The sequence below is a fragment of the Micromonospora hortensis genome, assembly GCF_022230935.1.
GTDB lineage: Bacteria > Actinomycetota > Actinomycetes > Mycobacteriales > Micromonosporaceae > Micromonospora > Micromonospora hortensis.
Genome location: NZ_JAKKFE010000071.1, coordinates 56,071 through 171,413 on the forward strand (window position 1 = coordinate 56,071; position 115,343 = coordinate 171,413).

The 115,343-nt window shown below is 71.4% G+C and carries 96 protein-coding genes, 3 pseudogenes and 1 riboswitch (2 of these 100 only partly in view); of the genes and pseudogenes, 41 read left to right on the forward strand and 58 right to left on the reverse strand.

The genetic code is table 11. The annotated features are described in order from the left end of the window. Positions 1 to 130 carry the start of a hypothetical protein gene (locus NIE111_RS30915; RefSeq protein ID WP_238687751.1) on the reverse strand. Its footprint begins 152 nt before the window's first position, so only the first 130 of its 282 coding nucleotides appear in the window; it begins with the start codon at positions 128 to 130; its stop codon lies off the left edge, out of view. A gap of 12 nt (positions 131 to 142) precedes the next feature. On the opposite strand from NIE111_RS30915, the gene NIE111_RS30920 reads away from it, so the two are divergent. Then, positions 143 to 697, forward strand: a complete 555-nt coding sequence (locus tag NIE111_RS30920) for a DUF4190 domain-containing protein (protein ID WP_238687752.1) — start codon at positions 143 to 145, stop codon at positions 695 to 697. Positions 698 to 791: 94 nt separating this feature from the next. On the opposite strand, the gene NIE111_RS30925 is transcribed toward NIE111_RS30920, so the two are convergent. After that, the gene (locus NIE111_RS30925) at positions 792 to 2,081 is read right to left on the reverse strand and encodes a cell division protein PerM (RefSeq protein WP_238687753.1); all 1,290 of its coding nucleotides are present in this window, start codon (positions 2,079 to 2,081) and stop codon (positions 792 to 794) included. A 200-nt stretch (positions 2,082 to 2,281) separates the two neighbouring features. Here NIE111_RS30925 and NIE111_RS30930 point away from each other — a divergent pair, with 200 nt between their 5' ends. Next, positions 2,282 to 2,548 carry a DUF4190 domain-containing protein gene (locus NIE111_RS30930; RefSeq protein ID WP_238687754.1) on the forward strand — a complete coding sequence of 89 codons (267 nt, stop codon included), beginning with the start codon at positions 2,282 to 2,284 and terminating at the stop codon, positions 2,546 to 2,548. A gap of 60 nt (positions 2,549 to 2,608) precedes the next feature. Here the strand turns inward: NIE111_RS30930 and sucD are convergent, their stop codons facing one another. The 3 genes from sucD to icmB all read right to left on the reverse strand — a co-directional run bounded on the left by sucD (position 2,609) and on the right by icmB (position 5,513). Then, complete coding sequence (gene sucD, locus NIE111_RS30935; protein ID WP_238687755.1) at positions 2,609 to 3,496, reverse strand: succinate--CoA ligase subunit alpha; 888 nt, start codon at positions 3,494 to 3,496, stop codon at positions 2,609 to 2,611. 2 nt (positions 3,497 to 3,498) lie between these two features. After that, the gene (sucC, locus tag NIE111_RS30940) at positions 3,499 to 4,677 is read right to left on the reverse strand and encodes an ADP-forming succinate--CoA ligase subunit beta (protein ID WP_238687756.1); all 1,179 of its coding nucleotides are present in this window, start codon (positions 4,675 to 4,677) and stop codon (positions 3,499 to 3,501) included. 431 nt (positions 4,678 to 5,108) lie between these two features. Further along, positions 5,109 to 5,513 (reverse strand): coenzyme B12-dependent isobutyryl CoA mutase small subunit, encoded by a 405-nt coding sequence (icmB, locus tag NIE111_RS30945; protein ID WP_030491849.1) that lies wholly within the window; start codon positions 5,511 to 5,513, stop codon positions 5,109 to 5,111. 486 nt (positions 5,514 to 5,999) lie between these two features. On the opposite strand from icmB, the gene NIE111_RS30950 reads away from it, so the two are divergent. Together NIE111_RS30950 and NIE111_RS30955 are read left to right on the forward strand one after the other, a co-directional pair. Next, positions 6,000 to 6,707, forward strand: coding sequence for a M23 family metallopeptidase (locus NIE111_RS30950; RefSeq protein WP_238687757.1), 708 nt, complete (start codon positions 6,000 to 6,002; stop codon positions 6,705 to 6,707). 273 nt (positions 6,708 to 6,980) lie between these two features. Continuing rightward, the gene (locus NIE111_RS30955) at positions 6,981 to 7,751 is read left to right on the forward strand and encodes a M23 family metallopeptidase (protein ID WP_238687758.1); all 771 of its coding nucleotides are present in this window, start codon (positions 6,981 to 6,983) and stop codon (positions 7,749 to 7,751) included. 94 nt (positions 7,752 to 7,845) lie between these two features. Here NIE111_RS30955 and pcrA read toward each other — a convergent pair whose 3' ends face one another. Continuing rightward, on the reverse strand, positions 7,846 to 10,251 hold the full coding sequence (pcrA, locus tag NIE111_RS30960) for a DNA helicase PcrA (RefSeq protein ID WP_238687759.1): 2,406 nt from the start codon (positions 10,249 to 10,251) through the stop codon (positions 7,846 to 7,848). A 324-nt stretch (positions 10,252 to 10,575) separates the two neighbouring features. Between pcrA and NIE111_RS30965 the strand changes: the two genes are divergently transcribed. Beyond that, positions 10,576 to 10,959 (forward strand): chorismate mutase, encoded by a 384-nt coding sequence (locus NIE111_RS30965; RefSeq protein WP_238687760.1) that lies wholly within the window; start codon positions 10,576 to 10,578, stop codon positions 10,957 to 10,959. A gap of 168 nt (positions 10,960 to 11,127) precedes the next feature. Here the strand turns inward: NIE111_RS30965 and NIE111_RS30970 are convergent, their stop codons facing one another. The 7 genes from NIE111_RS30970 to NIE111_RS31000 form a co-directional block, all read right to left on the reverse strand. Then, the gene (locus NIE111_RS30970; protein ID WP_308193778.1) at positions 11,128 to 12,141 is read right to left on the reverse strand and encodes an ABC transporter ATP-binding protein; all 1,014 of its coding nucleotides are present in this window, start codon (positions 12,139 to 12,141) and stop codon (positions 11,128 to 11,130) included. Continuing rightward, positions 12,134 to 13,162 (reverse strand): ABC transporter ATP-binding protein, encoded by a 1,029-nt coding sequence (locus NIE111_RS30975; RefSeq protein ID WP_238687860.1) that lies wholly within the window; start codon positions 13,160 to 13,162, stop codon positions 12,134 to 12,136. The genes NIE111_RS30970 and NIE111_RS30975 overlap by 8 nt, the downstream gene beginning before the upstream one ends. Before the next feature lie 26 nt (positions 13,163 to 13,188). Continuing rightward, the gene (locus tag NIE111_RS30980) at positions 13,189 to 14,157 is read right to left on the reverse strand and encodes an ABC transporter permease (protein WP_238687761.1); all 969 of its coding nucleotides are present in this window, start codon (positions 14,155 to 14,157) and stop codon (positions 13,189 to 13,191) included. Next, a complete protein-coding gene (locus NIE111_RS30985) occupies positions 14,150 to 15,076 on the reverse strand; it encodes an ABC transporter permease (RefSeq protein WP_238677478.1) in 927 nt (308 codons plus the stop codon). Before NIE111_RS30985 ends, NIE111_RS30980 begins: the two co-directional genes overlap by 8 nt. Before the next feature lie 148 nt (positions 15,077 to 15,224). After that, on the reverse strand, positions 15,225 to 16,862 hold the full coding sequence (locus NIE111_RS30990) for a peptide ABC transporter substrate-binding protein (protein ID WP_238687762.1): 1,638 nt from the start codon (positions 16,860 to 16,862) through the stop codon (positions 15,225 to 15,227). 631 nt (positions 16,863 to 17,493) lie between these two features. Beyond that, positions 17,494 to 18,180 carry a response regulator gene (locus NIE111_RS30995; RefSeq protein ID WP_030337843.1) on the reverse strand — a complete coding sequence of 229 codons (687 nt, stop codon included), beginning with the start codon at positions 18,178 to 18,180 and terminating at the stop codon, positions 17,494 to 17,496. 2 nt (positions 18,181 to 18,182) lie between these two features. After that, positions 18,183 to 19,448 carry an ATP-binding protein gene (locus NIE111_RS31000; RefSeq protein ID WP_238687763.1) on the reverse strand — a complete coding sequence of 422 codons (1,266 nt, stop codon included), beginning with the start codon at positions 19,446 to 19,448 and terminating at the stop codon, positions 18,183 to 18,185. 155 nt (positions 19,449 to 19,603) lie between these two features. Between NIE111_RS31000 and NIE111_RS31005 the strand changes: the two genes are divergently transcribed. From NIE111_RS31005 to NIE111_RS31015, 3 genes and pseudogenes are all read left to right on the forward strand, one after another. Beyond that, positions 19,604 to 21,379, forward strand: a complete 1,776-nt coding sequence (locus tag NIE111_RS31005) for a PspC domain-containing protein (protein ID WP_238687764.1) — start codon at positions 19,604 to 19,606, stop codon at positions 21,377 to 21,379. After that, positions 21,376 to 21,624 (forward strand): annotated as a pseudogene (locus tag NIE111_RS32370) (hypothetical protein); the annotation flags it as partial. The gene NIE111_RS31005 and the pseudogene NIE111_RS32370, both read left to right, overlap by 4 nt. A gap of 592 nt (positions 21,625 to 22,216) precedes the next feature. Next, the gene (locus tag NIE111_RS31015; RefSeq protein WP_238687765.1) at positions 22,217 to 23,470 is read left to right on the forward strand and encodes a phosphatidylserine decarboxylase; all 1,254 of its coding nucleotides are present in this window, start codon (positions 22,217 to 22,219) and stop codon (positions 23,468 to 23,470) included. A gap of 57 nt (positions 23,471 to 23,527) precedes the next feature. Here the strand turns inward: NIE111_RS31015 and NIE111_RS31020 are convergent, their stop codons facing one another. The 3 genes from NIE111_RS31020 to NIE111_RS31030 form a co-directional block, all read right to left on the reverse strand. Further along, entirely contained in the window at positions 23,528 to 24,478 is a 951-nt protein-coding gene (locus NIE111_RS31020) for a CDP-alcohol phosphatidyltransferase family protein (protein WP_238687766.1), read from the reverse strand. Positions 24,479 to 24,822: 344 nt separating this feature from the next. Beyond that, positions 24,823 to 25,815, reverse strand: a complete 993-nt coding sequence (locus tag NIE111_RS31025) for an NUDIX hydrolase (protein ID WP_238687861.1) — start codon at positions 25,813 to 25,815, stop codon at positions 24,823 to 24,825. Positions 25,816 to 26,400: 585 nt separating this feature from the next. Beyond that, a complete protein-coding gene (locus tag NIE111_RS31030) occupies positions 26,401 to 27,351 on the reverse strand; it encodes an NUDIX hydrolase (RefSeq protein WP_238687767.1) in 951 nt (316 codons plus the stop codon). A 143-nt stretch (positions 27,352 to 27,494) separates the two neighbouring features. Between NIE111_RS31030 and NIE111_RS31035 the strand changes: the two genes are divergently transcribed. After that, complete coding sequence (locus NIE111_RS31035; protein WP_238687768.1) at positions 27,495 to 27,863, forward strand: PspC domain-containing protein; 369 nt, start codon at positions 27,495 to 27,497, stop codon at positions 27,861 to 27,863. 7 nt (positions 27,864 to 27,870) lie between these two features. Here NIE111_RS31035 and guaA read toward each other — a convergent pair whose 3' ends face one another. After that, the gene (guaA, locus tag NIE111_RS31040) at positions 27,871 to 29,427 is read right to left on the reverse strand and encodes a glutamine-hydrolyzing GMP synthase (RefSeq protein ID WP_238687769.1); all 1,557 of its coding nucleotides are present in this window, start codon (positions 29,425 to 29,427) and stop codon (positions 27,871 to 27,873) included. Positions 29,428 to 29,569: 142 nt separating this feature from the next. Beyond that, complete coding sequence (locus tag NIE111_RS31045) at positions 29,570 to 31,267, reverse strand: FAD-dependent oxidoreductase (protein WP_238687770.1); 1,698 nt, start codon at positions 31,265 to 31,267, stop codon at positions 29,570 to 29,572. A 145-nt stretch (positions 31,268 to 31,412) separates the two neighbouring features. On the opposite strand from NIE111_RS31045, the gene NIE111_RS31050 reads away from it, so the two are divergent. Beyond that, positions 31,413 to 32,531: an LCP family protein gene (locus tag NIE111_RS31050; RefSeq protein WP_238687771.1), complete on the forward strand. Its 1,119-nt coding sequence runs from the start codon at positions 31,413 to 31,415 to the stop codon at positions 32,529 to 32,531. 108 nt (positions 32,532 to 32,639) lie between these two features. Here the strand turns inward: NIE111_RS31050 and NIE111_RS31055 are convergent, their stop codons facing one another. Together NIE111_RS31055 and NIE111_RS31060 are read right to left on the reverse strand one after the other, a co-directional pair. Further along, complete coding sequence (locus NIE111_RS31055; protein WP_238687772.1) at positions 32,640 to 34,097, reverse strand: M1 family metallopeptidase; 1,458 nt, start codon at positions 34,095 to 34,097, stop codon at positions 32,640 to 32,642. 110 nt (positions 34,098 to 34,207) lie between these two features. Then, positions 34,208 to 35,611 (reverse strand): M1 family metallopeptidase, encoded by a 1,404-nt coding sequence (locus NIE111_RS31060; protein ID WP_238687773.1) that lies wholly within the window; start codon positions 35,609 to 35,611, stop codon positions 34,208 to 34,210. A gap of 202 nt (positions 35,612 to 35,813) precedes the next feature. Between NIE111_RS31060 and NIE111_RS31065 the strand changes: the two genes are divergently transcribed. After that, a complete protein-coding gene (locus tag NIE111_RS31065; RefSeq protein ID WP_238687774.1) occupies positions 35,814 to 36,929 on the forward strand; it encodes a sugar phosphate isomerase/epimerase family protein in 1,116 nt (371 codons plus the stop codon). A gap of 71 nt (positions 36,930 to 37,000) precedes the next feature. Here NIE111_RS31065 and NIE111_RS31070 read toward each other — a convergent pair whose 3' ends face one another. Both NIE111_RS31070 and guaB read right to left on the reverse strand, forming a co-directional pair. After that, entirely contained in the window at positions 37,001 to 38,119 is a 1,119-nt protein-coding gene (locus tag NIE111_RS31070; RefSeq protein ID WP_091406427.1) for a GuaB3 family IMP dehydrogenase-related protein, read from the reverse strand. A gap of 30 nt (positions 38,120 to 38,149) precedes the next feature. Continuing rightward, on the reverse strand, positions 38,150 to 39,712 hold the full coding sequence (gene guaB / locus NIE111_RS31075; RefSeq protein WP_238687775.1) for an IMP dehydrogenase: 1,563 nt from the start codon (positions 39,710 to 39,712) through the stop codon (positions 38,150 to 38,152). Positions 39,713 to 39,897: 185 nt separating this feature from the next. On the opposite strand from guaB, the gene NIE111_RS31080 reads away from it, so the two are divergent. After that, positions 39,898 to 40,317: a DUF5319 domain-containing protein gene (locus NIE111_RS31080; RefSeq protein ID WP_238687776.1), complete on the forward strand. Its 420-nt coding sequence runs from the start codon at positions 39,898 to 39,900 to the stop codon at positions 40,315 to 40,317. Between the two features lie 298 nt (positions 40,318 to 40,615). Here NIE111_RS31080 and NIE111_RS31085 read toward each other — a convergent pair whose 3' ends face one another. After that, positions 40,616 to 41,431 carry a helix-turn-helix transcriptional regulator gene (locus NIE111_RS31085; RefSeq protein WP_238687777.1) on the reverse strand — a complete coding sequence of 272 codons (816 nt, stop codon included), beginning with the start codon at positions 41,429 to 41,431 and terminating at the stop codon, positions 40,616 to 40,618. A 253-nt stretch (positions 41,432 to 41,684) separates the two neighbouring features. Between NIE111_RS31085 and NIE111_RS31090 the strand changes: the two genes are divergently transcribed. Further along, positions 41,685 to 42,068 (forward strand): WhiB family transcriptional regulator, encoded by a 384-nt coding sequence (locus tag NIE111_RS31090; RefSeq protein WP_091406539.1) that lies wholly within the window; start codon positions 41,685 to 41,687, stop codon positions 42,066 to 42,068. Between the two features lie 804 nt (positions 42,069 to 42,872). Beyond that, entirely contained in the window at positions 42,873 to 43,439 is a 567-nt protein-coding gene (locus NIE111_RS31095) for a hypothetical protein (RefSeq protein WP_238687778.1), read from the forward strand. 462 nt (positions 43,440 to 43,901) lie between these two features. Here the strand turns inward: NIE111_RS31095 and NIE111_RS31100 are convergent, their stop codons facing one another. From NIE111_RS31100 to groES, 3 genes are all read right to left on the reverse strand, one after another. Beyond that, positions 43,902 to 45,674: a molybdopterin-dependent oxidoreductase gene (locus NIE111_RS31100; protein WP_238687779.1), complete on the reverse strand. Its 1,773-nt coding sequence runs from the start codon at positions 45,672 to 45,674 to the stop codon at positions 43,902 to 43,904. A gap of 134 nt (positions 45,675 to 45,808) precedes the next feature. Then, positions 45,809 to 47,449 carry a chaperonin GroEL gene (gene groL, locus NIE111_RS31105; RefSeq protein WP_238687780.1) on the reverse strand — a complete coding sequence of 547 codons (1,641 nt, stop codon included), beginning with the start codon at positions 47,447 to 47,449 and terminating at the stop codon, positions 45,809 to 45,811. Between the two features lie 70 nt (positions 47,450 to 47,519). Continuing rightward, positions 47,520 to 47,828: a co-chaperone GroES gene (gene groES, locus NIE111_RS31110; protein ID WP_007465101.1), complete on the reverse strand. Its 309-nt coding sequence runs from the start codon at positions 47,826 to 47,828 to the stop codon at positions 47,520 to 47,522. Positions 47,829 to 48,093: 265 nt separating this feature from the next. On the opposite strand from groES, the gene NIE111_RS31115 reads away from it, so the two are divergent. From NIE111_RS31115 to NIE111_RS31150, 8 genes are all read left to right on the forward strand, one after another. Next, complete coding sequence (locus tag NIE111_RS31115) at positions 48,094 to 49,290, forward strand: THUMP-like domain-containing protein (protein ID WP_238687781.1); 1,197 nt, start codon at positions 48,094 to 48,096, stop codon at positions 49,288 to 49,290. 25 nt (positions 49,291 to 49,315) lie between these two features. Then, positions 49,316 to 49,795 carry a Cys-tRNA(Pro) deacylase gene (gene ybaK / locus NIE111_RS31120; protein WP_238687782.1) on the forward strand — a complete coding sequence of 160 codons (480 nt, stop codon included), beginning with the start codon at positions 49,316 to 49,318 and terminating at the stop codon, positions 49,793 to 49,795. Positions 49,796 to 49,974: 179 nt separating this feature from the next. Next, positions 49,975 to 51,063 (forward strand): sugar ABC transporter substrate-binding protein, encoded by a 1,089-nt coding sequence (locus NIE111_RS31125; RefSeq protein WP_238687783.1) that lies wholly within the window; start codon positions 49,975 to 49,977, stop codon positions 51,061 to 51,063. 114 nt (positions 51,064 to 51,177) lie between these two features. Then, positions 51,178 to 51,996 carry an ATP-binding cassette domain-containing protein gene (locus NIE111_RS31130; protein WP_124776161.1) on the forward strand — a complete coding sequence of 273 codons (819 nt, stop codon included), beginning with the start codon at positions 51,178 to 51,180 and terminating at the stop codon, positions 51,994 to 51,996. Then, complete coding sequence (locus NIE111_RS31135) at positions 51,993 to 53,255, forward strand: sugar ABC transporter permease (protein WP_238687784.1); 1,263 nt, start codon at positions 51,993 to 51,995, stop codon at positions 53,253 to 53,255. Before NIE111_RS31130 ends, NIE111_RS31135 begins: the two co-directional genes overlap by 4 nt. Before the next feature lie 22 nt (positions 53,256 to 53,277). Then, positions 53,278 to 54,459, forward strand: coding sequence for an ROK family protein (locus NIE111_RS31140; protein ID WP_238687785.1), 1,182 nt, complete (start codon positions 53,278 to 53,280; stop codon positions 54,457 to 54,459). 19 nt (positions 54,460 to 54,478) lie between these two features. Continuing rightward, positions 54,479 to 54,775, forward strand: coding sequence for a DUF1707 SHOCT-like domain-containing protein (locus NIE111_RS31145; protein WP_238687786.1), 297 nt, complete (start codon positions 54,479 to 54,481; stop codon positions 54,773 to 54,775). 125 nt (positions 54,776 to 54,900) lie between these two features. After that, positions 54,901 to 55,641: a DUF4142 domain-containing protein gene (locus NIE111_RS31150; protein ID WP_238687787.1), complete on the forward strand. Its 741-nt coding sequence runs from the start codon at positions 54,901 to 54,903 to the stop codon at positions 55,639 to 55,641. A gap of 33 nt (positions 55,642 to 55,674) precedes the next feature. On the opposite strand, the gene NIE111_RS31155 is transcribed toward NIE111_RS31150, so the two are convergent. Genes NIE111_RS31155 through tsaB form a run of 4 tightly spaced genes read right to left on the reverse strand, consistent with a single transcriptional unit; the run spans position 55,675 to position 58,139 of the window. Continuing rightward, positions 55,675 to 55,929: a hypothetical protein gene (locus NIE111_RS31155; protein ID WP_053660576.1), complete on the reverse strand. Its 255-nt coding sequence runs from the start codon at positions 55,927 to 55,929 to the stop codon at positions 55,675 to 55,677. Positions 55,930 to 55,943: 14 nt separating this feature from the next. Next, the gene (tsaD, locus tag NIE111_RS31160; protein WP_238687788.1) at positions 55,944 to 56,990 is read right to left on the reverse strand and encodes a tRNA (adenosine(37)-N6)-threonylcarbamoyltransferase complex transferase subunit TsaD; all 1,047 of its coding nucleotides are present in this window, start codon (positions 56,988 to 56,990) and stop codon (positions 55,944 to 55,946) included. After that, the gene (rimI, locus tag NIE111_RS31165) at positions 56,983 to 57,465 is read right to left on the reverse strand and encodes a ribosomal protein S18-alanine N-acetyltransferase (protein WP_238687789.1); all 483 of its coding nucleotides are present in this window, start codon (positions 57,463 to 57,465) and stop codon (positions 56,983 to 56,985) included. The genes tsaD and rimI overlap by 8 nt, the downstream gene beginning before the upstream one ends. Next, on the reverse strand, positions 57,462 to 58,139 hold the full coding sequence (gene tsaB / locus NIE111_RS31170; protein WP_238687790.1) for a tRNA (adenosine(37)-N6)-threonylcarbamoyltransferase complex dimerization subunit type 1 TsaB: 678 nt from the start codon (positions 58,137 to 58,139) through the stop codon (positions 57,462 to 57,464). The genes rimI and tsaB overlap by 4 nt, the downstream gene beginning before the upstream one ends. Before the next feature lie 331 nt (positions 58,140 to 58,470). On the opposite strand from tsaB, the gene NIE111_RS31175 reads away from it, so the two are divergent. Beyond that, positions 58,471 to 59,175, forward strand: a complete 705-nt coding sequence (locus tag NIE111_RS31175; RefSeq protein WP_238687791.1) for a helix-turn-helix domain-containing protein — start codon at positions 58,471 to 58,473, stop codon at positions 59,173 to 59,175. A gap of 43 nt (positions 59,176 to 59,218) precedes the next feature. Here the strand turns inward: NIE111_RS31175 and ung are convergent, their stop codons facing one another. From ung to NIE111_RS31205, 6 genes are all read right to left on the reverse strand, one after another. Beyond that, complete coding sequence (gene ung / locus NIE111_RS31180; RefSeq protein WP_238687792.1) at positions 59,219 to 59,920, reverse strand: uracil-DNA glycosylase; 702 nt, start codon at positions 59,918 to 59,920, stop codon at positions 59,219 to 59,221. A 65-nt stretch (positions 59,921 to 59,985) separates the two neighbouring features. Continuing rightward, positions 59,986 to 60,468, reverse strand: a complete 483-nt coding sequence (tsaE, locus tag NIE111_RS31185) for a tRNA (adenosine(37)-N6)-threonylcarbamoyltransferase complex ATPase subunit type 1 TsaE (protein WP_238687793.1) — start codon at positions 60,466 to 60,468, stop codon at positions 59,986 to 59,988. Continuing rightward, complete coding sequence (locus NIE111_RS31190) at positions 60,465 to 61,568, reverse strand: alpha/beta fold hydrolase (protein WP_238687794.1); 1,104 nt, start codon at positions 61,566 to 61,568, stop codon at positions 60,465 to 60,467. Before NIE111_RS31190 ends, tsaE begins: the two co-directional genes overlap by 4 nt. Next, entirely contained in the window at positions 61,565 to 62,683 is a 1,119-nt protein-coding gene (gene alr, locus NIE111_RS31195; protein ID WP_238687795.1) for an alanine racemase, read from the reverse strand. The genes NIE111_RS31190 and alr overlap by 4 nt, the downstream gene beginning before the upstream one ends. 89 nt (positions 62,684 to 62,772) lie before the next feature. Further along, positions 62,773 to 64,242 carry an NAD(P)H-hydrate dehydratase gene (locus tag NIE111_RS31200; RefSeq protein WP_238687796.1) on the reverse strand — a complete coding sequence of 490 codons (1,470 nt, stop codon included), beginning with the start codon at positions 64,240 to 64,242 and terminating at the stop codon, positions 62,773 to 62,775. 55 nt (positions 64,243 to 64,297) lie between these two features. Then, on the reverse strand, positions 64,298 to 64,666 hold the full coding sequence (locus tag NIE111_RS31205) for a holo-ACP synthase (protein WP_091403516.1): 369 nt from the start codon (positions 64,664 to 64,666) through the stop codon (positions 64,298 to 64,300). Positions 64,667 to 64,840: 174 nt separating this feature from the next. On the opposite strand from NIE111_RS31205, the gene NIE111_RS31210 reads away from it, so the two are divergent. Together NIE111_RS31210 and NIE111_RS31215 are read left to right on the forward strand one after the other, a co-directional pair. Then, a complete protein-coding gene (locus tag NIE111_RS31210; RefSeq protein ID WP_238687797.1) occupies positions 64,841 to 65,137 on the forward strand; it encodes a hypothetical protein in 297 nt (98 codons plus the stop codon). Continuing rightward, complete coding sequence (locus tag NIE111_RS31215; RefSeq protein WP_238687798.1) at positions 65,134 to 66,726, forward strand: alpha/beta hydrolase; 1,593 nt, start codon at positions 65,134 to 65,136, stop codon at positions 66,724 to 66,726. Before NIE111_RS31210 ends, NIE111_RS31215 begins: the two co-directional genes overlap by 4 nt. Before the next feature lie 3 nt (positions 66,727 to 66,729). On the opposite strand, the gene glmS is transcribed toward NIE111_RS31215, so the two are convergent. Further along, positions 66,730 to 68,643: a glutamine--fructose-6-phosphate transaminase (isomerizing) gene (glmS, locus tag NIE111_RS31220; protein WP_238687799.1), complete on the reverse strand. Its 1,914-nt coding sequence runs from the start codon at positions 68,641 to 68,643 to the stop codon at positions 66,730 to 66,732. A 564-nt stretch (positions 68,644 to 69,207) separates the two neighbouring features. Between glmS and NIE111_RS31225 the strand changes: the two genes are divergently transcribed. Then, positions 69,208 to 69,870, forward strand: a complete 663-nt coding sequence (locus NIE111_RS31225; protein WP_238687800.1) for an MmpS family transport accessory protein — start codon at positions 69,208 to 69,210, stop codon at positions 69,868 to 69,870. 79 nt (positions 69,871 to 69,949) lie between these two features. Then, on the forward strand, positions 69,950 to 71,107 hold the full coding sequence (locus tag NIE111_RS31230) for a pyridoxal phosphate-dependent aminotransferase (protein WP_238687862.1): 1,158 nt from the start codon (positions 69,950 to 69,952) through the stop codon (positions 71,105 to 71,107). On the opposite strand, the gene NIE111_RS31235 is transcribed toward NIE111_RS31230, so the two are convergent. After that, on the reverse strand, positions 71,073 to 71,705 hold the full coding sequence (locus NIE111_RS31235; protein WP_238687801.1) for a PadR family transcriptional regulator: 633 nt from the start codon (positions 71,703 to 71,705) through the stop codon (positions 71,073 to 71,075). The genes NIE111_RS31230 and NIE111_RS31235 overlap by 35 nt on opposite strands. A 73-nt stretch (positions 71,706 to 71,778) precedes the next feature. Between NIE111_RS31235 and NIE111_RS31240 the strand changes: the two genes are divergently transcribed. Continuing rightward, the gene (locus NIE111_RS31240; protein ID WP_238687802.1) at positions 71,779 to 74,604 is read left to right on the forward strand and encodes an FtsX-like permease family protein; all 2,826 of its coding nucleotides are present in this window, start codon (positions 71,779 to 71,781) and stop codon (positions 74,602 to 74,604) included. Between the two features lie 5 nt (positions 74,605 to 74,609). Next, a complete protein-coding gene (locus NIE111_RS31245) occupies positions 74,610 to 75,356 on the forward strand; it encodes an ABC transporter ATP-binding protein (protein WP_238687803.1) in 747 nt (248 codons plus the stop codon). 18 nt (positions 75,357 to 75,374) lie between these two features. Here the strand turns inward: NIE111_RS31245 and glmM are convergent, their stop codons facing one another. The 7 genes from glmM to NIE111_RS31280 all read right to left on the reverse strand — a co-directional run bounded on the left by glmM (position 75,375) and on the right by NIE111_RS31280 (position 80,876). After that, positions 75,375 to 76,730 (reverse strand): phosphoglucosamine mutase, encoded by a 1,356-nt coding sequence (gene glmM / locus NIE111_RS31250; RefSeq protein WP_091402319.1) that lies wholly within the window; start codon positions 76,728 to 76,730, stop codon positions 75,375 to 75,377. Positions 76,731 to 76,845: 115 nt separating this feature from the next. After that, positions 76,846 to 77,328, reverse strand: a complete 483-nt coding sequence (rpsI, locus tag NIE111_RS31255) for a 30S ribosomal protein S9 (RefSeq protein ID WP_238687804.1) — start codon at positions 77,326 to 77,328, stop codon at positions 76,846 to 76,848. A 20-nt stretch (positions 77,329 to 77,348) separates the two neighbouring features. Continuing rightward, positions 77,349 to 77,792 carry a 50S ribosomal protein L13 gene (gene rplM / locus NIE111_RS31260; RefSeq protein WP_238679468.1) on the reverse strand — a complete coding sequence of 148 codons (444 nt, stop codon included), beginning with the start codon at positions 77,790 to 77,792 and terminating at the stop codon, positions 77,349 to 77,351. Positions 77,793 to 78,001: 209 nt separating this feature from the next. Further along, a complete protein-coding gene (locus NIE111_RS31265) occupies positions 78,002 to 79,384 on the reverse strand; it encodes a nitrate/nitrite transporter (protein WP_238687805.1) in 1,383 nt (460 codons plus the stop codon). A gap of 166 nt (positions 79,385 to 79,550) precedes the next feature. Continuing rightward, positions 79,551 to 79,844, reverse strand: a complete 294-nt coding sequence (locus NIE111_RS31270; RefSeq protein ID WP_091402325.1) for a hypothetical protein — start codon at positions 79,842 to 79,844, stop codon at positions 79,551 to 79,553. After that, entirely contained in the window at positions 79,834 to 80,091 is a 258-nt protein-coding gene (locus NIE111_RS31275; protein ID WP_091403518.1) for a DUF6364 family protein, read from the reverse strand. Before NIE111_RS31275 ends, NIE111_RS31270 begins: the two co-directional genes overlap by 11 nt. An 89-nt stretch (positions 80,092 to 80,180) precedes the next feature. Continuing rightward, complete coding sequence (locus NIE111_RS31280) at positions 80,181 to 80,876, reverse strand: class I SAM-dependent methyltransferase (RefSeq protein ID WP_238687806.1); 696 nt, start codon at positions 80,874 to 80,876, stop codon at positions 80,181 to 80,183. 537 nt (positions 80,877 to 81,413) lie between these two features. Here NIE111_RS31280 and NIE111_RS31285 point away from each other — a divergent pair. The 6 genes from NIE111_RS31285 to NIE111_RS31310 all read left to right on the forward strand — a co-directional run bounded on the left by NIE111_RS31285 (position 81,414) and on the right by NIE111_RS31310 (position 89,461). Then, positions 81,414 to 81,635 (forward strand): hypothetical protein, encoded by a 222-nt coding sequence (locus tag NIE111_RS31285; RefSeq protein WP_372488444.1) that lies wholly within the window; start codon positions 81,414 to 81,416, stop codon positions 81,633 to 81,635. 249 nt (positions 81,636 to 81,884) lie between these two features. Further along, positions 81,885 to 84,059, forward strand: coding sequence for a molybdopterin oxidoreductase family protein (locus tag NIE111_RS31290; RefSeq protein WP_238687808.1), 2,175 nt, complete (start codon positions 81,885 to 81,887; stop codon positions 84,057 to 84,059). After that, positions 84,056 to 85,495 (forward strand): FAD-dependent oxidoreductase, encoded by a 1,440-nt coding sequence (locus NIE111_RS31295; RefSeq protein WP_238687809.1) that lies wholly within the window; start codon positions 84,056 to 84,058, stop codon positions 85,493 to 85,495. The genes NIE111_RS31290 and NIE111_RS31295 overlap by 4 nt, the downstream gene beginning before the upstream one ends. Further along, a complete protein-coding gene (gene nirB / locus NIE111_RS31300; RefSeq protein ID WP_238687810.1) occupies positions 85,492 to 88,029 on the forward strand; it encodes a nitrite reductase large subunit NirB in 2,538 nt (845 codons plus the stop codon). Before NIE111_RS31295 ends, nirB begins: the two co-directional genes overlap by 4 nt. Further along, complete coding sequence (gene nirD / locus NIE111_RS31305) at positions 88,026 to 88,373, forward strand: nitrite reductase small subunit NirD (RefSeq protein WP_238687811.1); 348 nt, start codon at positions 88,026 to 88,028, stop codon at positions 88,371 to 88,373. The genes nirB and nirD overlap by 4 nt, the downstream gene beginning before the upstream one ends. Next, positions 88,373 to 89,461, forward strand: coding sequence for a uroporphyrinogen-III synthase (locus tag NIE111_RS31310; RefSeq protein WP_238687812.1), 1,089 nt, complete (start codon positions 88,373 to 88,375; stop codon positions 89,459 to 89,461). Before nirD ends, NIE111_RS31310 begins: the two co-directional genes overlap by 1 nt. Positions 89,462 to 89,553: 92 nt before the next feature. On the opposite strand, the pseudogene NIE111_RS31315 reads toward NIE111_RS31310, so the two are convergent. From NIE111_RS31315 to NIE111_RS31330, 4 genes and pseudogenes are all read right to left on the reverse strand, one after another. Beyond that, a pseudogene (locus tag NIE111_RS31315) lies at positions 89,554 to 90,178 on the reverse strand (GTP-binding protein). After that, on the reverse strand, positions 90,159 to 90,524 hold the full coding sequence (locus tag NIE111_RS31320; protein WP_007465174.1) for a DUF742 domain-containing protein: 366 nt from the start codon (positions 90,522 to 90,524) through the stop codon (positions 90,159 to 90,161). The pseudogene NIE111_RS31315 and the gene NIE111_RS31320 overlap by 20 nt, the downstream one beginning before the upstream one ends. 89 nt (positions 90,525 to 90,613) lie before the next feature. Beyond that, positions 90,614 to 91,021, reverse strand: coding sequence for a roadblock/LC7 domain-containing protein (locus NIE111_RS31325; protein WP_007465177.1), 408 nt, complete (start codon positions 91,019 to 91,021; stop codon positions 90,614 to 90,616). Continuing rightward, on the reverse strand, positions 91,018 to 94,164 hold the full coding sequence (locus NIE111_RS31330; protein WP_238687813.1) for a sensor histidine kinase: 3,147 nt from the start codon (positions 94,162 to 94,164) through the stop codon (positions 91,018 to 91,020). The genes NIE111_RS31325 and NIE111_RS31330 overlap by 4 nt, the downstream gene beginning before the upstream one ends. 444 nt (positions 94,165 to 94,608) lie before the next feature. Here NIE111_RS31330 and NIE111_RS31335 point away from each other — a divergent pair, with 444 nt between their 5' ends. Continuing rightward, entirely contained in the window at positions 94,609 to 95,787 is a 1,179-nt protein-coding gene (locus tag NIE111_RS31335; RefSeq protein WP_238687814.1) for an ABC transporter substrate-binding protein, read from the forward strand. A gap of 210 nt (positions 95,788 to 95,997) precedes the next feature. On the opposite strand, the gene NIE111_RS31340 is transcribed toward NIE111_RS31335, so the two are convergent. Together NIE111_RS31340 and NIE111_RS31345 are read right to left on the reverse strand one after the other, a co-directional pair. Then, positions 95,998 to 96,855: an ABC transporter permease gene (locus NIE111_RS31340; RefSeq protein WP_238687815.1), complete on the reverse strand. Its 858-nt coding sequence runs from the start codon at positions 96,853 to 96,855 to the stop codon at positions 95,998 to 96,000. Positions 96,856 to 96,958: 103 nt separating this feature from the next. Next, positions 96,959 to 97,990, reverse strand: coding sequence for an ABC transporter substrate-binding protein (locus NIE111_RS31345; protein ID WP_238687816.1), 1,032 nt, complete (start codon positions 97,988 to 97,990; stop codon positions 96,959 to 96,961). 270 nt (positions 97,991 to 98,260) lie between these two features. Here NIE111_RS31345 and NIE111_RS31350 point away from each other — a divergent pair, with 270 nt between their 5' ends. From NIE111_RS31350 to NIE111_RS31365, 4 genes are all read left to right on the forward strand, one after another. Then, complete coding sequence (locus NIE111_RS31350) at positions 98,261 to 99,046, forward strand: ABC transporter ATP-binding protein (protein ID WP_238687817.1); 786 nt, start codon at positions 98,261 to 98,263, stop codon at positions 99,044 to 99,046. Between the two features lie 2 nt (positions 99,047 to 99,048). Next, positions 99,049 to 99,999, forward strand: a complete 951-nt coding sequence (locus NIE111_RS31355; RefSeq protein WP_210784139.1) for an LLM class F420-dependent oxidoreductase — start codon at positions 99,049 to 99,051, stop codon at positions 99,997 to 99,999. Continuing rightward, on the forward strand, positions 99,996 to 100,304 hold the full coding sequence (locus NIE111_RS31360; protein WP_007465195.1) for a cupin domain-containing protein: 309 nt from the start codon (positions 99,996 to 99,998) through the stop codon (positions 100,302 to 100,304). Before NIE111_RS31355 ends, NIE111_RS31360 begins: the two co-directional genes overlap by 4 nt. 76 nt (positions 100,305 to 100,380) lie before the next feature. Then, positions 100,381 to 103,380 (forward strand): hypothetical protein, encoded by a 3,000-nt coding sequence (locus NIE111_RS31365; RefSeq protein ID WP_238687818.1) that lies wholly within the window; start codon positions 100,381 to 100,383, stop codon positions 103,378 to 103,380. Between the two features lie 156 nt (positions 103,381 to 103,536). Here NIE111_RS31365 and thiC read toward each other — a convergent pair whose 3' ends face one another. The 7 genes and pseudogenes from thiC to thiE all read right to left on the reverse strand — a co-directional run bounded on the left by thiC (position 103,537) and on the right by thiE (position 109,458). Continuing rightward, positions 103,537 to 105,129, reverse strand: a complete 1,593-nt coding sequence (thiC, locus tag NIE111_RS31370) for a phosphomethylpyrimidine synthase ThiC (protein WP_112601253.1) — start codon at positions 105,127 to 105,129, stop codon at positions 103,537 to 103,539. A gap of 17 nt (positions 105,130 to 105,146) precedes the next feature. Beyond that, entirely contained in the window at positions 105,147 to 105,932 is a 786-nt protein-coding gene (thiD, locus tag NIE111_RS31375; protein WP_238687819.1) for a bifunctional hydroxymethylpyrimidine kinase/phosphomethylpyrimidine kinase, read from the reverse strand. A gap of 194 nt (positions 105,933 to 106,126) precedes the next feature. Then, a pseudogene (locus tag NIE111_RS31380) lies at positions 106,127 to 106,705 on the reverse strand (thiamine phosphate synthase); the annotation flags it as partial. Continuing rightward, positions 106,702 to 107,481 (reverse strand): thiazole synthase, encoded by a 780-nt coding sequence (locus NIE111_RS31385; protein WP_238687821.1) that lies wholly within the window; start codon positions 107,479 to 107,481, stop codon positions 106,702 to 106,704. The gene NIE111_RS31385 and the pseudogene NIE111_RS31380, both read right to left, overlap by 4 nt. After that, positions 107,478 to 107,678 carry a sulfur carrier protein ThiS gene (gene thiS / locus NIE111_RS31390; RefSeq protein WP_238687822.1) on the reverse strand — a complete coding sequence of 67 codons (201 nt, stop codon included), beginning with the start codon at positions 107,676 to 107,678 and terminating at the stop codon, positions 107,478 to 107,480. Before thiS ends, NIE111_RS31385 begins: the two co-directional genes overlap by 4 nt. Then, positions 107,669 to 108,838 carry a glycine oxidase ThiO gene (gene thiO, locus NIE111_RS31395; protein ID WP_372488445.1) on the reverse strand — a complete coding sequence of 390 codons (1,170 nt, stop codon included), beginning with the start codon at positions 108,836 to 108,838 and terminating at the stop codon, positions 107,669 to 107,671. The genes thiS and thiO overlap by 10 nt, the downstream gene beginning before the upstream one ends. After that, positions 108,832 to 109,458, reverse strand: coding sequence for a thiamine phosphate synthase (gene thiE / locus NIE111_RS31400; protein WP_238687823.1), 627 nt, complete (start codon positions 109,456 to 109,458; stop codon positions 108,832 to 108,834). The genes thiO and thiE overlap by 7 nt, the downstream gene beginning before the upstream one ends. Further along, a riboswitch (TPP riboswitch) is annotated at positions 109,453 to 109,562 on the reverse strand. (Overlaps the previous gene by 6 nt.) Before the next feature lie 312 nt (positions 109,563 to 109,874). On the opposite strand from thiE, the gene NIE111_RS31405 reads away from it, so the two are divergent. Further along, positions 109,875 to 115,343: the 5' portion of a ThuA domain-containing protein gene (locus tag NIE111_RS31405; protein WP_238687824.1), read on the forward strand. The gene runs 363 nt beyond the window's last position; only the first 5,469 of its 5,832 coding nucleotides appear in the window; it begins with the start codon at positions 109,875 to 109,877; its stop codon lies off the right edge, out of view.

Sequence of the window (115,343 nt, forward strand, 5' to 3'; positions counted from 1 at the left end):
CGAAGCGGTCGACAAGGGCAAGTTTGCCTGCTTTGGGAGACATGTCGTCCTGTTGCTGTACTGGGCTTTGGGAGGACTGACCGCGATCATGGATGGAAATAAAGAGCACCAACTGACGGAACCAGTCCAAGGAGCTTCTCGAATGCAGCCCGGTAACCCCGGTCAGGACCCGTACGGCCAGCAGCCCAACCAGGACCCGACCGCTCCGCAGCCGCCGGCCCCCCCGTACGGCCAGCAGCCCACCTCCGGCCAGCCGTACGGCCAGCAGCCGCAGGACCCGTACGCCGCGCCGCAGGCCCCGTACGGCCAGCAGCCCACCTCGGGGCAGCCGTACGGTCAGCAGCCGCCGTACCAGGACCCGTACGCGCAGCAGCAGCCCCCGTACGGTGCCGGCCCGACCTACCCGAACGCCGGGTACCCGCAGGCACAGGGGCAGAACAACACCCTCGGCCTGGTGTCGATGATCCTCGGTATCGCGTCGATCCCGCTGATCTGCTGCCTGTACCTGGGCATCCCGGTCGGCATCGCGGGCATCGTGACCGGCTACCTCGCCAAGCAGAAGGTGGCCCAGGGCCAGGCCAACAACGCCGGCCAGGCCAAGGCCGGTCTGATCTGCGGCGCGGTTGGCGTCGGGCTGGGCATCCTCCTGCTCATCCTGAGCGTCGTGGCGCAGGTCAACCTGCCCACCCAGCCCTGACGGGCGCGGATTCGGCGGGGCGCTCCGGGTTCGCCCGGGGCGCCCCGCGCTCGTCTACGGCGCGGGTCGGCAGGTCAGCGCCCAGGTGGCGGCGCTACTGCGTGGGCCCGCGGGTCAGCGCCCGGGTGGCGGCGGCACCGAGCAGCGCGCCGACCGCTATGACACCGGCCGCCACCGCCCCGACCTGCCAACCCACAGGCCCGACCTGGGACAGCCGACCGGCGCCGAGCGGCCCGCCGGAAATCGCCGCGGCCGCGCCGAGCACCACGCCGGCCACCGGCCCGGCCAGCACCGCCGGCGCCAGCAACTCGGCCCAGCGCTGCGCGGCCCGCTCCGGGACGGCGAGTCGAGCCACCCGCCGGGCGAGCAGCCAACCGGCGACCATCCCGGCCAGCACCGGCACCGCGAGCAGCAGGGCGCCCAAGCCGTCCACCGGGCCACGCGGCAGGCCAGCGAGCAGCGGCACGGCCGGCAGCGCGCCGACCGACACCTCGCTGGTACGGACCGCGGTGTCGGTCCCGACCGCGAACCCCGGCCCGAGCAGGTAACTGGTCGACCAGACCGCCGCGTTGGGTGCGTACGCGGCGCTGACCAGGGTGATGCCGGCCTGCCCGGCGACCCCGGTCCGGTACGCCCCGATCATGTCGGCCGCGTCGCCGCCGCCGGTGGCCACCGCAAGACCGGCTGCGCCCGCGCCCGCGCCGAGCAGCAGCAGCCCGGCCACCAGGCCGGTGCGAACGCCGTCGCGCACCGGCCCCGGAAGCCGGGTGACGAGCAGCCGGGTCACTGCGGTGATCCGGACCGCGCCGACCAGCGCGGCGAGTGTGCCGACCGCCGCGAACGTGGCGCCCGCCCGGATCAGCGACACAGTCGGCCCACCCGTGCCGACCAGCACCGCCGCGAGCGCGCCGAGCAGCGCGTACGCGATGCCGACCGCTACCGCGGCGAGCAGTGCCCGGCGCGGTGAGCGGGTGTCGCGAGCACCGATCGCCCGGCTGACGTGCACGCCGGCGCGGGTCAGCCGCCAAAGTGCGAGCACTGTCAACGCCAGCGGCGCGAGCCCGAGCGGCCCGGTCTCGGTGTGCAGGGGCACGCCGTGCCCGAGCAGCCAGCCGGCCAGCGCGGTGCGCAGGGTGCCGGTCAGTGTGGTGGAGTCCGCGCCGAGCTGCACCAGGCCGAGCACTATGGCGACCGGCAGGTAGGAGGTGAGGGCGGCCCAGCAGGCGGCCACCCCGGCGGCGACGGGCAACGGTGCCCGCCCGCGCGGCGACCCGCCCGCGCGAGGCGCGGGCACCCGCCGGGCCGGTGCGGCGCGGTCGACCGGCCGGTCGTCGGCGCTCACACCGCCGGGACGGCTGGGACGGTCAGGGGTGACGGGGGACATCCGCTCTACTCTGGCACGTCGCGCGGGCCGTGGCAGTCCGTTAACCCCTCCTAAGGTCGGCGAGTTCACCGAACCGACGTCCTGCTCACCCGGGCCGGTCTAGCCTCGGCCCTGAGGGGGCGCGAGTCGCCGCCACCCGGGACGGGCCCGCCGGTCGCGGTCCAAGCCGGCACGTCGCCCACTACCGCTCGGAGGAAGCTGTGACGACGCCATACCCGCCTCCCCCACCACCACCGGCCCGAGGACGCGACCGCACCACCCTCTGGGGCCTGCTGGGCATCGTGCTGGGGCTGATCTGCTGCGGCGTCTTCGGCATCGTCTTCGGCTACCTGTCCATCCGCGACGCCCGGCGGTACGGGCAGTCGCCGCTGCTCGGTTACCTCGCCATCGCGTTCGGCGTGATCAACATCATCGGCGGGGCGATCCTGCGCTCGACCGGCAACTACCCGTTCTGGAACAACGACTGACGCGTACGCCGAAGGGGGTCGACCGTAAGCGGTCGACCCCCTTCGTGTTGCCTGACCGGCTCAGCTGCCGGACATGATCTCCCGCATCAGCTTCGCGGTCTCGGTCGGCGTCTTGCCGACCTTGACGCCGACGGCCTCCAGCGCCGCCTGCTTCGCCTCGGCGGTGCCGGCGGAGCCGGAGATGATCGCCCCGGCGTGACCCATGGTCTTGCCGGGCGGAGCGGTGAAGCCGGCGATGTAGCCGACCACCGGCTTGGTGACGTTGGCCTTGATGAACTCGGCGGCCCGCTCCTCGGCGTCGCCACCGATCTCACCGATCATGACGATGGCGTCGGTCTCCGGGTCGGCCTCGAACGCCGCGAGGGCGTCGATGTGGGTGGTCCCGATGATCGGGTCACCGCCGATGCCGACGCAGGTGGAGAAACCGATGTCGCGCAGCTCGTACATCATCTGGTAGGTCAGCGTGCCGCTCTTGCTGACCAGGCCGATCCGGCCGGAGCCGGTGATGTCGGCCGGGATGATGCCGGCGTTGGACGCGCCCGGCGAGGCGATGCCCGGGCAGTTCGGCCCGATGATCCGGGTCCGCTCGCCCTGCGAGACGTTGTACGCCCAGAACGACGCGGTGTCGTGCACCGGGACGCCCTCGGTGATCACCACGGCCAGCGGGATCGCGGCGTCGATCGCCTCGACCACGGCGGCCTTGGTGAACTGCGGCGGCACGAAGATGACAGTGACGTCGGCCCCGGTCTCGGCCATCGCGTCCGCGACGGACGCGAAGACCGGCAGCTCGGTGCCGTCGAAGTCGACAGTCTGGCCCGCCTTGCGCGGGTTGACGCCACCGACGACGTTGGTGCCGGCGGCCAGCATCCGCCGGGTGTGCTTGGAACCCTCGGAACCGGTCATCCCCTGGACGATGACCTTCGAGTCCTTGGTCAGCCAGATAGCCATGATCAGACCCCCGCAGCTGCCAGCTCGGCGGCCCGCTCGGCCGCACCGTCCATGGTGTCCACCCGCTGCACGAGCGGGTTGTTCGCGCTGTCCAGGATCGCCCGGCCAGCTTCGGCGTTGTTGCCGTCGAGACGGACGACGAGCGGCTTGGTGACCTGCTCGCCGCGCTGCTCGAGCAGGGCCAGCGCCTGGATGATGCCGTTGGCGACCTCGTCGCAGGCGGTGATGCCGCCGAAGACGTTGACGAAGACGCTCTTCACGGCCGGGTCGGAGAGCACGATCTCCAGCCCGTTCGCCATCACCGCGGCGCTCGCGCCGCCGCCGATGTCGAGGAAGTTGGCCGGCTTGACGTTGCCGTGCCGCTCACCGGCGTACGCGACCACGTCGAGGGTCGACATGACCAGACCTGCGCCGTTGCCGATGATGCCGACCTCGCCGTCGAGCTTGACGTAGTTGAGGTCCTTGGCCTTGGCGGCCTGCTCCAGCGGGTCCACGGCGGCCTGGTCGACGAGCGCCTCGTGGTCCGGGTGCCGGAACCCGGCGTTCTCGTCCAGGCTGATCTTGGCGTCGAGGAGCAGCATCCGGCCGTCGCCGTTCTTGGCGAGCGGGTTGACCTCGACCAGAGTGGCGTCCTCGGCGACGAACGCCTGCCACAGGCCGACGGCGATCTCGACCACCTGGTCGGCGACCTCGGCCGGGAAGCCGGCAGCGGTCACGATCTCGCGGGCCTTGGCCTCGTCCACGCCCTTCACGGCGTCGATCGGGGCCTTCACGACCTTGTCGGGGGTATCGGCGGCGACCTGCTCGATGTCCATGCCACCGGCGACGCTGGCGATGCAGAGGAAGGTGCGGTTCGCCCGGTCGAGCAGGTACGAGAAGTAGTACTCCTCGGCCACGTCCGCGGTCACCGTGATCATGACCTTGTGGACGGTGTGACCCTTGATGTCCATGCCGAGGATGTCGGTGGCCCGGGCCACCGCCTCATCCGGGCCCTCGGCCAGCTTGACGCCGCCGGCCTTACCTCGGCCGCCGACCTTTACCTGCGCCTTGACGACCACACGGCCGCCAAGACGTTCGGCGATCGCGCGGGCCTCTTCCGGGGTAGTGGCGACGCCGCCGGCCAGCACGGGCAAGCCGTGCCGCTCGAACAGGTCCCGCCCCTGGTACTCGTACAGGTCCACGATTGCGCGTCCCGTCCCGTCTCCGCGGCGCGCCGTCGCGCCGCCACCAGCGTTCAGAAAACAGTTTGACGCCTGTCATCAGTTGAAACAGGCCATTGGCCGCAGCCTAGCGAGGTCGGCACCACCGGCAACCGAGCGGGTGCACGGTGTGCGGTAATGCACAACCGGGCATCAGGTGTGGCCGGTTTCCGGCCATGACTCGGGCGGCATCCACCGTCCGGGCGATGTTGTCCGGCTTGCGTAACCCTGTCGTGGGGGCGTCGTTGAGTCAGATGTCGGAGCGCTGAACAGCGCAAAGACGGGATACGGCCGATGCCCTGTCGGTCGAGGGGTGGCGGCGGGGCATCGTGCATAGAGGGGCCGGACGTGTGAGGGGTGCGTCCGGCCCCTCCCCCGTGCCCAAAATCGGTGGCGCAGCGGATCGGCGTGCCTCAGGAAACCGGCTGAGCCACGTTCTGTCGAACCCACTCGACAATCGCCTGGGTGGTGGCGCCCGGCGTGAAGATCTTCGCGACGCCCAGCTTCTCCAACTCGGGAATGTCGCCGTTCGGAATGATGCCGCCACCGAACACGACGATGTCGCGGGCGTCCCGCTCACCGAGCAGTTCCAGCACCCGCCGAAAGAGCGTCATGTGCGCCCCGGAGAGCACTGACAGGCCGACCGCGTCGGCGTCCTCCTGGATGGCGGTCTCCACGATCTGCTCGGGAGTCTGGTGCAGGCCGGTGTAGACGACCTCCATGCCGGCATCTCGCAGGGCGCGCGCGACGACCTTCGCGCCCCGGTCGTGGCCGTCCAGGCCAGGCTTCGCGACGACGACCCGAATCCGAGAGCTCATCAGCGCACACCTTTCACCGGCTTGACCGCCTTCACCTTAACGAACGGTAACCCGGCGGGCCCGACCCGGGAAATCCGGGCTCGGCTACCGGCCGTTACCCGGCGTGTCGACCGCGCAACCCGGAGAGGTCCGGCCTGGCGCCGTCCCGGCCTCGTCGCCACCGCGCCGCTGGCAGGGCCGGGGACGCCATCCCGGCGCCGTCCGGAGTCAAGTCGGACGACTCCGCCGGAACGGTCACGCTCGGCGACGAACGGGCAGCGACGGGGGCACCGTTCGGCGTCGCGATGCATGACAATCATGGACGCAAACGGACAGATCGACACGCCAATTTTTCGGTCTAGCTTGTGACTCGCCTGGCGGTTGGCTAACGTGTCCACGGTTGTCATCAGGTCCATGGACGGGTGACGACGCGGTCAGCGGACGTCTCACTGGAGCTTCAGGGGACGCCCACCGGCCGCTTCGGAACCCCGACAACGGAGGGTGTGCGTGCGCCAGCGCCTGTCGTCTGAGCCCGATCGATATCGCGGTCGCCGCCGCGTACCCACCCCACCCCGCAGCCGTTACGCCGCTGTCGTCACCACCGCGTTCGTCGGTGCCGGCATCGTGGCCCTCGGCGCGAGCGCCCTGCCGGACGCCAAGGACGTCAGCCCGACGGTCCTCGACGAGCTCAAGCAGGCGTCGGTCACCAGCCAGGACGCCGCGGCCCGTGCGGACAACGCCGACCGCGCCTCCCGGGACAGCCGCAGCACTGACAACGCCGAGCCCGAGGTCTGGCTGCTGCCGCTGCAGGGCTACGACTTCAACTCCCCGTACGGCGTCCGCTGGGGCAAGATGCACACCGGCGTGGACCTGGTCGCCGGCGAGGGCACGCCCTACGTGGCGATCCACGACGGGTTGGTCACCAAGGCCGGCTGGTTCGGCGGGTACGGCAACGCGGTGATCGTCCAGCACGCCGACGGCAGCGAGGCCATCTACGGCCACTCCTCCGCGGTGAGCGTCAAGGAAGGCCAGCAGATCAAGGCGGGCGACCAACTCGGCCTCGTGGGTCAGACCGGCCACGCGTACGGCACCCACCTGCACCTGGAGATCCATGTCAAGGGGCAGCCGATCGACCCGGTGCCGTTCCTCCAGGAGCGCGGAGTGGACATCAAGCTGCAAGTCGAGGCAATTTACAGCGACGTAGCCGCCGGCTGACGGTGCGTGACGACCGTTGACCGCCCGGATCTGTTGATCCGGGCGGTTTTGCTTTGTGCGGTCCCGGCGGATGTATCCCGGGTCACAGCACCGAATGTGACCGACGACACGCGCCAACATGATCACTTTTCTGGATGTAGCGCCTCACAGCGGGTCATATCCGGGCACCCGACCGTCCGCTCTCTGTCCGAGGGTTCGGTCCCCGCGCCTGCCCTACCTCGGCCGGACACCAGTATTTCGAGGTCAAGTGCCCCTCGACTGTGAAGGTCCGCCGTGCAGGAAGACAGCCCCGTCCAGAACGAGAACACCCCCGACACCAGCGAGACCCCGCCGCCGCGGCGCACCGGCCGACGGAACCGCCTCATCGTGCTCGGGGCCGCCGCCCTGGTAGCCCTCGGCCTCGGCGGTGTCGCCGTCGCCACCAGCGGCACCGACCAGCCGGCACCCGCCGCCGTCTCCCTCGACGCCCAGGCCCGGGCCGACGCCGCGAGCCGGGCCGACCGCTCGGTTCGTGAGTCGAGCACCCCGGCCGCCCCCTCGCTCAGCCCGACGCCCAGCCCGTCCGCGATCAGCGCCAGCCCGGCCCCTGCGAAGACGGCCGCCGCGAAGGCCAAGCCGAAGCCGAAGAAGACCACCAAGCCCACGCCCGCCTGGGTCGACCCGATGCCGGGCGCGGCCGTCACGTCCTGCTACGGGCAGCGCTGGGGAACCCTGCACGCCGGTATCGACCTGGCGATGCCCTCCGGCACGCCGATCCACGCGGCGGCCGCCGGCACCGTGACCCAGGCCGGCGACGCCTCCGACGGGTACGGCAACTCCGTCTTCGTCGACCACGGCAACGGCTACCTGACGCACTACGCCCACCAGAGCCGCATCGCTGTCACCGTCGGCCAGAAGGTGAAGGCCGGCCAGCTCATCGGCTACGAGGGCGCCACCGGCGACGCCACAGGCCCGCACCTGCACTTCGAGGTGCACCAGGGCATGTGGAACCAGATCGACCCGGCCCCGTTCATGCGGGCCCACGGCGTCGACCTGGGCTGCTGAGGCGACATCCCGGCGCGGTCCGGGCGCAACAGCAGGAGGGAGGGGCCCGAGGCCCCTCCCTCCTGCCGCAGTGCAATCGTGCGGGCGCGCCGGGTCAGAGCTTGTCGACCGGGGCGTGCCGGAGCACCAGCCACATGGTCTGGTCGCCGAAGTCGATCTGCGCGCGGGCACCCGGGCCGTGCCCCTCGACGGCGAGCACCCGCCCCAACCCGTACCGCTGATGGTTGACCCGGTCGCCCGCTGACACCTTCGGCCCCTGCGGCAGCTCGCTGGCGGTGGTCAGCCGGCTGGCGTCCACGCCGAGCCGCTGCGCCAACTGCGCCGCCTTCGGGGTACCCCCCGTGAAGTTGCCACGCACGCCGGGCGCGCGGTCCGCACGGCCACCGACGCCGCCGCCCCCGCCAGCCCACGAGGTGTACGACCCCTCGGTGCGCTCCCAGTGCACCAACTCGGTCGGCAGTTCCTCCAGGAAGCGCGACGGCGGGTTGTAGGACGGCTGCCCCCAGGCCGAGCGGGTCACCGCCCGGGACATGTAGAGCCGCTGTCGGGCACGGGTGATGCCGACGTACGCCAGGCGGCGCTCCTCCTCCAACTCCCGGGTGTCGCCCAGCGAGCGCAGGTGCGGGAAGACGCCGTCCTCCAGCCCGGTCAGGAAGACCACCGGGAATTCCAGCCCCTTGGCGGTGTGCAGCGTCATCAGGGTGACAACGCCCTGGTGGTCGGGGTCGTCGGAGGGGATCTGGTCGGCGTCGGCGACCAGCGCCACCTGCTCCAGGAAACCGGCCAGGGTGGCCCGCTCCCCCTCCTCGCCCAGCGCCTCGATCCGCTCGGTGTACTCGCGGGCGACGCTGACCAGCTCCTGGAGGTTGTCCACCCGACCGGCGTCCTGCGGGTCCAGGCTCTCCTCCAGCTCGGTGAGGTAGCCCGAGCGGGTCAGCAGCGCCTCCAGCACCTCTTCCGGGGTGCCGGTCTCGGACAGCTCGCGGGCCCCGTCGAGCAGCGCCACGAAGTCGGCGATGCCGTTGGCAGCCCGGCTGGAGATGCCCGGCGCCTCCCGGGCCCGCCGCAGCGCCGCGCCGAACGAGATCCGGTCGCGACTGGAGAGCGCCTCGACACACGCCTCGGCGCGGTCGCCGATGCCCCGGCGCGGGGTGTTGAGCACCCGCCGCAGGCTCACCGTGTCGTCGTCGTTGACCACCGAACGCAGGTACGCCAGGGCGTCGCGGACCTCCTTGCGCTCGTAGAAGCGCACCCCGCCGACCACCTTGTAGGGCAGGCCGACCCGGATGAACACCTCCTCGAAGACGCGGGACTGCGCGTTGGTGCGGTAGAAGACCGCGACGTCGCCGGGGCGGGTCTCGTCGGCGTCGACCAGCCGGTCGATCTCACGGGCCACCCAGTCGGCCTCGGCGTGCTCGGTGTCGGCCACGTAGCCGACGATCTGCTCGCCGGCGCCGGCCTCGCTCCACAGCCGCTTCGGTTTGCGGGAGGTGTTGCGGTCGATCACCGCGTTGGCCGCGTTGAGGATGGTCTGGGTGGAGCGGTAGTTCTGCTCCAGCAGGATCGTGCGGGCGTTGGTGTAGTCCCGTTCGAACTCCAGGATGTTGCGGATCGTCGCGCCCCGGAACGCGTAGATCGACTGGTCCGCGTCGCCGACCACGCACAGCTCGGCCGGCTCCACCCCCTCGGTGCCGGACACCAGCTCCTTGATCAGGATGTACTGGGCGTGGTTGGTGTCCTGATATTCGTCCACCAGCACGTGCCGGAACCGCCGACGGTAGCTCTCCGCGACGTGCGGGTGGGACTGGAGCAGGTGCACCGTCGTCATGATCAGGTCGTCGAAGTCCAGGGCATGGGCCTCACGCAGCCGACGCTGGTAGAGCGTGTACGCCTCGGCCAGCGCCCGCTCGTTGGGGCCGGTGGCCCGCGCCGCGAACTGCTCCGGGTCGACCAGCTCGTTCTTGAGGTTGGAGACCTGGGCGGCCAGCCCACGCGCCGGGTAGCGCTTCGGGTCGAGATCCAGCTCGCGGGTGACCAACTGCATCAACCGGCGGGAGTCGTCGGCGTCGTAGATCGAGAATGTCGACTTGAGGCCGGCGTGCTCGTGCTCCGCACGCAGGATCCGCACGCAGGCCGAGTGGAACGTCGACACCCACATCAGGCGGGCCCGGGGGCCCACCAGCGCGGCGACGCGTTCCTTCATCTCGCCGGCGGCCTTGTTGGTGAAGGTGATGGCGATGATCTCACCGGGGTGCACGTCCCGAGCGGCGAGGAGGTAGGCGATCCGGTGCGTGAGCACCCGGGTCTTGCCGGACCCGGCGCCGGCCACGATCAGCAGCGGCGAGCCGGCATGGCTGACGGCGTCGCGCTGCGGCCCGTTCAGCCCGGCGAGCAGCTGCTGCGGATCGAGGCGCGCGACGGCAGCCCCGGGTCGGTGCGGGCGGGCCGGCGCGGACTCCGGCGCAGGCGGGGACGCGGGGATGTCGAAGAGAGGATGCATCGCCCGACAAGTCTATGCCGCCGGCCGGACACTGCGCCTCTGGCGCTCAGCGGCTCGTGCCCGACGGCACGCACCACCACCCGACACGCCCACCGGCGAAAGGCGCCCTCCGCGACGCGGAATGCTTGCGCACCCGGCAACGACGTGGGCATACTCGACGGCGTGATCGCTGCGCGCTTCTACTTTTACTATGGCACCGGGAGTCCGGCTGCCGTAGGTCGCGCCTGATCGATTCAGACCTGCTAAAGCCCCGGGCTCCTGGAGTCCGGGGCTTTTTCCGTCCCAGGTTCCGGGCACCGGGCACCACAGTGCGAGAGGTACCCGATGATGACAGACGTGATGGAGCAGAGCGGCAGCCCGATCCGACCGGGGCAGCCCGCCGTGCAGGGCACTGAGCCGGCGGTGGCCACACCACCGGCGGACGCCGAGCCGGCCGAGCAGCAGACCGGCACCCAGGAGCCGTCCGCCTCGGCGCGGATCGTGCAGATCAGGGAACGGATCGACGCGATCGACCACGAGTTGATCACGCTTTGGCAGGAGCGGGCCGCGTTGTCCCAGGAGGTCGGGGTGACCCGGATGGCGTCCGGAGGGACCCGCCTGGTGCTCTCCCGGGAACGGGAGATCCTGGAGCGTTTCCGGGTCGCGCTCGGCGCCGACGGCACCCAGCTCGCCCTGCTGCTGCTCCGCGCGGGCCGCGGCCCGCTGTGAGCCGTCCCAGCCCGCGTCGAACCGGGCCACGGCCCCCTGGTGAGCCACACCGCCCGTCTGCTCACTGACGCCGCGTGGGCGGCCAGGCGCCGCGCTGCCGATCCGGGTCACTGACAGACGAAACCGCCTGCCGTCGTCGTGGTGACGGCGGCAGGCGGTCTCGGTGACTCACACCTCGTGGCTGGCGACGATCTCGCGCTTCTCGGCGAAGTGGCAGGCGCTCGGGTGGTCCGAGTCCCGTCGGATCTCCAGCAGCGGGACCTGCTCGGCGCAGACGTCCTGCGCCTTCCAGCAGCGGGTCCGGAACCGGCAGCCCGACGGCGGGCTGATCGGCGACGGCACGTCACCCGTGAGCCGGATGATCGTCTTGTTGTTCCGCTGGGTCGGGTCCGGCACCGGCACCGCGGAGAGCAGCGCCTGGGTGTACGGGTGGGTCGGTCGCTCGTAGATCTCGTCCTCGGTGCCGATCTCGACGATCTTGCCGAGGTACATCACCGCGACCCGGTCCGACAGGTGGCGGACCACCGACAGGTCGTGCGCGATGAAGACGTACGAGAGGCCGAACTCGCCCTGCAACTGCTCCAGCAGGTTCATGACCTGGGCCTGGATGGAGACGTCCAGCGCCGACACCGGCTCGTCGCAGACGATGATCTCGGGCCGCAGCGCGAGCGCGCGGGCGATGCCGATGCGCTGACGCTGACCGCCGGAGAACTGGTGCGGGTACCTGTTGATGTGCTCCGGGTTGAGCCCGACCAGGTCGAGAAGCTCGCGAACCTTGGCCCGGCGGCTGCCCTTCGGCGCCACCTCCGGGTGGATCTCGAACGGCTCGCCGAGCAGGTCACCGACGGTCATCCGCGGGTTCAGCGAGGTGTACGGGTCCTGCATGACCAGCTGGATCTGCCGGCGCAGACGCCGCAGCGCCCCACCGGACAGCTTCGAGATGTCCTGGCCCTTGTAGACCACGTTGCCGGCGGTCGGCTTCTCCAGGTTCATCAGCACCCGGGCAAGCGTCGACTTACCGCAGCCGGACTCGCCGACCACACCGAGCGTCTCACCGGCGCGCAGTCCGAACGAGACCCCGTCGACCGCCTTGACCTGACCGACGGTCTTCTTGAACACCACACCCTGCGTGACGGGGTAGTGCTTGACCAGGTCATTGACCTCGAGGATGTTCTCAGACACGGTTCACCAGCTCCTCGGCGAAGTGGCAGGCGCTGGCCCGAGCGGGGCCGACCTGCAGCAGCGGCGGGACCTTCTCCCGGCACACCGGCTGAGCCATCGGGCACCGCGGGTTGAACGGGCAGCCCGGCGGGATGTTCATCAGGTTCGGCGGGAGGCCCTTGATCGTCCGGAGCTGCTGCCCCTTCTCGTCGAGGCGCGGGATCGAGTCGATCAGACCCAGCGTGTACGGGTGCGCCGGCTTGGCGTACAGCTCGTACACGTCGGCTTCCTCGACGATCCGGCCCGCGTACATGACAGCGATCCGGTCCGCGACGTCGGCGACCACGCCGAGGTCGTGGGTGATCAGGATCATGCCCATCTGCCGCTCGCGCTGAAGCTCGGCCAGCAGGTCCATGATCTGGGCCTGCACCGTCACGTCGAGGGCGGTGGTCGGCTCGTCCGCGATCAGCACCTCGGGGTCGAGCGCCAGCGACATCGCGATCATCGCGCGCTGCCGCATACCGCCAGAGAACTGGTGCGGGTAGTTGTTGAACCGGCCCTTGGCGTTCGGGATCTTGACCTGGTCGAGCATGTCGATCGCGCGCTTCTTGGCCTCCGCGCGGCTCATGCCCCGCCGGACCCGGAACTGCTCGGCGATCTGGAACCCGACGGTGAAGACGGGGTTCAGCGCGGAGAGCGCGTCCTGGAAGATCATCGCGATGCCCTCGCCGCGGATGCGGCGGCGCTCCTCGTCAGACATGCGGAGCATGTCCTTGCCGTGGAAGCGGACCTGCCCACCGGTGACGAAGCCGGGCGGCGTGTCGAGGATGCCCATGATGGTCTGCGCGGTGACGCTCTTACCGGAGCCGGACTCGCCGAGCACGGCGAGGGTCTCCCCCGCGTCGACGTGGTACGTGACCCCGTTGATGACCTTTGCGACGCCGTCCCGGGTGCGGAACTCCACCCGCAGGTCGTCGACCTCGAGCAGGCGGCCGGAGGGACGCCCGGACCCGCCGGGTCCCGGCGCTGACTGCTCGGACACGAGAATGTCGGACAACTGGATCTCCCCTAGCGGAGTTTCGGATCGAGGGCCTCGCGGACCGACTCACCGAGCATCACGAAGCTCAGCACTGCGGTGACGAGGAACGCGGCGGGGAAGAACACCAGCCCCGGCGCGACCCGGATGAACTGCTGCCCGTCGCTGATCATGATGCCCCAGGACACCACCGGCGACTTCAGACCGACGCCCAGGAACGACAGGGTGGCCTCGGCGCCGATGAACGAGCCGACCATGATCGTGCCGTACACCAGCAACGGGGCCAGGCAGTTCGGCAGCAGGTGCTTGAGGATGATCCGGCCGGTGCCGGCACCCAGTGCGCGGGCCGCCACGATGTAGTCGGCCTCCTTGGTGGCGAGCACCGAGGAGCGCATCAGTCGCATCACGACCGGCCAGCTCAGCACGATCAGGGACGCGGTCACCAGGCCCATGATCTTGTTCTTGCTGTTGCCGGCGCCCGAGCCGTTGAAGGTGGTCAGGATGACGATCGCGCCGAGCACGAAGGGCAGACCGAAGAAGACGTCGGCGATCCGGCTGAGCAGCGCGTCCACCCAGCCACCGCGGTAACCGGAGATGATGCCCATGGTTCCGCCGATGAGCAGGGTGCCCAGCACGGAGAGCACGGCGACCTGGATGGACGCACGCGCACCGTAGATGACGCGAGCGTAGACGTCACGGCCCTGCACGTCGTAGCCGAACCAGCCATTGGCCGACGGCTTGTCGAGGCTGCGGGACAGCGAGCCGTTGACCGCGTCGCCCGGGGCGAACAGCGCCGGGAAGGCCGCCATCAGCAGGAAGATCACGATCAGCGTGGCCGAGATCCAGAACAGCGGCTTGCGTCGCAGGTCCCGCCAGGCGTCGCCGAGCAGGCCGCGCGGCTTGTCGTTGCTCTGCGGCTGGCCCGCGGTGGCGGGGGCGGCGGAGTCGGTGGGGTGTGCGCCAGGGGTGCTGACGATCGATGCGGTACTCGGGTCACTCATAACGGATCCTCGGGTCCAGGGCGGCGTAGAGCAGGTCAACCAGCAGGTTCATCACGAGATAGACCAGCACCAGGACGACCACGATGCCTACTACAGTGGCGCTTTCCTTGGTGATGATCGCTCGGAAGACCTGGCGGCCGATCCCGTTGATGCCGAAGATTCCCTCGGTGACGATCGCGCCGCCCATCAGGGCGCCGAGGTCGGTGCCGAGCAGGGTCACCACCGGGATGAGCGAGTTGCGCAGCAGGTGCACACCAACGACTCGGCGCATCGGCAGGCCCTTGGCGATGGCGGTACGCACGTAGTCCGCGCGGCGGTTCTCCGCGATGCTCGTTCTTGCCACCCGTGCGATGTACGCCACTGACGCGCTGCCGAGCACGAAGCCGGGCACGATCAGCTCGGACCACCGCATCTCGGAGGAGACGGTCGGCTTGATGATGCCCCACTGCACACCCAGCAGCCACTGGAGCACGAAGCCGACCACGAAGACCGGCAGTGCGATCAGGAAGAGGGTGGAGACCAGGACCAGGTTGTCCAGGAAGCCGTTACGCCGCAGACCGCTCAGCACGCCGGCGCCGAGGCCGATCACGGCCTCGATGGCGAGCGCCACGACGGCCAGCTTCAGGGTGTTCGGGTACGAAGTCAGGATGATGTCGCTGATCTCGCGCTGCGAGAACGTCTGACCGAAGTCGCCCTGGAGCAGGTTCTTCATGTAGTTGGCGTACTGCACGAAGACGTTCTGGTCGAGGTGGTACTTCTCGGTCATGAAGGCGATGTACTGGTCCGGGCAGCGACGCTCACCGCACTTGCCGGCGAACGGATCGCCCGGAACGGCCCAGACGAGCCAGTAGATCAGGAACGTCGTACCGATGAAGACCGGCACGAGTTGGAGCAGCCGTCTCAACAGATAACGGCCCATGGGGTGGTCCTCCAGACAGGGGGCGCGTCGGACGGCCGACACGGTGGTGACAACGTGCGAGTGGAGTGTTGTAACACCCAATCGCGGAACGGCCCCGGGTCGGGCTCACCGGATGTGGCGAGCCCGACCCGGGGTCAGACCGTTCGGATCAGAGCTCGACCGAGGTGATGTCGATCTCGCCGACGTTGTTCAGCTCGAGCTTCTTGATCTTCTCCGAGTGGCCGGACTGCTGACCGTAGAAGTAGACCGGGATGCTCGGGACGTCCTGGTCGACCTTCTCGACCGCCTTGGCGAACGCCTCGTGCGAGGCCTCCAGGCTCGGAGCGCCGCTGGCCTGCTTGGCAAGGGCGTCGACCTCGGGGTTGCTGTAGAGGCCGTCGTTCGAGGAGCCGTTGGTGATGAACAGCGGGTTGACCCAGTTCTCGACGTCCGGGTAGTCCTGCTGCCAGGCAGCGCGGTACGGGCCGTTCATCTTGTGGGCGTTGATGTTCTGGCGGAACACCGCGAAGGTCGGCACACCCTCGGCCCGTGCGTTGATGTTGAGGTTGGTCTTGATCTGCTGCGCGACGGCGTCCATCCAGTCCTTGTGGGCGGAGTCCGCGTTGTAGTAGAAGACCATCTCACCGCTGAAGCCACCGGCCTCGGCGAGCAGCGTCTTGGCCGTGGCCGGGTCGAACTTGCAGGCGGTGCAGTTGCCCGGCTTGGCGCCCGGGGTCAGCGGGTTCGCCCAGCTGTCGGCCGGCTTGCGGGTGCCGAAGAAGATCTTGTCGGAGATCTCCTGCCGGTTGACCGCCAGCGACACCGCACGACGCAGCTTCGGGTTCTGGAAGCGCTTGTCGTAGATCGGGAACGCGATGAACGCGGTCGACGGCGTGACGGTCGAGCGGCCCCGGTCACCGAGGTCGGTCTTCCACTTGTCGCCGGCGAGCGCCGAGGTGGGGACAACCTCCATGAAGTCGAGGTTGTTGGCCAGCAGATCGGCGTAGGCCGCGTTGTCGTCCTGGTACAGCTTGACGTCGACGTCCTTGACCTTCATCTTGTCGCGAAGGTTGTAGTCGTCGAAGCGCGTCAGCTTGATGAGGGAGTTGTCCTCCCACGACACGAACTTCACCGGGCCGTTGGCGATCGGCTTGCGGCCGAACTCTTCCGGCTTCATGGTGAAGAACACGTCCGGCAGCGGCATGAAGGCGCTGTAGCCGAGCTTGGTCGGGAAGACCGCGGTCGGCGCCGCCAGGGTGACCTCGAAGGTCTGGTCGTCGATGACCTTCAGGCCGGACATCTTGTCGGTCGTCGGCGTCGGGGCCTTCTTCGGGCCGTCCGCGCCATCCGGGTCCGTGGTGTAGGTCTGGTCGAAGCCCGCGATGTCCGCGAAGAAGGTGCCGTTCTGCGCACCGTTCGGCGAGTAGGCGGCCCAGTTCCAGGCGTCGACGAAGTTCTTCGCCTTGACCTCGGTACCGTCGTGGAACTTGGTACCGGCCTTGATCTTGATCGTGAAGACCTTGGAGTCCGTGGTGTTGATGGACTCCGCAAGCGCGTTACGCGGGGCCCCACCGTCGTTCGGGTACTCGACCAGGCCAGTGAAGAGCCAGTCGATGATCTTGCCGCCACCGGTCTCCGTGGTGTTCGACGGGACCAGCGGGTTCTCCGGCTGGACGCCGTGAACAACGATCGAGCCATCCGCGCTGGCGGCAGTTTCGTCGCCGCCGCCGCTCGAGCAACCGCTCGCGACAAGCGCGGCAGCCGCGCTGAGCGCGATGGCGCTCGTCGCCCGCTTCGAGACTCTCATTCCGAGGGGCCTCCTCTTTCTAACCAGGTTCCGTCGTGGGTTTCACGCACGTTTGGGGGTGACACCGCCCGACCACCCCGGGGGCGCGGGTCGCCGGGACCACAGGGAAGTTGGGGACACCCCTGATGTTCCGATCCGCCGGGCTCCCCCACCAACGAGGCTTGGCACGACGCAATCGACACAGCCACGGGCCGCCGAGATCGGCGGAATCGTGGTCGTGGGGCGTACGGAGTGCCACACACCGATGGTGAGGTGCTGCCACTGTGACACCCACTGGCCTCTTCCGTGAAGGTGCCGTTATCAAGCCGTTAGTTGCCCGCCACGTTGCCGATACTTGAAAAATGATCATAAAACGCCCGACACGGGCGGCACTGAGCAGGAAATACGTTGCGCCACCCGAACAGTCGGCCTCGGCCCCTGCGTGAGCCCCGAGGTCACCCGAGCCCGGTGGGACGTCCGTCACCACTCACGTTTCGAGCCATCCGGATGAGGGCCCCCACGGCTACCCGGACACGATCATCGGCTGGGTGTACGAGGGCGCGCCGGACGTTTCTCTGATCCTCGCCGGTGCCGACGCGCCGTCTCCTCGCCGGTAACGACGCGCTGTCTCCTCGCCGGTGCCGACGCGCCGTCACACGAGGCGGCGATCCGCCGCCCAACGGGAGAGCTCGTAGCGGTTGGACATCTGAAGCTTGCGCAGCACGTTCGACACGTGCGTCTCCACAGTCTTGATGGAGATGAACAGCTCCTTGGCGATCTCCTTGTACGCGTACCCCCGGGCCAGCAGCCGCAGCACCTCACGCTCACGGTTGGTGAGCTGGTCCAGCTCCGGGTCGGCCACCGGCGCGTCCGGCCGGGCCGCGAAGGCGTCCAGCACGAACCCGGCCAGCCGTGGGCTGAACACCGCGTCCCCGTCGGCCACGCGACGGATCGCGGCAGCCAACTCGTCGGGGGAGATGGTCTTTGTGACGTACCCACGGGCGCCGGCACGGATCAACCCGATCACGTCCTCCGCCGCGTCGGAGACGCTCAACGCGAGGAACTTGACCTGCGGGTGCGTACGCCGCATCGCCTCCAGCACCGCCCGACCGCCACCGTCGGGCATGTGCACGTCGAGCAGCACCACGTCCGGGCCGACGGCGGCGATCCGGGTGACCGCCTCGGCCACGGTGCTCGCCTCGCCCACCACCTCGACGTGGGCGCCCAGCTCCGCGCGCACCCCGGCTCGGAACATGGCGTGGTCGTCCACCAGGAACACCCGCAGCCGCTCGGGGCGGGCATCCGCCGGGTCGAGGTGCTCGGTCGACTGCTCGGCCATGGTCATCTGTTCCTCTCCGCTGCGGACGAGTCCCGGGAGATCGGCAGGATCAACCGGACCTCGGTCCCCTCCCCCGGGCCGGACCGTATTTCGGCCCGTCCGCCGTGCCGCTTCATCCGCCCGATGATCGAGCCGCGTACGCCGTGCCGGTGGTCCTCCACGGTATCCGGATCGAAGCCCTTCCCCCGGTCACGGACGAAGACACTGACCTGATCCGGCTCCACCTCGGCGTAGAGCGACACGGTCTGCACGCCGGCGTGCCGGGCCGCGTTCACCAACGCCTCCCGCGCGGCCGCGACCAGCGCCCCGACCTTCTCGTCGGTCTCCCGGTCCCCCACCACCACCGTCTCGACGCTGATCGCGAAGGTGTCCTCGACCTCGGCGGCGGCCTGTTCCAGAGCGGCGGCGAACCGCTCGCTCGGCGAAGCGGTCGGCTTGTAGAGCCAGTTGCGCAGGGAACGCTCCTGCCCTCGGGCCAGCCGCTGCACCGTCTTGACGTCGCCGGCGTTGCGCTGGATCAGGGCCAACGTGTGCAGCACCTGGTCGTGCACCATCGCTGCCAACTCGGCCCGCTCCTGCTCGCGGATGCGCCCCTCGCGCTCCGAGCGGAGCTGGCTGTACGTCCGCCAGAGCACCGGCGCGGCGACCACGCCGACGCCCGCCAGCCCGACCAACGCGAAGATCACGCCATTGATCACCGCGTCGAAGTTCTGTGCCGGTGAGTAGACGGCCGCGACGCCGATGATGCCGACCGCGACCAGCACTCCCCCGCCGATGAACCGCAGCACGAAGGCCCGCCGGTCGCTCTCCTCGACGACCGCGCCGAGCCAGGGCACCGGCATGGCCTCGCCCCACTGTCGCCGCCGTTCGGGCGCGGACTGGTGCCAGATGACCCCGGCGCCGACCGCGATGATGGCCACCAACCAACCGGCGGTGCCCGCCGCGCCGACCGAGTCGAAGACCATCACCTGGATCAGCAGGACACCGAGCCCGATCCCCACGAACGGCAGAAGTTGGGCGACGTCCCGCCGGGGCGGCACCGCCGTGTCACCGGGACGCAGCGGCACCACCGCCCAGAACGCCGCGTAGAGCAGCAGGCCGAGCCCGCTCAGACCGAGCAGGACCATGAACGCGACGCGCACCCGCAGCACCGAGATGCCGAGATGGTCGGCGATACCGGCGGCGACGCCGGCGGCCATCCGGTGCTCCGGGGCGCGGTACAGGCGCGGGGGCGAGGTCACGGTGCTGATCGGAGGCTCCCTGGTCACTGTGGCGGACAGGTGGAGGTCGGTGACTCGATCGTCACACGCTGCGGCGTCCGCGACCACGGGGACGCCCCCGACATTCCGGCCGCCGGATCTCAGGGTGGGGTCAGGGTCGGGTCCTGAGGCCGTTCGGGTGGACCGGGCAGCAGGATCGAAGCATGACCGAGGAAGCTGCCCCGCCGCCCCGACCGGGGTCGGCACAGTCGGGCGGTTCAGCACCGCCCCCGCCCACCACCACGCCGACCGAATGGACCGAGCCCCGCACGTTCGGTCCGCACGCCGGCACCGACGCGACCGCCGGCACCGCGCCCGGCGAGCCGGCCGACGGCTACGCGCCCCCCGCGGCGGGCTACGGCCCAGGCCCGGGGTTCGCGGCGGGCACCGGCTACGGCCCGGGCGGCACACCACCCGGGCCGGGTGGTCCCGGTCCGTCCGCGCCGCCACCGCCGCTGGGCGGCACCGGCTTCACCTCGCGGTACGGGCTGGTCCGGCCGCGCGAGGGGCGGTACCTGGCCGGTGTCTGCGCGGCGATCGGGCGCGCCACCAACACCGATCCGGTGCTCTGGCGGGTGTTGCTCGCGGTCCTCGGGTTCTTCGGGGGCATCGGCATCCTGGTGTACGTCGCCGCCTGGCTCATCATCCCGAACGAGGGCGACACCGCGTCCCCCGTCGAGTCCATGCTCGGTCGCGGTCGCTCCAGCATGTCCCCGGTGACGGTGATCGTCCTGGGCATCCTGGTCGCGGCCAGCTTCGCGTACATCGTCACCGACGCCTTCCGCGCGGTGCTGCTCGGCGCGGCCATCCTGGTCGCCGGCGCGCTCCTGCTCAACCGGGACGGCCGCAATCCACGGCCCGGCACCCCGGGTGGTCCGGCGCCCGCCGCACCGTCCGGCGCGGTCGTCCCACCGGTGACCTGGCCGTCGTACGGCGCGGCGCCGTCGACCGGCCCAGCGGCGACGCCGCCGATGTTCGGCACCGGTCCGGGGTACGCCACCGCGACGACGGGGGCGGCGCCCACAGTCACCATCCCGGCGTACGACGCGCCGCCGACCAGCGCGACGCAGCCGTTGCCCGGGGTCGGCCCGGTGTCCGGGCATCCGGCCGGCACGACGGCTGCCCAGCCCGGCTGGCCGAGCACCGCGATGCCCAGCGCCGGTTGGCCGTCGGCACCCGTGAGCAGCACACCCGCTGCCCCGGCCGGCTATCCGACAGCCCCGCCGCCCTCCGGTTACCGCCCTCCGTTCGCGCCGCACGGCCCGTACGCTTCGCCGACCCCGGCTCCGCCTCCTCCGCCCAAGCCGCCGAAGCCGCCGAAGCGGCCCAAGGAGCGCTCGCCGCTCGGCGCGGTGACCTTCTCGCTGATCTTCCTGGTGCTCGGTCTGGTCGCCCTGCTCGACCTGCTGGACGTCTTCGCCATCAGCGCCTCGGCGTACTTCGCGGCCGCGCTGGCCACGATCGCCCTCGGCCTGCTGGTCGGCACGTGGTTCGGGCGGGCGCGCTGGCTCATCGCGCTCGGTCTGGTGACCGCGGCGGCGCTGGGCACAGCGACCGTGGCCGAGTCCTACGACCGGATCCGGGGGGTCGACGGCGCGGTGACCTGGGCGCCCACCGACTACCGCGACCTGGCGGACCGGTACGAGAACAGCTTCGGTGACGCCGTACTCGACCTGCGCGGGATCGACTTCGCGAAACGGGACAGCCAGGTGACAGTGGCCGTCAACTTTGGCCAGGCGACAGTGGTCGTGCCGCCGAACGTGGACGTCACCACAGTGGCCGACGTCAACGCGGGTGACGCCACGGTCTTCGGCAACCGCTCGGGCGGGCTGGACGGCCGCCTGCGGGAATCCACCGACGTCGGCGCGGACGGGCCCGGCGGCGGGACCCTGCGCCTCTACATCCATGTCAATGCCGGCAACCTGGAGGTGACCCGGTGAAGGCTCACCGCACGGATCTGGTGTCGTTCGCCTTCGGGCTCGTGTTCCTGGCGCTGTCCGCCTGGTGGCTGCTCGCCCAACTGCTCGGGCTCGCGCTGCCGCCGGTCGGCTGGTTCCTGGCCGGCGCACTCATCCTGATCGGGGTCTTCGGGCTGGTCGGCGCGCTGCGCTCGGGTCGACCGAACCAGCCGGAGCCGATTGCCGAGGCCGGCGCCGCCGAGGCGGTAGCGCCCGTCTCCGGCACGTCCGTCTCCGGCGCGCCCGTCTCCGGTGCCGCCATGTCGACGTCCGGCGCGGCCCTGCCGGACTGGGAAGCCGAACGGTCCACCTGGGACACTCCCTCCTCCGACCCGACGCTCGTCTCCGACCCGACGCCCTCCTCGGACCCGACGCTCATCGCGGACCGGACGGTGGAGACGCCGACCACCGAGGTGCGGGCGTCCGACGTGCCGGCCACCGACGTGATCCACCCGGCCTGGCTGGCTCATCCGCCGGCGGAGCCGCCGACCGAGCCCTTCCCCGGCAACGGAGACGACGAGCCGACCACCGGGAACCTCGCCCGCCCGGCCTCGTCGGAGGGGGACGAGCCGACCAGATCCGACCAACCAGTCGAGGCCGTCAGCGACCGGCCGGGTGACGAGCGGGAGGGTCCGCGCAGGGAAGCCTGACCTCGGGCGGCCGTCCGCGTCGATCCACCGCATCCCCACGGCGGTGCGGCCGGCGCGGACGGACGCATATGCTGGCTGGTGGAGATCTCGCCTCCGCCGGCCGGCCCGTCCCGCCCATGCCGGTCCCGCCGCGATTCCCGTCTCTACCCCCGTCAGGAGCCCGCCCGACATGACCCAGTCCCCCGCCGTGCGTACCACCGGCCGGTCCGGTCCGGTCCGCATCGGCGAGCGAGCCGCCCGTACCCTCGTCGCCGAGCTGGCCCGGATCAACGACCCCAAGGCTGCCCTGCTGGTCGGGGTGACCCCGGACTCCGCGGTGCTGGCCGCGGCGGTCGATGCGCTGCTCCCCGGTGACCGGCTCACAGTGGTGCCCGCCGAGCCGTTCGGCGCTGCGGCGCTCCGCGAGCACGTCACAGCCCAGGGCCGCTGGGTCGCCGACCGGGTGAGCGTCGTCGACTCGCTGGCCGAAGCCGAGGCCGCCGTCGTCGTCATCGCCGGTGAGGCGTTCACCGGCACCGCCGAGGCAACCCGCGGCGGCGTCGAGGGGTTGGCCAAGTACCTGACCGACGGGGCGGTGCTGAGCGTGGCGACCGTCGCCACCCCCGGCCGGACCGAGGGTGCCGCCGCCGAGCTGGCCCGACAGGACGCCCTCTACGGCGTCGGCGCCGATCTGGTGCTGCGCAACTCGCCACCGGTGCGGGTCTACCGACTGCGGTTCACCCCGGCCAGCCCGGCCGCGGCCGACAGCCTGGCCCCCGCGTACCGGCCGTCGAGCGTGCCGGTGACCAGGGGCATGCACATCGACTCCAACGGCGTCGCGGCCGCGGGCATCGCGCTGGGCCTCGCGGCGCTGGCCCGGGTGGCGCGCCCGTCGTCCAAGCTGTGGCTGCTGCCGGCCCTGGCCGCCGGGCCGGTCGCCGCGTTCTTCCGGGATCCCGAACGGGACGTGCCGGAGGACCCGAGCGCCGTGGTCGCCAGCGCGGACGGGAAGGTCCTGTCGGTGCAGCGGTTGCACGACGAGCGCTTCGGCGACGGCGAGTGGCTACGGATCGCCGTGTTCCTGTCGGTGCTGGACGTGCACGTCAACCGTGCCCCGGTCGCCGGCAAGGTGGTGGACTACTTCGTCGCCGATGGCGGCTTCGTCAACGCGATGAAGCCTGACGCCGAGCACAACGTCGCCGCGTACACGGTGCTGGACACCGCTCGCGGCACTGTGGTGGTCGCGCAGCGGACCGGGCTGATCGCCCGCCGGATCGTGCAGCGCGCGCCGATCGGCGCGCTGCTGGCCAAGGGCGAGCGCTTCGGGCTGATCCGGTTCGGTTCCCGGACCGACGTCTACCTGCCCGCTGAGGCCGCGGACCCACTGGTCGGGCCGGGCGACAAGGTGGTCGGTGGGTCAACGGTCATCGCCCGCTGGCGCTGATCCGCGAACGAGGAACGGGGCGCCGCTGTCCGCGGCGCCCCGTTCTGTCTGCTCAGGTCAGGCGGTACGACGTTGCCGCAGCCAGAGAACCGGCCCGCTGACCAGGTAGCCCACCACGATCAGGGCGAACGTGAGCCGGATGTCGACCAGCGCGCCGATCACCGGGGCCAGCCAGAGCCACGGCGGCAGCTTCACCAGGCGGGCGAGCTTGGCGTACGGGAAGCTCGACACCATCGCGAAGGCCAGCAGCGCCACCCCGGCGACCAGCACGGCACCGGGCACCGGCAGGCCGATCGCCACTGTCACGGCGAGCACAGCGGCCGCCATGGTGGTGGGCACCCCGCAGAAGAACCTGCCGTCCTTCGGCGAGACGTTGAAGCGGGCCAGTCGGATCGCGGCACACGCCGCGACCAGGGCACACGCCACTGCCGCCGCCGCCGTGGAGACGGAGCCGGCGAGCGAGGCGTAGACCACTACCGGCGCGGCGAGACCGAACGAGCACATGTCGGCCAGTGAGTCCATCTGTGCGCCGAACGGGCTGGCCACCCCGAGCCGTCGGGCCAGCGCGCCATCCAGACCGTCGAAGCCGACGCACGCGATCAGGCAGAGCGCCGCCATGCGCACCTCGCCCTGCATGGCCAGGAAGATGGCCAGCATGCCCAGCATCAGGCTGGCCAGCGTGCAGGCGTTGACCAGGGCGAATTTCATCCGGCGCGCCATGGTGCGCTCGCCGGGGAGCAGTGGGATCGAGTGGGCCTCGTCGGTCTGCGTCATCGGCGGCATCGCCGGGCTGACCGGCATGACCGCGTCGACGTGGGCTCGGTCCAGGCCCAGTGTCGGGTCCACGCCCAGTGTCGGCCGGCTGAGCCGGTCCAGGCCGTAGCGACGGCGCTGCCGATCGGCGTACCGGTGCTCGGTCGGGGCCAGGTCGGCCGGGTGCAGGTCGCCGTCACGGCGACCGACTCGGACCAACAGCACCTGGCGGGCGAACGTGCTGCTGCGGCGCAACCGGCCCGCCCAGCGACGCCCTGCGGGGCGCGGACTGTCAGTAGTACGACGCCGGCGCCATGGGGCTCTCGGCACGTTTCCTCCATCACCGGATCTGCTGACCGCCACGTGGCGGGTGTCCGGCTGTCTCGTGCCGGACCTTGCATGGCCCGGCAGCCGTTTTGCGGAGTACACCATCGCATAGGGGAACATGGCTTGGCGATAGCTGCCGGCGGTACTTATATCTGGTCAAACCGCTCGAACCGCTCGCTTGTTCCCATCCCGGGCTTCATCGCCCGTTTCCTCCATCATTCCCGCCTTTGACTGTACCGGAGGGTCACCAAGTCGGCTCACCGAGCGGGGTGCTATCGGCCACTCTGTCCGATTGCCACGACGGCGATGTCGCTCAACGGCAGGTCAGTCGCCTCGTCGCGGGTGAACCACCCCGCCCGCGCCGTCGAGCCTCCGGCGGACTCGGTGACCACCGCGTCGGTGGGTACGTTCACCAGCACCCGATAGATCACCCGTACGCCGTGCCAGTCCAGAGGACGGCCCTCCGGGCCCAGCGCGGCGGGGTTGTGCAGGTTGTTGACGCCGAGCAGCTCCACGACCCGGCCGACCTGCCCGCCCTCCTCGACCAGCTCCCGCAGCAAACCGGTGGCCGGCTGCTCGCCGTGATCGGTGCCACCGCCTGGGAGATGCCACAGACCGGCCCCCGGGTAGCCCTCCGCGATCTGAGTGAGCAGGATTCGCCCAGCGGGGTCGGTGACCAGCCCGTACGCCCCGAAGCGCAGCCGGCGGTCGGGGTGCTGCGGCGGGAACGGGTCCCGCGACCGGTGCGCCGTCGGCGGCAGTGGGGTGACCGGCAGGCCGAGCGCCTCGGCGGTGAACGGGGTCACCGGCAACTGCGCCACCTCCGCCAGTGGAAGCCAGCAAGCTTGATCAACCAGCTCAGCCCCGACGCCCCGCACCCCGTCCCCGGGCCGGGCACTCTCAGGCCCCGAACCGTCGGACGATGCGCCGTGGGGAGTGCTGAGCTCGAACAACAGCCGGTCGGTGTGCAGCGCGCCCTTGCTCTCCGGAAAGGTGGCAACATCGGCGACCACCGCGAGTAGTCGCGTCACCGCGACCGTCAGCCCGGCCTGCTCGGCGACCTCGCGGACCACAGCGCGCTCCGGGTCCTCGGCATGTCCGAGGGCACCGCCCGGCAACCGCCAGGCCCCGGGAAACTCGCCCTCGGCCCCGTCCCGAACCACCAAGACCCGACCCGAGTCCCGCACAAGCCCATAAGCCCCGACTCGACGCGTGAATTGCACCTTTGCCCGCCCCCCGCTTCGCACCCACAGTCTGTTGATCATGAGGTTGTCGCCGTCCATCTCGCGTTCCGACAATAACTTCATGATCAATGCGAGACAGCGCGCGGGAAACCCGCGGAGCTGGTGAGCCGGGGCGTTCAGGCCGAGGTAGCCGACTCTTCACGACGACCGATCAGCCTCTTACCGACCCCTTCAGCCTGCTTCGCGACCGACCCGCTCCACCCCATTTACCCTCATTGTGGCGGCCATTCGCGTCACGGCAGGTCGAGACCAACGCTGATCAACTCGGGTTCAAGGAAGGCGCGGTATTCCAGCGCGCCCGAGATACCGCGCGCCTTCACGGAAACCCGAGTTGATCACAGGCTGGAGCCACCGACACACCCAAGCCGGACGACCCCTGGGCGGCGCCGAGGACCCACTGCCCGGGACGTCCGAGGAGATCCCTCAGCGGGTGTCCCCGAGCTCAAGATCGCGCAACATCCAGGGTGTAGTGGCATCGGCGCGTCGGTGACGCCACTACATCCTGGTTCGAGCACGATCTTGGCGGGGTGGGGCGTGGTGCGTGAGGCGTCGCGCGTGGGGCGTGGGCGTGGGGCGTGATGCCACGCGCGACGCCCCGGAACTCGCTCAGGTGAGTTGGGCGGCTTGGACTGCTTCGGCGGTCACCTCGGTGAGGCGGTCGGTGGGGAGGGCGCCCAACTCATCGCGGCCGAACCAGCGGGCCTCACATGTGGAACCGCCCACGTCAGTCACGGTCAATGGGTTGGGCTGGTCGACGACGACCCGGTAGAAGGCGCGTACGCCGTGCCAGTCGATCGGGTAGCCCTCGGGGCCGAGTGAGGCGGCGTCACGGTGGCTGGCGACGCCGAGCAACTCGACGAGGCGGCCGGCCTGGCCGGTTTCCTCGATCAGCTCTCGGATGAGTGCCGCGCCGGGCTGTTCGCCGTAGTCGGTGCCGCCGCCGGGTAGGTGCCAGCAGCCGGCGCCGGGATAGCCGTCGGAGATGCGGGTGAGCAGCACTCGGCCGGCGGGGTCGGTGCAGACCGCGTACGCGGCGAAGCGCTGGGCCCGGTGCAGACCGTCGGGGCCGGGCACGGCGTAGAAGGAGGGGAACTCGGGTGCCTCGTCGGGCACCACGTCGGCCGAGGAGGCGGGCAGCCCGAGGGCGCGTGCGGTGAACGAGCGCAGCGGCAGCTCGCGCGCCTCGTCGAGGGTGTACCACCGGGCCAGGTCGGTGGGGCGCTCGCCCACCCGGTCGGCGAGGGTGCCACCGCGCACGGCCACCCGGTAGATCAGCCGGTCGGTGTGGATGGTGATGCCGCGGTCGGGGAGCGCCCGCATGTCGGCGAGCACGTCGGCCAGGCCGGAGACGGCGACGGAGAGGCCGGTTTCGGCGGCGGTCTCGCGGACGACAGTGTGGTTCGGGTCCTCGCCGTGGTCGACAGCCCCGCCGGGCAGTGACCACGCGCCGGGGGTGCCGGAGCGCTCCGATGCGCGGACCAGCAAGACTCGGCCGCTTGAATCAGCACAAACTGCGTATGCCGCGATCCTGCGGAGCGGCTTGAGCAAGGTGGTCACGGAAGCAAATTCTCCCCGCGCCGGGTTACCGGAACGGAAAAGAGTCGGATTCCTGACTATCTGGCACCGGTCAGGGATTGGTCAGGGTAAGGATCCGGGCGGTCACCGAGGGCGGGCGGGGCGCCAGCGCGGACCGTGGGGGTATGACATCGACCACCGCTCCCCGTGCCCCGTACAAGCAGCTTCGGCGACCCACCACCGACCGCATGGTCGCCGGGGTCGCCAGCGGCGTCGGCCGCTACTTCGCCGTCGATCCCACACTGGTCCGCGTGATCTTCGCGGTCACCGGCCTGCTCACCGGCGGGCTCGCGCTGTTCGCGTACCCGATCATGTGGTTCCTGATGCCGGAGGAGCCCACCGGCGCGCCGGCCTGGCCGCACGCCTCGGGCGTCGCGCCGCAGAACGGCCCGCCGCCCACCGCCGGGCCCGCGCCCGGCGGGCCACCGCAGGGGTACGGCCCGACGCCGTCCTACCCGCCGACGACCCCGTCCAGCCCGCCGCCGGCGGCCTGAGCGGCGCTCACTCCCACTCGATGGTGCCCGGCGGCTTGCTGGTGACGTCCAGGACCACCCGGTTGACCTCGGCGACCTCGTTGGTGATCCGGGTGGAGATCCGGGCCACCACGTCGTAGGGCAGCCGGGACCAGTCGGCGGTCATCGCGTCCTCGCTGGAGACCGGGCGCAGCACCACGGGGTGCCCGTAGCTGCGCCCGTCTCCCTGCACACCGACGCTGCGCACGTCGGCGAGCAGCACCACGGGGAACTGCCAGACACCCCGGTCGAGGCCGGCGGCGGTCAGCTCCTCGCGGGCGATCAGGTCGGCCTGGCGGAGCAGGTCGAGGCGTTCCTGGTCGACAGCGCCGATGATCCGGATGGCCAGGCCGGGGCCGGGGAACGGGTGCCGCCAGACCATCGCCTCGGGCAGGCCCAGTTGGAGGCCGAGCGTCCGAACCTCGTCCTTGAACAGGGTGCGCAGCGGCTCGACCAGCGCGAACTTCAGGTCCTCCGGAAGGCCGCCGACGTTGTGGTGGCTCTTGATGTTGGCGGTGCCGGTGCCGCCGCCGGACTCCACCACGTCGGGGTAGAGGGTGCCCTGGACGAGGAACTCGACGTCGCCGTGTGCGGCGATCTCGCGGGCAGCGGCCTCGAAGACCCGGATGAACTCCCGACCAATGATCTTGCGCTTTTGCTCCGGGTCGATCACGCCGGCGAGCGCGCCGAGGAACCGGTCGGTGGCGTCGACCACCTTCAGCTTGATGCCGGTGGCGCTGACGTAGTCCTTCTCCACCTGCTCGGCCTCGCCGGCGCGCAGCAGGCCGTGATCGACGAAGACGCAGGTGAGCTGGTCACCGACCGCCTTGTGCACGAGCGCCGCGGCGACCGCCGAGTCCACCCCGCCGGAGAGGCCGCAGATGACCTCCTTGTCGCCGATCTGGGCGCGGATCCGGGCGACCTGCTCGTCGATGATGTTCTCGGGAGTCCAGGTCGGCTCGATGCCGGCGATGTCGTAGAGGAAGCGGGTCAGCATCTCCTGGCCGTGCGCGGTGTGCCCGACCTCGGGGTGGAACTGCACGCCGGCCCGACGACCGGCCAGGTCCTCGAAGGCGGCGACCGGCGCGCCCGCCGACTCGGCGGTCACCGTGAAGCCCTCGGGCGCCTCGGTGACGCAGTCGCCGTGGCTCATCCAGACCGGCAGGTCCGCCGGCAGGTCACGCAGCAGCACACCGGGGTCGAGGAGCCGCGGACGCAGCGGGGTGCCGCCGTACTCACGGTTGCCGGTCCTGGTGACAGTGCCCCCGAGCGCCTGGGCCATCGCCTGGAAGCCGTAGCAGATGCCGAAGACCGGCACGTCGGCGCTGAAGACGCCCGCGTCGATCTGCGGCGCGTCCGGCGCGTAGACGCTGGCCGGACCACCGGAGAGGATGATCGCGGCGGGGTTCTTCGCCAGCATCTCGGCGATCGGCATCGAGTGCGGCACGATCTCGGAGTAGACCTTCGCCTCACGGACCCGGCGGGCGATGAGCTGGGCGTACTGGGCTCCGAAGTCCACCACGAGGACGGGGCGAGGCAGGCTCATGTGCACGAAGCCTACCGACAGTCACGGCCCTTCCCGGCACCGGCTCGCCGACAACCCACTCTCCCCGCGATCTTGCACTTTCCGTCCCGGCAAAAGACGCAGAAGCCACAAGACGACGACCGAAACTGCAAGATCGCCGGGGTCAGGGTCGCAGCGCGCCCGGGGCGTCCGGCGGGACGGCCGGGTTTCTTGGCGGTACGGCGGGCAGGCGGCGGTACGGGGCGCCGAGCGCCGGGCGGGGGTCCGGCTCGCCCTTGTTGGGCCAGAAGGACATCGCTCGTTCCGCCTGTGCGGTGATCGTCAGCGACGGGTTCACGCCCAGGTTGGCCGAGACCGCCGCGCCGTCGACCACGTGCAGCCCGACGTGCCCGTACACCCGATGCCAGGGGTCGATCACCCCGTCAGCCGGGGTGGCGCCGATGACCGCACCGCCCAGGATGTGCGCGGTCATCGGGATGTCGAAGGGTTCGGTGAGGGAGCCGCCGGGGGTGCCACCGATCTCGTCGGCGAGCATTCGGACGGCGGTGTTGCCGGCCGGGATCCAGGTGGGGCTGGGAGTGCCGTGGCCCGGGCCGGTGACCAACCTGCGACCGAGCGGGCCACGCCGCCACCGGGTGGTCAGCGAGTTGTCAACGGACTGCATGACCAGGGCGATCACCGTCCGTTCCGACCAGCCGCGTACCGACAGCATCCGTGCGGCCAACCGGGGCTGCCGCACGATGCTGCCCAGCCAGCGGCGTACCCGGTGCGGGCCGCCGTCGACAAGCAGCGACTGGAGCAACCCCATCGCGTTGGAGCCCCGCCCGTAGCGGACCGGCTCGATGTGCGTCTGCGGGTCGGGGTGGAACGAGCTGGTGATGGCCACCCCCTCGGTGTAGTCCAACCGCTCGGACCGGGCCCGCTGCCGTGGCACCGAGGCGCCGAGGATGGCCTCCGAGTTGGTCCGGGTCAGCTCGCCGAGGCGGGGCGAGAGCCCGGGTAGCGCACCGTCGGCCCGCATCCCGTGCAGCAGCCGCTGGGTGCCGAGCGCCCCGGCGGCGAAGACCACCTGGTCGGCGTGGATGACCTGCCGCCTCTTGCGCAGCCAGGCGCCGGTGCGCTCGGTGTGCACCTCGTACCCACCGCCGTCGGCGGGCCGGACGGCGGTCACAGTGGTCAACTGACGGACCGTGACCCCGAGCCGTTCGGCGAGCCACAGGTAGTTCTTCACCAGTGTGTTCTTCGCACCATGTCGGCAACCGGTCATGCACGAGCCGCAGTGCAGGCAGCCGGTGCGTTCCGGGCCGGCACCGCCGAAGTACGGGTCGGCGACCCGCTGGCCGGGCCGGCCGATGTGCACGCCCACCGGGGTGGCGTGGAAGGTGTGCCCCACCCCCATCCGCTCGGCCACCGCGCGCATGGCGCGGTCCGCGCCGGTGTGCACCGGGTACGTGGTGACGCCGAGCATCCGTTTCGCCTGGTCGTAGTGGTGGGCCAACTCGTCGCGCCAGTCGGTGATGTCCCGCCACTGCGGGTCGCTGTAGAAGGCCGGCAGGGGCTCGTAGAGGGTGTTCGCGTAGACCAGCGAACCGCCGCCCACCCCCGCGCCGGAGAGCACCAGCACCCCGCCGCCGGATCGTCTGTCGGCCGGGCGGAGCAGGGTGAGCCGTTGGATGCCGTAGCAACCCAGCTTCGGTGCCCAGAGGAACCGGCGGACCCGCCAGGACGTCTGCGGAAACTCGTCGTCGGCGAAGCGGCGGCCGGCTTCCAGCACCGCTACCGAGTAGCCCTTCTCGGCCAGTCGGAGCGCGGTGACGCTGCCACCGAAGCCGGACCCGATGACGACCACGTCGTACCGCATGGACGCATCATTACTCGCGAGTAGCGCTCGCGCCAGCGGCACTTTTCGCGCGATCATGCTCCGGCCGACCGACCCGGCGTCTTCCGGCCGCAACCCGGAGCACCCGTCGGAGCGTTGTTCACCAGACGGGTGGAAGGAATCCAACATGGTTCTCGGGTCGATGGCGCCGCGCCGACGGTGGCTGCTGCTGGGGTTGGCGGCCCTCGCCGTCGTCGCGCTGATCGCGGCCGGCACTGTGGTGATCACCCGGCTGACCAGCGACAACAAGCCGGGCGGCGGTCCGGTGGCCGGCTCACCGACCCCGTCGCCGGTCGGCACGCCGACTCCGAGCCCCAGCGGCCCACCGCCGGGCGCTGACATCACCGGCCCGCTCAACCTGCTGCTGGTCGGTGTGGACACCCGGGTCAGCGTGCCCGGGTGGGAGCCGCACTCGGACGCCGTGCTGGTGCTGCACGTACCCAAGGGGTTGGATCGGGCGTACCTCTTCTCGCTCCCCCGCGACCTGGTGGTGGACATCCCGGCGTTCCCGAAGGCCGGCTACAAGGGCGGCAAGACCAAACTCACGCACGCGATGAGCTTCGGCAGCCGGGTTCCGGGCAAACCCAAACAACCCAGCACCGCCCAGGGGTACGAGCTGCTGCGCAGCACTGTCAGCGGTTACACCGGGCTGCGCATCGACGCGGGCGCGGTGCTCACCTTCAACGGGTTCGATCGGCTGGTCGACGCCCTGGGTGGGGTGGACATCTACGTCGACCAGCGGGTCGAGTCGCTGCACCGCCGACCGGACGGCAAGTACCGGGAGAGCGCGCCGGGCGGCTACAAGGGGCCGCAGCAGGTCTACGAGAAGGGCGAGCAGCACCTCAACGGCTGGCAGGCGCTGGACTACTCGCGGCAGCGCTACATCACCGGCGGTGACTACGCCCGGCAGCGCCACCAGCAGCAGCTGATCCGGGCGATGACCCGCAAGATCCTGGACGAGGGCCTGGCCCGGCAACCCGAGCGCGTCGACCAGGTGGTCTCCGCGCTGGGCGACACGCTGGTCTACGTGGGCGGACGTCGGATCGTGGACATCGCGTACGCCCTCAGTGGCCTGCCGGAGAACCGTTTCACGCTGGTCGGGCTGCCCGGTTCCGGCGTCGGCAAGGGCAGTGCCTACCGGGGTGAACAGCTGACCACCGAGGGCCGGAAGTTCCTCACCGAACTCCGCGCCGGCCGCGCCGACGCCTACCTGGCCGCCCACCCCAAACTGGTCGTCAAGAACTGAACTAGCCCTCCCCACCCCCGCGATCTTGCACTTTCGGTCCCCGTTTCACGCTACTTTGCCCCGTTTCGCGACGACAGCAACTGCAAGATCGCGGGGAACCGGGAGGGGTCAGAGCCGCTTGGGCAGGGCCGGCTTCTTGGTGCCGTAGAGCCAGGCGTCGAAGATCGAGTCGAGCTGCTTGCCGGAGATCCGTTCGGCCAGGGCAACGAACTCGGCAGTGGTGGCGACGCCGTCGCGCTTCTCCGCCGCCCAGGTCTTGACGATCTCGAAGAACACCTTGTCGCCGACGGCCACCCGCAGGGCGTGCAGGGTCATCCCGCCGCGCTGGTAGACCGACTCGCTGAACAGCTTCTCCACGCCCGGCTTGCCCGGCGGTGTCTGCCACACCTGCGCGGACATGCTGGCGTACCGGCTGCCGAACGCCTCCTTGGCGGTGTACGCCCTGGTGTGCTCGGCCCAGAGCCACTCCGCGTACGTCGCGAAGCCCTCGTTGAGCCAGATGTCCTCCCACTTGGCCAACGCGACGCTGTCGCCGAACCACTGGTGGGCCAACTCGTGCGCGACGACCTCGGTGTTCTCGCCCTGCCGGAAGAAGCTCGCCGCGTACACCGGTCGGCTCTGCGTCTCCAGGGCGTAGGAGATCCGGCTGTCGGAGATCACCACCCCGCCGTACGCGTCGAACGGGTACGGCCCGAACACACTCTCCAGGTAGTCGGCCACGGCTACGGTCTGCGCGATCGACGCGTCCGCGTTGCCCTTGGCCTCGGTGGTGGTGACCGCGTTGTAGACCGGGCGGCCCTTGTGCTCGCCTGTGGTGATCCGGAACTTGCCGATCACCAGCGTGCTCAGATAGCTGGCCATCGGCGACTTCTCCGACCACTTCCAGGTGGTCCAGCCGCCAGTGCTGGTCTTCCCGCCGGGAACGCCGTTGCTGATCGCGGTCAGGCCGTCCGGAACGGTGACCTCGAAGTCGTAGGCCGCCTTGTCCGACGGGTGGTCGTTGACCGGGAACCAGGTGCTGGCCGACTCGGGTTGACCCAGGGCGATGGCACCGTCGGCGGTGTGCAGGAAGCCACCGTCACCGAGCGTCTCGTTCTTCAGCGGCTTCGGCTTGCCCGCGTAGGTGATCTCGGTGACGAACCCGTTGCCGTTGATGAGGCCGGAAGCCGGCTTGATCACCAACTCGTTCCGCTTGCGGCTGTGGGTCGCCGGTACGCCGTCCACAGTGACCGCGCTGACGGTCAGGCCGGCCAGGTCGAGGTTGAACGTCGACAGGTCGGCGGTCGCGGTGGCCCGCACTGTTGTCGTACCCGTCAACTGGTCCTTGGCCGGGTCGTAGCGCACCTTCACCGTGTAGCGCCCGACGTCGTAGCCGCCGTTGCCGTAGGTCGGGAAGTAGGTGTCGCCGACCCCGTCGGCACCCGCTGTGAACGTCCGCGTCGGCGTGGGGGACGCGCTCGGTGGTGGCGCCGCCTCCGGGCCCGCCGAGTCGCATCCGGACAGTGTGAGCGCACCGGTCACCAGCAGGCCGGCAGCCACTCGCAGTCTGTGCCGCGTCCCGCGCATCCCACACCCTCTCCGCACGGTGGCCGGTCCCGGCCTCCGCCATCCCGCGCGAACGGGCGCCTACCCGCCGTTCGCAGGCGGCAGCATATCGACCGGTCAGCGGCGCCGGGTCACGGCAGTGTGGGGGCCGACCCACCCACCAACCAGGCGTCGAAGAGCGGACGCAGTTGCCGCCCGGCGACCCGCTCGGCCAGCGCGACGAGGTCCGCTGTGGTCGCGTTGCCCGCCGCCCGCTCGCTGGTCCAGGTACGCAGGATGCGGAAGAAGAGGTCGTCACCGACGGTCCGGCGCAACGCGTGCACGGCCAGCGCCCCGCGCTTGTAGACGGCCGAGCCGAACATCTGCTCCCGGCCCGGCTCGACCGACGGCTGCGTCCAGTCGGTTGCCGCGTACTGGATCTCGAAGGTGCGCTGGGCGGTCCGGCCGCCGTCGTGCTCCTCCCACAGCCACTCGGCGTAGCTGGCGAACCCCTCGTTGAGCCACATGTCGCTCCACCTGGTCAGCGACACGCTGTCGCCGAACCACTGGTGAGCCAGTTCGTGCGCGACGACGCTCGGGTTCGGCCGGTCGTCAGCGAAGAAGCCAGGCCCGTAGACCGGCCGGGACTGGGTCTCCAGCGCGTACCCGATCCGGTCGTCGGCGATCACGATCCCCCCGTACGAGTCGAACGGGTACGGGCCGAAGCGGCTGGCCAGGAAGTCGACGATCGCGCCGGTGCGGGCCAGCGAGGTGGCCGCGCCGCCGGTCGCCGGCAGGCTCGCGGCCACCGCAGTGACCATCGGCCGGCCGGCGTGCGTGCCGGTCACCACCCGGTAGTCACCGATCACGAGCGTGCTCAGGTAACTGGCCATCGGGGCGCGCTCCGACCAGCGCCAGGTGGTCCAGCCGTCGGCGGTGCTCTTCGGCCCGGGCACGCCGTTGCTCAGCGCGGCCAGGCCGTCCGGGACGGTCACCGCCAGGTCGTAGGTGGCCTTGTCCGACGGGTGGTCGTTGACCGGGAACCAGGTGGCTGCCGAGTCGGGTTGGCCGAGCGCCACCGCGCCGTCGGCGGTGTGCAGGAAACCGCCGCTGCCCAACGTCCCGTCGTCGACGGCAGTGGGGACGCCCGCGTACTCGACGGTCACAGTGAACTGCCGGCCGCGCGGCAGTCCGTCGCGGGGCGTCACCACCAACTCGCCGTCGCCGCGTCGGTGCTCGGCCGCCGCGTCATCCACGCTGACCGCGCGGACCTCCAGGCCGACCAGGTCCAGGTTGAACCGGGACAGGTCCTGGGTGGTGGTGGCCGTGATGACGGCTCGACCGGTCAGCCGGTCGGTCGACGGGTCGTAGCGGACGTCGAGGCCGTAGTGCCCGACGTCGTAACCGCCGTTGCCGTGCCCCGGCACGTACGGGTCGCCGACGTCGGCGGCACCGGGCCGGAAGCCGTCGCTGTCGTCACCGGTGCAACCGGTGGCGGCCAGCCCGATCGCGCAGGTCAGCGCGGCGAGTCGCCGTCTCCGTCCGGTCAGGACCATGCCCACCCCTCCTGCGGCACCCGGCCTCCTGCGGCGTTGCGGTCAGGACGAGCGTAGTCAGCATCGCGGGCCGCGCGGCCGGTATCGACGATCATCAGTGACTTTCGTCGAATCGAACAAAAGCTGCCGTCGATCGAACCTTTCTTTCGACTTGGACCGACGTTAGTGTCGATCTCCGACCACCGTCGCGAAAGGTGGAACCATGTCAGACCACACCGCCCCCGACGCCACCCCCACCGGCCGGCTCAGCCGCCGATCCCTGCTCGCCGCCTCCGCCGGCGCCGCCGCCGCCATCGGCGCGGCCGGCCTACCCGTCCTCGCCACCGGCACCCCCGCGCTCGCCAACCCCGGCAACGCGAGCAAGCTGCGGGTGGAGCCGCTGATCCCGGCCAGGAACCGCGGCATCATCCTCTACAGCGTCCGCGACCGGATCACCGCCGCGCCCGACGACAGCGGGGTGCCGTACGGCTTCGAGCGCGTCCTCGCCCGACTCGCCGAGATCGGTTACAAGGAGATCGAGTTCGCCGGCTACACCCAGAGCACCGAGATCCTGGGCCGGCAGATCACCCCCGCCGAGATCCGCAAGATCCTCGACGACAACGGACTGGTGGCCAACGGCACCCACGCCTCCATCCAGCCGGCCACCTTCCAGCAACAGCTGGACATCGCCGAGGAACTCGGCATGAAGAACATCGGCACCGGCAGCGACCCGACCAGCAGCGCGTACAAGGCCGAGTGGGACGCCGCCGCCGACATCTGGAACGAGCTGGGCCGGCAGGCCAAGGCCCGGGGCATGCGGCTCTACACCCACAACCACGACGCCGCGTACAACTTCCTCATCGACCGGGGCCCGCGCGACGCGCAGGGCCGGCAGACCCGGTCCTCCGGCATCCGCCGGTTGGAGTACTTCTTCGAGATCACCGACCCGCGGTACGTCTTCTTCGAGCTGGACATCTACTGGGCCTACGTGGCCCGTTACAAGCACCAGAAGTACGTCAACCCGGCCGGCCAGGAGGTGACCGACCTGTTCGACCCGATCCTCACCGTGGCCGACCGGACCACCCGGTTCCCGCTCTTCCACGCCAAGGACGGCGACCGGGACACCAGCGTGCCCAACGGGTACCAGATGACCCCGCTGGGCGACGGCGACCTCAACTTCCAGCAGTTCTTCCAGACCATCGGCGAGCGCAACTTCCACCACGCCAACTGGGAGATGGACACCGCCCCCGGCGGTGCGGACAACAAGGGCCAGTCGCTCGACTTCGCGGCGACCAGCTACCAGAACATGTCCGACCTGAGCATCTACGTGGAGAAGTGACTCCGCGCTGAACGCGACGAAGGCCGGCCCCGCACCAGGCGGGGCCGGCCTTCCGGCGTCTGACGGCTCGGTCAGCGGTCGAGGACCAGACCGACCTTCTGGAACTCCTTCAGGTCGCGGTAACCGCACTTGGCCATCGCCCGACGCAGCCCACCGAACAGGTTGAGCTGGCCGTCGGCCTCGTCCGCCGGCCCGAAGAGCAGCTGCTCCATCGACCCGAGCGGCTCACCGGAAACCTCGAAGGCACCCCGGGGCAGCGACGGGTGACTCGCCGCCGAGTGCCACCAGGCGCCACCGGCGGGAGCCTCGTCGCAGAGCGACAGCGGCTCACCGAGCATCACCGCGTCCGCGCCGCAGCCGAGCGCCTTGGCGATGTCGCCCGAGGTCTGGATGTCACCGTCGGCGATCAGGTGCACGTACCGGCCGCCGGTCTCGTCCAGGTAGTCACGGCGGGCCGCCGCGGCATCGGCGATCGCGGTGGCCATCGGCACCCGGATGCCCAGCACCGACTCGGTGGTCGACCACTCGTCGCCCCCGATGCCCACGATCACGCCAGCCGCGCCGGTACGCATCAGGTGCAGCGCCGTCTTGTAGTCGGTGCAGCCACCGACGATCACCGGCAGGTCGAGGTCGGCGATGAACTCCTTGAGGTTCAGCGGCTCGTCGGTGGTCGACACGTGCTCGGCCGAGACGATGGTGCCCTGGATGACCAGGATGTCCACCCCGGCGTCCAGGATCACCGGCGCCAGCGCGAGGGTGTGCTGCGGAGAGACCCGCACCGCCACAGTGCCGCCGCCGGCGCGCAGCTCGCGGACCCGCTCCGCGATCAGGTCCGGACGGATCGGCTCCGCGTACACCTCCTGGAGCCGCTTGGTGGCGCGGGCCTCCTCGTCGAGGCCGGCCAGCTCGTCCAGCACCTTGGTCGGGTTCTCGTAGCGGGTCCAGAGCCCCTCGACGTTGAGCACGCCGAGGCCGCCGAGCTGACCGAGCCGTACCGCCGAGGCCGGGCTCATGGTGGCGTCGGAGGGGTGGCCGACGCACGGAATGCCGAACGGGTACGCGTCGAGCTGCCACGACGTCGAGACGTCGTCGACGTCCCGGGTACGGCGGCTCGGCACGATGGCGATGTCGTCCAGGTGGTAGCCGCGCTGCGCGGTCTTGCCCAGCCCGATCTCGACCACGTCACGCATGGGGGACTCCAGGTGGTTGGGGGTGTTGGGTCAGCGGGTGTGGTAGTTGGGCGCCTCGACGGTCATCTGGATGTCGTGCGGGTGGCTCTCCTTCAAACCAGCCGCGGTGATCCGGATGAGCTGGCCCCGGCGGTGCAGATCGGGGATGTTCTCCGCACCGGCGTACCCCATGGCCAGCCGCAGCCCGCCGACCAGCTGGTGGGCGACCCGGGACAGCGGCCCCCGGTAGGGCACCTGACCCTCCACGCCCTCGGGGACCAGCTTGTCGTCGCTGAGCACGTCCTGCTGGAAGTAACGGTCCTTGCTGTACGACTTGGCCTGACCCCGGGACTGCATCGCGCCGAGCGACCCCATCCCGCGGTACGTCTTGAACTGCTTGCCGTTGACGAAGATCAGCTCGCCGGGGCTCTCCTCGCAGCCGGCCAGCAGGCTGCCGAGCATCACCGTGTCGGCGCCGGCCACCAGGGCCTTGGCGATGTCGCCGGAGTATTGGATGCCACCGTCGCCGATCACCGGCACGCCGGCCGGGCGGGCGGCCCGGGCCGCCTCCATGATCGCGGTCACCTGCGGCACGCCGACCCCGGCGACGATCCGCGTGGTGCAGATCGCGCCCGGTCCCACGCCCACCTTGACACCGTCGGCGCCGGCGTCGACGAGCGCCTTCGCGCCGGCGTACGTGGCCACGTTGCCGCCCATGATGTCGACCGCCACGTCGGCCTTGAGCCGGCGGACCATGTCCAGCACGGCCCGCTGGTGGCCGTGTGCGGTGTCCACGATCAGCACGTCGACGCCCGCGTCGACCAGGGCACGGGCCCGCTTGTACGCGTCCTCGCCCACACCGATGGCGGCGGCGACCCGCAGCCGGCCGGCGTCGTCCTTGCTGGCGTCCGGGTACTGCTCGCTCTTGGTGAAGTCCTTGACGGTGATCAGGCCACGCAGGCGGCCCGAGTCGTCGACGATCGGCAGCTTCTCGACCTTGTGCTGACGCAGCAGCGCCAGGGCGTCGTCCTTGCTCACCCCGACCCGCGCGGTGACCAGCGGGGTGTGGGTCATGATCTCCCGAACCGGAGTGTTCGGCTCGGAGACGAAACGCATGTCCCGGTTGGTGACGATGCCGACCAGCTGGCCGTCGCGGTCCACCACCGGAACGCCGGAGATGCGGTAACGCCCGCACAGCTCGTCGACCTCGCGCAGCGTGTCGTCCGGGCTGGCGGTCACCGGGTTGGTGATCATGCCGGACTCGGAGCGCTTCACCAGGTCGACCTGGAGGGCCTGGTCCTCCAGGGAGAGGTTGCGGTGCAACACACCGATGCCGCCCTGGCGGGCCATGGCGATCGCCATCCGGGCTTCGGTCACCGTGTCCATCGCGCTGGACAGCAGCGGAATGGACAACTCGATGTTGCGGGTGAGCTTCGTCCGGGTGTTGACCCGGCTGGGCACCACGTCCGACTCGCCCGGCTGAAGCAGCACGTCGTCGAAGGTGAGGCCGAGCGGAACCACCCGGGCGGAGCCGGCCGGCAGCTCGGGCAGGTGGCCGCCCAGGTCGGCGTGCTCGACGCCGGCCGGAAGATCGGTGCTGGGCGAATTTTCCACGATTGCTCCCCTGAGCTGCTCGGATGGGCTTCAGCGAGGTGGCGCGGGCGGGCACCGGAGCGCGCCACGATGCCGGCACGTCGCCTCATCGTACCCAGTGAGCTGGGCGCCCCGTCCGTGGCAGGCCGGGCCGCGCGGAGGCCGGGGGGCGGACGTTCGCGCCGCGTTGGGTCTACGGTGAGGGGGTGCACGACGAGCCCATCGACCCGTTCAATGGCGACCCGGCCGATCCGACAGCGGGTCTGGATGACCCGGGCGATGACGCGACGCCGGATCCGCTGACCGACGTCGAGCGGCAGGATGTGCTGGAAGACCTCGCTGACCTGGAGATCTACCAGGCTCTGCTGGCCCCGATCGGGGTCCGCGGGCTGGTGATCGAATGCGAGGACTGTCGCGAGCCACACTACTTCGACTGGGACCTGCTCCGCGGCAACCTGCGGCACCTGCTCAACTCGGGCCGGCCCCGGGTGCACGAACCCGCCTACGACCCGGACCCGGACCACTACGTGACCTGGGACTACGCCCGGGGGTACGCGGACGGGGTGCACGACACCCTGTCCGAGGGCACCGAGGACGAGCCGGGCGGCCCGACCGCCACCAAGTAACACCGCCGTGCGCCGGGCACCCGGCTGCCGCGCGTCACGGATGCCCCGCAGTCGCCTGGCGGGCCCGGGCTGCCGCGCGCCCCGATGCTCCGCCGCCACGCGGCGTGCCCTGCAGGCGCCTGGCGGACCCGGGCTGCCGCGATGCTCTGCTGTCGCGCGGTGCACCCCTGCTGTCGCGCGGCGTACCCCTGCTGTCGCGTGGTGTGCCCCGGCTGTCGCGCGGCGTACCCCTGCTGTCGCGTGGTGTGCCCCGGCTGTCGTCACGCGGGGTGCCCTGCGGCCGCGCGACGTGCGTATGTCAGGCGACCAGACCGGCGCGGAAGCCCGCAGCCACCGCGTGGGCCCGGTCCCGGGCGCCAAGCTTGCGGAACAATCGGCGGGCGTGCGTCTTGACGGTGTCCTCCGAGACGAACAACTCCCGGCCGATCTCCGCGTTGCTCTTGCCCTCGGCCATGCCGAGCAGCACCTGAAGCTCACGCTCGGTGAGGCCGATCGACGCCCGACTGGGTCGGGCGTTCGGGGCGGGACGGCCCGGGTCGGTCTGCGCCGGCGACTCGCCGGTTCCCGCCTCCGCCTCGTCGTCGCCCCGCTGCACCGGCACCGAAGCCAGCCCGGCCGGCCCGTCGGCGGCCGTGGCCGCCCAGCCAGGCTCACCGGAACCACGCGGCGACGGCCCGGAGCGGCCGGAACCACCCACCGCCGCCGCGTCGCGGGCCGGATCGGTGATCCGCTGCCGGGAGGCTCGGCCGGGGGCTGTGAGCAGCAGTAGCGCCTTCGCCACCGCGCTGGTCAGGTCATGGTCGACATTCTGGATGAGCCCCCGGGCGCCGGCGCTGATGGTGGCCGCCGCGGCCTCGGACTCCTCGGTACCGAGCAGCAGCACGGCCGCCTGCGGCGCACGTGCCAACACCCGACGGACGAAGCCGGCGCTGTCCGGCCGGGTGAGGGCCGTGTCGGCCAGGACCACGTCGGCCGGTCGCTCGGCCAGCCGCAGCATCACCTCGGGATCAGAGACGGCGGTACGAACGATCGCGGACAACCCCAGCCGCGCGGCAGCAGAAGTAAGGTGCTGGGCCGCGAGTGGTGTCCGAACGCACACAAGAACGGTACGCACTGTGGTCTCCTCTCCGCCAACGAGCAGACCATGACGCGGTCGGCTGGGGAGGGGGTTCCCGGCAATCCTTCGAACTTTTCCGACAGATAGGGCAAAAGCCGCAATTTCCCGGACGTTTTCGATCACAGACGTGTGAGTTGACGACGGCCCGGGTACCGGGAGATCCAGGCCGGGAACGGTGCGCCTGCGCGGCCCGCCGCCCGGATGCCGGCCATAAGGATTCTCGCGGAGCCGCGCGGGAGGAGGGGTGCTGATGTCGAACGTACGTAGACTGCCCGGACCCATCGTCGATCTCTGGGACTGGCAGCGACTCGGTGCCTGCCGAGGGCGCGACAGCGCTCAGTTCTTCCACCCCGACGGTGAGCGTGGTTCCTCCCGGCTGCGTCGCGAGTCCGCCGCCAAGTCGGTCTGCCGCGCCTGCCCGGTTCGCGCCGAGTGCGCCGCCCACGCCCTGTCGGTACGGGAGCCTTACGGCGTGTGGGGCGGCTTCAGCGAGTCGGAGCGTCTGCGACTGCTCGCCGTCGGCTGGGAGGACCTGGCAGACCGCCGGCACGCCCGGGTCGACGTCGCACGGCTGGAGGCCCGGCTGGGCCGCCCGCACAAGTCGACCGTCCCGGCGCAACGCAACGTCGCCTGACCCGACGCGTCCCGAACATCCACGAAACCGCGCCCTCACCCGTTGGGCGCGGTTTCGTGTCGTTCATGCGGTTTCCCCCACGGCCAAGGCCTGCGCCGCCGCCGACAGAGCCGTGATCAACACGGGTTTCTTGATGTCGGGGCATCCCGCCCGAACACTCGATGGTATGAACCCGGGTGGCTCAAGCGAAGCGTTCGGCCCGAGCGGCAGGCAGAAGAGGTGCCCTGGCTGGTTTGTCCGGTCTGGGGTATTCGGGCCGGGTGCAGGACTTAGGCTGCTGCGAGGTACGCGACCTTTGTCCGGTGACCGGATGCACTCGTGGGCCGGAATCATGGCCGGGCCGGGGTCGTTACATACCCTGACGATCGCAGTACCACCGGCCCGCCGCCCGACCCCTGAGGGCTGGTCGCGCAGGCTGGAATGCCAGCCTCCACCCGGTCGTTACAGTCCCCACGAACGACCGTCGGGCACCGCCTCGATAAGGGTGCCGGTAGGTGGGCCACCCCGGAATGACCCCGGCCCCCCGGTCGTTACAACCCCCACGAACGACCGCAGGCACCCGCCTCGACGAGGGTGCCGGCAGGTGGGCCACCCCCCGGAATGACCCCGGCCCCCGGGTCGTTACACAGGGTCCCGACGCCACGAGCCCCCGCGCTCGGCAGGTCGCCGACCCGACGCACCACACAGTGTCACCCCCCAAGACTTTTTGTTTGTTGCAGCGCCGGACGAGGTGCTCACACCCATCAACCGCCGTTCCCCCCTTTGTGGCGGTGTGGGTGTTCTACCCCCGAAGGAGCTACCCCCATGAACACGATCTTCCGTAAGAGCATGTTGTCTGTTGCTGGTCTCGCGTTCGCTGGTGGTGTGTTCGCCGGCCCGATCGCCGCCCACGCCGCCACTCCGGCCGTGGATGCCAAGCCCGTCGCGGTGGCTGTGCAGTCGGCGGCGCCGAAGCCGCAGGGCGACCAGTCGCGTATCAGCCTGAATGACGAGCAGACCGCGAACGTGAAGGCGATCATCGCCGCCACGAAGAAGGCCGGTCTCCCGGAGCGGGCCGCGGTCATCTCGATCGCGACGAGCCTGCAGGAGTCCAAGCTGGAGAACCTGGGTCACCTGGGCGACCTGAACGACCACGACTCGCTGGGCCTGTTCCAGCAGCGCCCGTCCAGTGGTTGGGGTACCCCGGAGCAGATCACCGACCCCGCCTACTCCACCACCGCGTTCCTCAAGGGTTTGAAGCAGGTCGACGGATGGCAGGACATGGCCTTGACCGACGCCGCGCAGACCGTGCAGGTGTCGGCGTACCCGGACGCCTACGCCCAGTGGGAGCAGCAGGCCACCGACCTCGTTGGCCAGCACTGGAACAGCTGACCCACACCACCGCACCACACCACAAGCACCCAGCAGACGGCACGACGACACCACAGCAGGACACCGACCTCTGGCCGGCACCCGCAACCCGGGGTGCCGGCCAGAGGTGTTTCTCTGCTCCGAGTCCACAGACCTGAATCCGCAGATCTTGGACACTTTCCGTCCAGCGCGAACGGAAAGTGTCCAAGATCTGCGTGCGTGGTCCGGGGTACCACCGGTCCACCGGTCCACCGGTCCACCGGTCCACCGGTCCACCAGCCGTACCGCCGTACCGCCGTCCCGCCGGAGAATCGCGGGAACCCCGCGACGCAGGTCGCGAACCAGCCCACCGACCCGCAGAGCAGGTCACGAACGCGCACCCGCAGAGCAGGTCACGAACGCACAGGGCAGGTCACGAACGCGCAGAGCACGTCGCGGACACACGTCGCGGACGCAGCCCGGGCGACGACGCCATGGCGTGGATCAGCGGACGGTCACCGTGATCGTGTGCCAGCCGGTGGCGCCATCCGGGACGACGTCCTGCGTACGTTCGGTCTGGGTTTCACCGGTTGCGTCGGTCGCGCGGACCTGAAGCCGGTGCTCGCCCAGCGTGGCCTCCCACCGCCAGGACCACTGCACCCAGGTGTCCACTGACACTGTCGGGGCCAGCGCGGCTTCCTGCCACGGGCCGTCGTCGACGCGTACCTCGACTCGGCGGATGCCCCGGTGCTGCGCCCAGGCCACCCCGGCGACGGTCACCGGGCCGGCGGTCAGCCTGTTACGTCCCCTGGGCGTGTCGATCCGGGATTGGGTCTTGATCGGCCCCTGGGGGGACCAGCCGCGCGGCACCCAGTACGCGTCGAAGTCGGCGAACCGGGTCAGCTCCAGTTCGGTCACCCATTTGCAGGCCGACACGTAGCCGTAGAGGCCCGGAACCACCACTCGGGCCGGGAAGCCGTGCTCGACCGGCAGCGGCTCGCCGTTCATCCCGACGGCCAGCAGGGCGTCCCGGCCGTCGCGCAGCGCGGCGGTGGGGGTGCCGCAGGTCCAGCCGTCGACCGACCGGCCGACGACCTGGTCGGCGTCGTCGTCCGGCTCGACCTCGTCCAGCAGTTCCCGCAGGGGTACGCCGAGCCACAGGGCGTTGCCGATCAGGTCACCGCCCACCTCGTTGGAGACGCAGGCCAGCGTGACATACCGCTCGACCAGCGGTCGGGCCAGCAGATCCGCGTAGCTGTAGGTGCGTTCCCTACCGACCCGTCCGTGGATCCGCAGCCGCCAGGTGTCCGGGTCGACCTGGGGCACCACCAGCGCCGTGTCGATTCGGTAGAACCCGAAGTTCGGGGTGACGTACGGCGCGAGCTGCGTCAGTGAGAGGTCCGCGCCCGCCGGTACGGCAGGTGCGGGGGTAACCGGCGCGGGCAGGCGGATCGCGTCGCGGGCTGCGGACACGCCGCGCCGCCCCGCCAGCCAGCGCCCACCGAGGCCGGCCACCACGGCCGTGCCGAGCAGCACTCCGCTGCCGGTGAGGAATCGTCTCCGCGACTCGGGGTCCACTTCGGCAGGCCCGACCGGTTCGACAGCCGCCGTCGGTCCGGCCGGTGTCACCGGCACCGGCCCTGCCGGCGACACCGGCACCGATTCACCCGGCGGCACCGATTCTCCGGGTGACCCCGGACCAACCGGCGACCCCGGACCGGCCGACCCGGGACCAGCCTGCGATCCCAGGCCAGCGGACGACACCGGACCAGCCTGCGACACTGGACCTGCCGATGGCACCGGGCCAGCGGGCGGCGTGGGTGGTGACCAGGACCAGGGGTCCAGCTCGAACGGCCCGCCGATGAACAGCCAGAGAACCAGGGCGCCGAGACCGGCGCCGACCAGGGACGGCAGCGCGTCGGCGAGGTCAGCGCCGGCGCGGGTCAGCGCGGAGGCCACGCCGATGACGCCGAACGCGGCAATGCCGGCCAGGCCGAGTGCCAACCGGCGGACCGCCAGTACGCCGAAGAGCGCGGCGAAGCCTCCCAGCAACACGGCAGTGCCGACCAGCAGCGCGATCTTGTCGGCGGTGCCGAAGAGGTCGATGGCGAGTTGCTTCAGCGACTCGGGGACGGCGTCGACGACGACCCCGCCGACCGCGACCAGGGGCGCCGACCGGGGACCGGTCAACACCGCGACCGGTTCGGCGATCCCGATCGCGACGGCGGCGGCGGTGATTCCGGCCAGCGCGCCGTACCGCCGTGACGTGGTGCTCATCGGCCCAGTGTGCGCGATCATCTCGCCGGGTCGCCAACAACGTCAGCGTTCGGTAATGACCTACCAGCCCGCGAGAACGAGCCGGGGCGCACCGCCTTACGGCGGTGCGCCCCGAAACGGGTGTCGCTACCGGATCAGAAGCCCGGGCCGTGCTGGTGGCCGTGACCGTGGCCGTGCCCGCCGCCGGCGGCCGGCTCGGCCTGCTCCGGCTTCTCCACCACGAGGCTCTCCGTGGTGAGCAGCAGACCGGCGATCGAGGCGGCGTTGGTGACCGCGTTGCGGGTCACCTTCACCGGGTCGATGATGCCGGCCTTGACCAGGTCGACGTACTCGCCCTTGGCGGCGTCGAGGCCGTTGCCCCACTTGAGGTCGGCGACCTTCTGCGTCACGACGTAGCCGTCGTGACCGGCGTTCTGGGCGATCCAGCGCAGCGGCTCGACGAGCGCCTTGCGCACGACCGAGACGCCGACCTTCTCGTCACCGGTGAAGCCCAGGTCGTCGTCGAGCACCGAGAGGATCTGCACCAGGGCGGCGCCGCCGCCGGGCACGGTGCCCTCCTCGACCGCAGCCTTGGTCGCCGCGATGGCGTCCTCGATGCGGTGCTTGCGCTCCTTCATCTCGACCTCGGTCGCCGCGCCGGCCTTGATGACGGCGATGCCACCGGAGAGCTTCGCCAGCCGCTCGGCCAGCTTCTCCCGGTCCCAGTCGGAGTCGGAGGCCTCGATCTCCTTGCGGATCTGAGACACCCGGTCGGCGACGTCAGCCTTCTGGCCACCGCCGTCGACGATCGTGGTGTTCTCCTTGTCGACAACGACGCGCCGGGCGGTGCCGAGCACCTCCAGGCCGACCTGGTCGATCTTGTAGCCCAGCTCCGGGGCGACCAGCTCGGCGCCCGTGGAGATCGCGATGTCCTGCAGCATTGCCTTGCGCCGGTCACCGAAGCCCGGGGCCTTGACCGCGCAGACCTTGAGGGTCTTGCGCAGCGAGTTGACCACCAGGGTGGAGAGCGCTTGGCCGTCCACGTCCTCGGCGATGATCAGCAGGGGCTTGCTGTTCTGCAGGACCTTCTCCAGCAGTGGCAGCAGCTCCTCGATCGCCGAGATCTTCTGGGTGGTGACCAGGATGTACGCGTCCTCAAGGACGGACTCCTGACCCTCCAGGTCGGTGACGAAGTTCGGCGAGATGAAGCCCTTGTCGAACTGGAGACCCTCGGTCACGTCCAGTTCGGTGGTGAGCATCGAGCCTTCCTCGACGGTGATGACACCGTCGCGGCCGACGCGCTCCATCGCCTCGGCGATCAGGTCGCCGATCGTGGAGTCCTGCGCGGAGATCGTCGCCACGTTGGCGATCGACTCCTTGCTGGTGACCTCGGCGGCACGGCCGAGCAGCGCCTCGGAGACCTTCATGGCCGCCGCGTCGATGCCCCGCTTGAGGCCGGCCGGGTTGGTCCCGGCGGTCACGTTGCGCAGACCCTCGCGAACCATCGCCTGGGCCAGCACTGTCGCGGTGGTGGTCCCGTCGCCGGCGACGTCGTTGGTCTTGGTCGCCACCTCCTTGACCAGCTGCGCGCCAAGGTTCTCGTACGGGTTGGTGAGCTCGATCTCCTTGGCGATGGTCACACCATCGTTGGTGATCGTCGGCGCACCGAATTTCTTGTCCAGGACGACGTTGCGCCCGCGCGGGCCGAGGGTGACCTTGACCGCGTCCGCGAGGGCGTTGACACCGTGCTCCAGCAGGTGCCGGGCGTCGTCCGAGAAGCTCAGGATCTTCGCCATTAATGTCCCTTCGAAGCGCCATTGCCCCGGCCCGGCGAGCCGGACCGGGGCAGTGGCACTGATCGGTTGCTTACTTCTCGATGACCGCGAGGACGTCGCGGGCGGAGAGCACCAGGTACTCCTCGCCGGCGTACTTGACCTCGGTGCCGCCGTACTTCGAGTAGAGGACGGTGTCGCCGACCTGCACGTCAACCGGAACCCGGTTGCCGTTGTCGTCGACGCGCCCCGGGCCCACAGCGAGGACGGTGCCCTCCTGCGGCTTCTCCTTGGCGGTGTCGGGGATCACGATGCCCGACGCCGTGGTGGTCTCAGCCTCGTTCGCCTGGACCACGATGCGGTCCTCGAGCGGCTTGATCGCAACCTTGGTCGCGGTAGTCACGGGCATACCCTCCTGGGGTACTGGTTTCGTTGCTGGCCAGCGGGGCTGACCAGCGTCAATCTGCCTCATGCCACCGGGCGGTGCCGTCGTCGCGGGTGCCGGTCCGCCTGGCGTGCGCACCCGGGTCGCGAGACCCGGAAGCTGGCACCCTCAGGGTGAGAGTGCTAATCGCAGGTTATTCCGTGGCTAGCACTCCGTCAAGGAGAGTGCCAGCGAGTCGCGCCCCGCCAGCCAGGATTTCCGGGTCGGCCAGGACAATGGCGGGGTGGATCTCGATCAGCTGGCTGCGCTGCGTACCCCTGAGGGGTCGGCCGCGCTCACGGCGGCGGCCGACCTGGCCGGCGGTGATCCACTGGTCGCGGCGTCGGCGCTGCGCGCGACCGGGGTGCCGCCGACGTTGGCTGCGGCGGCCCTCACCCAGGCCGAGTTGCGGCACCGGGCGGTGGGCAAGTTCGGCCCGGCCGCCGCTGGGATGTTCCTCACCCGTCCCGGCCTGGAGCAGGCCACCCGCCGGGTGGTCGCCGACCGTCGGGCCGCCCGGTTGTCCGCGGCCGGCGTGCGCTCCCTGGCCGATCTCGGGTGCGGGCTCGGGGCCGACGCGCTGGCCGCCGCCCGCGCCGGCATCCGGGTGTACGGGGTGGAGGCCGACCCGGTGACCGCGGCGATGGCCGCCGCCAACGCCGAGGCGGCCGGCCTGGCCGAGCTGTTCACTGTCGAGTGCGGCGACGCGACCGGGTTCGACGTGTCAGGGGTCGACGGGGTCTTCTGCGATCCGGCCCGCCGCACCACCGGCACCGGGCGGCGGATCTTCGACCCGCGCGCCTACTCGCCACCGTGGGACTTCGTCACCGGGCTGGCCGAGCGGGTGCCGCGCACAGTGGTGAAGGTCGCGCCGGGCCTGGACCACGCGCTCATTCCGGCCGGCGCGGAGGCCGAGTGGGTCGGCGTGGACGGCGACCTGGTCGAGGCCGCGCTCTGGTGCGGCGAGCTGGCGGAGGTGCCCCGCCGCGCCACCGTCTACCGCCAGCGGGGCGCCGAGACCCACCGTCACCAACTCACCGGCTCGGGTGCCGCCGAGGCGCCGGTCGGGCCGCCGAGGCGCTACCTGTACGACCCGGACCCGGCGGTGGTGCGCGCGCATCTCGTGGCCGAGCTGGCCACCGAACTGGACGCCACCCTGGGCGATCCGAGCATCGCCTACCTCTACGCCGACCGGCCGATCCGCACCCCGTACGCGCGCTGCCTGGAGATCACCGACGTGCTGCCGTTCTCGCTCAAGCGCCTGCGGGCGCTGCTGCGCGACCGCGGGGTGGGCCGGGTGGAGATCCTCAAGCGGGGTTCGGCGCTCACACCGGAGCAGCTCCGGCGGGACCTGCGGCTGGCCGGGAACGCGGCGGCGAGTCTGGTGCTCACCCGGGTCGACGGCGCACCGACGGTGCTGGTCGGCCAACCTGTCGGCTAGCCCCGTCTCGACTAGCCTCGTCGCTGTGGCGGGACAGGGCACGCCGGCAACGGCACTGTTGGTGAAGCACGGAGTCGCGCATCGCACCCATCCGTACCGGGTGTCACCGGACGCCCCGAACTACGGCGCGTTGGTGGCGGTGGCGCTCGACGTGGCACCGGAGGGCGTGTTCAAGTCGCTGGTGACCGCTGTCGACGGCGCGCTCACTGTGGCGGTCGTCCCGGTCACCGGCGAGCTGGATCTCAAGGCGCTCGCGGCGGCGGTCGGCGGCAAGCGGGCAGCGTTGGCCGACCGGGCGGTCGCCGAGCGGGCCACCGGTTACGTGCGCGGTGGGATCAGCCCGCTCGGGCAGCGTCGACGGTTGCCCACGGTGCTGGACGAATCCGCGCTGGATCTCCCGACGATCTACGTCTCGGCTGGTCGGCGTGGTCTGCAACTCGAACTGGCCGCAGCGGATCTGGTGGCGCTGACCGACGCGCTGACCGCGCCGTTGCAGACCCACTGACGACAGTCGTTACGTCGAACGCTCCGTGGGATACCCAGGGAGTAACAGTCGCGTTGCTGAATTGTTATCGCTCCCAACAAACTAGTGACCTGCGCGGTCTTGTGGAGCTGGTGTGACGCGAAATACGTTGCCGGACACAACAAAACAACACCTCCCCCACCTCCGAAAGGACCCTGCACATGCGTAAGGGGATCCTCACCATCGCCGCCGTGGGCCTGCTCACGACCGGCGGCTTGACAGCCTGTAGCGACGACTCCGGCAACGGCTCGGCCGACTCCAAGAAGACTCCCAAGATCGGCGTGATCCTTCCGGACAGCAAGTCATCCCCCCGCTGGGAGACGGCGGACCGTCGCTTCCTGGAGGAGGCGTTCAAGGCCGCCAACGTTCAGTACGACATCCAGAACGCCCAGAACGACAAGACCGCCTTCCAGACCATCGCCGAGCAGATGATCACCGGTGGCGTCACCGCCCTGATGATCGTCAACCTGGACTCCGGCACCGGCAAGGCCGTGCTCGACAAGGCCAAGTCGCAGGGCGTCGCCACCATCGACTACGACCGGCTCACCCTCGGCGGCTCCGCCCAGTACTACGTCAGCTTCGACAACGAGACCGTCGGGAAGCTCCAGGGCGAGGGTCTGGCGAAGTGCCTGACCGAGAAGGGCGCCAAGAACCCCGTCGTGGCGTACCTGAACGGCTCCCCCACCGACAACAACGCCACCCTGTTCAAGGCCGGCTACGACTCGGTGCTCAAGCCGAAGTTCGACTCCAAGGAATACACCAAGGGCCCGGACGACGCCGTGCCGGGCTGGGACGGCCCCACCGCCGCGACCATCTTCGAGCAGCAGCTCACCGCGACCAAGGGCAAGATCGACGGCGTGCTGGCCGCCAACGACACTCTCGGCAACGCCGCCATCTCGATCCTGAAGAAGAACAAGATCAACGGCAAGGTGCCGGTGACCGGCCAGGACGCCAGCGTGGAGGGCCTGCAGAACATCCTCGCCGGTGACCAGTGCATGACCGTCTACAAGGCGGTTCGGGAAGAGGCCAAGGCCGCCGCGGACCTGGCCATCGCGCTGGCCAAGGGCGAGCAGAAGGACACCGGCCAGTCGGTGAAGGACGGTGACCGCAGCGTCCCCTCGGTGCTACTCACCCCGAAGGCCATCTACAAGGACAACGTCAAGGACGTCATCGCCGACGGCTACGCGACCAAGGAGCAGGTCTGCACCGGGGCCTACGCCAAGTTCTGCGCCGAAGCCGGCATCAGCTGACCGACGCCGCAGTACCCGCCGGAACGACCATCGCCGCCCGGCACGGGAGCACCCTCCCGTGCCGGGCGGCGCCCGCCGGACGGGCCCCGACCCTCCCTTAAGAAGGAGACCCCCGTGTCCGCGACCCCCCTGCTGGAACTCCGCGGGATCGACAAGAGCTTCGGTCCCGTCCAGGTGCTCCGCGACGTCGCCCTGACCGTCCACCCGGGCGAAGTGACAGCACTTGTCGGCGACAACGGCGCCGGCAAGTCGACCCTGGTGAAGTGCATCAGCGGCATCCACCCCTCCGACGCCGGAGAGTTCCTGTTCAACGGTGAACCGGTGCACATCGGCAGCCCCCGCGACGCCGCCACGCTCGGCATCGAGGTCGTCTACCAGGACCTCGCGCTCTGCGACAACCTGGACATCGTGCAGAACATGTTCCTCGGCCGGGAGAAGCGCAGCGGCATCGTCCTGGACGAGCCGACAATGGAGCAGCTCGCCGCCGAAACCCTGGCCGGGCTCTCCATCCGCACCGTCACCTCACTCCGCCAGCACGTGTCCAGCCTCTCCGGCGGCCAGCGCCAGACCGTGGCCATCGCCAAGGCGGTGCTGTGGAACAGCAAGCTCGTCATCCTCGACGAGCCGACCGCGGCGCTCGGCGTGGCACAGACCGCGCAGGTGCTCGAACTGGTCCGCCGCCTCGCCGACAACGGCCTGGCCGTGGTGCTCATCTCGCACAACATGAACGACGTCTTCGCCGTCTCCGACCGGATCGCCGCGCTGTACCTCGGCCAGATGGTCGCCCAGGTGAAGACCACCGACATCACCCACGCCCAGGTGGTCGAGCTGATCACCGCCGGGCGCTCGGGCGGGCTCGGCCTCGCCACCGACCCGGGCAGCAACGGCGACGGCCCGCAGCCGGCCGACTCGATCTCAGGAGGCGTCCGATGACCACCACCGCCGTGCGGAAGGACGGCCCCGCGGCCGTCACACCGGCGCCGACCGTCGGAGGCCACGTCCGCAACTACCTCAGTCGGGTACGCGGTGGCGACGTCGGCGCGTTGCCGGCCGTGCTCGGCCTGATCGTGCTCTGCAGCGTCTTCGCGATCCTGCGGCCGTCGTCGTTCCTGTCGGCCGGCAATTTCGCCAACCTCTTCACCCAGGGCGCGGCGGTCACGCTGATCGCGATGGGCCTGGTCTTCGTGCTGCTGCTCGGCGAGATCGACCTCTCCGCCGGCTTCGCCAGCGGCGTCTGCGCGGCCGTGCTGGCCAATGTGGTCACCGTGCTCGGCTACCCCTGGTGGGTCGCGGTGCTCGCCGCGGTCGCCACGGGTGTGGTCATCGGCACCACGCTCGGCATGCTCGTCGCGAAGATCGGCATTCCGTCCTTCGTGGTCACCCTCGCCGGCTTCCTCGCCTTCCAGGGCGTCGTGCTGCTGCTCGTGCAGGAGGGCACCAACATCTCCGTCCGCGACGAGGTGCTGGTCGCCATCGCCAACCGGAACCTCGCCCCCGTCCTGGGCTGGACGCTGACAGCTGTCGCCGTCGTCGGCTACGCGGCGGTGCAACTGCTGCGCCACCGCACCCGGGCCGCCCGCGGTCTGATCACCGACCCGATCGCGGTGGTGGCGCTGCGGATCGGCGGGCTCGCCGTCATCCTCGGCACCGCGGTGTACGTGCTCAACCTGGAGCGCAGCCGCAACGTCCTCATCGTCTCGCTCAAGGGTGTACCGATCGTGGTGCCGATCATCGCGGTGCTGCTGGTCATCTGGACCTTCGTACTGCAACGCACCAGCTACGGCCGGCACATCTACGCCGTGGGCGGCAACCGGGAAGCGGCCCGCCGGGCCGGTATCGGAGTCGACCGGATCCGGATCTCCGTCTTCGTGATCTGCTCGTCGATGGCCGCCATCGGTGGCATCGTGGCGGCCAGCCGGGCCAACTCGGTCGACCCGAACACCGGGGGCAGTAACGTACTGCTCTACGCGGTCGGCGCAGCGGTGATCGGCGGCACGAGCCTCTTCGGTGGCAAGGGCCGAGTCCTCGACGCCGTCCTCGGCGGCGCGGTCGTCGCGGTCATCGAAAACGGAATGGGCCTGATGGGGTACACCTCGGGAGTCAAGTACGTGGTCACCGGCGTCGTGCTCCTGCTCGCGGCCAGCGTCGACGCGCTCTCCCGCCGCCGCGCGGCAGCCACCGGCACCCGCTGACCGCGCGGGAGGTAGCACCAGCATGCGCCCAGGACCGACCCAGGATGACGTCCGACGGCAGAACCTCGGGGCTCTGCTGAGGCACGTGCACGTCCACGGGGCGACCACGCGTGCCGAACTGACCACCACGCTGGGCCTCAACCGCAGCACCATCGGCGCGCTCACCGCCGACCTGTCCGCGGTGGGGCTGGTCAGCGAAGGGGCACCGAAGGAAACCGGCCGAGCCGGACGACCGTCACTGGTCGTCCGGCCCGAGTCGGCGCGGGTCTACGCGTACGCGTACTCGGTGGAGGTGGACCGGCTGCGCGCCGCCCGGATCGGGCTGGGTGGCGCGGTCCTGGACCGCCGGGATCTGGACCGGCCGCGCGGGCTGCTGGCCGCGGAGGCCGCGCCGCTGCTGGCCGGCGCGGTCAAGGAGATGCAGCAACTGGTGCCGGCGGACGCGATCTGCGTCGGTGCCGGCGTCGCGGTCTGCGGCATGGTCCGCCGGGACGACGGCCTGGTTCGACTCGGCCCCACCACCGGTTGGGTGGACGAGCCGATCGGCGCGGCCCTCGCCGACGAGTTGGGCATCGACGTACCGATCACAGTGGGCAACGTGGCCGACGTCGCCGCGTTCGCCGAGCACGCACGCGGTGTGGCGGCAGGCTGCGACAACGTCCTCTACCTGTACGGCGACGTGGGCGTGGGTGCCGGCATCATCGCCGGTGGGCGCAGGCTGACCGGGCACGGTGGGTACGGCGGCGAGGTCGGCCACATGAAGGTGGTGCGCGACGGCAGGCCCTGTGAGTGCGGCTCCCGGGGCTGTTGGGAGACCGAGATCGGCGAGCGTGGCCTCCTGCGCGCCGCCGGACGCTCCGACGCCCGGGGCCGTGACGCGCTGCTGGCCGTCTTCGACGCGGCCGATCGCGGAGACGCCCGGGCCCAGACGGCGGTCCGCCAGGCCGGCGACTGGCTCGGCTTCGGGGTGGCCAACCTGGTGAACGTCTTCAACCCCGAGATGGTCATCTTCGGTGGGACGATGCGTGACCTCTACCTCGCGGCGGCGGCCCAGATCCGCAGCCGGCTCAACTCCAACGCGCTCGGCGCCTGTCTGGAGCACGTCCGGCTGCGTACGCCGAAACTGGGTACTGACGCGCCCCTGATCGGTGCCGCAGAGCTGGCCTTCGAACGGCTCCTCGCCGACCCCCTCGACGTGGGCTGATCCGCGTACGCTGTCCGGCGTGGATGTCGAGCTGCGCGCCTCCGACGACGACCGCAACCGGGTGGTCGCCGCGCTGCACCAGCACACGGCGGCGGGCCGGCTGACGCTCGACGAGTTCTCCGATCGCGCCGGTGCGGTGTGGACGGCGCGCACCCTCGGTGACCTGGCCGCGCTGACCCGCGATCTACCGGCCCTGCCCACCTCGGGCGTCGACACCGGCCCGGTCGGGCGCGGGCGTCAGGAGTTGCTGATGGTTTTCGCCGCCGCGGCGATCACCCTGCTGCTGCTCGGCGGCCTGCTCGCCGTCACCCGCTGATCCCTGTCGCTCCGCGATGAACTGATCGCGCGATCAGTCCGTACCAGTGGGCGGACGGGCAACCGGCAGGATACGGCTGCCCGGTCCAGACGCGTTCCGGTCCGGACCGAGGAGGCACCACAGACATGGCACCGCTCAGATCCGCCCATCGCCGACTGGGCACCCGGACCCACCGAGCGGCGATGCTGCTCATCGCGGTCATCGCGGGGGTCGGTGTCCTGCCCGGCGTGGCCGTCGCCGCGCCCGCCGGTGGCCAGCAGCTCAACGCCGCCGATATGACACTGCTCAACGGGGTGCGGCTGGCCGGGCTGTGGGAGATGCCAGCCGGCCAGATGGCCGCCGAGAAGGGACAGTCGGCGAAGGTCCGGGAGATCGGCGCCGGCATCGCCAGCGAGCACCAGAAGCTCGACCAGCTCGTGGTCGACGCGGCCAACAAGTTGGGCGCGACGATCCCCAGCGATCCGACCGCCGAGCAGAAGGGCTGGCTGGCCGAGATGCAGAAGGCATCCGGCGCCCGGTTCGACCAGATCTTCGTCACCCGGCTCCGGGTCGCCCACGGCAAGATCTTCCCGGTGATCGGCGCGGTCCGGGCCAGCACCCGGGACGCCACAGTCCGCAAGCTCTGCGAGGACGCCAACGCGTTCGTCCAGCACCACATGCAGATGCTGGAGAGCACCGGCCTGGTCCGCTGGCCGGAGTTGCCGCCGGCGGCGCTGCCCGCCCCGGGTGAGGACGGGCTCCTGGCCGCCGCCTCCGCCAACTCCGGCCCGCAGGTCGGAGTCAGCAGCACAGTCGTGTGGCTGGTCTTCCTCGCCGCGCTGGGCACAGGCGGAATCGCCACCTACCGGATGTTGCGCCGCAGCTGACCAGTCAGGCAGCGGCCTGAATGGTGGCTCGCGTTACCGGTCCACCTGGGTGAAGTCCCAGGAGTGCGGGGCGCGGGCCACCAGCAGGGCTGGTGGGTCCGGCAGCGGCCGGGGGTTGCTGCGCCACTTGGAGATCACCACCACGCGGTGGTCGGTGGAGGAGAAGACCTCGCTGGAGACGTGGAGCGGGTCGTGCTCCAACTCGGGCAGGGCGGTGTCGCACACCCAGGTGATCAGGTCGGCGACTCCGTACGCCTCGGCGCGCGCCTCCCACATCCGCACGATCATGTCCGCCGCTCCCGTCACACGCTGACCGTTGTCAACGGCAGTGCCGAATCGGCCGGCAGGTCCAGTCGGCTCGGAGCGACCCCGGCGGCGACCAGGTGCGAACCGAGCGCGGCCACCATCGCGCCGTTGTCGGTGCACAACTTCGGCCGGGGTACCCGGACCCGGATGCCGTACTTCTCGGCTCGCTGTTCGGCCATCGCCCGCAGCCGCGAGTTCGCCGCCACTCCCCCGCCGATGACCAGGGTCTCGATGCCCTGCGCCCGGCAGGCGGCGAGCGCCTTGCTGGTCAGGACGTCACAGACCGCCTCCTGGAAGGACGCGGCCACGTCGGCCACCGGCACCGGCTCACCGGCACGCTGACGGGCCTCGACCCACCGGGCCACCGCCGTCTTCAGGCCCGAGAACGAGAAGTCGTAGCGGTGGGCGGCGAGATCCTTCGCGGCGGTCAGACCGCGGGGGAAGGCGATCGAGGCGGCATCGCCGGCCCGGGCCTCCCGGTCGATGGGCGGACCGCCCGGGAACGGCAACCCGAGCAGCCGGGCGACCTTGTCGAACGCTTCCCCGGCCGCGTCGTCGATGGTGGCGCCCAGCGGGGTGACACCCCGCGCCAGGTCGTCCACGAGCAGGAGGGACGAGTGGCCGCCGGACACCAGGAGCGCGATGGCGGGTTCGGGCAGTGGGCCGTGCTCAAGGGTGTCCACCGCGACGTGGGCGGCGAGGTGGTTGACGCCGTAGATGGGTTTCTCGGCGGCGACCGCGTACCCCTTGGCGGCGGCGACGCCGACCAGCAACGCACCGGCCAGCCCCGGCCCGGAGGTGACAGCGATCGCGTCGATGTCGGTCAGCGTGACGCCGGCCTCGGTCAGTGCCCGGTCCATGGTCGGCACGATGGCCTCCAGGTGTGCCCGGCTGGCCACCTCCGGCACCACACCCCCGAACCGGGCGTGTTCCTCGACGCTGGAGGCGAGCGCGTCGGCCAGCAGGGTGTGCCCCCGCACGATGCCGACACCGGTCTCGTCGCAGGAGGTCTCGATACCCAGGATCAGTGGTTCGTCAGCCATGGTCGTGTGGTCCGTCCCCGGTCGGCTCGGCGTCGCGCCGCATGACCAGCGCGTCGGTGTTGCTCGGTTGGTAGTAGCCGCGCCGCACCCCGATCGGCTCGAAACCGTACGTCGCGTAGAGCCGCTGAGCTGCGGCGTTGTCCACGGCGACCTCCAGCAGGGTGCTGCGGGCGTCGCGCCGGACCGCCTCGGCGAGCAACTCCTCCAGCAGGGCACGGCCCACGCCGCGCCGCTGGGCGTCCCGGCGGACGGCGATGTTCTGTACCCACACCTCGTCCGGCGGAACGCCGGCGAGCCCGGCGTAGCCGAGTACCGACCCGTCCACGTCGACGGCGACCCGGTAGTGGTGCCCGTTGGCGAGCTCACTCCAGAACATGGCGGGCGACCACTTCTCAGCGCCGAAGAGGTCCGCCTCGATCGGCAGCACGTCGTCGATGTGCCACCAGCGGAACGGTTCGAGCCGTACCGCCGTCATGGCAGGACCGGTTTGCGACCGGTCGCCGCCACCGCGTCGGGGCGGCGCAGGTAGAGCGGGGTGAGCCGCTCACTGGACGCCCCCGCCCGGATCCGCTCGGCGGCGAGCAACGCCAGCACCGTCGCGTCCGGGTAGCGCGGCTCGACCCGAACGGGCAGGTCCAGGACCTCGGCGTACCGGTGCGCCCCGTCACCGACCGCGATCGTCGCGCCCAGTTCGCGGGCGCGCGCGGCGGCGACCGCCGGCGCGGATACCTCCGGCCCGACGATCCGCTGGCCAGCGCCGTCGTAGACGGCCCAGTAGAGCTCCTTGCGCCGGGCGTCGCTGGCGGCCAGGACCGGCGCGCCGGACGCCGCCGGGTAACCGATGGCGTCCAGGGAACAGACGCCGTACGTGGGGATGCCGAGCACCTGACCCATCGTCGCGGCGGTGACCAGGCCGACCCGTAGCCCGGTGAACGGCCCCGGGCCGAGCCCGGCGACGATGGCGGCCAGGTCACGCGGGCGCGCGTCAGCGTCGGCGAGGACCGCATCCACCTGGGGCGCGAGCAGCTCACCGTGCGCGCGGGCGTCGACAGTGCACCGGTGCGCCCGCGACGCCACGCCGTCTGCCGAGACGTCCACCAGCGCCGCGGTGACCGCGGGGGTCGAGCTGTCCACCACGAGTACGAGCACGGTAAGCCAGCCTAGCCGCCCCGCCGCAGCGTTCAGTCACGCCCCGCCCCGCCAGCAGCCGCTGTCACGCCCGCCCACGGCCGCCCGCACCACTGTCGCTCTTCCGCGGCGGGGGCGACGAACCGGCGCGGGGGGCGACGGGCCACATCCCCCAGTGAGCGGTATACCTGTGAGTCATAAATATGACTCACAGGTATACCGCTCATCAGGGAACGGCCCTGGTCACCCGTCACGCGTCAGTCGCAGGCCCCGGGGAGCAGGGCGGCGACCGTCCAGTCGTGAATACGCCTCAGCGGTTTCGGCCACGGCCGGCGTGGTCCACCATCCCGGGATGCCACCCACTCGTCTCGCCGGCCTGCTCGGCACCGCCATCCGTGAGCAACGACAGTCGCGCGAGCTGAGCCAATCTGAGCTGGCCGAGTTGGCCGGCGTCAGCCAGGCGACGGTCGCCCGGATCGAACGCGGTGAGCGAGCGCCCAGCATCGCCGTGCTGGAGCGGTTGCTTGCAGCGATGGATGTGCAGTTGGTCGTCGGCGTCGAGCCGTTGGACGCGCACCTCGACACCCGGATCGACGGCTTGGCCGCACGGCCGATCGCCGAGCGAATCGACGGGCTGGGGTTGGATCGGCTGCTGGATCGGCTCACCGACTTCCCGCAGGTGATCACCGGATGCGCCGCGGCGGTGCTACAGGGTGCACCGGTGCCGGCCGACACGCTGCAGATCGCCCTGCGCTGGCAGGACGCCAAGCTGTTCACCCGCTGGCTGGAGACGAACTACGGCCAGCGGTGGAACGCCCGCTGGGGTGAGTTCGGCGGGGTGTGGCTGGAGCCCGAAGAGCCGGGCGAACACCTGTGGTCGACCCGGTACGGGGAGATCAGGGCCACCATGTGCGACGAGCTGCCCGAGACGATCGAGGTGCGCCACGGTGGGCGGAGTTACCAGGTGGTGCCGCTTGTCGAGCTGGAACTGAGCGAGCCACGCGCCGCCGAGTTGCTGCGCCGCTACCGGGACCGGCAGCTGGTCAGCGACGGCTGAGCCAGTGCCGGTCCACACCAGCAGCGGGACGTCGACGAGCGGCTCAGCCGGCGGTGCGCTCCCAATCGATCGTGGGCAGGCCGGCGTCGGCGAGTGCCTTGTTGGCCGCGCTGAACGGGCGGCTACCGAGGAAGCCGCGCGGGTTCATCGGGCTGGGGTGACCCGCCTCCAGCACCACGTGCTGCGGATTGGTGACCAGCGCGGCCTTCTTACGGGCGTAACCACCCCAGAGCAGGAAGACCACCCGGTCCGGTGCCGCGTCCAGTGCCCGGATGGTCGCGTCGGTGAACTCTTCCCAGCCGGCGTTGGCGTGCGAGCCCGGGGTTGCCTGCCGGACGGTCAGCACCGCGTTGAGCAGCAGCACCCCCTGGGCGGCCCACCCGTCGAGGTTGCCGCTGCGCGGCTTGGGGACGCCCACGTCCTCGCCCAGCTCCTTGAAGACGTTGCGCAACGACGGCGGCACCGTCACACCGTCGCGGACGCTGAAGCTCAACCCGTGTGCCTGCCCGGCCCGGTGGTAGGGATCCTGCCCGAGGATGAGCACCCGCGTGCCCTGCGGCGGGCAGAGCCGATATGCCGAGAACAGATCTTCCAACGGCGGGAAGACCGTCTGCGTCGCGTATTCCCGGGCGACGAACTCGCCCAGCGCGGCGGTGCGTGCCGGGTCGAGGTGCGGGGTGAGCACTGTGCGCCACTGCTCCGGCAGCAGAGCCAGCAGATCCAGGGCGGGAGCGTCGTCGGGCATCGGGAACCTCTCACAGCGCGGGTCGGACCCCCGCACTCTAGGCATCGGGTACGACAGCCGCCGACCTAGCCCAGGTCGGCGAGCCGCCGGGCCCAGTCGCCGCCGATCGGGTCCAGCTCGACGATGCGGGTGTCGTCGTCGCGGCGGTCGATGCGAACCCGCAGGTGCGCGTCCACCAACTGCTCCACCAGGCCCTCGCCCCACTCCACCACTGTCACCGAGTCGTCCACCGACGCGTCGAGGTCCAGATCGTCGATCTCCGCGCGCGGGTCAGTGGCGTCACCCAGGCGGTACGCGTCGGCGTGCACCAGCGCCACCCGGCCACCCCGGGCCGGATCGGGGCGGTGCACCCGAGCGATCACGAAGGTCGGCGAGGTGATGTCCCCGAGGACACCGAGCCCGGCGCCGACGCCCTGGGTGAGTGCGGTCTTGCCGGCGCCCAACGGGCCGGTCAACAGCACCAGGTCGCCGGCGCGCAGCAACCCGGCCAGCCGCCGGCCGAAGTCCCGAGTGTCCTCGACGGTCGGCAGCTTGACGACGTGACTCACCGTTCCTCCACGCTCTGCAATGACTCCAGGAACCGCGCCAGGGCGGCGTTGACCTCGTCCGCGTGCTCCAACATGACCACGTGACCGCTGTCCTTGATCTTCACGAACTCGGCGTGCGGCAGCCGGCGGACGATCTCCTCGGAGTGGGTCACCGGCGTGATCATGTCCTTGTCGCCGACCACCACCAGCACCGGAGTCGCCGCCAGCGCCGCCAGCGCCGGAAAGCGCGAGTGGGTGGCCAGGGTCCGCAGGTAGCGGGTCACCGTGTCGGCCGACGTCCGGGAGTTCATCGTCTCCACGTAGGACACCAGCGACGGGCTGGGCTTGCGGGTACCGAAGCCGTACTTGCGGGTCAGTAGCCAGGCCACGTTCGACGTCGACTTGCGGGCCTTGTCGATCACCGGCCCGCCGTACCGGGTGGCGTTGCTGACCATGTAGAGCACCGGGCCACCGACCCGGCCGAGCAGCGCGGGCGCGACCAGCTTGGTCTCCGCGATGAGCCCGCCCGACGTGGCCATCAGAACGGTGCCCACCACCCGGTCACCGAACAGCTCCGGGAACAACTCGGCGAACGCCATGATGGTCATGCCGCCCATCGAGTGGCCGACCAGCACCAGCGGCCCGTCCGGGGCGGTTCGGTCGATCACCTGGCGCAGCGTCCGGCCGAGCACGGCGAGGTCGTACTCCCCGGTCTCCAGCCGGCCGGACCGGCCGTGACCGGGCTGGTCGTACGCCACGATCCGGTAGTCACCGCGGGCGGCGAGCATCTGGCGCTGGAAGTGGAACGTCCCCATGTCCAGGCAGAAGCCGTGCACCAGCACCACAGTCGGTCGCCCCGGCACCGGCCGGGTCGGCTCGACCACCTCGACGTGGATGTCCGTGCCGTCCGGCAGCTCCAGGCGGAACGCCTCGTCGTACCGCTGCTTGTCGAACGTCTCGTGCGCGTAGCGGTCGGCCGGATCGGCCTTGAGCCGGCGGACCAGGGTCCGCTCGGTCGCGACACCAGCCGCCAGACCTGCCGCGGCCACCCCCACCGCCGCGCCGACGATCCCGGCGACCCGGCCCACGGCCGTGCGCGGACGCGGAATGCGGTAACTCATTGTTTCTCGCCGTCGTAGACCCGGGGCACCCGCGTGCCGCCGAACCGGGTGACGATCTCGTAGTTGATCGTGCCGACCGCCTCGGCCCAGTCGTCAGCTGTCGGTTCGCCGTCGACGCCGCTGCCGAAGAGCGTCGCCACGTCGCCGTCGGCCACCGGGTCGTCGCCGCAGTCGAGCACGAACTGGTCCATGCAGACCCGCCCCGAGATCGTCCGGCGTACGCCGCCGAGCTGTACCGGGCCGGTGTTGGACGCGTGCCGGGGGACCCCGTCGGCGTACCCGAGCGGCACCACGGCCAGGTTCGCGTCGGCTTCCGTCGTGTAGGCGTGCCCGTAGGAGATACCGGTGCCGGCGGGCACCCGCTTGGTGAGCATCACGCGGGCGCGGGCGGTCATCGCCGGCCGCAACCCGTACGTCTCGCCGGCCACCGGGGACAGCCCGTAGATGGCCAGGCCGGGGCGGACCAGGTCGAAGTGGGTGTCCGGGCGGGTGAGGGTGGCTGCCGAGTTGGCGAGGTGCCGCCAGCGCGGCCGTAGCCCGGCCCGCTCGACCATGGCCAGCCCCTCGTGGAAGACGGCCAGTTGGCGGTCGGTGGTGGGGTGGCCGGGCGAGTCCGCGTACACGAAGTGGCTCCACACGCCGACCACCTCGACCAGGCCATCGGCCTGCGCCTTCGCGGCGGCGTCCAGCAGCGCGGGCCAGTCGGCGACTGTCGCGCCGCCCCGGGACAGCCCCGTATCGATCTTGAGGTGCAGACGGGCGGGACGCCCGGCGAGACGACTCGCCTCGATCATCTCGTCCAGTTGCGCCAGGCTGGCCGCGCCCAGGTCCACCCCGGCGGCGACCCCCTCGTGCAGCGGCAACCCGGGGGCGAGCAGCCAGGCCAGCACCGGCACTGTCACCCCGGCCCGCCGCAGGGTGAGCGCCTCGTCGAGGGTGCAGACACCGAGCCAGTCAGCGCCGGCGTCGAGCGCCGCGCGGGCGGCCGGAAGCATCCCGTGGCCGTACCCGTCGGCCTTCACCACTGCCATCAACTCGGCGGTGGTGCCGGAGCGGAGCCTGCTCACGTTCTCGCGGATGGCGTCAAGATCGACGCGTACCTCGGCCTGCCACATGTACCCAGCCTACTTTCCGCCGTGATCACGGCGGGCGGCGACGCACGTCCCGACGCGGCGATCCGGTCACCGCACCCGGAACCGCCCGTTCAGCCCAGCCGGGCCAGCACCGGACGCAGCGCGGTCGCCACGTCGGGCGCGGTCACCGGCCCACCCCGGGCCGCCTCCCGCCCGGCGAGCCCATGCAGGTACGCGGCCGAGGCGGCGGCCCGATCGGCGGGCACCCCGGCCGCCAGCAGCGAACCGAGCAGCCCGGCCAACACGTCGCCGGTGCCGCCGGTGGCCAGCGCCGGGGTGCCGGTCGGGTTGACGTACGCCCGACCGTCCGGCGTGCCGATCACAGTGCGGTCGCCCTTGAGCAGCACCACAGCGTTCATCCAGGCGGCCAGCCGCAGCGCGGCGCCAACCCGGTCGGCGCCCGGCTCCTCACCGCAGAGACGGGTGAACTCCCGGTCGTGCGGGGTGACCACGATGGGCGCGTCGCGACCCCGCAGCCGGTCGGCGAGCGAGCCGTCCACCAGCAGGGTCAGGGCGTCGGCGTCGAGCACCACCGGCACCGGGGCGGCCAGAACGGCGCGCAGCTCGGCCGCCGCGTCGGCACCGGTGCCCAGCCCGGAGCCGCAGACCCAGGCCTGCACCCGGCCCGCGTCGGCGACCCGCCCGCTGGCGATCACCGAGGGGTGCTGGTGCAGCACCTCGGCGCGGGCGCTGCCGGCGTAGCGGACCAGGCCGGTCGGCCCCGCCAGGGCGCCGCCCACGGAGAGCACCGCCGCACCGGGGTAGGTCGCCGAGCCGGTCGCCACCCCCACCACGCCCCGGGTGTACTTCTCCGACGCCGGGCCCAGTTGGGGCCACCAGTCGACCAGGTCGGACCACTCGGTGACCCGCAGCGCAGGGGTGCCGCGCAGCCACTGCCGCAGCCCGATGTCGACAAGCTCGACGTGCCCGGCCAGCGCGGCGGCCGGCCCGACCACCAGGGCGGGCTTCAGCGCGCCGAAGGCCACAGTCACGTCGGCGCGGACCGCCGTGGGCCGGCCGGACGCGGACAGCGGCACGTGGCCGGTGTCGACAGCGACCCCGCTGGGCACGTCGACCGCCAGCACCGTGGCCCGTTCCCCGTCGCGTCCGCGCAGCTCGCCGAGGCGCTTGACCACCTCGTCCGCGTTCGCCCGTAGCCCGCCGGTGCCACCGATGCCGACGATGCCGTCGAGGACCAGGTCGACCGGGCCGGCCGGATCCTGGACCAGCCGGCCTCCAGCGGCTCGCAGTGCGGCCAGACCGGCGGTGTGCGCCCGCCCGGGGGTGAGCAGCAGGGCGGACACCTGGACACCTCGGCGGGCCAACCGCTCCCCCGCGTACAGCGCGTCACCGCCGTTGTCACCGGAGCCGACCAGCAGCAGCACCCGGCCTCCGTAGACCCCGCCCCGCTCGGCGAGCAGGAGCGCGGCCCGGCGGGCCAGGCCGGCGGCGGCCCGCTGCATCAGCGTCCCCTCCGGCAGCGTGCCCATCAACCCCGCCTCGGCCGCCCGTACGTCGGCAACCCGCCACACCGCTCTCATGCCACCGTGTCCCATTCCGTTCGCGGGCGGACCTGACCGGCCCTCCCGGCCGACGTCATCGTTCCGCGACCACCATCGCCGACGCGATCCCGCCGTCGTGCGACAACGAGAGATGCCAGTGGTTGACCCCACGTGCGTCGGCCACCGCCGCGACAGTGCCGGAGACGGCCAGCCAGGGGCGGCCATCCGGGTCGGGCACGATCTCGCAGTCGTGCCAGTTGAGCCCGGCCGGGGCGCCGAGCGCCTTGGCCACCGCCTCCTTGGCGGCGAACCGGGCGGCGAGCGACTCGGGCGAGCGCGGGCTGCCGGAGCGGGTGTGCCGCTCGGCCTCGGTGAAGAGCCGGTCGGCGAGCAGTGGCGTCCGTGCCAGGGCCCGGGCGAACCGGTCGACCAGGACGACGTCGATGCCGACAGCGACGATCACCACACCACCCTACCGGCGGTCGAGGCCGCAGATTAGCCGTCGGGCTCGCGCTGGGCAACGCCTGTGGACACCCCGGGGTACGCCTCGACGTCGGCTGTCCACAGGGCACGGCGCGGCCTCCGGTACGTGCCTAGCGTCAGCGCGTCGATGCCGATCGTCCACGGGGGTGTGGTCATGACCGACGAGCCGTTCGCCGTCCAGCCGGAGGAGTTGCGGGCGGTCGCCGTCCTGCTCGACGACGAGGCGCGCCGGTTGGCGTTGGGCCTCGCGGGGGTGCCCGGGCTGGTGGTGGCGGCGCCCGAGTGGCGGGCCGGCGCGGCGCTGGCCGGGTTGGAGGCGGCCGGGCACGCCTGGTTCTGCCGGCTGGGTGCTCGGGTCGCGGTGACCTCCGGCGGGGTCCGGGCGGCGGCCGAGGCGTACGAGACGGTGGACGACAGGGCCGCCGACCGGTTCGCGTCCCTACCCCGGTGAGCAGCGTCGGTTACCGGCAGCTGTGGGCTGTCGATCCCGGTGGGTGGCGGGCCGCCGGGGCGGCGTGGGCGGGGTTGGCCGGGCCACTCGATCGGGGCCTCGGCGGGCTGCGCACGGCCGGCGGGCGGTTGCGGGACGGCTGGTCGGGTGCGGCAGCCACGGCGGCGGACACTCGACTCAGCCGTCTGCGTGACGAGCTGGCCTCGATCGCACCCGCGCTGATCGAGGTCGACCAGGTGCTGGCCGAGTTGGCCGGTGGGCTGGCGGTGGCGAAGGCACGGCTGGCCCAGGCGGTCACCCAGGCCGAGGCGGCCGGCCTGCTGGTGGACCGCTCGGGTGGGGTGCGGGTCGATCCCGCCCGGTTCCGGCCCACCGAGCGGGCCGGGGTCGCCGCGGCTGGGGTGGCCGCGGCGCTGCGGGCCGCGCTCGACGGGGCAGCCGCCGCGGACCGCGTCGCCGCCGACCGGTTGGATGATTTGGCGAGGGCCGCCGGCACCGGCTGGACGTCTCCGCCCCCGTCGGGCCGGCCGGCCCTCGGTGCCGCGCCCGCGCTGGTCAGCGCCTGGTGGTCCGGGTTGACCCCGGCGCAGCGACGGTGGCTGATCGTTCGCGAGCCGGCACTGGTCGGCCGGTTGGACGGGCTGCCGGTGGCCGCCCGCGACCAGGCCAACCGGTTACGGCTCGACGCCTGGCGTGCGGAGTTGCTGGCCGAGCGGCGACGGCTGCTGTCGCGAGTGCCGCCGGGGCCGCTCGCGGTGATCCGGTTGCGCGGGGTGGCCGGACGGCTGGCCGGTCTGGACGCGCTGGTCGGGCGGTTGACGGCCGACGAGGTGCCGCGGGCGTACCTGCTCGGGTTGGATCCGGCGGGTGAGGGCCGGGCGGTGGTGGCGCTCGGCGACCCGGACCGCGCCGACCGGGTGCTGACCTACGTGCCGGGGATGACCGCCGGCCTGGACGACGCCTCCGGCGAGCTGGGCAGGGCGGCCCGGGTGCTGGAGCGGTGCGCCGCGCTCGCCCCGGGTGAGCGCAGCGCGGCGGTGCTCTGGTTGGACTACGACGCTCCGGATCTACTGACCGAGGCCGCCTCGGCGGGTCAGGCCCGGGACGCCGGCCCGGCGTTGCACCGCTTCCAGGAGGGGCTGCGTGTCAGCCACGACGGGCCGCCGGCCCGGCAGACGGTGCTCGGGCACAGCTACGGGTCGCTGGTGGTGGGTGTGGCCGCCCGGGAGCACGGCCTGGCCGCCGACGCGCTGGTCTTCGTCGGCTCCCCCGGTGTCGGCGCGTCGCACGCCAGCGAGCTGGGCGTGCCACCCGGGGAGGTCTGGGCGAGCAGCGCCCCCGACGACGTGATCCGGGCGGCCCGGTCACCGGAGGAGCTGGGCCGAGGGGCCCTGCTGCGTACGGCTCCGCTGGCCGCCGTGCTGGGCTGGCCGGGCCGGACCGGGCACGAACTGTGGTTCGGGCACGACCCGTCGGATCCCGGGTTCGGCGGTCGGGTCTTCGGCAGTGGGCGAGGCGGGCACACCGGTTACTGGGACCCGGGCAATCCCGCGCTGGACGGGATGGCCCGGGTCGTGTTGGGCCGCTGAGGCTTACTCGACGGTGACCGACTTGGCCAGGTTGCGGGGCTGGTCCACGTCGTGCCCCCGGGCGGCGGCGATCTCGGCGGCGAGCACCTGCAACGGGACCGTGGTGACGAGCGGGGCCAGCAGGGTGGGCGTACGCGGCACGTAGATCAGGTGGTCGGCGTACCGGACGACAGCCTCGTCGCCCTCCTCCGCGATCACGATGGTCCGCGCGCCCCGCGCCCGGACCTCCTGGATGTTGGAGACGACCTTGTCGTGCAGCATGCCCCGGCCCACCGGCGAGGGCACCACGCAGATCACCGGGGTGCCCTTGTCGATCAATGCGATCGGGCCGTGCTTCAGCTCACCGGCGGCGAAGCCCTCGGCGTGCATGTACGCCAACTCCTTGAGCTTCAGCGCGCCCTCCAGGGCCACCGGGTAGCCGACGTGCCGGCCGATGAACAGCACCGTCGGCTCGGACTTCAGCTCCCGGGCCAACTCGCGGACGGGCTCGATCCGGTCGAGCAGCTCACGCAGCTTGCCGGGAATCTCCTGCAACTGCGCGACCACAGCGCCCACCTCGTCGGCGAACTTGATGCCGCGCACCTGGGCCAGGTGCAGGCCGATCAGGTAGCAGGCGACGACCTGGGTGAGGAACGCCTTGGTGGAGGCGACGGCGATCTCCGGCCCACCGTGGGTGTAGAGCACGGCGTCGGACTCGCGGGGGATGGTCGAGCCGTTGGTGTTGCAGATCGCCAGCACCCGGGCCTTCTGCTCCTTGGCGTGGCGCAGCGCCATCAGGGTGTCCATCGTCTCGCCGGACTGCGAGATGACCACGATCAGCGTGGACCGGTCGAGCACCGGGTCGCGGTAGCGGAACTCGCTGGCCAGCTCCACCTCGCACGGGATCCGGGTCCAGTGCTCGATGGCGTACTTGGCGACCATGCCGGCGTGGTACGCCGTGCCGCAGGCCACGATGAAGATCTTGTCGACGTCGCGCAGATCCTGGTCGCTGAGGCGGACCTCGTCGAGGGCGATCTCACCGCTCTCGGTGAGCCGGCCCAGCAGCGTGTCGGCGATGGCCTGCGGCTGCTCCTCGATCTCCTTGAGCATGAACCAGTCGTAGCCGCCCTTCTCCGCGGCCGAGGAGTCCCAGTCGATGTGGAAGTCCTTGCCGGAGGCGGGCTGGCCCTCGAAGTCGGTGATCTCGATGCTGTCGCCGGTGATCAGCACGATCTGGTCCTGGCCCAGCTCGACCGCTTCCCTGGTGTGCTCGATGAACGCGGCCACGTCGCTGGCCAGGTAGTTTTCCCCGTCACCCCGGCCGACCACCAGCGGCGAGTTGCGCCGGGCGCCGACGACCGCGCCGGGCACGGCGGCGTCCACAGCGAGCAGGGTGAACGCGCCCTCCAGTCGCTGGCAGACCACGCGCATGCCGGCGGCGAGCAGTTGCGGGCTGTCCGGCTGGCCGGCGGCGCGCAGGTCGGCCAGCGCGGCGGCGAGCAGGTGCGCGGCGCACTCGGTGTCGGTGTCGCTGGTGAACTGGACGCCGTCGGCCTCCAGCTCGGCGCGGAGCTTGGCGAAGTTCTCGATGATGCCGTTGTGGATCACCGCGACCCGCCCGTCGGGGGCGACGTGCGGGTGGGCGTTGCGGTCGGTCGGGCCGCCGTGGGTGGCCCACCGGGTGTGCCCGATGCCGGTGGTGCCGTCACCGATGCCGATCGGGCTGGCCGCGCAGGAGGTCGGGTCGTCGGCGGCCCGCTCGGACAGCACCTTCTCCAGGTTGGCCAGCTTGCCGGCCTTCTTCTCGGTCAGCAGCTGATCGTCACAGACGATCGCGACGCCTGCCGAGTCGTAGCCACGGTATTCCAGCCGCCGCAGCCCGTCGAGGACGATGCCGAGTGCGGGGCGCGCGCCCGCGTATCCCACGATTCCACACATGGCCCGCAGCCTAACCCAGTTTCACTCATGTTGGTTGCTCGAAAGTCGGGTTATCAATCACGGAATCTGAGCGATCAGCGCCTACGCGGCCACAACGGGACGAGCGTCACAGCCCGCCCGCCCGCGCCCGCTCCGCCGGGCGGGGTTGCGACACGCCTTCGGGTGCGACAGTCTCTCGGCGGGTTTGGCGCTCCCGTCCACGGCCCGTTCGTTCCATACCCACTCCCGCCCGGAGCAGCCATGTCCGACGCGCCGTCGCCCGACCCGACCCCCTCATCCACTCCGGACCCGGCCTCCCCCGCACCCCCGCCGGATCCGACGGCACCGCCGTCCTCGGCCCCGTATCCGGCCCCCGACCCGCTGGCGGCGGGTCAGCCGTGGGCACCGCAGGCCCCCTGGGCACCCGCCCCGCCGGCCGCGCCGTGGACGCCGCCGCCGCCCGCCACCCAGTGGACGCCACAACCGTCCGCGACGCCGTGGATGCCCGCCCCACAGACGCCCCAGTGGTCGCCCGACGCCTCAGGCCCGCCGTCGGCCGGATCGCCACCGCCAGCGGGGTGGCCGATGCCGGACGGGCAGCCGTCGGCCGCTGGCTGGCCGCCGCCCGGGACCGGCTGGCCGCCGCCCGGCTATCCGCCGCCGTACGCCTACCCCGGGTATCCGCAGGTTCCCGGCAAGCCGGCCACGAGCAGCGGGCGGATCGTCGGGATCGTCGTCGCGGCCGTCGTGGCACTCGTCCTACTCGTGTGCGGCTGCCTCTGCGTGGGTGGCCTGTGGCTCGGCTCGACCAACCCGGACCCGACCGCCGAGGAGCCGTGGGTCGTCCCCGACGACGACGGCTGGACGGAGCCCACCACTGGGCCGATCATCCCGGAGCAACCCACCACCAGGCCATCCACCGCGGCGCCCACCCCCAGCAAGAAGCCGATCACCCGACCGACCTCAGGGCCGGCACCGGTGACCGTGGTCTACGAGCTCAGCGGAACGGGCGTCGTCGACCTGGCGTACTACGACGCCGAGAGCGATCTCATGCATGTCGACGGCCAGAAGCTGCCCTGGCGCACCACGATTCGCACCAACGGCAAGACCCGGGTGCTGGTGGAGGCCAGATGGGCCGACGACGAGGGTCAGCGACCACTCGACTGCACGGTCACTGTCACCGGCGCCGGCAAGCCGGTCGTCGACAAGACCCGGGGGTACTGGTCGACCAGTTGCGCGCCCGAGTGAGGCTGGGGTCCGAGCCGGGTATGGCCGTAGGCTGGCGCAGGTGACGACGAGCACGGATGTCGACCCGCTGGTGGCCCGGATGCGGCCATTCGGCACGACGATCTTCGCCGAGATGTCCGCCCTCGCCGTACGCACCGGCGCGGTCAACCTTGGCCAGGGCTTCCCCGACACCGACGGCCCGCCGGAGATGCTGGCCGCCGCCGCCGAGGCGCTGCGCAACGGACAGAACCAGTACCCGCCGGGCCCGGGAATCCCCGCCCTGCGCGCGGCCGTCTCGGCGCATCAGCAGCGGTTCTACGACCTGGGGTACGACCCGGACAGCGAGATCGTGATCACGGCGGGCGCTACCGAGGCGGTCGCGGCGAGCATCCTCGCGCTCTGCGAACCGGGCGACGAGGTGGTCTGCTTCGAGCCGTACTACGACTCGTACGCCGCCTCGATCGCGCTGGCCGGCGCCGTCCGCCGGCCGGTGACGCTTCGCCCCTCGGCCGACGGCCGGTACGCCTTCGACCCGGCGGCGCTGCGTGCGGCTTTCGGCCCGCGCACCCGGCTGGTGCTGCTGAACTCGCCGCACAATCCGACCGGCAAGGTCTTCACCCCTGCCGAGTTGGCGCAGGTCGCCGAGTTGTGCCAGGAGTTCGGCGCGTACGCGGTCACCGACGAGGTGTACGAGCACCTGGTCTTCACCGACGCGGCGAGCCCGCACGTGCCGCTGGCCAGCCTGCCCGGGATGCGGGAGCGGACGCTGCGCATCTCGTCGGCCGGCAAGACGTTCTCCTGCACGGGGTGGAAGGTCGGCTGGGCGAGCGGCCCGGCGGGGCTGGTGTCGGCGGTGCTCCGGGTGAAGCAGTTCCTCACCTATGTCAACGCCGCGCCGCTGCAACCGGCGGTGGCCGTGGCGCTGGCCCTGCCGGACGACTACTACACCGGCTTTCGGGACGGTCTCCAGCAGCGGCGTGACCAGCTCGTCGGTGGTCTGACCGACGCCGGGTTCGAGGTGCTCGACTCGGAGGGGACGTACTTCGTCACCGCCGACATCACCGCCCTCGGCGGCCGGGACGGGGTGGAGTTCTGCCGCTCGTTGCCGGAGCGCTGCGGTGTGGTGGCGGTGCCCACCCAGGTCTTCTACGACGACGTCGACGCGGGCCGGCGGCTGGTCAGGTTCGCCTTCTGCAAGCGCCCGGAGGTGCTGACCGAGGCGGTCAGCCGGCTGCACGCTCTGGGCTCGAGCCGCTGACCCGCCCGGAGCCGGCCGATCCCGGGTCGGTCGCCGACTGATCCGCTGTCGACGCCGCGAGTCGGGTGAGCAGTTGGCCCTCGTCACCGAGCAGCACCGCCTCGGCGTCGTCGACGAACGACAGGTCCGCTGTCACGTGCCGGCTGGCCGCGGTGAGCAGCAACCCGACCACCGGATCCTCGGCGGCCCTCCGTAGGCCGTCCAGATTGCGCAGCTCGCGCAGCAGGTGCCCCCGCTGGTTGCTCAGGACGGCGCGAACCGTGGTCGCGGAGCCGGACCGGGCGGCGGCGGTGACCTTGAGGAAGAAGTCGTCCCGGAATCCGCCGCTGCGCGGGCTCGGCTCGGCCAGCCACCGCGCCAACTCCGCGCGGCCGGCCGGGGTGATCTCGTAGACCACCCGGTCCGGCTTGATCGGCTGCGGCTGCCGTTCGGCGACGACCAGCTCGTCCCGGGAGAGCCGGTCCAGGATCTGGTAGAGGTGGCCGATGTTCAGCGGCCCCCACTGCGGGCCGACGGCGGCCTCGAACGCGCCCTTGAGCTGGTAGCCGTGGCTGGGGCCACCAGCGAGCAGGGCGAGGACAGCGTGCTGGATCGCCATGTCACCTCCGGTACGGGTCTTGCATTGTCACAATGTATCGCGCAGAGTGGGAGCCAGCACACGGGGAGGCGCGATGCTCGGCTTCATCTGGAGACAGCTGCGCGGCCGTGCGGGACGGTCGGTGGCGCTACTGGTCGGCGTGCTGGTGGCTACCACCGGCTTCGTGGTCCTGACCGGCGCCACCACCACCTCCCACCTGGACGTCACCGGCACTGTCGAGCGCAACACCCAGGTCGCCTACGAGATCCTGGTCCGTCCGAAGGGGACCCGCACCCCGCTGGAGGCCGAGCGCGGGCTGGTCCGCCCCAACTATCTCTCCGGGCTGTTCGGCGGCATCACCACACAGCAGTACGAGCAGGTGACCGCCGTCCCCGGCATCGAGGTGGCGGCCCCGATCGCGATGCTCGGCTATTCCACCACGCTGCTGCCGACTCCGATCGACCTCACCGAGGCCGTCGACCGCTCGCTGGACCAGCAGGTCATCCGGGTCGACCCGACCTTCCACGCCGAACGCGGTCTCTCCAGCGCACCGGGCAAACCCCGGTACGTGTACGTGACCACGAAGCCGTTGATCTACCCCCGTATCGACAGGGGAATCGACGGTGACGCCGTGCCGTACTCCGATGGGCGGTCCTACTCCTGGTCGGACACCTGCGGGCCGACGCCCCGCGAGGTACAGCCGGACGGGCGCAGCCTCCCCATCTGCGATCCGGGATACGCGTTGCTCGGCAACCCGGGCACCTACTCCGAGCGCGAGGATTGGTCCCTGCACGCCGTCCAACTGCTGCCCGACGGTCGGTTCCAAGCCGACTCCTACATCCTCGCGACCGACCGGGACGGCTCCGCTACACCCAATGACCGGCTGGTGATGGCGTACGACCTGACCGTGCCGTTCCTCCTGGCAGCGGTGGACCCGGCGGCCGAGGACCAACTCGTCGGACTCGACGATGCAGTCGTCACCGGTCGAGCCGTCCGCACCGACGACACTGTCGCCGTCAACCGCCGGGGCACAGCGGACAACCACGAGGTCCCGGTCCTCGTCACCAACCGACCCTTCATCGACGAGTCGCTGGCGGCCAGGTTCACCCGGCTCTCGATCAGCCCCGCCGGGGTGGAGGCGATCGACCTGGAAGAGACGTTGAGCCGCCCTGGGGGGACTCCCGCCGGGTCCGGTCGGTACGACCTCACCGCCGGACACCAGGCGATGCTCACCGAGGAGCTTTCCCTGGCCGGGTGCTGCCACGGTCAACTTCAGACGGTCGTGCAGTCGGCCGAGGTGCAGTACGACCCGCTACCCGACGGCAGCCTGCGGGCCCGCCAGCAACCGCCCGGCGACCCCGAGGTGTACGGCAAGAAGGAGGCGTTCAACCCGCTGCCCCGACCCTGGCTTGCCGACGACACCGGTTCCCGATCGATACGGGCGCTGCCGCTACCCGTGGGCGCGAACAGCGCCAATCGTTTCTGGCGGGCCGTCGGTGTCTTCGACCCGGGCCGGCTGACCGGGTTCAGTGACCTCGGCCAACTGCCGCTGGAGACCTACCAGGCGCCGACGGCACAGGGTGCCGACGACCGCAGCCGGGCGACGCTGGGTGGTCAACCGCTGGCGCCCAGCGGCAACCCTGCCGGCTACCTGTCCGCGCCGCCGCTGCTCCTCACCAACCTCGGCAGCGTGCCGAAGATCCTGCAGGGTGGCGGCGGGCCACAGGCCAAGGCCCCGATCAGCGCGATCCGGGTACGGGTGGCCGACGTGGGCGGCTACAGCGAGCGATCGGCCGAGCGGGTCCGACTGGTCGCCGAGCAGATCGCGGCACGCACCGGGCTGGACGTCGACATCACACTCGGCTCGTCGGGCGCGCCGCAGACGGTGGAGCTTCCCGCCGGCTCGTTCGGCCGGCCGATGCTGCGGCTGACCGAGAACTGGTCGGCACTCGGCGTGGCCTCGATCATCACTCAGGCGGTGGACCGCAAGAGCATTGTGCTCTTCGTGCTGGTCCTGGTGGTGTGTGTGCTCTTCCTCGGCAACGCGGTCAGCGCCGCCGTCCGGGACCGGCGCTCCGAGCTGGCGGTTCTCTCCTGTCTCGGTTGGCCGGTCCGCCGCATCGCGGCGCTGATCCTGGGCGAGGTGGCCCTGCTGGGGCTCATCGCCGGTCTGCTGTCGCTGACCCTCGCGATCCCGCTCGGAATCGCGCTCGGCATCGACGTCGACTGGCGGCGGTCGGCCCTTGCCGTACCCATCGCCCTGCTGCTCGCGGTGGCCGCCGGCCTGGTGCCGGCGCTGCGGGCCGCGCGCACCCACCCGGCCGCCGCCCTCCGCCCGATCGTCGCTCCCGCCGGCTGGGTGCGCCGGCCACGCACCCTCTTCGGGTTGGCGCTGGTGAACCTGGCCCGCACCCCCGGGCGCACGGTCCTCGGCGCCGGCGCGCTGGCCATCGGGGTGGCCGCGCTGACGCTGGTCACCGCCGCCGCGTGGGCGTTCCGGGGGGCGATCGTCGGCAGCCTGCTCGGCGACGTGGTCTCGCTGAGCGTCCGCGGCGCGGACACCGTGGCCGCCGCGGCCACGGTGCTGCTCGGTGCCGCCGCGGTGGCGGACGTGCTCTACCTGAACATCCGCGACCGGGCCGCCGAGTTGGCCACCCTGCGGGCGATCGGCTGGACCGACGCCGAACTCGGCCGGCTGGTCGGCTACGAGGGGCTGACGCTGGGGCTCGTCGGTTCGACGACCGGCGCCGCGGTCGGCCTGGCCAGCGCGGGTTGGCTGATCGGCGCCCTTCCCGGCGCGCTGCTCCTGGTGGCCGTGCTGGTCGCGCTGGCGGGCGCGTTGCTCAGCGCCGTCGCCGCGCTGGTGCCCGCCGCCCTGTTGCCGCGCCTACGACCCGCCCGACTTCTGGCAGAGGAGTAGCAGTCATGAGCGAGCAGATCGGCAGCGCGATCTCGGTCGACCACCTGACACGACGATTCGGCACCGGGGCGGACCAGCTGACCGCAGTCGACGACGTCTCCCTGACCGTCGCGGCCGGCTCGGTGGTGGCGTTGACCGGGCCGAGCGGGTCGGGCAAGTCCACGCTGCTGCATCTCATCGGCGCGATCGAGCAGGCCGACGAGGGCAGCGTGACAGTCGACGACGTGGTGGTCAGCGACCTGCGTCGGGCCGCACTGGCTCGCTACCGGCAACGGGTCGGCTTCGTATTCCAGCGCTACCACCTGCTGCCCGCACTCACCGTGCTGGACAACGTGATCGCGCCGGTCCTCCCCCGCCGGGGCCGGGCCGATCACGCGACCCGAGCCCGCGAGTTGCTCGACGCGGTCGGCCTGGCCGGGCGGGAACGCGCCCTGCCCGCGCAGCTCTCCGGTGGCCAGCAGCAACGGGTCGCCATCGCCCGCGCCCTGATGGGGGCGCCGGGCCTGCTGCTGGCCGACGAGCCCACCGGCAACCTCGACTCCACCACCGGCGGGCAGATCCTCGACCTGCTGCTCGACCTCCGTGAACGGCACGGCATGACCATCCTGCTCGCCACACACGAACAGGCCATCGCCGCCCGCTGCGACCGACTGGTCCGACTGACCGACGGACGAGTCACCGAGGACCTCGACCTCACCGACGGCGAGGACCCCTCCGACACGTACGAGCGGGCGGCCCGACTGCGGCTGTGACGCCGCCCCGAGGTGGCCTCAGGCGACCGGGCTCGCGGTGCGCACCAGCTCGGCGATCCGCTCGGCGACCTCACGGGCGGTCGCCTCGGTGGCCGCCTCGACCATCACCCGGACCAGCGGTTCGGTGCCCGACGGGCGCAGCAGCACCCGGCCGGTCTCCCCCAGCTCCGCTTCGGCCCGCTCGACCTCGGCGCGTACCGCGGGTGCGGCGGCGCCGACGGTCCGGTCGCCGACCGGCACGTTGATCAGCACCTGGGGCAGCTTGGTGACCACCGAGGCCAACTCGGCGAGGGACTGGCCGGTGGCCGCCATCCGAGCCATCAGGTGCAGGCCGGTGAGCACCCCGTCGCCGGTGGTGGCGTGCGCGGGCATCACGATGTGGCCGCTCTGCTCACCGCCGAGCGCCAGCCCCGAGGCACGCAGCTCCTCCAGCACGTACCGGTCGCCGACCTTGGTCTCGATCAGGCGGATGCCCTGCGCGGACATCGCGAGCCGCAGCCCGAGGTTGCTCATCACGGTGGCCACCAGGGTGTCCTGGGTGAGCGTGCCGGCGTCCCGCATGGCCAGCGCGAGGATCGCCATGACCTGGTCGCCGTCCACCTCGTCGCCGTCGGCGGTGACCGCCAGGCAGCGGTCGGCGTCGCCGTCGTGGGCGATGCCCAGGTGGGCGCCGTGCTCGACCACTGCGGCGCGCAGCGCCTCGATGTGGTTGGAGCCACAGTCGTCGTTGATGTTCAGCCCGTCGGGCTCCGCGTGGATGGCGATGACCTCCGCGCCGGCCTCCCGGTAGGCGACGGGGGCGACCTCGGCGGCGGCGCCGTTGGCGCAGTCGACCACTACCTTGATCCCGTCGAGCCGGTGCGGAACGGTGCCCACCAGGTGCTGGACGTAGTGGTCGGCACCGTCGAGCAGGTCGTGCACCCGGCCGACGCCGGCACCGATCGGCCGGTCCCAGGCGGTGGTGGCGTTCGTCTCGACGGCCGCCTCGATCTGCATCTCGATCTCGTCGGGCAACTTGTGCCCACCGGCGGCGAAGAGCTTGATGCCGTTGTCCGGCATCGGGTTGTGCGACGCGGAGAGCATCACACCCAGGTCGGCCTTGGCCTCCGCGGTGAGGAACGCCACCGCCGGCGTGGGCAGCACGCCGACCCGCACCACGTTGGCGCCGGCACTGGTCAGCCCCGCGACAACGGCAGCCTCCAGCATCTCGCCGCTGGCGCGGGTGTCGCGACCGACGACGGCGAGCGGCGGATGACTGCGGTCCGTCTCGGCGAGTGTGTGCGCGGCGGCCACCGCGAGCGCCAGCGCCAATTCCGGGGTGAGATCCGCGTTTGCCCGCCCGCGTACGCCGTCCGTGCCGAACAACCGACCCATACCCGCCAACCTCCGAAAGAGCACTGCTAGTGAGGAGAAAGCGGAACGGCCGACCCGCCTCCCCCGAGGGGAGGCGGACCGGCCGTCCGTCAGAAGTACAACGCGCTGGAAAAGATCAGCGCTTCGAGTACTGAGGAGCCTTACGGGCCTTCTTGAGGCCGTACTTCTTGCTCTCCTTGACCCGGGCGTCACGGGTGAGGAAGCCGGCCTTCTTCAGGGCCGGGCGGTCGTCCGGCTCGTTGATGATCAGCGCACGGGCGATGCCCAGCCGGAGCGCACCGGCCTGGCCGGTGGTGCCGCCGCCACGCAGGTTGGCGATGACGTCGAACTGCTCGGGCTTCTCGGCGGTGACCAGCGGGTCCTTGATGAGCTGCTGGTGCACCTTGCTCGGGAAGTACGCCTCGAGGTCCTGGCCGTTGCAGGTGATCTTGCCGGTGCCCGGAACGAGGCGAACCCGGACGATGGCCTCCTTGCGGCGGCCCACGGTCTGGATCGGCCGGTCACCACGAGGCGCGCGGGCAACGGGGGCCGGCGCTTCGGTGGCCTCGGGGGCCTCCGTGGCTTCCGGGGCGACCTCGGTCTCGATGATGTCGGTCATGCTGCTTCCTTCGCCCGCGCTCACTGCGCGATCTGCTTGATCTCGAACGGCACCGGCTGCTGCGCGAGGTGCGGGTGCTCGGCACCGGCGTAGACCTTCAGCTTCTTGATGAGCTGACGGCCGAGCTTGTTGTGCGGGAGCATCCCCTTCACGGCCAGCTCGATGGCCCGCTCGGGACGCTTGGTCAGCAGCTCGTCGTAGCCGATCTGCTTCAGACCACCCGGGTAACCCGAGTGGCGGTAAGCGACCTTGGTGTGGCGCTTGTTGCCGGTCAACGCAACCTTGCCCGCGTTCACGATGACGACAAAGTCGCCCGTGTCGACGTGCGGCGCGAAAGTCGGCTTGTGCTTACCACGCAGCAACGTGGCGGCGTGGGTGGCCAGGCGGCCCAGCACGACATCAGAGGCGTCGATGACGTGCCACTGACGCTCGATCTCACCCGGCTTCGGGCTGTACGTACGCACAGGTCTACCTTGTCTCGTCGTCGGTCTGGGGTCGCGCGCCGAGGTGACCAGATCTAGCAGGCCGGACCAGCGCGCACGAACGACCAAGCGTACCTGAAGGGGCACGCCTCTGGATGTCGTACAACAGCAGGCAACGATACCCGGCGCCCCGTCCGCAGGTCAAAACGGGGGTGCGGTCCCGCGCGGCGACGCGCCGAGGGTGTCTCAGCTCACACGTTGGCGAGTCGACCGGCCCTCGGACGGCGGTAGACCACCCAGGTGACCGCGAAGCACAACGCGTACCAGCCGATGAAGGCCAGGTAGGCGGCGTCGGCGTTGCCCGAGCTGAGGAACGACTGGCGGAACGCGATGTTGACCAGCACCCCGCCGAAGGCGCCGATCGCACCCGCGATGCCGATCAACGCGCCGGTCATCCGTCGCGCCCACCGCGCGGCGGCCTCCGGATCACGCTGACCGGCGGCCACCGCGTCCGCCGAGCGGGCCCGGAAGATCGCCGGAATCATCTTGTACGTGGAGCCGTTGCCGACGCCGGAGAAGACGAAGAGGGCGAGGAACCCGGCGAGGTAGAGCCCGAACGAGCGCTCCCGGGCCGCGTACAGCACTGTGCTCGCGCCAGCCGCCATCGCCACGAAGTTCCAGAAGGTCACCCGCGCGCCGCCCAGACGGTCGGCGAGGTGCCCGCCCAGCGGCCGGATCAGCGAGCCGACCAGCGGGCCCAGGAAGGTCAGCCAGGCGGCGTCGACCGGGGTGGGGAACCGCTCGGCGAACTGGAGCTGGAGCACCTGGCCGAACGCGAAGCCGAAGCCGATGAACGAGCCGAAGGTGCCGATGTAGAGCAGCGACATCACCCACGTGTGCGGGTCGCGGGCCGCCTCCCGCAACGCGCCCGGCTCGTTGCGCGCCCCGGGCACGGTGTCCAGCCAGCGGGCCGCGGCCAGCGCGGCCAGCACGATCAGCGGCAGGTAGACCGCCGGCACCAACCGGGGGTACGCGGCACCCGCGGTGGCGAGGACCGCCAGGCCGACCAACTGCACGGCGGGTACGCCCAGGTTGCCGCCACCGGCGTTGAGCCCGAGCGCCCGTCCCTTGAGCCGCTGCGGGTAGAACAGGTTGATGTTCGCCATCGAGGAGGCGAAGTTGCCGCCGCCGACCCCGGTGAGGCAGGCGAGCACCATCAGGGTGGTGTAGGACACCCCGGGTTCCAGAAGCACCGTCATCGGGACCGCGGGCACCAGCAACAGCAGTGCGCTGATGATCGTCCAGCGTCGTCCGCCGAAGCGGGCCACCGCCAGCGTGTACGGCAGCCGCAGCACCGCGCCCAGGGCGGCCGGCACGGCGGTGAGCAGGAACTTCCCGGCCGGATCGATGCCGTACGCGGGGCCGAGGAAGAGCACTGTGACCGACCAGAGACTCCACACCGAGAAGCCGACGTGCTCCGCGAAGATCGAGACCCAGAGGTTGCGTCGGGCGATCGGCGCGCCGGTGGCCTGCCAGAAGTCCGGGTCCTCGGGGCGCCAGTCGTGCAGCGGTTGCCGGCGACCGGTGACGGCAGGCGGCTCGGCGGTGACTACGGTGCTGGTGAGCGTGCTCACGGCGGCTCCTCCTCGTCGATGTGACGAGGGGAAACGCTAGGAACACCCGGTTACCTGGCAGTGCCCGTCGCGGGTCGGGCCGGAAACGGCTATCGCACCACGGGCCGGCGGCGATGGTGAGCACGCCACCGGGGCGGCACGATCGGAGCTGCCTTCGCGCGCGCGCTCAGAGCTGCTGGAGGATGCGTAGCGCGCGGCCGACCCGGAGCATGGTGTCGGTGTCGGCGACGTCCACGCACGCGGTGAACCACTTCTTCATGGGCGAGGAGATCCGGTCGGGCATCACCACGTACCGGCCCATCGACACGGCGAGCGGCGAGTCCCGCAGGAGCGACTCCTCGACCACCTCGACCACGATCACGATGGGCACGTCGGTGGAGTTGTAGACGTCCGAGCTGATCACGAGGCCGAGGCGTTCTCGGGCGCCCTCGATGCGCCAGATCTCACCCCTACGCAGCACGCGGCCGTCCGCCGGAGAACAGGTCGTTGACCATGCCCACCTCGCGGGCGTCGGCGAGCGCGGCGGACTCCAGATCCAGGCTGGCGCGGCCGACGGCGGCAGCGTGCGCGGTGAAGACCTCGCGCAGCGCCTTCTCCCGGGCGGCCTGGTCCATCCACGCGGAGAGCGACAGCCCTTCGCGCTTGGCGAACCGCCGCGCCTCCTCGATCGTCTCGTCCGTGAACGAGAGAGTCACCTTGGCAGTCATGCCGAGCAGATTACCCATCGGTGTGACCAACAGTCATCCCTGCGTTCACCGGCTCGCCCCCGGGCGGCGAAACGCACATTCCGTCGGGCTTACCCGGCCCGGCCGCCGAACACCGCGAAGCGCCACTCCTTGAAGTAGCAGTCGACGTCGATTAGGCCCGCCTCGGCGAGCCACCGGCACTGGTCGGCCACCGTGGCCGGGCGGTCGTGGCGCATCCGCTCCCGGGAAGCCGCGATCTCGTCGGGGGACGCGCCCAGCTCGGTGATCCGCTCCAGCCACACCTCGTCGTAGCGCCGGTCCAGTTCCGGCGTCGGGCCGGCGACCTGCTCGGCGTTGACGAACACCCCACCCGGCGCCAGCGCGGCGGCGGCCCGCCGGTAGAGCGAGCGCTTGCCGGCGTCGTCCAGGTGGTGGATCGCCAGCGCGCTGACCACCGCGTCGTACCGGCCCGGCGGCAGTTCGTCAGCCAGGTCGGCGTGGACCGTTCGGTGTGGCACGGACCGCGCATCCAACTGGTCGGTGGCGCGGGCGAGCATCGCCGGCGCTCCGTCCACCAGGGTCAGCCGGACTCCGGGCACCGCGGTGGACAGCAGCAGGGAGAGCAGGCCAGTGCCCGCGCCCAGATCCAACACCTCCGGGGTACGACCGGCGGCGAGCGCGGCACGCAACGGCGGCGCTGCCACCTGGACGGCGGCGCCGTAGAAGGCGTCGAAGCACGGGATCAGCCGCCTGCGCGCCTCGTCGTAGGTGCCGGCAACCGCGTCGAAAACGTCAGTCACACTCATCGCGGACTCCCACCTATTGAGACAACTTTCCCACATTATAAGCCAGCGAACGGGGCTGACGTCGTCAAAGATTCAGCCCCACCCCCCGGTGCGACTCAAGGGCTAGTGGTCATCGAGACCGCCGCCGATCTTGCACTTCCGGTCGTCGTTTCGTCGCATTCATCCTTTATGCCGCCACAGAAAATGCAAGATCGCCGCAGGAGAGGGCGGTGCGCGGGAAGCGGGGGGGAGAGGAGTCGGGGGGGGTGCTTCCCGGGGGATCAGACGGCGCGGCCGGTAGATCTCACGGAACGCGGCTAACGCGTTCGTGGCGGGGCCGCCTTCGACCTGCTCAGATCTTGGACAGTTTCCGTTCTGACGTAACGGAAACTGTCCAAGATCTCGACTGTCGAGCCCTGACGGGGCAGCTTCTGCCCACAGTGACTACCAGGGGAGGGCACCGCGCCGGACCAGCCGTCCGATCGGAGACCCGAGCCGAAGCCCACACCGCGGGAGCCGCACACGGGCGACGTCTTGCACCTGACCCGCCCCGCGAGTGTGCAGTTCCTGCGCCCGATCTTCGTCCACGTGATTCGCGTTCTCGACTGGCCGATGGACGGCGGGTGGCTGTGGATTGACGGTTACGAGCTGGCCACGAATGGCGATGCGGTCGCCCGCCGGTCCCTGTTCGTGATGCCCGCAGCCCTGATCTGGCCGAACACGCCCGCCCGGCGGCCCGTTTTCCAACCACCCGCGTTCTCGTCAAGCGCAGTCCGGTGAGGGTCGGGTGACCCGCCGCCCTCACACCACGCCGACCTGCGCTGAGCTGCGCTGACCTGCGCTGACCTGCGCTGACCGCTCCCCGCGGGATGAGGTCCGCTATGGCCGCGCTGGTCGAGCGTCCGTCCGAGGCGGCCGCCGTCACCCACCCGTCACACCCGCTGCTCCTGTGCGGTGTGAGCCCCACTTGACAGGACCGAAACAGAAGGGACCCGGACCGGAAACCGCCCGGCGGCACGCTTTCCCGACATGACAGACGGTGCACGGTCGGCGACTCCACCGGGGCTGACGCCCCGGGAAGTGGCGACGCACTGCCCGTACTGCGCACTGCAGTGCGGGATGACGCTGCGCGCTGACGACGCTGGTGTGACGGTCCACCCACGTGAGTTCCCCACCAACCGGGGCGGGCTGTGCCAGAAGGGTTGGACCGCCGCCGAACTGCTCGACCACCCGGACCGGCTGACCACTCCGCTGGTGCGAGACGCGGCCACCGGCGAGCTGCGCCCGGCGAGCTGGGACACCGCGCTCGACCGGGTGGTCGCCGGCATCCGCGCCGTCCAGGACGACGCCGGCCGGGACGCGGTCGCCGTCTTCGGCGGTGGTGGTCTGACCAACGAGAAGGCGTACGCGTTGGGGAAGTTCGCCCGGATCGGGCTTCGTACCAGGCACATCGACTACAACGGACGGTTCTGCATGTCCTCGGCGGCAGCCGCCGGGATGCGGGCCTTCGGCATCGACCGTGGGCTGCCGTTCCCCCTCGCCGACCTGGGCCGGGCCGACACCTTGCTGCTGGTCGGAGCGAACCCGGCGGAGACCATGCCGCCGCTGGTGCGCTGGCTCACCGAGCAGCGCCGGGGCGGCGGAAAGCTGATCGTCATCGACCCCCGGGTCACCGCCACCGCCCGCCAGGCCGACCTGCACCTGCAACCGCTGCCCGGCACCGACCTGGCGGTTGCCAACGCGCTGCTGCACATCGCCCTCACCGAGGGTTGGGTCGACCGGGCCTACGTGGCCGACCGCACCTCCGGTTTCGACGCGGTCCGCCGGGGCGTCGCCGCCTGGTGGCCGGCCCGCGCGGAACAGCTCTCCGGGGTGCCGGTGGCCGACCTGGAGGCGACCGCCCGAGCGCTGGGCACCGGCGGTCGCGTGATCATCCTGACCGCGCGCGGCGCCGAGCAGCACGCCAAGGGGGTGGACACCGTCACCGCGTACGTCAATCTCGCCCTCGCCCTCGGTCTGCCCGGCCGCGACGGATCGGGGTACGGCTGCCTCACCGGCCAGGGCAACGGCCAGGGCGGCCGGGAGCACGGGCAGAAGGCCGACCAACTGCCCGGCTACCGGCGGATCGACGACCCGGCGGCCCGTGAGCACGTGGCCGGGGTCTGGGGCGTGCCGGCCGACGAACTGCCCGGCCCGGGAGTGCCCGCCTACAAACTGCTCGACTCGCTCGGCACCCCGGGTGGCCCACGCGCGTTGCTGGTGTTCGGGTCGAACCCGGTGGTCTCGGCTCCCCGGGCGGCCCGGATCGAGGGCCGACTGCGCGACCTCGACCTGCTGGTCGTCGCGGACCTCCTGCTCTCCGAGACGGCCGCGTTGGCGGACGTGGTGCTGCCGACCGCGCAGTGGGCCGAGGAGGACGGCACCATGACCAACCTGGAAGGTCGGGTGCTGCGTCGGCGCGCGCTACGGCCGCCCCCGCCGGGTGTCCGGACCGACCTCGCCATCATCTCCGACCTGGCGGTGCGGCTGGCCGAGACCGAGTCGACGGACGCCAACCCGGCCGACGCCGACCCGGCCAGTGTGCGACCGGCCGCCGTCGCGGCGGCTCGGTTCCCGGCCGACCCGGCCGCCGTCTTCGCCGAGCTGCGCCGCGCCTCCGCCGGTGGTGCCGCCGACTACGCCGGCATCAGCTGGGACCGGATCGACGCCGAGGACGGCGTCTACTGGCCCTGCCCGACCGAGGACGGGCCGGACACGCCCCGACTCTTCGCCGACCGGTTCGCCACACCGGACGGCCGGGCGCGCTTCCACAGCGTCGACCATCGGCCGGCCGCCGAGGAGGTCTGCGACACGTACCCGCTGCACTTCACCACCGGGCGGGTGCTGGCGCAGTACCAGTCGGGCACCCAGACCCGACGGGTGGCAGCGCTGCGGCGTGCCGCCCCGGAGGCGTTCGTCGAACTGCACCCCGACCTGGCCACCCGGCTGGGCATCGACGACGGCGACCCGGTGCGGGTCACCTCACGCCGAGGTGAGTTCCGCGCTCCGGCCCGGCTCAGCGCCGGGATCCGACCCGACACCGTGTTCGCCCCGTTCCACTACGCGGGGGCGGGACGCGCCAACTCGGTGACAAACGACGCGGTGGACCCGATCTCCGGGATGCCCGAGTTCAAGATCTGCGCGGTCCGGGTGGAGAAGGCATGACCGCCCGGGTGGTCATCGTCGGCAACGGGATGGCGGGCGCGCGCCTCGCCGCTGAGCTGCACGCCCGGGAGGGAGACCGGAAGGTCACTGTGCTCGGGGCCGAGCCGCATCGCGCGTACAACCGGATCCTGCTCTCCACCCTGCTTGCCGGCCGGATCGACGAGCCGGACGTGGAGCTGACCGAAGCCGCCGGGCACGGCGTCGACCTGCGCAGCGGCGTACCGGTGACGGCCGTCGACAGGTCCGCCCGGGAGGTCCGCACCGACGACGGCGAGCGGATCGGGTACGACCATCTGGTGCTCGCCACCGGCGCCCGCGCGGTGGTGCCGCCACTGCCCGGCCTCGACCCGGCGAACCTGCCGGAGCGGGTGGTCCCCTTCCGGACCCTGGACGACTGCCGGCGGATCCTCGCCGCGGCGGACGGCGCCCGCAGCGCGCTGGTGCTCGGCGGCGGGTTGCTCGGCCTGGAAGCCGCCCGAGGGTTGGCCACCCGGGGGCTGGCCACCACTGTGGTGCACCCGAGAGAGCACCTGATGGAACGGCAACTGGACCCGACCGCCGGCGCGGTGCTCGCGGGCACGCTCGCCGGTTTCGGCGTCAGCGTCCAACTGGGGGTGTCGGCGACCGGCGTGGCAGCGGACGCCAGCGGTGTCCGCCTCGACCTGGCCGACGGCCGGTCGCTCCGCGCCGACCTGCTGGTGCTCTCCTGCGGCGTACGCCCGGACACCGCCCTCGCGCAGGCCGCCGGCCTGACCGTGCGGCGCGGCGTGGTGGTGGACGACCGGCTGCGCACCAGCGACCGGTCCATCTCGGCGATCGGCGACTGCGCCGAGCACGACGGCGTGCTCACCGGGCTGGTCGCGCCCGCCTGGGCCCAGGCCCAGGTGCTCGCTGACGTGCTGACCGGGACGGACCCCCTGGCCCGCTACCGGCCCCGGCCGGTGGTGACCCGGCTGAAGGCCGCCGGGATCGACCTGGCCTCGATGGGTGACGCGGCCAGTGGCGGGCCGGACGAGGAGTTGACCTTCGCCGACCCGACCCGGGGCACCTACGCCCGGCTGCGGATCCGGGACGAGCGGCTGATCGGCGCGATCCTGCTCGGCGACAACCCGGCCGTCGGCACTGTGATTCAACTCTTCGACCGTGGTCAGCCGGTGCCGAGTGACCGCCGGGCGCTGCTGCTCGGCAGGGCACTCGGCGCGGCCGGCGCTACCCCGGCCGCCTCACCGGCGCTGATGCCGGACGCGGCCACGGTCTGTCAGTGCAACACGGTGAGCAAGGGCGCACTGGTCAGAAGCTGGCGCTCCGGCGCCCGGACTGTCGATGCGGTGGTGGCCGCGACGCGGGCCGGCACCGGGTGCGGCGGATGCCGGGACGCGGTGAGCGGCATCGTCGACTGGCTGAGCCAGGCGGAATCGGTGGAGGTGACGCGATGAGCGGCGGCGAACTGGTCGTCATCGGCAACGGCATGGTCGGGCAGCGTTTCGTGGACGCGCTGCGCGCCCGTGACCCACAGGGCACCTGGCGGGTGACGGTGCTGGCCGAGGAGGTGCGCCCGGCGTACGACAGAGTGCGGCTCTCGGCGTACTTCGACGGGGTCGGTGAGAGCGAGCTCAACCTGCACACCCCGCACGACGGGGTGCGGCTGCGACTCGGCGAGCCGGCAACCGCCGTCGACCGGGACCGACAGGTGGTCACCACGGCCGTCGGCGAATACCGCTACGACGCGCTGGTGCTCGCCACCGGGTCGTACGCGTTCGTGCCGCCGGTGGCCGGCACTGAGCTGCCCGGGGTCTTCGTCTACCGGACCCTTGACGACCTGGCGGCGATCCGGGCGTACGCGCGGGGCCGGCGGGTCGGCGCGGTGATCGGTGGCGGGCTGCTCGGTCTGGAGGCCGCCAATGCCCTGCGACTGCTCGGCCTGAGCACCGACGTGGTCGAGTTCGCGCCCCGGCTGATGCCGGTGCAGGTGGACCAGGCCGGCGGCGCGATGCTCCGCCGCTACGTCGACGAGTTGGGCGTACGGACCCATCTCGGGGTGGCGACCACAGCGATCCGTCAGGGCCCGGACGGCGGCGTCGCGGCCCTGGAACTGTCCGACGGCACCGCCCTCGACGCCGAACTGGTGGTGGTGGCCGCCGGCATCCGGCCCCGGGACCAGTTGGCCCGGGACGCCGGCCTGCCGCTGGGCCCGCGCGGCGGGGTGCTCGTCGACGCGACCTGTCGTACCGCCGACGAGCGGATCTGGGCCGTCGGGGAGTGCGCGGCTGTCGACGGCACCTGCCACGGTCTGGTCGCGCCTGGTTACGCGACGGCCGAGGTGGTGGCCGATCGGCTGGTCGGCGGCGCGGCGACCTTCCCGGGCGCGGACACCGCCACCAAACTCAAGCTGCTCGGCGTCGACGTGGCCTCGTTCGGCGACGCCCACGGCACGACCGAGGGCTGCCTGGACGTCACGTTCACCGACCCGGCCACCCGGGTCTACGCGAAGCTGGTTCTCTCCGACGACGCGCACACCCTGCTCGGCGGGGTTCTGGTCGGTGACGCCAGCGCGTACCCGACGCTGCGGGCCAGTGTGGGCGGCCCGCTGCCGGCCGCGCCGCTGGCGCTGCTCGCCCCCGACGGCGGCGGCGCGGACGCCGGGGCGCTGCCCGCCGCGGCGCAGGTGTGCTCCTGCAACGCGGTGACCCGAGGCGACGTGGACGCCGCCATCGCCGACGGTTGCGCGGACGTGCCGGCGTTGAAGGCGTGCACCAGGGCCGGCACCAGCTGCGGTTCCTGCGTGCCGATGCTGAAGCAGCTCCTGGACGCGGCCGGGGTGGCGCAGTCCAGCGCGCTCTGCGAGCACTTCGACGTCAGCCGGCGGGAGCTGTTCGAGATCGTCCGCGTCCGCGGCATCCGCACCTTCTCCCGGCTCGTCGCCGAGCACGGTCGGGGCCGCGGCTGTGACATCTGCAAGCCGGTGGTGGCGTCCATCCTCGCCTCGCTGGGCAGCGGGCACGTGCTCGACGGCGAACAGGCGTCGTTGCAGGACACCAACGACCACTTCCTGGCCAACCTGCAGCGCGACGGCAGCTATTCGGTGGTGCCCCGGATCCCGGGCGGCGAGATCACCCCGGAGAAGCTGATCGTGATCGGCGAGGTCGCCAGGGACTTCCAGCTCTACACGAAGATCACCGGTGGGCAGCGGATCGACCTGTTCGGGGCGCGGGTGGAGCAGTTGCCGCAGATCTGGCGGCGGCTGGTCGACGCCGGCTTCGAGTCCGGGCACGCGTACGGCAAGGCGCTGCGCACTGTGAAGTCGTGCGTGGGCGAAACGTGGTGCCGGTACGGGGTGCAGGACTCGGTGGGGCTGGCCGTGGCGCTGGAGCTGCGCTATCGCGGGCTGCGGGCTCCGCACAAGCTCAAGTCGGCGGTCTCCGGTTGCGCCCGGGAGTGCGCGGAGGCGCGCAGCAAGGACTTCGGCATCATCGCCACCGAGACCGGTTGGAATCTCTACGTCGGCGGCAACGGTGGTTTCCGGCCCCGGCACGCCGACCTGTTCGCCACCGACCTGTCCACGGACGCGCTGATCAGGCTGATCGACAGGTTCCTGATCTACTACATCCGCACCGCCGACCGGCTGCAACGCACCGCCGGTTGGATCGAGGCCATGGACGGCGGCCTGGACCACCTGCGCTCGGTGATCGTGGACGACTCGCTCGGGCTCTGCGAGGACCTCGACGCGGCGATGGCCCAGCACGTGTCGTCGTACTCCGACGAGTGGCGCGACGTCCTGGACGACCCGGATCGGCTGCGCCGCTACACGTCCTTCGTCAACGCCCCCGACGTACCGGACCCGTCGATCACCTTCACCAGGGAACGCGGCCAGCCGGTCCCCGTACGCGACCAGTCCCCGACCGGATCCGAGCCGACCAATGGTCGCCGTCGGCAACCGGTCACCCTCGGCCTACCGGAGGTACGGCGATGACCCAGACCCTCACCCTTACCTGGACCACCGTCTGCCCGCTCGACCGGTTGGAGCCGGACCGGGGCGTCGCCGCCCTGGTCGACGGGGTGCAGATCGCGCTCTTCCGGGTCGCCGACGAGCTGTTCGCGATCGACAACCGCGACCCGGTCTCCGGGGCGTACGTGCTGTCCCGGGGCATCGTCGGCAGCCGCGGCGGGGTGCCGACTGTCGCGTCACCGCTGCACAAGCAGGTGTACGACCTGCGCAGCGGGCACTGCCTCGACCTGCCCGGGGTGGCCGTGGCCCGACACGACGCACGTTGCCGCAACGGGCTGGTCGAGGTGCGGCTGCGACAGGAGGGTTGATGCGGGAAGAACTGTCGGGCTTCACCATCGGGGTGACCGCCGACCGGCGGCGCGACGAGTTGGCCGCGCTGCTCGAACGACGGGGCGCCCGGGTGGTGCTCGCCCCGGCGCTGCGGATCGTGCCGCTGTCCGACGACACCGAGCTGCGCGAGGCGACCCGCGCCTGCCTCGACCAGCCGCCGGACATCCTGATGGCCAACACCGGCATCGGCATGCGCGGCTGGTTGGAAGCGGCCGAGGGCTGGGGGCTGGCCGAGCCGCTGCGCTCCGTGCTGTCCAGCTCGTACGTGGTGGCGCGCGGCCCGAAGGCACGCGGCGCGATCCGGGCGGCCGGGCTGCACGACCAGTGGTCGCCCGCCTCGGAAAGCTGCGACGAGGTGGTCGACCATCTGCGCCGGCGCGGCGTGGCCGGGCAGGTCATCGCCATGCAGCTGCACGGCGAGCGTCAACCCGAGTGCACGCTCGCGCTGGAGGCGGCGGGCGCCACCGTCATCGAGGTGCCGGTCTACCGTTGGGCACCGCCGACCGATCCGGCGCCGCTGCACCGGCTGATCGACCTGATCGCCGGTCGGCTGGTGGACGCGGTGACGTTCACCTCGGCGCCGGCGGCCGAGGCGTTGCTGCGGGCCGCCGGCGACCGCACCGACGCGGTGCTGTCCGCGTTGCGCAGCGACGTGCTGGCCAGCTGCGTCGGGGCGGTGACCGCCGAGCCGCTGCTGCGGCACGGGGTGCCGGTGAGCGCGCCCGGTCGGGCCCGGTTGGGGGCGCTGGTGCGGACCATCGTCGACGAACTGCCCCGCCGGACCGTGACGTTCAAGGCCGGCGGGCATCTGCTCACGTTGCGCGGGCACGCCGCGGTGATCGACGGCGAGCTGCGGCCACTAGCGCCCGCGCCGATGGCGGTGCTGCGGGCGTTGGCCCAGTCCCCCGGTCGGGTGTTGTCCCGCACGGCGTTGCTGAGGACGCTGCCCCGGGGCGCGGACGAGCACGCGGTGGAGATGGCCGTCGCCCGGCTACGGGCCGGCCTGCGCGCGCCCCGCGTGGTGCAGACAGTGGTGAAGCGCGGCTACCGGCTTCGGGTCGACTAGGGCGTGCGGGGACGTCCTCGGTCGAGCCAAGGGCGTCAACACGCCTGTACGCGTCACGGCCGGCCGTCGTGAGCCGGCCGTGACGCGACGTTTCAGCCGACCGGCGTCGGGAAGCCCCGCCCGTGCTCGGACTGGAGTCGGAGCATGGCGTGCTCGACGACAGTCACCAGCACCTGCTTGACCGAGTCCCGCTGCCGGGCGTCGGTCATCACCAGCGGCACCTGCGGCGAGATGGCCAGCGCTTCGCGGACCTCCTCGGCCTCGTACTGCGGTGCGCCGTCGAACTTGTTCAGCGCCACCACGTACGGCAGGTTGCGGTTCTCGAAGTAGTCCAGCGGGGCGAAGGCGTCGGTGATCCGGCGGGTGTCCACCAGCACGGCGGCACCCACCGCCCCCCGGATGATCTCGTCCCACATGAACCAGAACCGAGTCTGACCCGGTGTACCGAAGAGGTACAGGATCAGGTCCTGGGCCATGGTGATCCGGCCGAAGTCCATGGCGACCGTGGTGGTCTCCTTGCCCGGCACCTTGGACGGATCGTCGATGCCGACACCCGCCGCGGTCATCAACGCCTCGGTGGTCAGCGGTGTGATCTCGGAGATCGCCCCGACCAATGTCGTCTTACCGACGCCGAAGCCGCCCGCGACGACGATCTTCGCGGATACGATTCCCCGGCCCGGCCGCCCCCCCTGCGGGGTCATAGCCTGCGAAGTCCACTTAGCACCCTTCCAAGCAGTTCCATCCGCTCCTCGAACCCCTCGGCGGGAGCAGCAGTGTGTAACGTCAGCAGGCTCTCGGCCACCATGTCGGCGACCAACACCCGGGCGACGCCAAGCGGCATCCGGGTATACGCGGCGATCTCCGCCAGCGACTGTGCTCGGCCCTCACAGACCGTGGCGATGCGGTGCTTGTCGTGCCCGGCGAAGCGGGACTCGGCGACCTGGGTGGGAGAGGCGGTCAGGACGGCCTCGAGGGCGATGTCCTGCCGGGGCTCGGTACGACCACGGGTGACCGCGTACGGACGCACCAGCGCGCCACGCGGGTCAGCGCGTCGTTGGTCCATTCCCGATCACCTCCTCGTCCCCTGCTGAGCCGGACTGTGCCGCCTCTCGTCCCTGGTCCGGCGCTCGAAACGAGCGCCGCCTTCCGGTGCTAAGAGCGCACCGCGTCGCGCGGCAGCGGCACCAGCGCGGCGCCCACCCGCTCGACCAGCAGCGCCATCTCGTAGCCCACCTGGCCCACGTCGCAGCTGCGCGCGGCCAGCACGGCCATCGAGGAGCCGTCGCTGATCGACATCAGGAAGAGATACCCGCTGTCCATCTCGATGACTGTCTGCAACACCCCGCCCGCGCTGAACATCCGGGCCGCGCCCTCGGTCAGGCTCACCACCCCGGAGGTGATCGCGGCGAGCTGGTCCGCCCGGTCCCCCGGCAGATCCCGGGAGGAGGCGAGCAGCAGCCCGTCTGCGGACACCGCCACCACGTGGGCGATGCCCGCCACGCTGTCGGCGAAGTTGGTGAGCAGCCAACCCATGTCCTGCATGGCAGCTGGCCTGTTCATCGGCTCTCCTTGGTCGAGGTGCTGTTCAGGTCCGTTCCGGCCGTCCGACCGCGCTGCACACCGCGGTGGTAGGCCGACAGCAGACCACGTACTTCATCCGGGGTCCGCCGGCTGCGGTCCCGGCCGCTCTTCGGTTCGATGCCACCCGGCACGAGCTGTTGCTGCGGGACCCGCTTGGGCAACCCGGAGCGGGTGGTCCCGGCAGGAGCAGGCTCGGCAGCCCGGCTGGCCCGGGACCAGCCTTCGTCCGCCGCCGTGCGCCATGCCCCCGGGTCGGGGGCGGGTGCGGCCGGAGCCGGCCGGGCGGCCGGGGGCGGGGCGTACGTCGGCGGCGCCGACGGCCGCGCCGCGAAACCGTCCATTGTGGCGCCGAGTCCGTCGGCGCCCGGGGTGGCCGCTCCGTCGGTGCCGGAGCTGCCCGGGGTACGGGTCGGCAGCTTCGGTCGGGCCGGCGACGCGGCCGGCACGGATCCGGCGCTCGGCTGGCCGCCGTTGCCGGTGCGCAGGCCGGCGTCGGCCGCTGCGGTGGTGGCGGGTGCGGGCGGCTCGTCGAAGTTGGGCCGGGTGAAGATCGCGGTGGCGTCGTCGCCGTGCGACCGGAACCAGACCGCCTCCATCTCCCGGAAGATCGGAGCCTCGGCGGGGAAGTCGGGCCGGGTGCTGACCGGTGCGGCGGGCACCGACGGAACGGCCGGCGGTGCCACAGCGCCCGGCCCGGCGACCGGCCCGACCGGGAGGCTCTGCGTGCCACGCCCATCCGCGGTCACCGGGGCATCCGGGGTGGACCCGCGTCGGGGCAGCGGGTCGACCGTCGGGTAGGCCACTGTCGGGCTGCCCAGCGAGGCGCCCGCGCCGTTGCTGTAGGCCGGCCGGGCCGGCGGGAGCGGGGCGGCGGGGGCGGCGACGGGTGCCGGGGCGGCGGGTGCCGGCGGCATCGTCGAACGCGGGCCGGTGTAGCCACCCGCCTGTACGGCCGGGGTGGTGTCCCGCGAGTCCAGCGGCGACTGCCACTGGGCGGGTGCCGGCGGGCTGGTCCGCCACTGGTCGGGCAAGGTCGCCGCCGTCGTCCCGGCACCGGCGAACTGCTCGGCGTGGCCGCCCGAGGTGAGCGGCGCCTGCTCCACGGCCATCGGCTGACGTGGTCGGGTGAGCACCTGCTCGCGGCCCCGGTTGCTGGGCAGCACCACAGTGGCGGCGGGCAACGTCACCTGGGCGACGGTGCCGCCCTCGACGTTGCGGCGCAACTCCACCCGGATGCCGTAGCGGGAGGCGAGTCGGCTCACCACGGCCAGACCCATCAGTCGGAACGCGGCGACGTCCACGCTCGGCGGGGCGGCCAGCCGCCGGTTGAGCGAGTCGAGCTGGTCGTCGGTGAGGCCGAGACCGCGGTCTTCGATCTGGATCAGCACGTAGTCGCGGATCCGGCGACCGTCGGCGACAACTGTGGTGTTCGGCGGCGAGAACCGGGTGGCGTTGTCGAGCAGCTCGGCGACGAGGCGTACCACGTCGTTCACCGCGTGTGCGGCCACCGAGATATCCGTGTCGACGGTGCCGAACTCGATGCGGTTGTAGAGCTCCACCTCGGACTGGGCGGCACGCAGCACGTCCACCACCAGCGCGTTGTCGTGACGCGGTGCGGCGGAGTCGGCGCCGGCCAGGACGAGCAGGTTCTCGTCGTTGCGGCGCATTCGGGTGGCCAGGTGGTCCAGTTCGAAGAGCTGCGCGAGCCGCTTCGGGTCTTCCTCGCCGCGCTCGATCGCGTCCAGCTCGCCGATCATCCGGTCGACCAGGGTCTGACTACGGCGGGCCAGGTTGAGGAACATCGCCGAGACGCTGGTACGCAGTGCCGCCTGCTCGGCGGCGACCCGCACCGCCTCCCGGTGCACGACGTTGAAGGCCAGCGCCACCTGGCCGACCTCGTCGCGGGTGTTGAGCTGGATGGGGTCCCGGACCTGGCGGACGATCTCGTCCACCCCGCCGTCACCCACGCTGCCCATGTTCTGCAGCCGCTGCACGGCGTCGGGCAGGTCGTGGTTGGCCACCGAGAGGGCGCCCTCACGCAGTCGGCGCAGCGAGTGGTTGAGCGAGCGGGCCAGCACCACTGCCAGCGACACGGCGATGATCAGGGTCAGCAGCACCAGGATCGACTCGACCACTGCCTGCCGGATGACGTCCGAACGGGCCTGGTCGGCCTGCTGAAGCAGTCGGTCCTGCAGTTGGATCTCGGCCCAGCGCATCAGGTCGTTCACGGCGCCGATCGCCGCGGTGGCGTCCTGCGCGGTGACCAGCGGGCGCTGCCCGACCGAGCGGGTGATGTCGGTGGCCACCCGGTCGGCGAGGCCGACCGCGTCGCCGGAGACGGTGCTGTCGACCAGGGCGCGCTGCACCGGGTCGGCGGCCAGCGAGAACGCGACCAGGGCCTCCTGCTGACCGGTCAACGTTGCCACGAAGGAGGAGAACTGCTCCGAGTCGAGCTGACCGGCCGTCAACGCGGTGAAGGCAACTGCCTCTTCCTCGGCGACGGAAGCCTTGGCGCGGGCGAAGGCGGCGACGGCGCGGCGGCTGTCCGCCAGGCTCTCGTCGCCGGGCAGCTGGGCCAGGCCGTCACCGTAGGAGACCAGGTCGGTGAGGATGACTCCGTAGCGGAGCACCGCCTCGGCGACAGCCATCTGCCGGCGGTCCAGCACCTCCTGACGGGTGCCGTCCAGGGTGGCCAGGTGGTCGTCGATGGCGGCCAGCCGGTCCCGCAGGGCGGCTGGCACGTCGCCGATCCGGCCCCGCTCGGCGCGGTACTCGTCCACCCGCTGCTGCGTCTGGCGGACCCGCAGGTTGTACGCGTCGGCCGGCTGCTGCGGAGCGGCGAGGTAGGCGGCCGCGGCCATCCGTTCGGACTGGAGATCCTGGGTGAGGGCGCTGACGTCGACGGAGAGGGCCGTCAGTGACCGGGCCCGCGTGGCGTCGAACGCGCCCTCGCCGACGGAGATCAGACGGACCGTGGCCAGCGCGATCACCGCCGCCACCGGGACGACCAGAATCAACGCCAACTTGGACCGGATCCGGGCATCACGCAGTCTCGGCATCCGTCGGCGCGCAGGCCGACCGCTATCGCCGAGCGCGGGCAGGGTCGTCGGTCCGGTGCTCACGACATCGCCTCCGTCGTTTCTTCCCCGCCTGAGCCGCCGAGCCATGCCGTAAGCGGAGGGGACCACGCGCGGCACGGCCGCGATTTCATCAGAGATGATCGTGTTTGGGAAGCCGCAGTGAGGTAGGAAACGGTCGGACGGAGCGCATCCCGTGATCCGGGCAACTGATACCTTCATTTCCGCAAGCCCCTGAACAGGGCATGTAACTCCAGAGTGGTCACGCGTGTATGCAAAGTGAGCTTTTGCAAACATTGCGTTACCCCAGCATGTGGGATGGCCGTCCCGAAAATGCTGCCGGGGTCCGCGCTTGACCACAGCGCCGGCCATTGGCAAGGTTTTGCAGGCTTCGCGCACACCGTACGGCAGAGGAGATCCCGTCCTCCACTGAGGACGGATTAGCGGCGGTGACCGGGCAGCGCCCGCGCCCGCACCTGGAGGACTGAGTTGAGCCCCATCCGCTCCGCGACCATCGCGGCGCTCGCATCGGCCGTAGTGGCCACCACGCTCACCGGCTGCCAGTTTGGCGAGGCCGAGAAGGACACGAGTCCGATCGTGATCGCCGCCGATCTCGAACTCTCCGGCGCCGCAGCCACGGTTGGCCGGACATACCAGCGCGCCCTCGAACTCAAGGTCGATCAGTTGAACGCCTCCGGAGCACTGAACGGCCGGAAGATCGACCTGAAGGTGAAGGACAACCGTTCCGACTCGGCCGAGTCACTTCGCAACATCGTCGACTTCAGCAGCGATTCGAAGGTCAGCGCCATCATCATGGGCGGCTGCAACGAATGCGCGGTCGGAGCGGTCGGGACCATCAACGAGAAGCGGATTCCCACCATTGCGCTAGCCGCTTCCGGCGCGATCGCCGCGCCGGCCGCTGAACGGCGCTACGTGTTCAAGCTGGGCCCTAACGCCGCGGACAGCGCCGCCGCACTGACCACCGAACTGCGCCGCAACAACATCCGTAAGGTGGGGATGCTGGTCAGCGACGACGACTACGGCCAGGAGGGCGCGACCGCGCTCAAGAGCGAGCTGGACAAGGCCAAGATCACGCTCCGACAGCAGCGGATCAAGACCACCGACACCGACGTCAGCCAGCAGGTTCAGCAGCTCGCGTCGGGCAAGCCCGACGCGATGGTCTTCTGGACCCCGCCGGAGCAGGCGACACTGGCCGCCACCAGCGTGCAGCAGACCATCTTCCGTGGGTCGATCTACTTCGACGCGGCAGCGGCCGGGGACCTCTTCCTCGGCGCGGCGGCCAAGGCGACGGAGAAGGCCACGCTGATCTTCACGCAGACCATGGTGATCGATGACGTGATCGCCACCACGCCGGCCAAGGCGGCGCGGCGGCAGTGGTTCCAGGACTACACGGCCCGCTTCGGTGGCTACAACGGGTCCTCGTCGTTCGCGGCGGACGCCGTCCAGCTGATCGCCGACGCCGAACTGCGCGCCGGCGGCGAGATCGGGAAGGTGGACCGTAACGGCATCCGGGACGTGCTGGAGACGTCCCAGATGGACGGCCTCTCCGGCCCGATCCGCATGACGCCGGACAACCACAGCGGCCTGATGCCACAGGCACTCACCACGCTGGTCGCCCGCAATGGTCGTTGGCGGTTGGCGGGGTAAACGCCTCTGGCCTTTCGTGCCGGCGCTCTTCGTCGTGTGCCGGCTGGGGGTGTGGCCTACCGTGCCCGGCTTCGGGCGGTCAGGCTTGATCCCTGCGCCGGGCACGGTCGGCCACACCCTTTGCGCCAGCAGCGTCGATGGAAAGGGCCGGCCTCCTGAGAGGGAGGCCGGCCCTTCGCGTTTCTGGGTGTTGATCTTTGGGGTGGTCGGTTAGCGGCTGCTTGTGGTTTCTCGCACCCAGGGGAGGGCGAACCGCTCGATCAGCAGGAGCGCCGCGTAGAGCAGGATGCTCACCAGCGCCACCAGCATGATCGCCGCCCAGGCGGTGGCGGCGTCGCCGATGCCGGCGTACTGCGTGATGACGTAGCCGAGGCCGCTCTCGCCGGCCTGGAACTCACCGATCACCGCGCCGATCGCGGCCAGTGGCATTGCCACCTTGAGCCCGACGAAGATCTGCGGCAGCGCCGCCGGGAAGCGCACCTTGCGGAACGCCTGCCAGCGGGAGGCGTTCCAGGAACGCACCAGTTCGGCCAGGTCGGCCGGGGTGGTGGTCAGCCCGGTCGCGGTGGAGAGCACGATCGGAAAGAAGCAGAGCAGGAACACCATGGTCAGGATCGGCTTCTGGCCCCAGCCGAGCGCCACCACCAGCAGCGGGCCCAACGTGATCTTCGGCACCGCGTTCACAGCGACCAGCAGCGGCGTGAACATCCGCTCCACGGTGCGGGAGCTGGCCAGCGAGAGCCCGATCAGCACACCGGCGGCCACCGAGAGGGCGAACCCGATCAGGATCTCCAGCGTGGTGTCCCAGGTGTGCTCCAGCATCTGGGCGGGCTTCTCGACGAACGCGCTGAACACGTCGCCGGGCGGCGGCAGGGCGACAGGGTGGACCAGCTCCAGCCGGGCGATCAACCACCACGCCGCCAGCGCGACCAGGATGCCGACCGCGGGCAGCGCCGCGTCGGCCCCGGCCCGGAGACCGGCACCTCGACCCGCGCGCCCTACCTCGGGGCCGGCACCCGGGGGCGGGGGTTCCGCCACCGCCGGGTCCGCTGACCGGACGTCGGTCATCTCTGTCCTCCTCGAAATCCCACGGCCCGCCGGGGGCCGACGAGCGACGGGGGTACGCCCCACCGGGATCGGCGGGACGTACCCCCTGATGACGACCGGACGATCAGGCCTTCGGCGCGAGGCTGAAGTCGATGATCTGCTCGGGGGTGATGTTCTGCTTCAGCGCGCCAGCGCCCTGCAGGATGGCGATGCTCTTGGCGACCCGACCGCTGTCCAGGGTGCCGATCGCGGTGCCGGTGTTGCCGGAACGGACGTACGCGGCCATCAGCTCCAGCTCGGCGGCGGCGGAGACCGGGTTGGTGGCGTCGACGTTCTTCTTCAGGATGTCGGCGGCCTCCTTGGAGTTCGCCAGGCTGTACTCAAGGCCCTTGAGCAGCGCCGCGGTGAACTTCTTCACCATCTCGGGCTTCTCCTTGGCGATCTTCGAGGAGGTGATCAGCACGTTGCCGTAGAGGTCCTGCATCACGTTGCTGTACGGCAGCATGACGGCCTTCTTCTTGGCCGCCGCCTCGATGGTCGGCTGACCGACGACGAACTGACCGATGCCGTCCACCGAGCCGGAGGCCAGCGTGCCGATCAGGTTCTGCGCCTCACCGTTGACCCAGGTCACCTTGGTCGCGTCCACACCGGCGAGCCGGGCGTACGTCGGGAACAGGTTGCGGACCACGGAGCCGGGGGTGTCGGCGAGCTTCTTGCCCTCCAGGTCCTTCGGCGAGCTGATGTTCTTGCCCTCGACGGTGGCGATGCCCGCCATGGTGCGCTGCTGGATCGCGGCCACCGCGGTGAAGTCCTTCGCCTGGCCGTTGCCGAGCTGGAGCAGACCGCCGGTGAGGTCGATCGGACCGAAGTGGGCCTGGCCACCGACGATGGTCTGGATCACGCCACCGGTGCCCTGACCAGCCTTGATCTCGACGTCGAAGCCGGCTTCCTTGAAGAAGCCCTTGTCCTTCGCCACCCAGGCGTAGGAGTCACGGCCGAAGTTACCGAACGAGGTGAGGTAGGTCACCTTCTCCAGCGTCTTGCCGTCGCCGCCCTTGGCATCGTCGGCCGAATCCGACCCGCTGCTGCAGGCGGAGACAAAGGCGAGGGCGGTGGCCAGCGCGGCCGTAGCGACCGTACGGGTCAGCCTTCTCATCAGTGCACCATGTCCTTTCCGACCGGGGCCGGCAGGCCACCGGAGGGGGTTGTCGTGACGGGCCGGCGGGAGGGGTGGAAGCCGGGCGCCGCCGTCGTGGGGGGACTCTTCGCGGGCACAGCGTACGAGAAACCCACAGTTGCGACGCCAGGCGTATCGGGTTGCGGAACGGATACAACCTGACGACGACCCCAGCCGGTGCCATACCTCGACAGGGCGGCTAGCCTTTGTCGGATTCCTGACCGTCCACTCAGCGGAGGTACGCCGGAGATGATCCGACTGTCCGGGGTGTCCCGTACCTTCGAGGGCCGATCCGGCCGGGTGGAGGCGCTGCGCGGCATCAACCTCGACGTCGCCGAGGGCGAGTTCGTCGCCGTGCTCGGCCGCTCCGGCTGCGGCAAGTCCACACTGCTACGGCTGATCGCCGGGCTGCTCCCACTGAGTGCCGGTGAGATCACCGTCGCCGGTACGCCGATCGCGCGCCCCCGCCAGGACATCGCCATGCTGTTCCAGAAGCCGGCGCTGCTGCCCTGGCGCACAGTGCTGGACAACGTCCTGCTGCCGGTGGAGATCTTCGGCTGGAGCCGCGCCAAGCACCGGGAGCGGGCCCGGCAACTGCTCGACGTGGCCGGGTTGGCCGGCTTCGAGAAGCGGCTGCCGCACGAACTCTCCGGCGGTATGCAGCAGCGGGTGTCGCTGTGCCGGTCGTTGATCGGTGAGCCCCGGGTGATGCTGATGGACGAGCCGTTCTCCGCGCTGGACGCGCTCACCCGCGAGGAACTCTCCGGCGAACTCCAGCGGGTGCACATGGAGAACAAGCCGACCATTGTCTTCGTCACCCACTCGATCGACGAGGCGGTGCTGCTCGCCGACCGGGTGGTCGTGCTGAGCCCTCGCCCCGGCCGGATCCGCAAGGTCGTCGACGTGACCATCCCCCGGCCCCGCACCCTGGGCCGCAACGCCCACCTGGCCGACGTCGCCCAGGTCAGCGCCGACCTGCACGAACTGCTCATGGAACGCGAACAGCCGGCCACCGCCGGCGCGGAAGGACACTGACCATGCGGGTGTCGGTCTTCACCGAGCCGAACCGTGGCGCCAGCTACGACACCCAGCTCCGGTTCGCGCGGCTGGTCGAGGCCTGCGGCTACGAGGGGTTCCTCCGCGCCGACCACTACCAGTCGATGGGCGCCGACCCGGGCCTGCCCGGCCCCACGGACGCCTGGCTGACCCTCGCCGCGCTGGCCCGGGAAACCGAGCGGATCCGACTCGGCACCCTGGTGACGTCGGCCACGTTCCGCCTGCCCGGCCCCCTCGCGGTGATGGTCGCGCAGGTCGACCAGATGAGCGGCGGCCGGGTCGACCTCGGCATCGGCGCCGGCTGGTACGAGCGCGAGCACACCTCGTACGGCATCCCGTTCCCGGCGGTCGGCGAGCGCTTCGACCGGCTGGCCGAGCAGCTCGAGGTGATCACCGGGTTGTGGGCCACCCCGCCCGGCGAGACCTACAGCTTCACCGGCGACCACTACCGGCTGGTGGACGCTCCCGCCCTGCCCAAGCCGGTGCAGGTGCCCGGCCCACCGATCATCGTGGGCGGGCGTGGCCCCAAGCGCACACCCGAACTGGCCGCCCGGTACGCCGACGAGTTCAACATGCCGTTCAAGTCCGTGGCCGCCACCGCCGAGGCGTACGACCGGGTGCGCGAGACGTGTGAGCGCACCGGACGGACGGAGTCCGGGCGCGCCCCGCTGGTGCTGTCCGCCGGGATCGTCGTCGCCATCGGCCGGACCGACGCGGAGGCCCAGCGTCGGGCCGCGCCCCTGCACGAGAAGAGCGCGCTGCCACCGGAGGACCCGGTGGTCGGCTCCCCCGCGCAGCTCGCGCAGCGGCTCGGCGAGTTCGCCGCGATCGGCACCACCCGGGTCCACCTGCGCCTGATCGACTTCGATGATCTGGACCACCTCGAGCTGATCGCCGCCGAGGTGCTGCCCCAACTGGACGGAGCACGATGACCGACGTGATCGACGGAACCGAACTCGGACCGGTGGGTCAGGAGATCGTGTACGAGAACGACCGGGTCCGGGTCTGGCACATCCGCCTCGAGCCGGGCGAGCGGCAGCCCCTGCACCGGCACGACCACCCCTACCTGGTGGTGGCGATCGAGGGCGCCAAGAACGTCGTACAGACCATCGACGGCACCCGGATCGACGCCGACGAGCCCACCGGCGGAGTGGTCTACCGAGACCCGGGCGCTGTGCACATGCTGACCAATGTCGGGGATACGACTTACCTGGCCCGGCTGGTCGAACTCAAGTAGACCCGCCGATGGCCACCGGCGTGCCGCGCGGCGCGCCGGTGGCGATCGGGTGTACCAGGTGCGTAACGTGCCGGACATGGCCATTCGGACCTGGGGCAGACTGCTGCTCACGGCGCTCGGGGTGAGCGTGCTGGCCGGAGCCGGCCAGCTCGGCGTCGCGTACGGTTTCGGCATCGTCCGCCTGACCGGCGCATTCACCGGTACGACAGTCAACCAGTGGCCGGCCCAGCTCGTCTGGGTGGGCTGGTTCGCCGCGAACGCGGCCGTCGCCGGCGCCGTCCTGACCGGACGCCTCGCTCGCCGCGACGCCCCGGCGGCCAGCACCGGCCGGCAGTTGGCGGTCGGCGGCGCGGCAGCCCTCGGCGCCACAGTCATCGCCCCGCTCTGCATGCAGCCCGCCCGCGCCGCGGAGCTGATCTCCGTTGACCCGGTCTGGGCGGTGGGCATCTGCGCCGTGGTCGGTGCGGTGATCGGGGCGGGCGCCGCGATAGCCGTCCTGTTCCGGCCCGAGCTGGGATGGAACATGGCGGCCGTGGCCGGCGTCGTCTGGCTGCTGGCGCTGATCTCCGTACTACCGTCGCTCGGCACTGCCGGCCCACTGCCGACCGTCCGGCTCGGCGTACTGGAGCCGAGCTGGCTCGACGACGCCGCCGCTCAGCGGCTGGCGCTGCTCCTGCTGCCCATCGTGGCGCTGCTGGCCGGCGCGGCGACCGCCGGGCTGGCTCGCTGGCGCGGTCAGGCTCCACTGGTCAGCGGGGCCACCGGGGTGGCTGGTCCGGTGCTGGTGGCGTTCGCCTACCTGACCGCCGGTCCGGGCGACGCCGTGGACCGCTACCAGACCGCCCCCTACTACGGCTCGTTGATCGCGATCCTGGCCGGAGCGCTCGGCGCGGCCGCCGCCGCGCTGCTGCGCTGGCCGACGAGCACCCGTACCACCGATCCGCAGGCGATCGAGCCCACCGCCATCCTGCGCCCGCTGCCCGCCGGCCCGGCGCTGCCCGGCGCGGCGGACGACCGGGACAGCACTGCGGACGACCGGGACAGCACCGAGCGCACCGACACGGAGACGACAAACGCCGAGCTGGCCACCAGCACGAAGCGCGCCGGCGTCGTTGCGGGTCCGTGGGCGACGGGCGACCCCGATGCCGTACGCACCGTCCCGGCCCACTGGGACTGGCCGGAGACCACCGCGAGCGGACAGCACGGTCCGGCGCCCGCCGCTCCGACTCCCGCCGCTCCCCCTCAGTCCGCAGCCTGGCTGACCGCGCCGACCGGCGAGTTCACCGCCGCAGGGCAGACGCCCCCGCGCCCGGACGATGCCCTGGCGACGACCGAGCCCTCGGCCGGCACCGACCTCAGCAACGTCACCGACGCCACCGCGACCGGCACCACAGCCGGACGCACCGACGCCGCGACCCCGACGGGCGGCCGAGCGGTCGACGAGCCGACCGGCAGCACCGCGACGGGCACCAGCGGCAGCACGGCGACCAGCGGCAGGCCGACCGGTGGGCGCACCACCCGCAAGACCGCCTCCACCCCGGCCGGCACGGGCGCACCCGGTTCCGGCACTACCAGCGCGGCCGCTGCCAGCGCGCCGACCACCCCGGACGCGCCCATCCCCGCGACCGGCAGCACGGCCCGGAGCAGCGCAGCCCCGACCAGCACGGCCCCGACGAGTACGGGCAGCGGCGCCGAGGCGACCAGCACAGCACCGACTGGCACGGGCGCTCCCAGTCCCGCCGCCCCGGCCTCGACGGGCACGGGCACGGGGTCAGGCACGAGCACGAAGGCGAGCAGCGCGGGCCCGGCCGACCCCGGCACGCCCGAGGCACCGCTGACGATCAAGCCGCGACGCGGCCGTAAGTCGAAAGCCAACCCGGACACCACCGCCTCCGACGTGGCCACCGACACTCCGGGGCCCGGCCGTGGAAGCCCGGGTGGGCGGTCGATTTCGGCCTCCGAGGTCGCCTCGGCTGCTGCCTCCGGCGCGGCGGCAGACGGGACCACCGCAACCGGCGCGAAGCGAGCACCGGCCACGCCCGTCACCAGCTCGAAGCGAGCACCGGCTGCCTCGACGACCGCCGATGCCGGCGCGACACAGGTGCCGGCCAGCCCGGAGTCCCCCACCACGGCAACCGACGCCGCAGGGACCCCGACCACCGGGACCGGCACGACACCAGCACCCAGTGGGGCGACACCAGCACCGGCCGACACGACCGACGCGACGCGAGCAACGGCGGCGCCGACCACCGCTGCCGGCCCGGTTGGCGCGGAAGCCCTCCCGCGCGTCCCGAAGGCCGGCACGGGCAGCAAGGCAGCCCCGGCCGACACGACCAGCGATCCTGCGGTAGCCGGGGCTCGTGACACCGACAGCGCGCGGCCCGCCGCCGAGGACGTTCCCGCCGCCGGGTTGTTCGGGGCCACCGCCGCCGGTGACCCGGACGCGGACCGGTGGACGCCCGCACCGTCGGCCTGGCCGGTCACCTCGACGTGGACGGTGCCACCGCAGACCGCCGAGCCGGACGCAACGGCATCGGAGGGGCCGAGCAGGCCCGACGCGCCAACCGGGCCGATGCCCAAGCCCCGGCATCGGGCACCGTTGCCGGACCTGAGCCGGGCCGGCACCTGGAACGCGTTCGACACCTCTCGGCGACGCGGGTCCGCGGAATCGCCGGACAGCTCGACGGCGCGGACAACGCCGACCGAAGCCGGCGAGACGACCGCTGCCGCCGGACACCCGGGCCGGCCGGAGTTCCCGAGCACTGTGGGCACGCCCTCCAGCGCCACCACCGACAGCGCCACCGACACCGACACCACGTCGGCGAAACCGACGCACCCGAAGGTGGCAGAGCAGCCCTCCCGGAAAGGGCGGCTCGGTGGGCTGTTCCGCCGCAACCGGTCCCGCGCCGACGAGGAGAGCCCGAAGACGCCGGATGAGGCGGAGCCCCTGGCATCTCAGGATGAGGAATTCGTCGACTGGGTCGCCGGTCTGAGCAAGCCGGTGTCGGACAACGAGCCCGAGCAGGAGAACAGCCGTCGGTCGTTGCGCTCCACCGGCCGACACCACCGCGACTGACCCAGCGCCACTGACCCAGCGCCACTGACTCCACTGCGCGGCGCGCAGACGTACCGACCGGTCGTTTGATCGACTCGGGTTCACTGATATCGGCCGATCCCAAGGCGGTCGAACACCGCGACATCAATGAACCCGAGTCGATCATGCCGGGTGGGGTCAGGCGAGCGGTAGGTAGACCCGGCTTCCGCCGGAGACGAACTCCTCCGACTTGTCCTTCATCCCGCGTGCGGCGTACTCCTTGAGCTCTTGGGTGATCTTCATGGAGCAGAACTTCGGGCCACACATCGAGCAGAAGTGCGCGGTCTTCGCCGGCTCCGCGGGCAGTGTCGCGTCGTGGTACGAGCGCGCCGTCTCCGGGTCCAGCGAGAGGTTGAACTGATCCTCCCAGCGGAACTCGAACCGCGCCTTCGACAGGGCGTCGTCCCAGGCCTGTGCGCCGGGGTGCCCCTTGGCCAGGTCCGCCGCGTGCGCCGCGATCTTGTACGCGATGACGCCCGCCTTCACGTCGTCCCGGTCCGGCAGGCCGAGGTGCTCCTTCGGCGTGACGTAGCAGAGCATCGCGGTGCCGAACATGCCGATCATCGCGGCGCCGATCGCCGAGGTGATGTGGTCGTACGCGGGCGCGATGTCGGTGGTCAGCGGACCGAGCGTGTAGAAGGGCGCCTCGTGGCACCACTCCTGTTGAAGGTCCACGTTCTCCTTGATCTTGTGCATCGGCACGTGACCAGGGCCCTCGATCATCACCTGGACGTCGTACGCCCAGGCGATCTTCGTCAGCTCACCGAGGGTGCGCAGCTCGGCGAACTGCGCCTCGTCGTTGGCGTCGGCGATCGATCCGGGGCGCAGCCCGTCGCCGAGGGAGAACGTCACGTCGTAGCGCGCGAGCAGCGCGCACAGCTCCTCGAAGTTGGTGTAGAGGAAGTTCTCCTCGTGGTGCGCCAGGCACCACGCCGCCATGATCGAACCGCCCCGGGACACGATCCCGGTCACCCGGTCCACCGCCAGCGGCACGTACGGCAGGAGCACCCCGGCGTGCACGGTCATGTAGTCCACGCCCTGCTCGGCCTGCTCGATCACCGTCTCCCGGAACACCTCCCAGCTCAACTTCACCGGGTCGCCACCGACCTTCTCCAACGCCTGGTAGATCGGCACCGTGCCGATCGGCACCGGCGAGTTCCGCACGATCGCCTCACGGGTCTCGTGGATCCGCTTACCGGTGGACAGGTCCATCACGGTGTCCGCGCCCCAGCGGGTGGCCCAGGTCAGCTTCTCCACCTCCTCGGCCACCGACGAGCTGACGGCCGAGGTGCCGATGTTGGCGTTCACCTTGACCAGGAACGCCTTACCGATGATCGCCGGCTCGCACTCCGGGTGGTTGACGTTGAGTGGGAGCACCGCCCGACCCGCGGCGATCTCGGCCCGCACGAGTTCCGGTTCGACGTTCTCCCGGATCGCCACGAACTCCATCTCCGGCGTCACCACACCGGCCCTCGCGTACGCGAGCTGGGTGGGCCGACGACCGTCGACCCCGGCGAGGGGCGTGCCAGCACCCCGCACCGGGGCCACGTCACCCCGCTCGGCGATCCACGGCCCGCGCAGCGGCGGCAGCCCCACCTCCGGGTCCGAACCAGGGCCGGACGTGTCGTACAGCCGCACCGGCGGCAGATCCCCGGTCAGCCCCACCTCCGCGAACGGCACCCGGACATCCGGCCGCGAACCCTCGACGTACACCTTGCCTCGTGCGTGCATGACAGCCTCCCTGGTGATCAAGCGGACCAGCCGAAGTGGTTCAGCGGCCCACGTCCCGCGCCCAGCTCCCAGCCCCGCGCGCCGGTCAGCGCACGGAGCACGTACTCCTTGGCGGCCCCCACGGCGGCCGGCACCGGATCGCCCAGACCGAGCCGCACCGCGATCGCCGCCGAGAACGAGCACCCGGTGCCGTGGGTGTGCCGGGTGGTCACTCGCGGCGCGCGCAGCAGTGTGGTGACGCCGCCGCCGTGCAGCACGTCGACCGCCTCGCCCCCGTCCAGGTCACCGCCAGTGACCACCACGTACTCCGGGCCGCCGGCCACCAGTGCCTCGGCGGCCACGACCATCGCGGCCACGTCGTCCACCGGGCGTCCGGTGATCGCCGCGGCCTCCGCGCAGTTCGGAGTCGCGACAATGGCGTACGGCAGCAGCCGCTCCACAGCGCCCACCACGCCGAGCCGGTGACCACTCGTGGCGACGAGCACCGGGTCGACGACGAGCTGAGGCAGCCGGCCGTCCCGGGCCGCCTCGGCCACCACGTCCGCGATCGCCGGGGTGCCGAGCATCCCCGTCTTCACCGCGCAGACGGTGAAATCGGTGAGCACGCTGTCCAGTTGCTCGGTGACGGTGCGCGGGGGCAGCGGCAACACCGCGTCGACGCCCCGGGTGTTCTGCGCGGTCACCGCCGTGAGGACGCTGGTGCCGTACGTGCCCAGCGCGGCGAAGACCTTGAGGTCGGCCTGGATGCCTGCGCCGCCGCCGGAGTCCGAGCCGGCGATTGTGAGGATGGTGCTCGGGGTCATTTTCCCTGGCCTTTGGTTGCGGTTCGGGGCTGCGGCCGGCCGTTACTGGTTGCGGTTGGGGGCTGCGGCCGACCGTGCCCACTCCGGGCGGTCAGGCTTGATCCCTGCGTGGGCACGGTCGGCCGCAGCCCTGACGTGGAGACCTGGGTGACCCCGCGCCGGGTTTGGGTCAGCACAGGGGTGACCGCCTCGACATAAGCGCTGGTCAAACTCGCGGCTGTTTCGGTGGGGTCTTTGGCTCGCATGATCGCGCCGAGCACCGCCACTCCGGCGGCTCCTGCCTTGACACAGGCGGTTACCTGTTCCGGGGTTTCCACTCCGCCGAGGGCCAGCAGGGGTACCGGGCTGGTCTCGACAAGCTTTCGCAGACCGTCCGGTCCCAGGGGTGGGCCGTAGCCCGGTTTTGTCTTCGTGGGCCAGACTGGGGAGATGGTGGCGTAGTGCTCGGTGGTCAGGCGGTCCAGCTCTGGTTGGTCGTGACAGGAGCGGCCGACCAAGGCGTGAGCTGGCGGTGGGTACGGCCCGGCGGCGGGCAGGTGCACGGCGTCGCCGCCGAGCGGGTCGGGGCCGGCCACGACGAGGGTTCCGCCGACGTCGACGAGGATCGCGCGCAGGTCGGCGGCAAGGGCGGCGCGTTCGGCGCGCGGCAGGTCCTTCTCCCGCAGCACCACGCAGCGCACTCCCCCGGCCACGGCCCCCGCCACCACCCGATCGAGCCCACCCCGCGCCACCAGCCGGTCGGTCAACACGACAACCCCGGACGGCGGGGTCACAGCTCTGGTCTTCCCTCGTCGGGGGTGGAGGCGAGCGCGTGGAAGCGGCGCTCGATCCGGCCGGCCTGGGCGGCCAGTCGGCCCGCCTCGACCGCGTACCGCATCGCGGTGGCCATCGCCACCGGATCGGCCGCCCGGGTGACAGCGCTCGCCAGCAGCACCCCGTCGCAGCCCAGCTCCATGGCCAGCGCCGCGTCGGACGCGGTGCCGATGCCGGCGTCGAGGATCACCGGCACGTCCACACCCTGCCGGATGAGTCGAATGTGGTGCGGGTTGCCGATGCCGAGCCCCGAGCCAATCGGGGAGCCGGCCGGCATCACCGCGGCGCAGCCCACGTCGGCGAGGCGGCGGGCGAGCACCGGGTCGTCGCTGGTGTACGGCAACACAGTGAAGCCGTCGGCGACCAACTCCTCGGCGGCGCGGAGCAGCTCCACCCCGTCGGGCAGCAGCGTCCGCTCGTCGCCGATCACCTCCAACTTGACCCAGTCGGTGTCGAACGCGTCCCGGGCCAACCGGGCCACCTTCACCGCCTCGGTGGCGGTGTGGCAGCCGGCGGTGTTCGGCAGCAGGCGTACGCCGGACCGGTCCAGCAACTCCAGCAGCCCACCCGTGGAGCCCGGCGCCGTGCCCACCCGGCGCAGCGCCAGTGTGACCAGTTCGGTGCCGGACGCCCGGATCGCCTGTTCCAGGACGTGCAGGTTCGCGGCGCCGCCGGTGCCGAGGATCAGCCGTGAGGTGAAGGTCTCCCCACCCAGTTCGAAGGTCACGCCGCTCACCCGCCCTGCGCCGCGGTGAGGACCTCGACCCGGTCACCGTCGCACAGCGCTCGGGCCGGCCAGCCGGTCCGAGGCACCACCTCGCCGTTGACAGCGACCGCCACCCCACGTGAATGCGGCACGATGTCGCGGACCAGGTCCGCCACTGACGCGCCGGTGGCGACGCTGCGCCCGGCCCCGTTCACAGTCAACTCCACAGGTCCCCCTCCATCGTCGGTTCAGGTCCGCCCGACGCGGCCACCGCGGCGGCACCGCCGAAGCGATCGGCCCGGAAGGGCGCGAGCAGCGGGTCGGGTACGCCGCCGAGCACCAGGTCGGCGATCAGGTCGGCGGTGATCGGGGTGAGCACGATGCCGTGCCGGTGGTGCCCGGTAGCGGCCAGGACGTCCGGTCGGTCGGGCAGCGGCCCGAGGATCGGTGCGTTGTCAGGAGTGCCCGGACGCAGCCCGGCGACCGCCTCGACCAGGTCGTACTCGGCCAACTCGGGCAGCAGATCGACGCCGGCGCGCAGCAGCCGTTGCACGGCACCAGCGGTGACAGTGGTGTCCGAGCGCTCCTCGACCGTCGCGCCGAGCACCACCTCACCGTCGGCGCGGGGCACCAGGTAGACGTGCTCGCCGTCGGCGTACCCCCGGATCACGTGCCGGAAGCCCGGCGCGACGCCGTCGGGCGCGCGCAGCCGGAGGATCTGGCCCTTCACCGGCCGCACTGGCAGGCCGGTGAGCGCTGCGGCCCCGCAGCCGGCGGCGACCACTGTGACCGACGCGTCCACGTCGGACACCGACCGGACCGGCTGCCGCACGAGCACCGCGCCGGCCCGCTGCGCGGCCGTGCGCAGCGCCGGCACCAGCAGCCGCGGGTCGACCTGGTGGTCGGTGGGCGCGAGCGCGCCGCCGCGCACCCGTGGGGCGAGCGCCGGTTCGCGGTCGCGCAGCTCACTGGGGCGCAGCGGCGTCACGGGCAGACCCAACCCCTGCTGGTACGCCCACAGCCTGCGCGCCTCGGCCAGGTCGTCGCCGGTCAGCCCGACCATCAGGGTGCCCTCGGTCCGGTAGCCGATCTCGACTCCGGTCGTCTCGGTCAACTCGGCGGCGAACGCCGGCCAGCGGGCGGCGGACGCCAGCAACAACCCGGTCAGCTGCCGCTCACCGAAGTACGCCTCGGCGACCGGGGAGAGCATGCCGGCGGCCACCGCCGACGCCCCCGAGCCGGGCGCCGGATCGTGCACCACCACCCGCAGCCCGCGCGCGGCGCATCGCCAGGCGATCGCCAGCCCGATCGGCCCCGCACCCACCACTGCCACGTCCGGCCGGACCCGGTCGCTCGACGGCGGTGACGGGGACCGGCCGGTCAGCACGTCAGGGCCTCGATCAGCTCGGCGGTCGCCCGTGCCGGGTCGGCGGCGGCGGAGACGGCACCGACCACCGCCACCCCGTACGCTCCGGCGGCCCGCAGCGCCGGCACCCGGGCTGCGGTCACTCCGCCGATCGCGATGACCGGGACGTCGACGGCGTCGACGACGGCGCGTACCCCGGCGGGCCCGATAGGGTCCGGCAGGCCGGTCTTGGTGCTGGTGGTGTGACAGGGCCCGACGCCCAGGTAGCTGGCGCCCGCCGCGACGGCCTCGCTCGCCGGGCCCGGCGCGCGAGCGGTGGCGCCCAGCACACCGGTGGGGCCGAGCACCCGGCGGGCGGCGGCGACCGGCAGGTCGTCGGCGCCGACGTGCCCACCGGCGGCGCCCACCGCCAGCGCCACGTGTAACCGGTCGTTGACCAGGCAGGTCGCCCGGTACGACGCGCAGAGCGCGAGCACCCGCCGGGTCAGGTCGTACGCCTCGCGGTCGGTGGCGGAATCCTCGACCCGGACCTGCACGACCAGATCGGCGTGGGCCACGGTGAGGGCGGCGCGAACCACTGCGAGTGGGTCGCGACCCGGTCGGGTGTCGGTGATGAGATGCAATCGCCCCAGGGACGGCACGGCAACGCTCCTCCCTGCGCCGGCATTACCCGGATCAGGTTCAACGGTCGGGGGCTGTCAGCCCCCCTCTCAGCCCGGTACACCGGGCTCCCGTGGGTTACTTGCGTGTCACCGTACGACAGATCCGCCGGCCTGCCAAGGCGCGGGGTCGGCGGTGGCCGGCCGGCGGGCCGCGTCAAAACGAGCGAGATCCAATGGGGCACTTCATGGGGTCCTGTTCGGAATGTCGCCCCCCGTTGCAGAACCGTTACCCGTCCGCATCTTGCCCGACATCGAGCCAGCCGAATTAATTTGTTCAGCGATTCGACAAAATGTCGGTGGGGGCACCCTGGCAGGGTGTGACCACCGGCTCCATCAGGGACGGCCTTCGGCGAGCCGACTCCCGCGAGCTCTGTCACTACGACACAGGAGGCGGCGTGTCCCGTTCTCGTCGTGCCCGCTTACCCATCACCGCAACCCTGATCTCCCTGGCCATGGCCTCGACCACCCTGTTCGGCGCACCCGCGCAGGCGGCCGCCCAGGTTCTCCCACGGGATGCGAAAGCCGCAGCCCCGGTCAGCCAGGTGGCGCCGAAGGCGCCAAAGGCCGCGGCCGATCCCTTCTCCGTCCTCGTCTTCTCCAAGACCGCCGGCTTCCGGCACGACTCCATCCCCACCGGCGTCGCCGCCCTCCAGCAGCTCGGCGTCGACAACGGATTCACGGTTGACAACTCCGAGGACGGCGCCGCATTCAACGACGCCAACCTGGCGAAGTACAAGGCCGTGATCTGGCTCTCCACCACCGGTGACGTGCTCAACGCCGACCAGCAGGCGGCGTTCGAGCGCTACGTGAAGGCCGGCGGCGGTTACGTCGGCATCCACGCCGCGTCGGACACCGAGTACAGCTGGGCCTGGTACGGCGACCTGGTCGGCGCGTACTTCGCCAACCACCCGCAGAACCAGCAGGCCACTGTCAAGGTGGAGGACCACGCCCACCCGTCCACCGCCGGTCTGCCGGACCGGTGGTCCCGGTTCGACGAGTGGTACAACTACCAGACCAACCCCCGGCCGGACGTGCACGTGCTGGCCAGCCTGGACGAGAAGAGCTACACCGCCGGCGCCGGCGCGATGGGTGCGGACCACCCGATCGCCTGGTGTCAGGACTACGACGGTGGCCGCTCCTGGTACACGGGCGGCGGGCACACCCGGGAGTCGTACGCCGAGCCCGAGTTCCTCTCCCACCTGCTCGGCGGCATCCGCACCGCGGCCGGCGTCGAGAACGCCGACTGCGGCGCCTCGAAGACCTCGAACTTCGAGAAGGTCACGCTGGACAGCAACACCAGCAACCCGATGGAGCTGGACGTCGCCCCCGACGGGCGTGTCTTCTACATCGAGCGCGACGGTCGCGTGCAGATCGTGAAGCCGGACACCGGCAACACCGTCACCGCCGTCGACCTGGACGTCTTCACCGGTAACGAGGACGGCCTCATCGGCATCCGGCTCGACCCGGACTTCGCCACAAACAACTGGGTGTACCTGTACTACGCCCCGAACGACGGGGTCACCCGCAACCTGCTGTCCCGTTTCACCGTCACCGGCGACACCATCAGCCTGGCCAGCGAGAAGCAGGTGCTACGGGTCGACACCCAACGCAACACCTGCTGTCACGCCGGCGGCAGCATGGCCTTCGACGGCGACGGCAACCTCTACCTGGCCACCGGTGACAACACCAACCCGTTCGAGTCGAACTCGTACTCGCCGATCGACGAGCGGGCGGGTCGCCAGGACTACGACGCGCAGCGCACCTCCGGCAACACCAACGACCTGCGCGGCAAGGTGATCCGGATCCACCCGGAGGACGACGGGACGTACACCGTTCCGGCGGGCAACCTCTTCGCGGCGGGCACCGAGAAGACCCGTCCCGAGATCTACGCGATGGGCTTCCGCAACCCGTTCCGGATCGGCACCGACCCGAAGACCAACACGCTGTACGTCGCGGACTACGGACCGGACGCCAACACGGACAACCCGAACCGGGGCCCCCGCGGTCTGGTCGAGTGGAACGTCGTCACCCCGGGCAACTACGGCTGGCCGTACTGCACGGGCACGAACGAGGCGTACAACGACTACACGTTCCCGTCCGGCCCGAGCGGTCCGAAGTTCGACTGCGCCGCCCCGGTGAACAACTCGCCCAACAACACGGGCCTGACCAACCTCCCGCCGGTGGTCCCGGCGACGGTCGACTACGGGTACGCCGGTGACGCGCGTTACCCGGAGATCGGTGGCGGCGGCGCCCCGATGGGCGGCCCGGTCTACCGCTACGACGCCGACCTGAACTCGAACCGCAAGTGGCCGGCGTACTACGACGGCAAGGCTCTGCTCGGCGAGTGGAACCAGAACAAGATGTACACCATGCAGCTGACCCCCGACGGTAAGTCGTTGGTGGACATCAACCAGCTGCTCACCGGCATGAGCATGGTCCGGCCGATGGACTTCGAGTTCGGCCCGGACGGGGCGCTGTACCTGATCGAGTGGGGCAGCGGCTTCGGCGGCAACAACGACAACTCGGGCGTCTACCGGATCGACTACACCGCCGGTGACCGCGCCCCGATCGCCGCGGCGTCCGCCAACCCGACCTCGGGTCCGGCGCCGTTGACTGTCACCTTCTCCAGCGCCGGTTCCCGAGACCCGGACGGTGGCACGCTCACCTACGCCTGGACGTTCGGCGACGGGCAGACCTCGACCGAGGCCAACCCGACCCACACGTACGCCACGGCGGGCAACTACACCGCCCAGCTCACCGTCACCAACCCCAAGGGCCGGACCGCGGTGGCCAACGTGCCGGTCACCGTGGGCAACACCGCGCCGACGGTGACCATCGAGTTCCCGCCGGACGGTGGGTTCTTCAACTGGGGCGACCAGGTCCGCTACTCGATCAAGGTGACCGACCCCGAGGACGGGCAGATCGACTGTGACCGGGTGGGGCTTCAGGTGCTGCTCGGTCACGACGAGCACGCCCACCCGCTGGAGCAGCACACCGGCTGCACCGGCACCGTCCAGACGTCGCTCGCCTCCGGGCACGGCGCCGAGGCGAACGTCTTCGCTGTCTTCGAGGCGACCTACACCGACGAGGGTGGTGCCGGCGGCGCCGGTGCCCTGACCGGTCGGCAGATCGAGGTCCTCCAGCCGAAGCAGAAGCAGGCCGAGTACTTCACCGCCACCGGGCGTGCCCCGGTGAGCACCGGCGGTGGAGACCCCGGCGTGCAGCGGGAGGCCGGCGCCGACACCGCCGGTGGCGGCCAGAGCATCGCGTTCATCGAGGACGGCGACTGGTGGTCGGTCGCTCCGGCGGACCTGACCAACATCACCGAGATTCGGTTCCGGGCCGCCTCCGCCGCCGCTGGCGGTCGGATCGAGGTGCGCGCGGGTGCCGTCGACGGACCGGTGGTCGCCACGGCCGTCGTACCGTCGACCGGCGCGTGGCAGACGTACACGGACGTGAGCGCACCGGTCACCGGCGCGGCGAGCGGCTCGCTGTACTTCCTGGCCCGCGATCCGAACGGCGGAACGGGTTCGCTGTTCAACGTCAACTGGATGGACTTCGTCGGCCGCGGTGTCACCGAGAACGGGCCGCCGGTGGTCAGCGCCACTGCCACCCCGGCCACCGGCACCGCACCGGTCACCGTCGCCTTCGACGGAACGGCCACCGACGCCGAGGGCGACACCCCGTTGACGTACGCCTGGGACTTCGGTGACGGAGGCTCGGCGACCACACTGGACGCCAGCCACACCTACACCAGCGCGGGCACCTTCACGGCCACCCTCACGGTGACGGACAGCAAGGGCGCCAAGTCGTACGCCACGGTGCCGGTGCGGGTCGACGCGCCGGACACGTCCTGCTTCGGGGCGCGTTCGGACGACTTCAACGGCAACAGCCTCGACAAGGAGCGCTGGACCAGCGTCGTCCGGGAGAACCAGCTCTACTCGCTCAGTGGCGGTGCCCTGCGGCTGCCCACTGGCGTGGGTGACCTCTACGGCGCTCGCAACGACGCCACCAACCTGGTGCTCCAGGCGGCCCCGACCGGCGCATGGGAGATGACCACCAAGGTCACGCTGCCGGTGACTGCCAACTACCAGCAGGCCGGCCTGCTGGTGTACGGCGACGACGACAACTACGCCAAGGTGGACCTGCTGTACAACGGCAGCCGGCGGGTGGAGTTCATCCGGGAGACGGCGGCCACTCCTCGCAACGAGGCCGCCGACGCCACCAACGCACCGGCGGGTGACACCGTGTACCTGCGGATCACCAGCGACGGCACGAACCTGACCGCGTCCGCCTCGGGCGACGGGCAGACCTTCACCCCGGTCGGCCGTCCGGCCGCGCTTGAGGGCATCACCAACCCGCGGATCGGGGTCTTCGCGCTCAACGGAGGCACCGAGGCGCCGGTTGTCGACGCCGCGTTCGACTCGTTCCAGGTCACGCCGGACGCTCCGGCCGGCCCGGTCGACCCGTCGGACGAGTTCACCGGCAGCACGCTCGACAAGTGCCGGTGGGACGCCGTGACGCGGGAGGACCCGAGCGGTTACCGGGTCACCGATGGCGCGCTGCGGATCGACGTGCCCAACGGTGACATCTACGGCACCGACAACACAGGGCCGAAGAACTTCATCCTCCAGACCGCGCCGTCCGGCGACTGGACCCTGGAGACGAAGGTCGACGGCAGCCTGCTGAACGAGCAGTACCAGCAGGCCGGTCTGCTCGTGCAGGCCGACGACGACAACTACGTGAAGTTCGACTTCATCGCGGACAACCAGGCCGGCCAGGCGGTGACGCGGCGGATCGAGTTCCGCAGCGAGATCGCCGGGGTGGTCCAGAACCCGCAGCCCGAGGCGGGCAACCTGACCTCGGCGGTGTGGCACCTGCGGCTGGCCCGCACGGGCGACACGTTCACCGCGTCGTACTCGGCCGACGGGACGACGTGGACCGCGTTGCCGACGCTGACCACCAGCGCGGTCGGGGCCACCCCGAAGGTGGGGCTGTTCACCCTCGGCGCCAACCAGACGGCGTCGAAGACCGCCTCGTTCGACTACTTCCGGCTCAGCACGAAGGTGGCCGACGAGACGGCGCCGGTGACCACCTCGGCGGTTTCCGGCACCCCGACCGACGGGTGGCACACCGGGCCGGTGACGATCACGCTCACCGGTGCCGACGAGGCCGGCGGTAGTGGCCTCGCCGGTACGGAGTACCAGCTGGACGGGGCCACCACCTGGACGGCGTACACCGCTCCGGTGGCGGTCAGCGGGGACGGCGAGCACGAGCTCCGGTTCCGCTCGACGGACAAGGCCGGCAACGTGGAGGCGACCAAGACCGTCTCGGTCAAGATCGACGCCACAGCGCCGGTGACCTCGGCGACGTTCGCTCCGGCGAACGACGCCGGTTGGCACAACGGGACCATCCCGGTCGTGCTGGCCGCCACCGACGCCGGTTCCGGCGTCAAGACGGTGGAGTGGTCGCTGGACGGTGGGGCGTGGGCGCCGTACTCGACGCCGATCGAGGTGACCGGCGACGGGCAGCACGAGCTGCTGTTCCGCTCGGCGGACAAGGCTGGCAACGTCGAGACGCTGAAGTCGGCGGTGCTGCGCATCGACGGCACCAAGCCGACGCTGCTGGTGTCCGGGCTGGCCGACGGCCAGCTCTACGGCGACAGCCAGGACGTCCGGGTGGCCTGGCAGGCCGTCGACTCGACCTCGGGCATCGCGAGCGTGGTCGGTCAGCTCGACGGCCAGGCATACACCAGCGGCACTCTGCAGGCCATGTACGACCTGTCGCTCGGCCTGCACGAGCTGACCGTTACCGCTACCGACAAGGCGGGCAACAAGACCACCTCGACGGTCCGGTTCTTCGTC

Bases quoted from the DNA above. Each gene is read 5' to 3' on its own strand.
- NIE111_RS31035 (WP_238687768.1), top strand. From the start codon at position 27,495: ATGACATCGACCACCGCTCCCCGTGCCCCGTACAAGCAGCTTCGGCGA.
- NIE111_RS31005 (WP_238687764.1), top strand. From the start codon at position 19,604: ATGACCGAGGAAGCTGCCCCGCCGCCCCGACCGGGGTCGGCACAGTCG.
- NIE111_RS31135 (WP_238687784.1), top strand. From the start codon at position 51,993: ATGACCACCACCGCCGTGCGGAAGGACGGCCCCGCGGCCGTCACACCG.
- NIE111_RS31055 (WP_238687772.1), bottom strand. From the start codon at position 34,097: ATGCGCGGGACGCGGCACAGACTGCGAGTGGCTGCCGGCCTGCTGGTG.
- NIE111_RS31150 (WP_238687787.1), top strand. From the start codon at position 54,901: ATGGCACCGCTCAGATCCGCCCATCGCCGACTGGGCACCCGGACCCAC.
- NIE111_RS31320 (WP_007465174.1), bottom strand. From the start codon at position 90,524: ATGGACCAACGACGCGCTGACCCGCGTGGCGCGCTGGTGCGTCCGTAC.
- NIE111_RS30920 (WP_238687752.1), top strand. From the start codon at position 143: ATGCAGCCCGGTAACCCCGGTCAGGACCCGTACGGCCAGCAGCCCAAC.
- thiD (WP_238687819.1), bottom strand. From the start codon at position 105,932: ATGACCCCGAGCACCATCCTCACAATCGCCGGCTCGGACTCCGGCGGC.
- icmB (WP_030491849.1), bottom strand. From the start codon at position 5,513: ATGAGCTCTCGGATTCGGGTCGTCGTCGCGAAGCCTGGCCTGGACGGC.
- NIE111_RS31340 (WP_238687815.1), bottom strand. From the start codon at position 96,855: ATGACCGACGTCCGGTCAGCGGACCCGGCGGTGGCGGAACCCCCGCCC.
- NIE111_RS31240 (WP_238687802.1), top strand. From the start codon at position 71,779: ATGCTCGGCTTCATCTGGAGACAGCTGCGCGGCCGTGCGGGACGGTCG.
- NIE111_RS31070 (WP_091406427.1), bottom strand. From the start codon at position 38,119: ATGCGTGACGTGGTCGAGATCGGGCTGGGCAAGACCGCGCAGCGCGGC.
- NIE111_RS31230 (WP_238687862.1), top strand. From the start codon at position 69,950: ATGCGGCCATTCGGCACGACGATCTTCGCCGAGATGTCCGCCCTCGCC.
- NIE111_RS31355 (WP_210784139.1), top strand. From the start codon at position 99,049: ATGCGGGTGTCGGTCTTCACCGAGCCGAACCGTGGCGCCAGCTACGAC.
- sucD (WP_238687755.1), bottom strand. From the start codon at position 3,496: ATGGCTATCTGGCTGACCAAGGACTCGAAGGTCATCGTCCAGGGGATG.
- NIE111_RS31175 (WP_238687791.1), top strand. From the start codon at position 58,471: ATGCCACCCACTCGTCTCGCCGGCCTGCTCGGCACCGCCATCCGTGAG.
- thiC (WP_112601253.1), bottom strand. From the start codon at position 105,129: ATGCACGCACGAGGCAAGGTGTACGTCGAGGGTTCGCGGCCGGATGTC.
- NIE111_RS31290 (WP_238687808.1), top strand. From the start codon at position 81,885: ATGACAGACGGTGCACGGTCGGCGACTCCACCGGGGCTGACGCCCCGG.
- glmS (WP_238687799.1), bottom strand. From the start codon at position 68,643: ATGTGTGGAATCGTGGGATACGCGGGCGCGCGCCCCGCACTCGGCATC.
- NIE111_RS31125 (WP_238687783.1), top strand. From the start codon at position 49,975: ATGCGTAAGGGGATCCTCACCATCGCCGCCGTGGGCCTGCTCACGACC.
- NIE111_RS31045 (WP_238687770.1), bottom strand. From the start codon at position 31,267: ATGCGGTACGACGTGGTCGTCATCGGGTCCGGCTTCGGTGGCAGCGTC.
- NIE111_RS31065 (WP_238687774.1), top strand. From the start codon at position 35,814: ATGTCAGACCACACCGCCCCCGACGCCACCCCCACCGGCCGGCTCAGC.
- NIE111_RS30965 (WP_238687760.1), top strand. From the start codon at position 10,576: ATGATGACAGACGTGATGGAGCAGAGCGGCAGCCCGATCCGACCGGGG.
- pcrA (WP_238687759.1), bottom strand. From the start codon at position 10,251: ATGCATCCTCTCTTCGACATCCCCGCGTCCCCGCCTGCGCCGGAGTCC.
- NIE111_RS31200 (WP_238687796.1), bottom strand. From the start codon at position 64,242: ATGAGAGCGGTGTGGCGGGTTGCCGACGTACGGGCGGCCGAGGCGGGG.
- alr (WP_238687795.1), bottom strand. From the start codon at position 62,683: ATGTGGCAGGCCGAGGTACGCGTCGATCTTGACGCCATCCGCGAGAAC.
- NIE111_RS31310 (WP_238687812.1), top strand. From the start codon at position 88,373: ATGCGGGAAGAACTGTCGGGCTTCACCATCGGGGTGACCGCCGACCGG.
- NIE111_RS31095 (WP_238687778.1), top strand. From the start codon at position 42,873: ATGAACACGATCTTCCGTAAGAGCATGTTGTCTGTTGCTGGTCTCGCG.
- NIE111_RS31360 (WP_007465195.1), top strand. From the start codon at position 99,996: ATGACCGACGTGATCGACGGAACCGAACTCGGACCGGTGGGTCAGGAG.
- NIE111_RS31345 (WP_238687816.1), bottom strand. From the start codon at position 97,990: ATGAGAAGGCTGACCCGTACGGTCGCTACGGCCGCGCTGGCCACCGCC.
- NIE111_RS30985 (WP_238677478.1), bottom strand. From the start codon at position 15,076: ATGGGCCGTTATCTGTTGAGACGGCTGCTCCAACTCGTGCCGGTCTTC.
- NIE111_RS31280 (WP_238687806.1), bottom strand. From the start codon at position 80,876: ATGAGTGTGACTGACGTTTTCGACGCGGTTGCCGGCACCTACGACGAG.
- NIE111_RS31365 (WP_238687818.1), top strand. From the start codon at position 100,381: ATGGCCATTCGGACCTGGGGCAGACTGCTGCTCACGGCGCTCGGGGTG.
- tsaD (WP_238687788.1), bottom strand. From the start codon at position 56,990: ATGGCTGACGAACCACTGATCCTGGGTATCGAGACCTCCTGCGACGAG.
- NIE111_RS31210 (WP_238687797.1), top strand. From the start codon at position 64,841: ATGACCGACGAGCCGTTCGCCGTCCAGCCGGAGGAGTTGCGGGCGGTC.
- NIE111_RS31275 (WP_091403518.1), bottom strand. From the start codon at position 80,091: ATGACTGCCAAGGTGACTCTCTCGTTCACGGACGAGACGATCGAGGAG.
- NIE111_RS31325 (WP_007465177.1), bottom strand. From the start codon at position 91,021: ATGAACAGGCCAGCTGCCATGCAGGACATGGGTTGGCTGCTCACCAAC.
- NIE111_RS31015 (WP_238687765.1), top strand. From the start codon at position 22,217: ATGACCCAGTCCCCCGCCGTGCGTACCACCGGCCGGTCCGGTCCGGTC.
- NIE111_RS31245 (WP_238687803.1), top strand. From the start codon at position 74,610: ATGAGCGAGCAGATCGGCAGCGCGATCTCGGTCGACCACCTGACACGA.
- rpsI (WP_238687804.1), bottom strand. From the start codon at position 77,328: ATGACCGACATCATCGAGACCGAGGTCGCCCCGGAAGCCACGGAGGCC.
- nirB (WP_238687810.1), top strand. From the start codon at position 85,492: ATGAGCGGCGGCGAACTGGTCGTCATCGGCAACGGCATGGTCGGGCAG.
- rimI (WP_238687789.1), bottom strand. From the start codon at position 57,465: ATGACGGCGGTACGGCTCGAACCGTTCCGCTGGTGGCACATCGACGAC.
- NIE111_RS30995 (WP_030337843.1), bottom strand. From the start codon at position 18,180: ATGGCCGAGCAGTCGACCGAGCACCTCGACCCGGCGGATGCCCGCCCC.
- NIE111_RS31060 (WP_238687773.1), bottom strand. From the start codon at position 35,611: ATGGTCCTGACCGGACGGAGACGGCGACTCGCCGCGCTGACCTGCGCG.
- glmM (WP_091402319.1), bottom strand. From the start codon at position 76,730: ATGGGTCGGTTGTTCGGCACGGACGGCGTACGCGGGCGGGCAAACGCG.
- nirD (WP_238687811.1), top strand. From the start codon at position 88,026: ATGACCCAGACCCTCACCCTTACCTGGACCACCGTCTGCCCGCTCGAC.
- NIE111_RS31350 (WP_238687817.1), top strand. From the start codon at position 98,261: ATGATCCGACTGTCCGGGGTGTCCCGTACCTTCGAGGGCCGATCCGGC.
- groL (WP_238687780.1), bottom strand. From the start codon at position 47,449: ATGGCGAAGATCCTGAGCTTCTCGGACGACGCCCGGCACCTGCTGGAG.
- NIE111_RS31025 (WP_238687861.1), bottom strand. From the start codon at position 25,815: ATGATCAACAGACTGTGGGTGCGAAGCGGGGGGCGGGCAAAGGTGCAA.
- ung (WP_238687792.1), bottom strand. From the start codon at position 59,920: ATGCCCGACGACGCTCCCGCCCTGGATCTGCTGGCTCTGCTGCCGGAG.
- NIE111_RS31225 (WP_238687800.1), top strand. From the start codon at position 69,208: ATGCCGGACGGGCAGCCGTCGGCCGCTGGCTGGCCGCCGCCCGGGACC.
- NIE111_RS31100 (WP_238687779.1), bottom strand. From the start codon at position 45,674: ATGAGCACCACGTCACGGCGGTACGGCGCGCTGGCCGGAATCACCGCC.
- NIE111_RS31155 (WP_053660576.1), bottom strand. From the start codon at position 55,929: ATGATCGTGCGGATGTGGGAGGCGCGCGCCGAGGCGTACGGAGTCGCC.
- NIE111_RS31140 (WP_238687785.1), top strand. From the start codon at position 53,278: ATGCGCCCAGGACCGACCCAGGATGACGTCCGACGGCAGAACCTCGGG.
- NIE111_RS31190 (WP_238687794.1), bottom strand. From the start codon at position 61,568: ATGAGTTACCGCATTCCGCGTCCGCGCACGGCCGTGGGCCGGGTCGCC.
- NIE111_RS31235 (WP_238687801.1), bottom strand. From the start codon at position 71,705: ATGGCGATCCAGCACGCTGTCCTCGCCCTGCTCGCTGGTGGCCCCAGC.
- NIE111_RS31295 (WP_238687809.1), top strand. From the start codon at position 84,056: ATGACCGCCCGGGTGGTCATCGTCGGCAACGGGATGGCGGGCGCGCGC.
- NIE111_RS31050 (WP_238687771.1), top strand. From the start codon at position 31,413: ATGGTTCTCGGGTCGATGGCGCCGCGCCGACGGTGGCTGCTGCTGGGG.
- NIE111_RS30980 (WP_238687761.1), bottom strand. From the start codon at position 14,157: ATGAGTGACCCGAGTACCGCATCGATCGTCAGCACCCCTGGCGCACAC.
- guaA (WP_238687769.1), bottom strand. From the start codon at position 29,427: ATGAGCCTGCCTCGCCCCGTCCTCGTGGTGGACTTCGGAGCCCAGTAC.
- NIE111_RS30990 (WP_238687762.1), bottom strand. From the start codon at position 16,862: ATGAGAGTCTCGAAGCGGGCGACGAGCGCCATCGCGCTCAGCGCGGCT.
- NIE111_RS30925 (WP_238687753.1), bottom strand. From the start codon at position 2,081: ATGTCCCCCGTCACCCCTGACCGTCCCAGCCGTCCCGGCGGTGTGAGC.
- NIE111_RS31090 (WP_091406539.1), top strand. From the start codon at position 41,685: ATGTCGAACGTACGTAGACTGCCCGGACCCATCGTCGATCTCTGGGAC.